Genomic DNA, 110009 nt, shown 5'->3' with positions numbered 1-110009 from the left:
GCCGTTGTGGACCCGGCCGATCATGATCCGGCCGAGGAAGTCGGAGTAGTCGAGGGTGGTGACCTGCATCTGCAGGGGCTTGGTGGGATCACCCACCGGCGGCGGCACATGCCGCAGGATGGCGTCGAAGAGCGGCTTCATGTTGTCGCTCTCGGTGGCCATGTCGGGCTTGGCGTAACCGCCCATGCCGCTGCCGAAGAGATAGGTGAAATCACACTGGTCGTCATCGGCGCCGAGCTCGATGAACAGATCGAGCACCTTGTCGACGGCCTGCTCGGGATCCACACGGGCCCGGTCGATCTTGTTGACGAAGACGATCGGCCGCAGGCCCTTCTCCAGGGCCTTCTTGAGCACGAAGCGCGTCTGGGGCATGGGGCCTTCGTTGGCGTCCACGATCAGCAGACAGCCATCCACCATGCCCAGCACCCGCTCCACCTCACCGCCGAAGTCGGAGTGACCGGGGGTGTCGACGATGTTGATGCGGATGCCGTTGTAATCCACGGCGGTGTTCTTGGAGAGGATCGTGATCCCCCTCTCCCGCTCCAGATCGTTGGAATCGAGCACACAGGTGGGCACCGCTTCACCTTCGCGGAAGATGCCGGACTGCTCGAGCAGGGCATCCACCAGGGTGGTCTTGCCGTGGTCGACGTGGGCAATGATCGCGATATTGCGTATCGGGGCGCCTTTGATGTCGCCGCTCATGGGGATGTCGTCCTGCGAAGGTGAGGGAAGGGGTTCGACGGAATCGAATCGACGGTGGTCGTTTCCAGGGAAACGGGGCGTTGATGGCGAGACGAAGAAGACATGTCGCTGTCAACGTTGCGTTCAGCCAGGCGTTCAGGTGGGCGGAATGGGGAATTCAGGGCCCTGAACGGGGACCAACCAGCGCTCTGACGCTTCGTCAGGGTTTTCGGGGAACCCTGCCGCGCCGGCCCGGTGGGACATGTGGCGAACGTTGAAGCGATTCTTTATCCTACTCCCACCCCCTCCCGCGGCACCGGCGGCGGGTCCCCGAACCTGCCGGTTCAGCGGGCCAGGCGCTGGGCGGGCTCGAACATCTCCAGGGCTTCGGTGGACCCTTCGAAGCGCCAGTGCCAGGGTTCGTAGCTCACCCCCTGGCGGTTGCCCCTGGGGAAGGAACGCACGAAATGGAACCGGGCCGCGTGGCGATCGAGCCAGCGGTAGGCGTCGGTGGTCTCGAAACTCTCCATCAGATTGGTGGCCGGCAGGCGACCGTCCCCCAGGTCCACGGCAAAGCCGGTGCTGTGTTCGGAGAAGCCCGGCGGGGCACTGACCCGGGCCCGGTCGGCGGAGGTCTGGTTGCGCTCGGCCTTGACATCGAAGAACAGCTGCTTCTGCAGATCAACGCTGCGCCAGGCACTCAGCACGGTGAGGACGACACCGTCGGCATCGGCGGCGGCGCGCATGTCCTCGAGGGCACGGGCCGCGTCCGGCCGCAGGCGCAGGCCGGGAGCGATGGCCACCAGGTCGGCGGGCGCGGCCTCGGGGTAGGGAAAGTGGCCGAGGAGCCGACCGTCCGGCCCGAGGCGGGCCGACAGACCCGGAACGGGCGTGGGGGTGATCCAGGTGCGAAGGGGGCCGATCAGCAGCAGAACGGCCCCACCGGCCAGCAGGGCGCCGGTGAGTCCCACCTGGGCCATCCGCCTGGGGAGGGAGGCCGGCCGGCGCGGGCGGGGCGTGGTGCGCCGGGCCAGCGGGATGTCGTCACCGAGGGGCATCACCGAGGAGCATCACCGAGGAGCATCACGGATGCGGGGCGGAGACGGCCTCTGCTCCGGGCCTGACCGATCCTAGTTGGGGGTCATTTCATAGGTTTCTCTACCGGGCGGTTACCCGCACGGCGGTGTTAGCTTCCAACCCACATCCCAATGGCGGAGCAGGTTTCAAGATGTTGCGAGTGGCAGTCGTGGGCGGCGGCCCCAGCGGTTCCTGTGCTGCGGAAGTTCTCGCCAAGGCCGGCATCGAGACCTGGCTGTTCGAGCGCAAGCTCGACAACGCCAAACCCTGCGGTGGGGCGATCCCCTTGTGCATGGTCGAGGAATTCGACCTGCCGGAATCGATCATCGACCGCAAGGTGCGGAACATGCGGATGATCTCCCCCTCCAACCGGGAGGTGGACATCCACCTGGAGAACAGCAACGAATACATCGGCATGTGCCGCCGGGAGGTCCTCGACGGCTTCCTGCGCAACCGGGCCGCCGAACTGGGCGCCCATCTGGTCAACGGGCTGGTGCAGAGCATCGACACCGGCAGCCAGCGCCAGGGTCCCTACACCCTCCACTACGCCGACTACTCCTCCGGCGGCCCCACCGGTGAACTCAAGACCCTCGAGGTGGATCTGATCGTCGGCGCCGACGGGGCCAACAGCCGGGTGGCCAAGGCCATGGACGCCGGTGACTACAACGTGGCGATCGCCTTCCAGGAGCGGATCCGGCTCCCCGCCGAGGAGATGGCCTACTACGAGGACCTGGCCGAGATGTACGTCGGCACCGACGTCTCGCCCGACTTCTATGCCTGGGTGTTCCCCAAGTACGACCACGTGGCGGTGGGCACCGGCACCATGCAGGCCAACCAGTCCCTGATCAAAGGCCTCCAGAAGGGCATCCGCGAGCGGGCCAGCCGCCGACTGCTGCGCGGCGAGGTGATCAAGGTGGAGGCCCACCCCATCCCCGAGCATCCCCGCCCCCGGCGGGTGGTGGGCCGCATGGCCCTGGTGGGCGACGCGGCCGGTTACGTCACCAAGAGCTCCGGCGAAGGCATCTACTTCGCCGCCAAGAGCGGCCGGATGTGTGCCGAGGAGATCGTCGCCGCCAGCGCCTCCGGCAGCCGCATCCCCACCGAGAAGGATCTCAAGGTCTACATCCGCAAGTGGGACCGCAAGTACGGCGCCACCTACAAGGTGCTGGAGCTGCTCCAGAACATCTTCTACAGCAACGATGCCGCCCGAGAGGCGTTCGTCGAGATGTGCGATGACAAGGACGTGCAGCGCCTCACCTTCGACAGCTACCTCTACAAGCGGGTGGTGGCGATGAACCCCTGGCAGCAGATCAAGCTCACCGTGCTCACCCTGGGCGCCGTGCTGCGGGGTCAGGCCCTGGCTCCCGCCGGCTACAAGCCGGTCCCCAGCGCCGTGCGCTCGGCCGAGGAAGCCGAAGCGATCCTGGCCGCCGCCGAGCCCCGCTCCTCGATGAAGCCCGCCGGCGTCCATGCCGTCACGCCGCCCGTGGATCCCGATCCCGATACCGTCAAGGAGCCCGTGCTGGTCGCCAAGTGAGAAGGGGGCCGGCCTGAGACAAGCCGGCCTGAGGACATCCTCAGGCCGGTTCCTTTTCGATCCGGCTGACCAGCAGCTTGTCGACCCGGTTGCCGTCCATGTCGACGACCTCGACCCGCAGGCCGTCCCACTCGAAACAGTCGCCGGCCTTGGGAATGTGCTCGAGGTAGTGCATCACGAAGCCCCCCAGCGTCTGGTAACCACCGCGGTCCTCCTCAGGGAGCCGGCCCTTCCCCACCAGATCCTTGAAATCAGCGATGTCCAGGGCGCCATCGAGGAGCCAGGAACCGTCCTGACGAACGATGATCATCGGGTCCTCCAGGTCCTGGCCTGAGGAGAGATCACCGACGATCGCCTCCATCATGTCGTTGAGGGTCACCAGCCCTTCAATGCCGCCGAATTCGTCGGTGACCAGGGCGATGTGGACCCCCGAGCTGCGGAACTGCTCGATCAGCTTCAGGGCCCGGGTGCTCTCGCCCACGTAGAGGGGCGGCTGCAGCAGGGCCTCGATGTCCCGGGGTCCGTCGCCGAGCTGGGCCGCCAGCAGGGTGCGGCCGCGGACCACGCCGACGCAGGCGTCGAGGCTGCCGCGGGCCACCGGGAACAGGGAGTGGTTCACCTCCATCACCCGCTGCAGATGGGTCTGGGGCGATTCGGCCAGGTCCAGCCAGCAGATGTCGGTGCGCGGCGTCATGATCGCCTTGACCGGTCGGTCGGCCAGCCGGAACACCCGCTCCACCATGGCGTGCTCGGCCACCTCGAACAGGCCGGATTCCGTTCCCCGTCGCAGCAGGGTCCTGATCTCCTCCTCGGTGATCTCCGGCTCACCGGTCTCGCCGATGCCCATGAGGCTGAGGAGGCGATCGGTGGACGCCCCCAGCAGGTGAGCGAGGGGGGCCATCCAGCGCGACAGGGCCCGCATCGGGGGCGCCACGGCACAGGCGATGCGTTCCGGGTCGTTGAGGGCGATGCGCTTCGGCACCAGCTCCCCCAGCACCAGGGAGAGGAAGGTGATGGCGGTGACCACGATCCCCAGGGCGAGGGGTTCGGCCCAGGGGCGCAGCGCCGGCACCGCCTCGAGCAGCGGCTGCAGCGACTGGGCCACCCGGGAGCCACCGAGGGCGCCGCTGAGGATGCCGATCAGGGTGATGCCGATCTGAACAGTGGAGAGGAAGTCGTTGGGGGAGCGGATCAGCTGCAGGGCCACCCGCGCGGGATGGTGGCCCCGCTCCGCCTCCTGCTCCAGGCGCAGGCGACGGGCCGACATCATGGCCAGCTCGGATCCCGACAGGACCCCGTTGAGCAGGATCAGCACGCCGATCACCAGGCCTTCCAGCAGCAGCGACGACAGGGACGACGACGGCGAAGGAGACGGCAACGGTGTGACGGGCACGGATGACGACAGTAAGCAGGACGGCGACAGGGGGGCCGGAGGGCCTGCGTCTCAGCCCCCCAGACGGCTGAAGTCGGCGAGCACCGAGGCCTGGTTGCGCAGCACCGCCAGCAGCCGCAGGCGGTTGCGGCGCACCTCCGGCTCGTCGCAGAGCACCATGACGCTGTCGGGGCCGTCGAAGAAGGCGGCCAGGGTGGCGCCGCTCTCCCCCAGCAGCCGGGCCAGCGGTTCGTAGCGGGCGGTTCCGCTGGCGGCGGCATGGACCGCCAGCCGCTCCAGCACCGCCAGCACGGCGGCCTCGCTGGGGGAACCGAACAGATCCGGGTCCACCACCCCATCGGGGCTGACCAGATCCGCCGCCAGGTCGGCCTGTTCGGCCAGGCGCGAGGCCCGCTGCACCACCGCCTGCACCAGGGGCAGGCTGCCTTCGCTGCGCAGACGTCGCAGCAGCTCCACCCGGGCCCGGGCATCGGCCGGATCCCGCAGCAGCCGCTCAAGGGAGACGCCATCGCCGGCCACGGCCTGGACCAGATCGGAGCTGGAGCCCTCCTCCTCCAGCAGGCTGGCCAGGCGCTGGCGCAGGAAGTCGAGCAGGTCGGCGGCCAGGGCCAGCGGCTGCACCGCCAGATCGGGCAGCAGCCGCTGCCAGTGGGCGGTGGCCTCGGCCATCAGGCCCACCAGGTCGAGCGACCAGGCCCGATCCCAGAGGATCTGGAGCAGGCCGTTGCCCGCCCGGCGCAGGGCGTAGGGATCGGAGGAGCCGCTGGGCCGCTCCCCCCTGGCGAAGATGCTGAGCAGCAGCTCCAGCCGTTCGGCCAGGGCCAGCACCGCCCCCGCCTCGGAACCCGGCAGGGCGTCGCCGGCGCCGCGGGGCTGGTAGTGCTCCAGCACCGCCAGGGCCACGGCGCGGGTCTCGCCCTCCGCCAGCAGGTACTTGGCCCCCATCACCCCCTGCAGCTCCGGGAATTCCCCCACCATCTGGCTGACCAGGTCGTGCTTGCACAGGGGAGCGGCCCTCCGCGCGGCGACGGCGGCGGCATCGCCCACCGGCAGGCGACGGCAGACCAGATCCGCCAGCCAGGCCAGGCGCTGGCTGCGATCGGCCAGGCTGCCGAGCCCCTCGGCGAAGGTGACCCGCTCGAGGGCCTCGACCCGCTCGGCGCTGCTCTGACGGCGATCCGCCGCCAGGAAGAAGGCCGCGTCCGCCAGCCGGGCCCGCAGCACCCGCTCGTTGCCGCGCCGGATCGTGTCGGCCGCGCCGGCCAGGCCGTTGGACAGGCAAAGGAACCGGGGCATCAGGGCCTCCCCGGCCACCAGGGCCAGGGGATCGGCCGGGGCGTCCGCCAGGCGCAGGGGCACGTAGCGCTGGTGGGAGCGCATCACGGTGCTGAGCACCTCCGGGGGCAGGGCCAGGTAGTCGGCGTCGATGGAGCCCTCGATCAGCCGGGGGGACTCCACCAGGTCGACCAGCTCGTCGAACAGGGCTTCCGGCAGATCCAGCTCGGCCCCCGCCGCTGTCGCTGCCGCCTCCAGGGCGGTGCGGATCGCGGCGCCCCTGGCCTGCCGGTCGACCTGGACATCGGCGGCCTCCAGGGCGGCGGCATAACCCGCGGCGGAGGGGATCGTCACCGCTCCGTCATGGAGACGGTGGCCGCGGCTGAGGCGATCGCTGGCCAGGGGCGGATCCACGTCGGTGAGCGCCACCGGCACCACCGCCTCGTCGAGCAGCGCCACCAGCCAGCGCAGGGGCCGGCTGAAGCGGCCATCACCGGCACCCCAGCGCATGAAGCGCCGCCCCTGCAGGGAACGGATCCAGCCGGGAATGCAGCCGGCCAGCACCTCGGCGGTGGGGCGGCCGGCCTCGGTGGTGCGGGCGAACACGAAGGGGCCCTTGTCGGTCTCGCGGATTTCCAGCTGGTCGGGGCTGCAGCCGCAGCGCCGGGCGAATCCAATGGCGGCCTGGGTGGGCTGGCCATCGCGGAACGCCTGCTGGGCCGGCGGACCCTTGCGATCCTCGACCAGGTCCTCCTGCTCCCGGGGCAGGCCGGTGACGGTCACGGCCAGTCGCCGGGGGGTGCCGCCGGTGCTGATCGTGTCGCAGGCGAGGCGGGCCTCCCGCAGGTCGCGGGCCACGATCGCCTCCAGCTGGGGCTGGGCCAGGCGCACGAAATCGGCCGGCAGTTCCTCGGTTCCGATCTCCAGAAGAAAGGTGGCCATGCAGGGGAGCGGGCAGAACGCGACTGTATGCAAAGGAGGGAAACGGCCGGAACCTCCGGCGGTGCGCCACGTGCCGTTCGCTAGTTTCAGTTCAGATACCGTTCCGCATGCCGATGTCCTCGACGACGGTCGCCGACAGCACGTCGCTCCCATCGGCTCCCCCCGCCAAGCCCCCCACCAAGCAGGAGGCGCTCAAGGCCGGCAGCGGCCACCTGCATGATCCCCTGGCGGGCGAACTGGGCAACGATCTGCCCAGCTTCACGGATCCCGCCGTCCAGATCCTCAAGTTCCACGGCAGTTACCAGCAGGACGACCGGGACAAACGCCGCAAGGGCGCCGACAAGGACTGGCAGATGATGCTGCGGCTGCGCAACCCCGGCGGGCGCATCCCCACCTCCCTTTACCTGGCGCTGGATTCCCTCGCCGATCGGCTGGGCAACGGCACCCTGCGGATCACGACGCGCCAGGCCTTCCAGATGCACGGCGTCCAGAAGACCGACCTCAAGGAGGTGATCGGCGGCATCGTGCGGGCCCTGGGCTCCACCCTGTCGGCCTGCGGGGACATCAACCGCAACGTGATGGCCCCGGCCGCCCCCTTCGAGCGCGATGGCTACCCGGAGGCCCGCCTGCTGGCCGATCGCATCGCCGACCTGCTGGCCCCCCAGGCCGCCGAGGGCTCCTACCTCGACCTCTGGGTCGACGGCGACCTGAGCTATCGCATCAAGCCCAAGGGCCCCGTGAAGAAGGCGCGCCGTCTGCAGGAGAGCGGAGCCGTGTTCAGCGGTGACGCGGCCGAACCCCTCTACGGCTCCACCTACCTGCCGCGCAAGTTCAAGGTGGCCGTCACCGTCCCCGGGGACAACTCGGTGGACCTGCTGACCCAGGACATCGGCCTGGTGCTGTTCAGCGACCCCTCCGGCCGGCCGCTGGGCTGCAACGTCTATGTGGGCGGTGGCATGGGGCGCACCCACAACAAGGACGAGACCTTCGCCCGCACCGCCGATCCCCTCGGCTACGTCGGCGCCGCCCATGTGCTGGAGCTGGTGCAGGCGATCGTCGCCCTGCAGCGGGACCACGGCGACCGGGAGCAGCGCCGCCACGCCCGGATGAAATATCTGATCCACGACCGGGGGGTGGACTGGTTCCGCACCGAACTGGGCCGGTACTTCCCCCATCCGATCAAGGGGATGCGCCGGGAGCCCCCCGCCGTCCTCACCGACTACCTGGGCTGGCATCGCCAGTCCCCGGGCCTGTGGTTCGTGGGCCTGCCGGTGCTGTGCGGACGCCTGCAGGGGGAGCTGAAGAGCGGCCTGCGCCGTCTCGTCGAGACCTACCAGCTGGAGGTGCGGCTCACCCCCAACCAGGACCTGCTGCTCTGCAACATCGGCAGCGCCCAGCGGGCGTCGGTGCGGGAGGGTCTGGCGGCCCTCGGCCTCACCGCCCCCGAGGCGCCGGCCCCCCTGGCCCGCCATGCCCTGGCCTGCCCGGCCCTGCCCCTGTGCGGCCTGGCGATCACCGAAGCCGAACGGATCCTCCCCGAGGTGCTCAACCGCCTCGAGGCCCTGCTGGAGCGGCTGGAGATCCGCAAACCGCTGCTGGTGCGCATGACGGGCTGCCCCAATGGCTGCGCCCGCCCCTACATGGCCGAGATCGGTCTGGTGGGCAGCGCCGTGGACGCCTACCAGCTGTGGCTCGGCGGCAGCCACGGCCTGACGCGGCTGGCCAGCCCCTACCTGGAGAAGATGCCTCTGGAGAAGCTCGAGGCCACCCTGGAGCCCCTGCTGGTGGCCTGGCGCGACGAGGGCGGCCCCCGCAGCCGCTTCGGCGACTTCATCGAGCGGATCGGGGCCGAGCGGGTCACCGGGCTGCTCGCCGCTTCCTGATGGGCCGCCCCACCGCCGGCCCCGTCCAGCCCCTTCTGGGCGCCCTCCTTGGCATGGTGCTGGCGGGGCTGCTGCCTTGCTCAGGGCGGACCAGTGAGGCGGCGGAGCGGCCGCGGGCGCCCGAGGCCCCGGTGCAGTACTTCCAGTCCGATCCCCTGGCCTGCCAGCCGGACGCCATCAGGGCCGCCTACAAGACCCATCTGCAGCCCTTCGCCGACCAGAGTCCGGCGGTGCTGGCCCAGCTGCGCCGCGTGCAGGACGACATGACCCTGGCCAGCCTCAAGCGCTGCGTCCAGAAGGGACTGCTGACCCGCCCCCAGGCCAGCGTGCTGTTCCGGGAACTGGGCCTGACCCTGCCGGGCACCGTGATCCCGGTCACCAGCAGCCCGGCACCCGCCACCGCTCAGCCGGCACCGTCCCCGGCACCGGCAACAGCGCCGTAGAGGGCCCGCGGTTCGCCGCGGCGCCAGGCCCAGAGCTGGTCGCCGTGGCTGAAATGCCACCACTCGTTGGGGTGCTGGGCGAAACCGGCCTCCTCCATCACCGCCGCCAGCAGCCGGCGCCGCTGGTGCCACTCGGCGGCCTCGCTGCCGGGGGCGGCACCGGCGTGGTGGTCGGGCTCGGAGATGGCGCCGATCGCATCGATCTCCCCGCCCATGGCCAGGGGGCGGCCGCTGGCCTCGGCCAGGGTGAGATCCACCGCGGCGCCGGTGCTGTGGGGGGGCGGGGTGGCCGGATCGGCACTCGGCGGGGCCCAGAAGCGATCCACCTCCGCCGCCACGGCCTGCTGGGGGAGGCCGAAGGCGTCGGGGTCGAGGCCCCTCTCGCGGCAGGCCTCACGGAAGGACTGGCGCACCATGAACGCCTGAACGGCGATGGGGCGCCAGGCGTCGAAGATGGCCAGCCGCCACTCGGGCCGGCGCTGCTGCAGCCGCTCCTGGGCCCGCTCCAGCCGATCAATCACCCCGCGGCGCAGCCGGAAGGGACTGGCGCCGGCGCCATAGGGCGCCCCCAGGGCCTGATAGGGGTGGGGCTCCAGACGCCACAGGCTCGGCGGCAGGTCGCCCAGGGGCTCGCCCCCATCGGCGATGGGGATCGGACTCCAGGGGCGCAGGGGCGGCATGGGGGCGGCGGGTCCGGCTCGGGCCGGTGTCTGGCTCAATTCAACTGGGCCGCCTCCACCGAGCGGCGCCGCTGGGCTTCGAGGGCCCCGCTCAGATGCGGATGGCGGGCCAGGTCCGGATCCTCCGCCAGGATCCGCCGCGCCGCCAGCCGCGCCTCCTCCAGCACGGCGCCGTCGTCGCTGAGGCTGGCCAGGGCCAGGTCCGGCAGGCCCGACTGGCGGGTGCCGAGCACCTGGCCGGGTCCCCGCAGCCGCAGGTCCATCTCGGCGATCTCGAAGCCGTCGCTGCTGCGGGCCAGCAGCTCCAGCCGCTGGCGGGCCATGGCGTTGTCGCCCTCGTGCAGCAGCAGGCAATGGGAGGCGGCGGCCCCCCGGCCCACCCGGCCCCGCAGCTGGTGCAGCTGGGCCAGACCGAAGCGCTCGGCATGTTCGATCACCATCACACTCGCCTCCGGCACGTCCACTCCCACCTCCACCACCGTCGTGGACACCAGCACCTGGGAGCGCCCCTCCTGGAAAGCGCCGATGGCCCGCTGCTTCTCCTCACCGGTCATCCGGCCGTGCAGCAACCCCACCGTGAGCTCAGGGAACACCTCCTCGTCGAGGTGGCGGTGCACCTCCACGGCGGAGCGGAGATCGAGCTTCTCCGATTCCTCCACCAGGGGCAGCACCACGTAGGCCCGCTGCCCCTTGGCCACCTCCTGGCGCACCAGCTCCCAGGCACCGGCGCGCTCGGATCCCCGCAGCAGCCTGGTGCGGATCGGCGTGCGGCCCGGGGGCAGTTCATCGATCTGGCTGAGGTCCAGATCGCCATGGATCGAGAGGGCCAGGGTGCGGGGGATGGGGGTGGCGGTCATGGTGAGCAGATGGGGCTGGAGCCCCTTGGCCAGCAGCCGGTTGCGCTGCCGCACGCCGAAGCGGTGCTGCTCATCCACCACCACCAGCCCGAGGCGGTCGAACTGGACCGGATCCTCCAGCAGGGCGTGAGTGCCCACCAGCAGCTTCACCTGGCCGTTGACCAGGTCCTGCAGCACCTGGCGGCGGCGGCGGGCGGGGGTGGAGCCGGTGAGCAGCTCGATGCTGACGTCGAGCTGGGGCAGCCAGCCGGCCAGCTTGTGGAAATGCTGGGCCGCCAGCACCTCGGTGGGCGCCATCAGGGCCCCCTGACAGCCGGCGGCGATGGCCCCCAGCAGGGCCGCCAGGGCCACCACCGTCTTGCCGCTGCCCACGTCCCCCTGGACCAGCCGGGCCATGGGCTGGGGGCGCTCCATGTCGGCGCGGATCTCCGCCAGTACGCGGCTCTGGGCGCCGGTGAGGGGAAAGGGCAGCAGGTCGAGGAAGCGGCTCACCAGGTCTTCGCCGCCGCTGGGCAGGAGCAGCGGCGGGGCCGGAGAGCGGCGCAGGCGCTCGCGCCGCTGCCCCAGGGCCAGCTGCAGCAGCAGGAACTCATCGAAAACCAGGCGCCGGCGGCAGCGCTGCAGCTCTTCCCGGTCGGCGGGGCGATGGAGACCCAGCAGCGCCTCGCCACGGCCCGTCAGGCCCAGCTCCAGGCGCAGGGACTCCGGCAGGGGATCGGGCCAGCGGCTCGCCGCCGGCAGCACGGCGGCGATGGCCCGGGCGAGGGCCTCGCCACTGAGGCCCTCGGTGAGGGCATACACGGGCACGAACCGTCCGATCCGCTCCGACCGCACCGGCGCGCCGGGGGCCTCCAGCACCTCCAGCAGGGGATCGCCGAAGCAGGGGCCATAGGGGCTGTCCTTCACCAGCCCGCTGACGGCCACCGTGGCCCCAATCGGATACAGGCGCTGCTGGGCCTTGAGCCAGCCGGGACTGCTGAAGCGGCGACCCGCAAAGAACCGCGTCACCTTCAGTCGGCCCGTCACGTCCTGCAGCTGCAGCTCCAGGATCGCCAGGTTGGGGTTGCGGGGGCTGCCGAAGGCATGGCAGCGGCGCACCGTCGCCACGATGGTGGCGGTGCGCCCAGGCTCCAGGGCCGCGATCCGCACCAGATGGGCGTAATCGAGGTAGTCGCGGGGGTAGTGGTGGACCAGATCGCGCACCACCAGCAGGCCGAGGGCGGCGAGGCGGGTGGCGGTCTTCGGGCCGATCCCGGGCACCTCCGCCAGGGGGGTCTGGGGATCGAGCCGCCGGGGAGCGCCGGCGGTTGGCCCCACCGCAGGATCAGGGGGCCCCAGCCGCAGGCGTGGGGGTCCGATGGGCCGGACCTCCTGCCGGCGGCGGCGCAGCTCATGCAGCCCCTGCCGCAGGCGCCGCACCAGCGACTGGCGGCCCGCCAGCGCCAGGGCGCCGTACCCGGCGAAGTCCCGGGACAGGGCGGCCAGCTGCTGGCGCTCGGCGGCCTCGAGCCCCTCCGGCGCCGCCGCCAGGGAGCTGCCGATGAAGCCGCTGAAGCGATCGCGGCGCCCCTGGAGATCAGCGAAGCCGGCTTCGGCCTCGAGGCGGCAGGCCAGCTGCAGGGGCGTGCACCAGCGCTCCAGGGTCTGCTCCAGGGCTTCGGACACGGGCGCGGCCGCACCTTCCACGGCGGGGCTGCCGTTCAGTCGGTCGGAATCGATGGGGGGCGGATGTCCTGCAGCCAAAGCTGTTCGGCCTGATGGATCCGTAGCCGCCGTTGCAGGCGACGGAACTGCTGGGCCATTCTGCGAACCTCCTGGCGATGCTGCTGCAGCCGCCGCCGGCAGGTGCGCAGGCGGGGTTCCTCCAGCTCCAGATCGGTGGGCCGAAGCAGCACCGCCAGCGTCTGCGCCTGGGGTCCGCGGGCGCCAGGGAAGGGCAGGGGCAACCGCATCAGGTTGGCGGGGGCGGCCATGGTCTCCAGCTGGCCGGCCAGCACCGCATCCAGCAGGCTCACCGGCAGCAGGCTGCGGCTGACGCCACCGCGCAGCAGTTCCACATTGATGGCATGGGAGAGGTTGCGCAGGCGGCGGGCCAGGGCCAGCTCCATGCCGTCCATCCAGCGCAGCACCCGCTCGGGATCGTCGGGAAGCCGCCCCGCCTGCCAGAGGGAATCCTCCAGCTCCTCCAGGTCGGACCGCCCCTTCGTCTCGTCCGAGGGGCCCTCCTCGGGGCCATCCTCGGAATCCTCGTCAGGGTCGTCGAACTGGGCGTCGTCCGGATCGTGCCGCTCCCCTTCGTCGGTGTCCGGAGGGGGAGCCTCCCCATGGCCCAGCGCACCCCAGAGGAAGGATCCGCCAGCCAGGGGCGGTGCGAAGGCAATCTGCACCGATCCGGGCGGCAGGGGCTCCGGTTCTCCGCCCCCGCTCTCCCCCTCCCAGGTGAGTTCCTCCAGCAGCTGCTCCCGGTCGTGACGGTCGCGGCGCTGGCGCTCCCGGGAGATCTGGGCCGCCAGAATCACCAGGTGCTCCACCGTGAGCAGGCTGCAGCAGCGCCCCACCAGCTCCTGGATCTGGCCGTGCAGGAGCTGCCGGCGCTCGAGCGGGAGTTCGGTGTAGCGCTGGGGGTGGACCTGGGTGGAGAGATGGAAGCAGGCCTGGCGGACCTGCTGGGGCAGCGCCTGGCGCAGCACCTGGAGGTACAGGGCGACGTGGCGGTAGAGCTCCGGGTTCGACTGCGTCAGCCGCCGGTTCAGGGCCTGGAGCTGACCCGGCAGATCGATCGAATCGGACGGGTCGCTCAACGGCTCCGGCTCAGGCCGCCTTGCCCATCGCCGCCACTTCAGCGGCGAAATCCGACTGCTCCACCTCAATGCCCTCACCGAGGGTGTAGCGGGTGAAGCGGCGCACCCGGATGTTCTCACCGGTCTTGCCGGCGGCCGACTTGACCATCTCACCGACGGTCACGGTGTTGTCGCGGATGAAGGGCTGGTCCATCAGGGCCAGTTCCTTGAGGCGCTTGCCGATGCGCCCCGCCACGATCTTGACCTTCATCTCCTCCTTCTTGCCGGCGAGATCGTCGCGACCCATCTCGATGGACTTCTCGCGCTCCGCCACTTCGGGGGGGATGTCGTCGGTGCTGACGTATTCCACGTTGGGGCAGGCGGCGATCTGCATCGCCACGTTGCGCACCAGCTCCTGGAAGAGTTCGCCGCGGGCCACGAAATCGGTCTCGCAGTTCACCTCCACGAGCACACCGACGCGGGCGCCGGTGTGGATGTAGCTGCCGACGGCCCCTTCGGCCGCCGTACGGCCGGCCTTTTTCTCGGCGGTGGCGATGCCCTTCTGGCGCAGCCATTCGGCGGCCTTGGTGGCATCCCCACCGGACTCGGTGAGGGCCTTCTTGCAGTCCATCATGCCGGCGCCGGTCTTGTCGCGCAGTTCCTTGACGAGCTTCGCTGTGATCTCAGCCATGGGTCGGGAGGGAGGGAGGTCGGGAGGGAGAGAACGGCTCAGGCGTCGTCGTCGCCGCCGCGCTGATCCTGCGCTCCATGGCGGCCTTCATTGATGGCATCCGCCAGCCGGCCCAGCACCAGTTGCACGGAACGCACGGCGTCGTCGTTGCAGGGGATGGGAACGTCGCAGAGATCGGGATCGCAATTGGTGTCAAGCATGGACACCAGGGGGATGTCGAGCTTGCGGCACTCGAGCACGGCGTTGGTCTCGCGGCGCTGATCCACCAGCACCACCACATCGGGCAGGCGGCGCATGTTCTTGAGGCCGCCCAGATACTTCTGCAGACGGTCGAGCTCACGCCGAAGCACGGCGGCTTCCTTCTTGGGCCGCATGGCGATGGCACCGGAGGACTCCATGCGCTCCAGGTCCTTGAGGCGGTCGATGCGGGCCCGCATCGTGCTCCAGTTGGTGAGCATGCCGCCCAGCCAGCGCTGGTTGACGTAGGAAGCGCCGCAGCGGGCGGCTTCCTGGGCGATGACCTCGGAGGCCTGCTTCTTGGTGCCGACGAACAGGAAGCGCTTGCCGCTGCGGGCGGCACTGCGGGTCCATTTGTAGGCGTTGTTCATGCAGACGGCGGTCTGCACGAGATCGATGATGTGGACTCCGTTGCGCGCGCAATAGATGTAGCGCGACATCTTGGGATTCCAGCGACGGGTCTGGTGTCCGAAGTGGGCACCAGCTTCCATCATCTCGGCGAGAGTGACGACAGCCATTGGGGTTGTGGGGTTTCGGGTTGGCCTCCACCTGCCAGGGATGCCGCTCCCAGGGAAGGGGGGCGGATCACCCGAAACGTGCAGGTGTGCGGTGTTGGTGTGACCGGGTCAACCTACCAAATGGCCCTGCTGGCGGGCTTCGGCATGGAGGGCCCGCACCCCGAAGCGGTTGAGGGGCAGCCGCAGCAGCTCCATCGCCAGCCCCGCCTTGCCGTGGCGGATCAGCCAGCGCAGCAGGGGCCGCAGGGTCCGTTCATTGATCAGGCCGCCGAGGGTGAGCAGCTCCCAGAGCGCCAGATGCAGCCAGGTGTACTGGATGATGAAGCGCACCCGCCGGGTGGGGTGCTTGCGGTAGAAGACCAAGCCCATCTTGGCCCGTTCCCGCTCCACCCGCACCAGATCGGGGATCTGCTCGAGGCTCAGGGGCGGATGCCAGTGGTAGCCCACGGCCTCGGGGCAGCGCACCAGCCGCACGCCCATGCGGCGCAGCCGTTCCCCGAGCTCCAGATCCTCCCAGCCGTAGAGGCGGAAGCCGGTGTCGAACAGGCCCGACTGCTCCAGCACCCGGCGGTCGATCGCCACGTTGCCGGTGGCGAAGTAGGCCCAGGAGAGATCCCGCAGCTTGTGGGGCTCCGACGTGGGCGCTTCGAAGTTGTGGGTGTTGATCACGGCGCCGTAGGTGAAGCAGAGCCGGTCGCCGCTCTCCTGCCAGGCCCGCGCCAGGGCCGTGGCGTGGTGCAGCAGGAACCGCTCCGTCACCACCAGATCACTGTCGATGAAGACGATCACATCGCCACGGGCCTCCTCCACGCCGCGGTTGCGCCCCTCGGCGGGGCCGCCGTGGTCCTGGCGGATCAGGCGCAGATGGGGGAAGGCGGTGGCATGGGCATCCAGCCAGCGCACCGTGTCGTCGGTGGAGCCGTCGTCCACCAGCACCACCTCGTAGGCCTGCAGGGGGCCGTCGATCTCCTGGAGCTCCAGGGCCTGCAGGCACTGGCGCAGGATCGGCAGCCGGTTGTAGGTGGGGATGACGACGCTGATGAACATCGGGTGACGGTGCGAGGCAGGGCCGCTGGCAGCGGGTGGGTCGGTCGTGGCGGCCATGAAAAAAGGGGGATCCCGATCGAATCCCCCCGGTGCCGCCATGACCGGACAGGCGTGATCAGTCGGCGGCGCCGCCGTTGTTGGCCGTGCCGGTCACGCCGTTGCCGGCCCCTTCACCGCGGCCGTCGTTACGCAGCTTGCGCTTCTTGAACTTGCGGGCGTAGGCCCGGTTGCGCTCCTGCTTTTCCTTCTTGAGGTTCCTGCGTTTCGACATAGGTGATGCGAGCCTTGAAAAGACTGTGAGGTTCCACCCTACTCACCCGACCACGGCCTCACCGGCCCACAGCCGGCCATCCTCCATCCGCACCAGGCGGTCGGCCACATCGAGGATGCGGGGGTCGTGGGTGACCATCAGCACGCCGCAGCCCTCGTCCCGGGCCAGGCGCTGGAGCAGTTCCACCACCTCCCGGCCGGTGCGGCTGTCCAGGGCGGCAGTGGGTTCGTCGGCCAGGAGCAGGCGGGGGTGGGCGGCGAGGGCCCGGGCGATCGCCACCCGTTGCTTCTGGCCGCCGGAGAGGTCGTGGGGCAGCTTGCCGAGGTGGTCGGAGAGGCCCACGGCCCGCAGCCACTCGCGGGAGAGGTCGCGACGGGCGCGGTAGCCCAGATCCGGCAGCAGGTCGGCGCCCATCTGCACGTTCTGCTCGGCGGTGAGGCAGCGGAGCAGGTTGTGGCCCTGGAAGATCATGCCGACGTTGCGGCGCAGCAGCTGGCGCTCATGGCGGCTGGAGCCGTTCAGCTCGCAGCCCAGCACCCGCACCGACCCCTCCATCACCTGGCGCAGGGCCCCCACCAGGGTGAGCAGGGTGGTCTTGCCGCAGCCGGAGGGCCCCGTGAGCAGCACCACTTCGCCGGGGTGGATCTCCAGATCGATGCCCTGGAGCACCTGGCGCCGCATCGCGCCGGAGCCGTACCAGTGGCTGAGACCCCGCACCGACACCGTGGCGAGGCCATCGGCCGTGCCGGCCACGGGCGGGGCGGAACCGGTGTGGAGCGTGGTCATCGGCTCAGGAAGGAATGGCTCAGAAAATGTCGGCCGGATCGGCGTCGCCCAGCTTGCGCATCGCCATCGCCGCCGACCCCATGCACATCACCAGGATCATCAGGAAGACGGTCATGGACCGGTCACCGGCCATCGCCACCGGCAGCTTGGTGGCGGCATGGATGGCGGCATACAGCACCTGGCCGGCGAGGTAGGCGGGCACGTAGCCGAAGATCGCCAGCAGCAGCCCCTCGCGCGCCACAACCCCCAGAAGGGTGAGCAGGCTGTAGCCCATGGCCATCAGGGTGGCGTACTCCGGCAGGTGGTCGCTGACGTCGGAGTAGAGGATCTGATAGACGATCACGCAGCCCACCACGAAGCCCATGGCGGCGCCCAGGGTGAAGATGAAGCCGATGGCGGTGCTGGTGCGCCAGTAGTCCATCTCCAGATCCAGGAAGCCCTGCTTGGTGAGCACGGTCACGTCTTCCGGCAGCAGGCGGCGCAACCGGTCCACCACCTGGGCGGGGTCGGCCCCGGGGCGGAGCCGGATCAGACCCAGTTCGATGCTGCCCGGCGGGTTGTTCGGCACCAGGCTCAGCAGGGTTTCCCGGCTGGTGAGGAGGTTGCCGTCGGCACCGAAGGAGGGCCCTGAACTGAACAGGCCCGCCACCCGCAGCCGCTTGCCGGCCACCTCGCTCTCGACGGTCCGGCCCTCCCGGAACCATTTCGCCACCGGTCCGAACTCGTCACGGGAGAGGTCGTCGAAAAGCACCCGGCCCTTCTGGGTGAGGCGGGGCGCCATGGCGGTGACGGCCGGATCGAGGAACAGGGGATCCCCCGGTTCAAAACCCAGGGCCAGGATCGAGCGCGTGCCCTTGGTCTGGGGGTTGCGCCAGAGCAGCAGGTTCCAGTGCACTGGGGTGATGCCGGTCACGTCCGGATCGGCCTTGGCCTGCACCAGCCGTCGCTCGGGGAAGCCGGTCATGCTGATCGAGCTCTTGCTGCGGGGGCTGAGCAGCACCAGATCGGTGTCGAACAGCTTGTGCACCGTGACGCTGGAGTCGAACAGGGCGTCGCGGAAGCCCAGCTGCATGAACATCAGGATCCCGGCGAAGGTGATCCCGGCCAGGGCCACCGCCAGGCGCATCGGCTGGCGGGTGAGCAGCAGCCAGGCCAGCGGGATGCGGCGTCCCTGCCAGAGGCTCATGGCTGCATGCGGGCGATGACCTTGAGGCCGCTGAGGTCGGCGACCTTCGCCCCATCCTGGGGATCGAGCCGCACCCGCACCTCGACGACGCGGGCATCGGCATCACCGGTGGGGTCGGTGGAGAGCACCTCCCGCTGGCGGACCTGGGGACTGATGCGCCGCACTGTGCCCCGGAGGGTGCCGTCGAAGCCGCCGTTCTCACTGGTGAGGGTGACGGCCTGGCCGACACGCACACGATCGATGTCGCTTTCGTAGACCTCGATCGAGGCTTCCATGCGATCGCTGGCCCCCAGCTCGAGGATGCCCTTGTCGCCGGGCCGTTCGCCGACGCGGGACTGGATGCGCAGCACCGTTCCGTCAATCGGGGCCCGCAGTTCGGTGTTGACCAGGTCGGTGCTGGCCTTGACCAGGGAAGCCCGGGCCTCTTGCAGCTGCCCCTGGAGCTCCAGAGTGCGCTGCTCAAGCACATCCAGATCGGCGGCGGAATAGGCGCCGTCGCTGGCCAGCTTGCGATAGCGCGCCAGGTCGCGGGTCTGGATCGTGAGCCGGCGGCTGAGGTTGGCGATCCGGGTGCGGATCAGCTCGAGTTCCGCCCGCTGCAGGGGCTGGTTGTCGAAACGGGCCAGCAGCTGGCCGGCCCGCACCCGGTCACCCTCGGCCACCAGCAGCTCGGTGATGCGGGGGCTGCCGCCGATGCCCGTGATCGGCGCCGCCAGGATGCGCACGTCACCGTCGGGCTCCAGCTGGCCCAGGGCCGCCACGGCCTCCACCGGGGCCGGCGGACGGGCGACAGCGGCGGCCGGAGTCTTGGCGGGCTGCAGGCGCTGGTACAAGACGACACCGCCCACCAGCAAACCCGCCACGCCGGCGACGATCAGGCCGTTGCGCCAGGGACCGGTGGGTCGTCGAAGAGCAGGTCCTCGATGTAGCGGTCCGCCCACTGGGGGTTGAACGCCTTCTCCAGCACCCTCCGGGTCTTGTCGTTTTGTTTCTGTTGCTTGCAATACCTCAGCTGCCCGCGCCATCGCGCAACCGTAGCCGGATCGTCATGGGCTTGGGAAGGGCTCGCAGCCGCCGCTGTGGCCAGCACGCCGAGGAACGTCGCCACCTCCTCGACGAACCCCTTTTCCTCCGCCTCCGACTCCGGCCGCACGAAGAGCACGTGGGGGGAGAAGATCGATCCCCAGGGGGGCAGATCGCGCACCTGGGCGAAGGCGGGCCGCTCCCGGCCGGCCAGGGCCGCGGCGATGGATTCCGGCAGGGTCTCCCCAACGGGGGAGAGATCGACGATGGCGGCGCTCACCCCGGCCTTGCCGGCGACAATGTCGGCGCCGAAGACCGGCAGGTCGTGGCGGGGATCGGGGAAGAAGACGCAGTGGAGGATCTGCAGCCCGGCCCCGAGGCGCGCCGTCTCCAGGTGCAGCTTGCGCAGCCCGCGGCAGCGGTGCACCTCGTTGCGGATGAACAGGGCATCCCCGTCCAGGCTGCCGCTGATCGCCTCCAGTTCCGGGTCGATGGCCAGGGGGGCCAGATCCGGCAGAGCATGGCGACAGAGCCGGATCCGCTCCGCCAGGGAATCCACCAGGGGATGGATGCCACCGTCAACGACCGGTGCGACCTCACCCATGGACACGTCGTCACAGCAGAATGCGGATCCTGCCATGCATCCGTGAGCGATTCCCTGGGTTGTTGCGGGTCCTTGCTGCCCGGTCTGGCCGCCCCCGTCAGCCACACCCTCGCCAACGGGGTCGAACTGGTGCAGCTCGACCTGGAGGACGCCCCCCTGGTCTGCCTCGATTTCTGGTGCCGCGCCGGCAGCGCCTTCGAGACGCCCGCGGAGAGCGGCCTGGCCCATTTCCTCGAGCACATGGTGTTCAAGGGCAGTGACGGGCTGGCGGCCGGGGAGTTCGATCGCCGCATCGAGGCCCTGGGGGGCAGCAGCAACGCCGCCACCGGCTTCGACGACGTCCACTTCCACGCCCTGATGCCCCCGGAGGCGGCGGCCGAGGCCCTTGATCTGCTGATGGATCTGGTGCTGCAGCCCCGGCTCGACCCCGACAGCTTCGCCATGGAGCGGCAGGTGGTGCTGGAGGAGCTGGCCCAGAGCGAGGACCAGCCCGAGGAGGTGGCCCTGCAGCGGCTGCTGTCCCTGGCCTGTCCCGACCATCCCTACGGTCTGCCGATCCTGGGGCGGCGACAGGCCCTGCTGGACCATGACCCGGCCGCCATGGCGGCCTTCCACCACCGCCAGTACGCCGCCGGCCGCTGCGTCCTGTCCCTCGCCGGTGCCGTCGGCGATGGCGCCCTGATGGATCGGGCCGCCAGCGGCCCCCTCGCGGCCCTGGCGGCCAGCGGCGCGCCGATGGTGCCGGCGGAGCTGAGCGTCACCCCGGGGGTGCACCGGCTGGCGGTGCCGCGGCTCGAGGCCGCCCGCCTGCTGATGCTGTGGTGGCTGCCGCCCGCCGCTGATCTGGAGGCCATGGCCGGGGCCGACCTGGGCACCACCGTGCTGGCGGAAGGACGCCGCAGCCGTCTGGTGGAGCGGCTGCGGGAGCAGCTGCAGATCGTGGAGAGCATCGATCTGGACCTGCACGCCATGGAGGGCGGCAGCATCGCCCTGCTGGAGGCCGTCTGCGATCCCGAGGAGCTGGGCGAGGTGCGGCAGGCCATCGACCAGGTGTGGCAGGAGCTCCGCCAGGACGCCCTGGATGAACAGGAGTGGGGACGGGCCCGGCGCCTCGTCGCCAACGGCTACCGCTTCTCCCTGGAATCCCCCGGCGGCGTGGCCTCCCTGATCGGCAGCAGCCGCCTCTGGGGCCGGCCCCAGCCCCTCGGCCATCCCCTGGAACTGCTGGAGCGCTGGTCGCCCCAGAGGCTCCAGGAGCAGACGCTGCCCCTGCTGGATCCGGCCCGGGCCTGCGTGCTCGAGGCGGTGCCGGCATGAGCATCGCCCCATCCCCCGGCAGCCACCCGTCCGGCAGCGAAGACAGCCGCGTCCTGGAGGGCGGCCTGCCCCTGCGGATCCTGCACCGGCCCGGGCCGGCGATCCTGGCGGCCCGCCTCGCCATCCCCGGCGGCAGCGGCCGCGACCCCGCCGGTGCCCGCGGCGCCCACCAGCTGCTGGCCGGCACCATGACGCGGGGCTGCGGGGACCTCGATGCCGAGGCCCTCGCCGACTGTGTCGAGGGGGCCGGTGCCGCCCTGCGGGTGGAGGCCCACGAGGATGGCCTGGTGCTGGCCCTGAAGTGCGCCGCCGACGACGCCACCACCCTGGTGCCCCTGCTGCTGGCGATGGCCCGGCGGCCCCGGCTGGAGGCCGACCAGGTGGCGATCGAGCGCCAGCTCAACCTGCAGATGCTGCAGCGCCAGAAGGAGGACCCCTTCCAGCTGGCCCACGACCAGCTGCGCCGGCTGCTCTACGGCGACGGGCCCTACGGCCATGACCCCCTCGGGATCGAAGCGGAACTGGCCGGCCTCGGGCCGGACGATCTGCGCCCCCTGGTGGAACGGCTCGGCAGTGACGGCGCCGTCCTGGTGCTCTGCGGCGACGCCCCCGCCGCCCTGGGGGAGGTGCTGGAACGGGAACTGGCGGCGTCCCCCTGGAGCACCCACGCCCCGGTGACCCAGCCCTTCGCCGGTCCGCCGCCGGCCACCGGTCACCTGGGCCAGCAGGTGCAGGACACCGAACAGGTGGTGCTGATGCTGGGGGCCGCCACCGTTCCCCTGGCCCACCCCGACGCCCTGGCCCTGCGGTTGCTGCAGGCGCACCTGGGCCTCGGCATGTCCAGCCGCCTGTTCATCACGATGCGGGAGGAGCGTGGTCTGGCCTACGACGTCGGTGTGCACCTGCCGGCCCATGCCGGCGGCGCGCCGTTCGTCATGCACCTGTCCACCTCGGCCGAGCGGGTGGCGGAAGCCACCACCTGCCTGCTGGACGAGTGGCAGCGACTCCTGGAGGAGCCGCTGGACGAGGGCTCACGGCTGCTGGCCCTGGCCAAGTTCCAGGGGCAGGACGCCATGGGGCGCCAGACCTGCTCCCAGATCGCCGAGCGTCTGGCGCTGGTGCTCAGCCAGGGCCTGCCCGCCGACCATGTGCGCCGGGTGCTGGAGCGGGCCCCTGGCCTCGGCGCCGGGGATCTGCGCTCGGCCGCCTGCCGCTGGCTCGCCTCCCCGTCCCTGAGCCTGGTGGGCCCGGCCCCGGCCCTGGCGCAGGCGCAGCTGGCCTGGCAGAACCACGGCCTCAGCCGTCGACCGGGGCGGGTTCCAGATCCGTCGCGTTGATCAGGAAGGTGCCGCGGCGGAAGCGGATGGCCCGCAGATCCAGGGCCCGGATCTCCACCACGCGGCCCACCTCCCCCGGATCCACCAGGTCCGGCGGGCGCAGCATCGGCATCGGGTCGGCGGTCTTGAGGTAGCGAAGCGGCTGGCGCAGCCGCACCGCATCCCCCAGGTGGATCTCCACCGGCGGAACCGTCGGCGCCATTTCCTCGGCGGCGGGCGGGTCGGTGGGGGTTGAATCCGGCATCGGTGCGGGGTCCGGCGGTAGGGGGCTCCGGCGGTACGGGTGCCCGGCGGGCGGGCTGGGGGCCCTTCTCAGCCGAACCTAGCTGCAGCAGGATGGGCGCCAGCCATGGACGGTTCATTGCGGGCCCTTGCCACCTGGAGCGGAGCGATCGCCGGCCTTCTCCTGATACTCGTCGGCGGTCTGGTGCCGGCCGCCTTCCCGGTCCACGAGGCGGCGGGCTGGGCCGTGCGTCCGCTCGGCATCACCCTGCAGGTGCCGGCCCTGCTCCTGACGGCCCTGGTCTGCGGTCCCCGCAGTGCCACGCTGGCGGCTGTGGCCTATCTCAGTGTCGGTCTGTTCCAGCTGCCGGTGTTCCATGAAGGGGGCGGCGTCGGCTACCTGCTCGATCCGGGCTTCGGCTACCTGGCGGGCTTCCTGCCGGCCGCCTGGATCACCGGCAAGCTGGCGCGCCAGCCGGGCATGGACGATCCCCTGACCCTCGCCGGCGCCGCCGCCATCGGCCTGGTGGTGCTGCATCTCTGCGGCCTCGCCAACCTCCTCCTGGGCAGCCTGGCCGGCCGCTGGGGCGGCGACACCCTCACCCTGGTGGTGGGCTACAGCCTGGCCCTGCTGCCCCAGCTGCTGCTCTGCTGCGCCGCCGGTGTCCTGGCCTGGCTGCTGCGCCGTCTGCTGCTGGTGCCCTCGTGATGACACGAACACTGCGCCAGCGGCTGAACCCCCTGTTGCTGGCTGCCGTCGCCGTGGGGCTGGATCAGCTCAGCAAGCGCTGGGCCGTCGAGAACCTGGCCAGCGGCAGCATTGAGCCCCTGCTGCCCGGCCTGCTGCAGCTGCAGCGCGTCAGCAACACCGGGGCGGCCTTCAGCCTCTTCGCCGGGGCGCCGAACCAGCTGGGCCTGGTGAGCGCCCTGGTGAGCCTCGGCCTGCTGTTCTGGATCCTGTGGCGTCCTCCCGCCGGCCTCTGGAACGTGCTGGCCCTGGGACTGCTGCTCGGGGGCGCCGTCGGCAACGGCATCGACCGCTGGCGCCATGGGGCCGTGGTGGACTTCCTGGAGTTCGTCCCGATCCATTTCCCGATCTTCAACCTCGCCGACGTCGCCATCAACCTGGCCGTGGCCTGCTTCCTCATCGACCTGCTGCGACCCCATGCCGACCGCCATCCTTGAAGGGCTGGAGCAGCGGCTGCGCCCCCGGGCTCCCGGTCCCCGGCTCACGGTGCAGCGGCCGGGCCTGCCGGATCTGGAGCAGCCCCTGCACGGCAGCCTGTACCGGATCGGCCGCGCCGCCGACAACGCCATCGTCATCGACCACACGGCGGTCAGCCGCCACCACGCCCTGCTGGAGAACCACGGCGGGCATTGGCTGCTGAGCGATGCCGGCTCCACCAACGGGCTGTGGTGGCGTGGCCGGAGGGTGCGGGAGCTGGTGCTGCGCGAGGGGGACCGGGTGCGCTTCGGGCCCGCCGATCAGGCGGATCTGCCCACGCTGCTGTTCGAGCGCGACGGCAGCACCCGCCTCGACCGGATCGGCCGCTGGGGGGCGCGGGCCGCGGCGGTCGTGGCCGGCGGCGGCAGCCTGCTGCTGGCCCTGTCCCTGCTCCAGGTGCCCACCCGCGGCAGCCTGGCGACGGTGCGGGGCCCCCTGCTCCTCTACGACCGCCAGGATCGACCGGTGGCCTCCGTGGCCGATCGCAAGCGGCGCGAGCTTGCCGAGCTCGGCGCCTACCCCCCGGTGCTGATCGATGCCCTGCTGGCCAGCGAGGACAACCGCTTCTGGTGGCACCCCGGCGTGGACCCGATCGGCACCGCCCGGGCCCTGGTCACCAACCTGCTGGGGGGCCGGGTGCTCGAAGGCGGCAGCACCCTCACCCAGCAGATCGCCCGCAGCCTGTACCCGGAGCAGGTGGGGCAGGGGGAGACCCTGGGGCGCAAGTGGCGGGAGCTGCTGGTGGCCCTGCAGCTGGAGGCCCGCTTCAGCAAGGAGGAGCTGCTGCTCAGCTACCTCAACCGGGTCTATCTGGGGGCCGTCTGGGGGTTCGAGGACGCCTCCCGGCGCTTCTTCAACCGTCCAGCCTCGGCGCTGAAGCTCGAGGAGGCCGCCCTGCTGGTGGGCCTGCTCCCCTCCCCGAACGGCTACGACCCCTGCGTCGATCCCGCGGCGGCCCTCGCCTCCCGCAACCAGGTGCTCGACAAGATGGCGGCCACCAACCGCATCTCCGCCGACCAGGCCAGGCGGGCCCGGCGCCAGCCGATCCGCCTGGCCGCCGACGCCTGCCGCTCCGCCCAGCAGCGCGGGGCGCCCTTCTACACCGACCAGGTGCGCCGCGACCTGGAGAACCAGGTGGGCAAAGCGGTGGCCGCCGAGGGCAATTTCCTGATCGACACCCACCTCGATCCGCTGCTTCAGGAGCGGGTCGAACTGCTGCTGCGCCAGCGCATCGACGCCAGCCGATCCCTGGGGGTTAGCCAGGGGGCGGTGGTGATTCTCGACAGCCGCACCGGAGGCATCCGCGCCATCGCCGGCGGCCGGGATTATCTGCAGAGCCAGTTCAACCGCGCCTCGATGGCCCTGCGCCAGCCCGGCAGCACCTTCAAGCTGGTGCCCTACGTCGTCGCCCTGGAGCGGGGCGCCCGGCCCGGGGACCGGATCGGCTGCGGACCGCTGGACTGGGGCGGCCAGCACTTCAGCAGCGGCTGCGGCGGCAGCCTCAGCCTGCGCCAGGCCATGGCGATCAGCAGCAACACCGCCGCCCTGCGGCTGGCCCGCCGGGATGGCCTCGACGCCGTGGTGGGCAAGGGCCGGGACCTGGGGTTCACCAGCCCCCTGGCCCCGGTGCCGGGCCTGGCCCTGGGCCAGAGCGAGGTGACGCTGCTGGAGCTCACGGCGGCCTATGCGGCCGTCGCCGCCGACGGGCTCTGGCGTGCCCCGACCACGATCCGGCGGCTCACCGATGCCGAGGCGTGCGGCGCCTCCCAGGCGCCGGGGGAACGGGGCGGGGCCGATTGCCGGGCCTCCGCCGGCAGCTCCAGGACCATCAGCAACCCCGGGAGGCGGGTGATGAGTCCCGCCACCGCCAAGGCGATGCGGACGCTGCTGGAGGCGGTGGTCAGCGGCGGCACCGGCAGCGCCGCCTATGTGGGCGCGGGCAGCTGGGGCAAGACCGGCACCACCAACGAGGGCCGGGACCTGCTGTTCGTGGGCTATGCCCCCAGGCGCCAGTGGGTGATCGGCATCTGGCTGGGCAACGATGACAACAGCCCCACCGCCGCCAGCAGCTCCCTGGCCGCCTCCCTGTTCGGCGAGATCGTGCGCTCCGCACCGCCGGGACCGTGAAGCTGCCGCAGCGGCTCTGGATCTGGGTCTTTCTGGGTCTGCTGGCGCTGGTGGTGCTGGGCATGGTGCTGCAGGCGATCCAGCAGCTGCAGTGGACCCTGAGCACCTGGCTGCCCTACTGGATGGTGGGGCCGCTGATGCTGATCATGCTGGCGGCCCTGGTGGTGGCCCTGGCCCAGGTGGGCTGGCCCTGGCTGCGCCGGCTGCGGCAGGGCGGGACGATGGGCCCCGGGAAATCCGCCCCCGCGGCGGTGCCCTCCAGCCGCCGGGAGGCGGCCCAGCGGAACCTGGGCTCCATCGACCGCACCCTGGCCCAGGTGCGCGACGCGGTGGAGCGGGAGGCCCTGCGTCAGGAACGGCAGCGGATGGAGGCGGAGCTGGAGCGGGGCGACCTGGTGATCGTTGTCTTCGGCACCGGCTCGACCGGCAAGACCTCCCTGATCCGCGCCCTGCTGCAGGAGCTGGTGGGGGAGGTGGGGGCGCCGATGGGCTCGACCACGGCCGCCACCCGCTACCGGCTGCGGCTGAAGGATCTGCCCCGGGCCGTGATCCTGGAGGACACCCCGGGAATTCTCGAAGCGGGGCGCGAGGGCCGGGAGCGGGAGCGCGTGGCCCGGGAACTGGCCGCCCGGGCCGACCTGCTGCTGCTGGTGCTGGACGGGGACCTGCGGGCCAGCGAGCTGGAGGTGTTCGAAGCCCTGGCGGGGCTGGGCAAGCGGCTGCTGCTGGTGCTCAACAAATGCGACCTGCGCGGCGAAGAGGAGGAGCGTCGCCTGCTGGCACTGCTGCGGCAGCGCTGCGCCGCCCGCCTCGGCCCGGAGGATGTGATCCCCGCCAGCGCCGCCCCCCAGAGCGTGCCGATGCCGGGGGGCAAGCCGCTGCAGCCTGAGCCCGAGGTGGAGGCCCTGCTGCGCCGCATCGCCGCCGTCCTGCATGCCGACGGGGAGGAGCTGATCGCCGACAACCTGCTGCTGCAGTGCCGTCGCCTCAGCCAGGCCAGCCAGGATCTGCTCGACCGCCAACGCCGCAGCGATGCCGGCACGATCGTCGACCGTTACATGTGGATCGGCGCCGGGGTGGTGATGGTGACGCCGTTGCCGGGCATCGACCTGCTGGCCACCGCGGCGGTGAACGCCCAGATGGTGGTGGAGATCGGCCGCGTCTACGGCGTCAGCCTCAGCCGTGAGAACGCCCAGGATCTGGCCCTGTCGGTGGGCCGCACCCTGGCGGGCCTCGGCCTGATCAAGGGGGGGGTGGGTCTGATCACCTCGGCCCTGAGCCTCAATCTTCCCGCCCTGGTCGTCAGCCGGGCGGTGCAGGCCGTCAGCGCCGCCTGGCTCACCCGGGTGGCGGGCCGCAGCTTCATCACCTACTTCCGCCAGAACCAGGACTGGGGGGATGGCGGGCTGCAGGAGGTGCTGCAGCGCGAGTACGACCTCAATCAGAGGGAGGGGATGCTGCGCCGCTTCCTGGAGACGGCCCTCAGCCGGGTGGTGGAACCGCTGCAGCAGCGGCAGGCGCGGCGGCTGCCGCCACGCCCAGGGCCTCGGGGGGCGGGGGCTGAAGGGGACCGCGGGAATCCAGGACGGTGATCAGCACCAGATAGGCCACCCCGATCAGGATCGAGAGGGCACCGGTGAGGATCGCCACCCAGCGGCCGCGGCGGTCGTTGGCGGGGCGCTGCGGCGCCACCGACTCCGGCTTCGGTTCAGCCATCGGCCGCCTCCGCCAGGCTCCGCTGCACCACCAGGGCCAGGCGCTCCAGGTGCTCGCTGCCCGTGTGGGGGTTGCCCAGCACCGCCTTGAGGTGGTGGAGCCCCCGGTAGACGGGCCGCGACAGCATCAGCTGCTCCCCCAGCAGGGCCGCCCGGGTGGCCGCACTCCAGCGTTCGGCGCCGGCGGCGCCTGAGCCCTCGGGGCGGAAGGCGAGCAGGTGCAGGGGACCGCTGCAGAGGGTCAGGCCACCGATGGCCCGCAGCCGGCGCTCCAGCTCGCTGCGGCGCTGGACGGCCGCCTCGATCAAGGCGGCCATGCCGTCGAGGCCGAGCTGGCGCAGCCCCAGCCAGAGCTTGAGGATCTCCCCCGGCCGGGTGCCCTGCAGGCCCGCCTCCCCCTGGTGGCCGCCGCCCCAGCTGGGCTCCATGTAGGGCAGGCCGGTGCCGAAGGCCCGCTGCAGGTGGCGGGGGTCGGCCAGCAGCAGCAGGGAGGAGGTCTTGGTGATGCCGAGCAGCTTCTGGGGGTTGACCGTGATCGAATCGGCCAGCCCCAGGCCGCCCAGCAGGGGCCGGAGTCGCTCGCTGAAGGCGAAGATCGCCCCGATGGCCCCGTCCACGTGCAGCCAGTGGCCGTAGCGACGGCAGAGGGCGGCGATGGGCTCCAGGGGATCGAGGGCGCCCCGCACGGTGGTGCCGGAGGTGGCTACCACCGCGATCACGGGGATGCCGGCCCGATCGAGCCGGGCCAGCCGCTCCTCGAGGGCCAGGGGGTCGAGGTCGCCGGCGGCGGTCACCGGCAGCCGCACGAGGGCCTCGGCCGGCAGGCCCATCACGGCGATGGCCTTGATCAGCGAGACGTGGGCCTCTTCGCTGCAGAGCACCACCGCGTCGGCCCGGGTCGCCAGGCCCCGCTGGTGGCGGGCGGTGACCAGGGCCATCAGGTTGCTGAGGCTGCCGCCGCTGGCGGCCACCCCGCCGGAACCCTCGGGCAGGCCGAAACGCGCCGCCATCCAGGCGCACAGGGCCCGCTCCAGGCGGCTCAGGCTGGGGGAGAGCTCCTCGGCCAGCAGGTTGTTGTTCAGCCCGGCGCAGACCAGATCGGCCACGATCGAGGCCGACAGGGGCGGCGGGTCGAGGTGGGCCAGGGCGCCGGGGTGGTTGGGGTTGTAGGCCCCCTCCATCACCAGCTGGAGATCAGCCAGCAGCCGCTCGCTGCCCAGGCCTTCGGCCTCCGGCTCCACCGCCGGCAGCACGCTCAGACCAGGCAGGGGGGTGCCGTGGCCGGCCTCACCCAGCCAGCGGCACAGCAGGGTCGACGCCTGGTGCAGAAAAGCCTCGAGGGCCGGATCCACCTGGAACGGATCCACAAAGGAGCCGCACTCCGTGGGGGGCGGCGCATGCCGCTGGGCGGGGGGGACGCTGGCCAACGGCGACGGTGGGGGCTTCGGCATTCTGCCGCTTGCCCCTCCGGAGGCATGGCTAGAAGAAGTCCATGCTGCATGACGCGTCCATGCTGAATGACGCCGCCAGCCAGCTCTGGATGGACCGGCTCCTGCGCCTCGCCGACGCGGTCGGGGCCGGCGGGGAGATCCCGGTGGCGGCGGCCCTGCTGGATGAGGCCGGCCGCTGTGTGGGCTGGGGCAGCAACCGGCGCCACCGGCGGGCGGACCCGCTGGGGCACGCCGAGCTGCTGGCCCTGCGCCGGGCGGCGGCGGCCCGGGGCGACTGGCGCTTCAACGGCTGCACCCTGCTGGTGACCCTCGAGCCCTGTCCGATGTGCGCCGGCGCCCTGATCCAGGCGCGGGTGGGCACGGTGATCTACGGGGCGGCCGATCCGAAGCGGGGCGGCCTCGGCGGCAGCCTGGATCTCTCCTGCCACCCCAGTGCCCACCACCACATGGTGGTGAGGGGGGGCGTGCTGGGGGAGCGGGCCGGGGAACAGCTGGAGACCTGGTTCCGCCAGCGGCGCCGGGCCCATCAGGAGCACCGGGCCGGGGGAGAGGGCCAGGCCTGACTCAGGCGATGGCGGCCGCGACGGCCGCGGGCGACGGCCGGAAGGCGGGCAGTTCGCTCTCGAAGATGGCGAGCAGGCGATCGACGTTCTCCGGGGTGCTGTTGTAGCCCATCAGGCCGATGCGCCACACCTTGCCGGCCAAATCCCCGAGCCCGCCGCCCACCTCGATGCCGAAGCGGTCGAGCAGATGGCGGCTGAAGGCCTTGCCGTCGACTCCCTCGGGAATCCGGACCGTGGTGAGGGTGGCCAGCCGCAGGGGCTCGCTGACATGCAGCTCAAGCCCCAGCCGCTCCAGGCCGGCCCAGAGGCGCTCGGCGTTGCTACGGTGGCGCGCCCAGGCGGCCTCCAGCCCTTCTTCGGCCAGAAGCCGCAGGGCTTCCCGCATGCCGAAGTTCATGTTGACCGGGGCGGTGTGGTGATACACCCGGTCGCTGCCCCAGTACTTGTTGAGCAGGGAGACATCGAGGTACCAGTTGGGCACCTTGCCGGAACGGGCGGCCAGCTTGGCCTCGGCCCGGGGTCCCATGGTGAAGGGGCCCAGGCCGGGGGGGCAGCTGAGGCCCTTCTGGCTGCAGCTGTAGGCCAGGTCCACCTTCCAGGCATCGATGTGCAGCGGCACCGCCCCCAGGGAGGTGACCGTATCCAGCAGCAGCAAGCAGTCGTGCTGGCGGCAGAGGTCGCCGATGCCCTCCATCGGCTGGCAGACGCCGGTGGAGGTCTCGGCGTGCACCATCGCCAGGATGGCGGGCTTGTGGGCGACCAGGGCGGCTTCGAGTTCGGCCAGGTCGAAGGCCTCTCCCCAGGGCCGCTCGATCGTGACCACCTCGGCCCGGTAGCGGCCGGCCATGTCAACCAGGCGCTGGCCGAAGTAGCCCATCACCGCCACCAGCACCTTGTCGCCGGGTTCGATGGTGTTGGCCAGGGTCGCCTCCATGGCGGCACTGCCGGTGCCGCTCATCGGGATGGTGAGCCGGTTGTCGGTCTGCCAGGCGTAGCGGAGCAGTTCCTGCACCTCACCCATCAGGTCGATGTAGAGGGGGTCCAGGTGGCCGATCGGCATCCGGGCCAGGGCCTGCAGCACCGTGGGGTGGGCATTGGACGGACCTGGACCCAGCAGCAGACGCTCGGGGGTGGCGATGGGGTCCAGGGCGAGCCGGTGGGTGCTGCTGACGGATGGAGGCACTGGGAGAGAAGGCAAGACCTGGCGGGGAGGCAGTAGTGAACTGAGATTAGGGAACGGTCGCCTCAGCGGGCCCGGACGTTGCTGGAGCCGAGGCCGCGGCAGAGGTGCTCAAAAGGCGCCCGCACCAGGGCGGTATCCACCATGCCGGCATCGGCCAGCATCTCGGCGATCACCTCACCGAGCAGGGCGATGCTGCGGACGGTGGGACCGGTGGGCACCCCCAGGCTCTTGTAGGTGTCATCGAGACCGTTCAGCACCCGCTCGTCGAGGATGGTGAAGTCGTCGGCCACCAGGGCGTAGCTGGCGTAACGCAGGAAGTAATCCATGTCCCGCAGGCAGGCCGCCAGACGCCGGGTGGTGTAGGCGTTGCCGCCGGGGAGCAGGAGTTCGGGGTCCTCCAGCCAGAGGCGCTGGGCCGCCTCCCGCACGATGGTGGCGGCTTCCCGGTTGATCAGCTCGACCGCGGCCAGCCGCAACTCCGCCTGACCGAAATAGGAATCGATCCGATCGATCGCGGAGCGATCGAAATAGCGGCCCAGCTGGTCGTAGCGACCGATCAGACCGGTGATGGCATCTCGCATGGACGAAACGGATCGACGCACCTGAAGCGGAAGGTAGCACTCGCAATCCGCCAGATTCCTGTGCTGCGGCTGGTTCTGGGGAATCTGACAGAAACGGTTACGCGGCCACCGGCGGATCGGGGGGGCACCATCGTGGCGGCAGCCTTCCCACCCGCCCCCCGCCATGGCCCCCTCCGCCCAGGACGTCCTGCGCCGCCTCGGTGACGACGGCATCGAGCGCCTCGACCTCAAGGTGACGGACCTGGCGGGGCGCTGGCAGTCGATCGGCCTGGATGCGCATCGTCTCGGGGAGGGAGCCTTCCACCACGGCCTGGCCCTCGACGGCCTGGTGCTCCATCCGGACCCGGCCACCGCCTGGATCGACCCCTTCCTCGCCCCCCGGAGCCTGAGCCTGATCGCCGCGGTCGAGGGGCCACCGGACGGCGCTGGGCGCCTCCGCCACTGCCCGCGCACCCTGGCGGCCCGTGCCCTGGCCCTGCTGGCGGGCTGCGGACTGGCGGATGCCGCCCGCTTCGGCACCGAGTCGGGCTACTTCCTGTTCCAGGAGCTCACCTCCCAGGCCGACGAGCTCGGCTGCGGTTACCGCATCGCCCTCGGGGCCGCTCCGCCGGAGGCTCTGCACAGTGAGCTGGGGCTCACCCTGGCGGCTCTGGGGATCCGGGCCCGGCTGCCGCTCCAGCCGGCGGCCGGTCCCCTCCAGCACCTCACGCTGGCCAGCGACGATCCGCTGCGGGCCGCCGACGCGCTGATGGTGAGCCGCTACGTGGTGCGGAACGTGGCCCGCCGCCACGGCTGGAGCGCCACCTTCCTGCCCAGGCCCACCCTGGAGGGCGCCTGCGCCGGGCTGGCGGTGCACCAGAGCCTGTGGAAGGCGGGCCATCCCCTGTTTGCCGGCGAAGGCACCTACGGCGACCTCTCCCAGACGGCCCGCTGGTACCTGGGGGGGCTGCTGCGCCATGGGCCCTCGCTGGCCGCCTTCACCAACCCCGGCACCAACAGCTACCGGCGGCTGGGGAGCGGGCCCCAGGCGCCGACGCGCCTGGCCTATGCCCGCCACGACTCCGCCACCGTGGTGGCCGTTCCCGAGCCGGACAGCGATCCCGGCCGGCGGCGGCTGGTGCTGCGCCAGGGCGACGGGCTCGCCAATCCCTACCTGGCCTTCAGCGCCATGCTGCTGGCGGGCCTCGATGGGGTGCGCCACCAGATCGATCCCGGCCCCCCTGCTGATCGGGAGCCCGCCCCATCGTCTGCCACCTTGCCCACCGACCTGCGCGCCGCCATGGCGGCCCTGGACGACGACCACGACTACCTGCTGGCCGGCGATGTCTTCGGCCGGGAGCTTCTCGATGACTGGACCGCCCTGAAGCGCCGTGAGGTGGAGGCCCTGGAGCAGCGACCCCATCCGCTCGAGTTCGTCGGCGAAGCCGACGCCTGAATCAGGGCCTGAGCAACCAGGCCAGCAGCAGCCCGAGCCCCCCCCAGCGCAGGGCCGTCCAGAAGCGGTCGCTTTGGCGCCCGCGTGGCAGCAGGGCCTCCGGGAGCGGATCCAGCAGCCGCTGGGCCAGCTCCAGCCGCTGGCGCCGGCGGCGCAGGCTGACACCGCTGGCGGCGACCGCCCCGGAGCGACCGGCCAGGCTCAGCACCGCCGCCAGATGGTGGAGCACTCCGGGGGACGGGGAGCGGCGGGGGCGCTGGGGACGTCTCATGGCGGCGCGATCGACAGGGCGTGACCTGGAGCGACAGGATGGATCCACTTCGGTCCGATCGTCCAGTGGAAGCCCCCGCCGCTCCAGCCGGATCGCCTTCCACGGCCGGCGCCACCGTCCCGGCGAGCCGCTCCTGGCCCGCCGACGCCCTGCCCCTGGCCGAGCGCCTGCACCGCCAGCTCAGCATCGGCGACCGGGAGTGGCACGCCCTGAAGCGTCAGCGGCCCCGGCGGGCCGCCGAACAGGTGGCGGCGGCGCTGGTGCAGCTGCTCGCCGCCGATGACCCCGGCGCCAGTGCAGCCACCGACGGCCGCCTGCGCGCCATCGCCCTGCTGGAGAACGCCCAGGCCTGGCTGCGGGCCGAGATCAGCGATCCGGGCTGTCCTGCCCACGGGCGCTGACCGCCGCCCGACGGGCCGCCAGCTGCAGACGGTTGCCGCGACCGCTCCAGCGCACGTCGTCGAAGCAGTGGTGGATGAGAAACAGCCCCCGGCCGGAAGGGGCATCCTCCTGGCAGGGCAGGCAGGCCTGGCGAGCGTGGGCCGGCAGGCCGGGCCCCTCGTCCTGCACCTGCCAGATCACCCAGCGCGGCGTGACGATCCGTCGGACCCTCAGGCACTTGCCCGGATCGCAGCCGTTGCCGTGTCGCACCGCATTGACCAGGGCCTCCTGGAGACCGAGCTGAAGCTCCGCCTGGCGCAGAGCGCAGCCGATGGGTTCAAGGAGCAACTCCACCAGCGGCGCCAGCTGCAGGGTGGAGGGGGTGATGTAGTCGGCCCAGCGGAGCTGCATGAAGCAGGTAGTCCCATTCGCCTGACCGGAACCTAACGCGGGCGCCCTGCCGCTGCCTCCTCCAGGCGCGCCTGGATCGCGGGATGTTGCAGAAGGGCATCCATGAGGCGCACGCCCCGGAGCTGGTTGATCAGGGGCATGTGGCCCTCCGGGGCCTCGATCGACCACTGGAAGGAGCCTGGGTAGCGGGTCCAGGTGCCTTCGGTCTTCCAGGCCAGACGGGGCCAGAGGCGCTCCCACTGCCCCTGGCAGGCCTGCAGCAGCCTGGCCTGGGCCGAGAAGCCGAAGCGTCCCTGGGAGTAGCAGGTCCAGAGGCGGTCGAGGCTGGTGAGATCGGTGGCGGGCATGCCAGCCACCTCGCTGTAATAGACGTAGCCGCGGCGCACGGCCCCCTCGCCGGCCAGCTGGCGCAGGTGCTCGCTGGTGAGCCGGTCGGCCTCCTCGAACGCCTGCCGCATCAGGTGCAACTGCAGCGGCGCGTAGTCGAGTCCGGCGACGCTGGTGACGGCGAGCCAGCCCTGGGGATGGCGGGCCAGCAGGGCCTCCTGGCGGGCGCTGTCACCGGAGGCCAGCAGCAGCTGGATCAGGTGGCCGGCGGCCCAGTCGTCTCCGGTGGCATCGAGGAGGTCGAGACGGTCCGGGATCAGATCCAGCAGGGCCGACCCGGCCTGTCCAAGGGTGCCCAGCAGGCTGCGGCGCTGACGGGCCGAGCCCGTGAGGAAACGCTCCAGCAGCTGATCGGCATCGACGGTGCTGGAAACCGGAGGACCGGAGAGCATGGGGGAGACGACCGGCCGGAAAGGCAGCAGGGTGGGACCCACTATGTCAGGAGCGATGGGCACTGGCCTGGTGCCGGGGGTCCGGCCGTGAAGCCCCGCAAAGAGCCGTGACGGGCTCTGCCTAAAGTCACCTTTTGAGCGAGTGCCATGGCCGCCGCCATTCAGTTCTTCCGCGGGGTGGACGAGACGGTCGTGCCCGACATCCGCCTGACCCGTTCACGGGATGGCCGCACCGGCCAGGCCACCTTCGTGTTCGAGGAGCCCGAAGCCCTGGCCCCCCAGTCGATGGGGGACATCACCGGCATGTTCATGCTCGATGAGGAAGGCGAGATGGTGACCCGGGAGGTGAAGGCCCGCTTCGTCAACGGCAAGGCAAGCGCCCTGGAAGCCACCTACACCTGGAAGAGCACCGCCGACTTCGAGCGTTTCATGCGCTTCGCCCAGCGTTACGCCGACGGCCATGGCCTGGGCTTTGCCGGCCAGGGCGATGAGTCGGCCGAGGAGGCTCAGGAGGACGTTTGAAATTCGGCCAGTGGCTGGGCCTGATCGCCCTGCTGGCGGCGCTCGTTCTGCTGTGGAGCCTGCGTGACGCCCTGATCCTTCTGTTCGCCGCCGTGGTGCTTGCCATGGCCCTGTGCACCCTGGTGGGCGCCATCCGGGAGCGGATCGGCGTCGCCCGCCCCGTCGCCCTGCTGCTGGCCCTGCTGCTGGTCAGCCTGGTGGTGCTGGTGGTCGCCACGGTGGTGATCCCACCCTTCATCGCCGAGTTCCGCGAACTGTTGCTGCAGGTGCCGCGGGCCTGGGCCGAGCTGCTCAAGCTGCTGCGCCAGGCCCTTGAGGGGGCGTCCCAGATGGTCTACGGCCGCCGGGACGGGAGCCTGGACTGGCTGAAATCGACCCTCCAGATTCCCGCCACCCTGCCCCCCGACCTGCTGGGCCGGCTGGGCGGCGGCGCCATCGGCCTGGTGGGGGTGGCCGGCAACCTGGGTGCCGGCCTGCTCCAGACGCTGTTTGTCGTGGCCGTCTCCCTGATGGTGGCCGCCCAGCCCACCGGCTATCGGGAGGCCCTGCTGCTGCTGGCGCCCTCCTTCTACCGGCGGCGGCTGCGGCAGGTGCTGGTGGCCTGCGGCACCGCGCTCAGCAGCTGGATGGTTGGGGTGCTGATCAGCTCCGTCTGCGTGGGCCTGCTGGCGGCCATCGGCCTGTCCCTGCTGGGGGTGAAGCTGGTTGCGGCCAATGCCCTGCTGGCGGGCCTGCTCAACATCATCCCCAACGTGGGACCCACCCTGAGCACGGTCTTTCCGATGTCGGTGGCCCTTCTGGATGCCCCCTGGAAGGCCCTGGCCGTCCTGGTGACCTACGTGATCATTCAGAACCTGGAGAGCTACGTCATCACCCCCTCGGTGATGCACCACCAGCTGCAGCTGCTGCCCGGCCTGACCCTCACGGCCCAGCTCTTGTTCACCCTGTTGTTCGGCCCCCTCGGCCTGCTGCTGGCCCTGCCCCTGGCGGTGTGCCTGCAGGTGCTGCTGCGGGATGTGCTGATCCATGACATCCTCGACCCCTGGAAGCGGGAACGGCGGCAGACATGAAGGCACGCACCCTGCTCGGGGCCCTGGCCCTGGTGGCGCTGTTCCTGCTGCTATGGGAACTGCGCTGGGTGCTGCTGATCCTCTTCGGCGCCGTGGTGCTGGCGGTGGCCCTCGATGTGCCCACCAGCCTGCTGCGCAGACTCACGCCGCTGAACCGGGGGGCGGCCCTGTCGCTGGTGCTGCTGGTCCTGCTGGTGATCGGCTGGGTGCTCGCCAATCTGCTGCTGCCGGAACTGATCGACCAGGTCCGCCAGTTCAGCCAGCTGGTCCCCGAACTGCTGGATCGGCTCGGGGATGTGGTTCCCAAGACCCCCCTGCTGCGCGACCTCGACCGGCAGCTGGCCGAGGGGACGCTCTGGGACCGTCTGCAGCCCCTGGGCGGCCAGCTGCTGGGGGTGGCCGGGGGTGCAGCCAACAGCACCATCCAGCTGCTGCTGATGCTGCTGCTGGCGATCCTGATGGCGCTCGATCCGGCCAGCCACCAGCGGCTCCTGATCGCTGCCACGCCGCGGTTCTACCGCCCTCGCATGCAACAGCTGCTGGGGGAATGCCGCGAGGCCCTCGGAGGCTGGCTGGCGGGCATGACCATCTCGGGCACGGTGGTGTTCGTCACCACCTGGGCGGGCCTGGCCCTGCTGCAGGTGCCGCTGGCCCTGCTCAGCGGCCTGGTCTGCGGCCTGCTCACCTTCGTGCCCACCATCGGTCCCACGGCCGCCACCTTGCTGCCGCTGGCGGTCGCCCTGCTGATCTCGCCGGCCAAGGTGGTCCAGGTGCTGGTGCTGCGGCTGCTGCTCCAGAACGGCGAAGCCTTCCTGCTCACCCCGCTGCTGCTGAGCCGCACCGTCAACCTGCTGCCCACCGTGGCCCTGATGGCCCAGCTGAGTCTGGGGGCCCTGCTGGGACTTCCCGGACTGCTGCTGGCCCTGCCCCTGGTGGTGGTGCTTCAGGTGGCCTGCGAGGAGGTGCTCGTCCGGGACGTGATGGATCGCTGGGATCGGACCTGATCACCGGATCGGACCTGATCGCGGGAACGGCCGGGGGCCGGGGCTGTCCGCCTCAGCCGCGGACGCGTCGGTAGTGGTGCCAGAGGGAGGGCTGGGCCACCAGCACCGTGACGGCCAGAAGGTGGGAGCGCACGGCGGCGGTGAGGGAGGTCAGGGTGAGGTGGTCCCAGAGCAGGATCAGCTCGACCCGCAGGTCGATCAGGGCCAGCACCAGCAGCACCACCGGCAGCAGGGGCCAGCCGCCGCGCCGGATCGGCTCGCTGCGGTCGGGGCCCCTCATCGCTTCGAGAACACCGGCAGCAGGGTGGGCGCCAGGCCGATGCTCGACCAGCTGCCGACGGCAATGCCCACCGTGAGCGCCACGGCAAACCAGAACAGGGTGCTGCCGCCGAAGAAGATCAGGGCCACCAGGGGCAGCAGGGTGGTGAACGAGGTGTAAAGCGATCGGGTGAGGGTGGCATCCACGGCCACATCCACCTGATCCACCAGGGGAAGATCAGCCAGGTTGCGGCGCTGCTCGCGGATCCGGTCATAGACCACCACCGTGTCGTTGACCGAATAGCCGGCGATCGTGATCAGGGAGACGGCGAACAGGGAATCCACCTCGATCCCCTGGAGCAGCCCCAGCCAGGCGAACAGCCCGCAGGTGATCAGCACGTCGTGGGCCAGGCACAGCAGGGCCAGCACGGAGAAGATGCCGCTGTAGCTGAAGGAGATATAGACGGAGATGGCCACGAAGCTCACCAGCAGGGAGATGAGGCTGCCGCGCAGCAGTCGCGAGCCCAGGGTGGGGCCGATCGTGTTGACCGAGGTGCCACTGGAGCGCAGCGGTCCGAACCGCTTGCCCAGGTCATCGATGAGGGCCGTGCTCTGGTCGGCGTCGAGGGCCGGCAGTCGCAGCAGCAGGGAGCGGCCGCCATCCAGCACCTGCACCGAGGCGCTGCCCAGGCTCGGGGGCCGCTCCCCTTCCGGGGACGGCAGGGTCAGGCGGCTGAGGCCCTCCCGCACCTCGACGGGGGTGACCGGCTTGCAGGGGGCACAGTCCCGCTCCACCTGCACCTGGGTGCCGCCGGTGAAATCGAGGCCGGGCCGCAGGGGCGCATGGATGGCCGGGTTCAGCCAGCAGAGGGCCAGCCCCAGCAGGCTGAGGCCGCAGGCCAGCCCCGAGCCCAGCCAGGCCAGCCGCCGGTGACGGTTGATGCGGAAGCGGGGGGAGGGGACGGAGGTCATGGCAGTGATTCAGGCCGCGCCCGCCGGGGCCGCGCCGGCCCGGAGAGGGGGCAGCTGGCGGGCGGGGAGGAAGTAGGTGGGGCGCCGCAGGGTCGGGTAGCTCATCAGCAGCCGCAGCAGGGTGCGGGTGCAGGTGAGGGCGGTGAACAGGCTGAGCAGCAGGCCGATCGCCAGGGTGACGGCGAAACCCTTGACAAGGCCGGTGCCCAGGAAGAACAGGGCAGCGCAGCTGATCAGGCCGGTGACGTGGCCGTCGATGATCGAGGACAGGGCCAGGGAGAAGCCCGTGTCGATGGAGCGGATCAGGGTGTTGCCGGCCCGCAGCTCCTCCTTGATCCGCTCGAAGATCAGCACGTTGGCATCCACGGCCATGCCCATGGAGAGGATGAAACCGGCGATGCCCGGCAGGGTGAGGGTGACGGGAATCAGGGCATAGATGGCCAGGTTGAACAGGGCGTAGAGGCTCAGGGCCACCACCGCCACCATCCCGGGCAGGCGATAGACCACCGCCATGAACACCGCCACCAGGGCCAGGCCGGAGAGGCCCGCCACCAGGCTGGAGCGGATGTTCTCGGCCCCCAGGGACGGACCGACGGTGCGCACTTCAACGATCTTCACCGGCAGCGGCAGGGAGCCGCCCCGCAGCTGGACCTCCAGGTCACGGGCCTCCTCGGCGCTGAAGTTGCCGGTGATCGAAGCGGATCCGCCGGTGATGCCGGCCACCTTGAACTGCTCGCCGACGCTGGCCTCGCTGATCGACCGCCCATCGAGGACGATGCCGAGCACCCGGTTGGTGCCGGCGATCGACTGGGTGAGGGCGGCGAACTTCTCACCCCCTTCCCGGTTGAAGCCCAGGGTCACCTCCCAGCCGGATCCGGTGGCCTGCTGCTGGCGGCCGGCACTGGTGAGGTCCTTGCCGGTGATCAGGGGAGGGCCGTAGAGGGCAAGAATGCGGCGATTGGTCTCCCGCAGCAGCAGCTCCAGCTGGTCGACCTCACTGGCGCCGGCGGGAACCTTGATTCCGAGGGAGGTGAGCGCCTTGGCCAGATCCTCCGGCGACAGGGAGGACGGTGGCGGCGGCGGTGTGGCCGTGGGGTCATCGAGGGCGGAGGGGGGCCGCTTGGAGCGCAGCACCGACTCCGCCTGGCGCTTGAGGCCCAGCAGGCCTTGCATCTCCTGCTCGGTGCCGGGCTTCTGGGCGCGGAACTCCAGCAGGGCCGTGCTGCCCAGCACCCGGGCCGCCTGGCTGGGATCCTGCTCGCCCGGAAGCTGCAGCACCAGCTGGTCGCTGCCCACGGCCTGGAGGGTGGATTCGGCCACACCCAGGCCGTTGATGCGGCGCTCCAGCACGTCCTTGACGGCCTCCAGCTGTTCGGTGTCCACCCGGGAGATGGCCCCGGCGGGCATCACCTGGAGGGTGAGCTGGCTGCCGCCGCGGAGATCGAGGCCCAGCTGCAGGCCGTAGTTGGCCAGCAGGGCCCCGGAGGCGATCGTGAGGGCGAGGATGAGGGCGAACCAGCCCTGTTGACGTCCCATCTCAGCGACGACCCGCCTTCAGATCGTGCGCCGCGGCAACGATCTGGTGGGGCTGAATGATGGTGAGGTTCTCCAGATTGCCGTTGTAGGGCGTGGGGATGTCCTGGGAGGAAAGGCGCACCGGCCGGGCGTCGAGGTCGTCGAAGCAGTGCTCGGTGATCAGGGCGATCAGTTCGGCCCCGATGCCGCCGGTCTTCATGCACTCCTCCACCACCACCACCTTGTGGGTCTTGCGGATCGAGCGGGCGATGGTCTCCATGTCGAAGGGCTTGAGGCTGATCAGGTCGATCAGCTCGACGTCGACCCCCTCGGCCTCAAGCTGCTCCACCGCCTTGAGGCAGTGGTGGCGCATCCGCGAGTAGGTGAGCATCGTGACGTCCTTGCCTTCACGCACGACCTCGGCCTGGTCGAGGGCACAGATGTAGTCGCCCTCGGGGATGTCCTCGCTGAGGTTGTAGAGAAGAACGTGCTCGAAGAAGAGCACCGGATTGTTGTCGCGGATGGCGGCCTTCATCAGGCCCTTGGCATTGGTGGGGGTGCTCACCGCCACGATCTTGATGCCGGGCACGGCATGGAAGTAGGCCTCGAGGCGCTGGCTGTGCTCGGCACCGAGCTGGCGGCCGACGCCGCCGGGTCCACGCACCACCGCCGGGATCGTGTAGTTGCCGCCGCTGGTGTAACGCAGCATCCCCATGTTGTTGGAGATCTGGTTGAAGGCGAGCAGCAGAAAGCCCATGTTCATGCCCTCCACAATCGGCCGCAGGCCGGTCATGGCGGCACCGACGGCCATGCCGGTGAAGCTGTTCTCGGCGATGGGGGTGTCCAGCACCCGCAGTTCGCCGTACTTCTCGCAGAGGTCCTTGGTGACCTTGTAGGAGCCGCCGTAATGGCCCACGTCCTCTCCCATGACACAGACATGGGGGTCGCGGGCCATCTCCTCGTCGATGGCTTCGCGCAGGGCGTTGAACAGGAGAGTTTCAGCCACGGAGCAGGGGCCTGTGCGCGGCCAACCTATCTCAGCCGCCGGCGGCGAAGGTGCTGAGCAGCAGGACCGACAGGAGCATGCCCGGCAGCAGCAGGACCACCAGCAGACCCAGATCGTGGGGTGTCATCGGGGGGAGGGGCGGCTGGGAGGCAGCTTAGGAAGGGGATTCGGCCTCGGCCGGCCAAAGGCTGCGGATGAACACCAGGAACAGCCCCAGGCCGATGAAGGCGAAGGTGAAGGTGGCCAGGAAGCACATGCCCACCATCAGGGTCTTCATGGCGGTGGCGATGCTCTGGGCGAAGGCCGAGTCGAAGTGGGGCGGATGGGTCACGTACCAGCCCACCACCCGCTGGCTCACCCCCAGGCTCAGCCAGGCCAGCAAGCCGCTGGTGAGGGCGCCGGACAGGAAGCTGAGGGGTCCCTTGCGCGGCGGCGGGGCGGGTCGTTCGTCGGTCATGGCGCGGATCCATCCGTCACCAGGCTGACACCGGATCCGCCGCAGCGGCAGCACCAGGCGTCGAAGCCCAGCGCCGCCAGCGGCTCCGCCAGGGCATCGCGGGCCGCCTCGGCCGTGGCCAGGTCCGGGTGGAGCGCGAACAGACTCGGCCCCGAGCCGCTCATCGCCACGGCGAGGGCCCCCGGGCCACGGCGCAGCAGGTCGAGGCCGGCGCGGATGCTCTCCACCTCCCGCTCCACCACCGCCTGCAGGTCGTTGCGCAGGTGGGGCAGGGGGCCCCGGCCGGCCAGGGCCGCCACCAGGGGACCCTGGCGCAGGGCCTGGCGCCGCTGCTCAAAGTCCTCCTCGGCGTCGAGATAGAAATCGCCGCGCAGGTCCCGGCAGCGGCCGTAGGCCCAGGGGGTGGAGACGCTGGCCTCCGGATGCTTGATCAGCAGCACGGCCTGGCCAGGCGCCCCGGCGGCCGTCACGGGCTCGAGCCGCTCACCGCGGCCGAAGCAGAGCTGGGTGCCGCCCTCCAGGCAGAACGGCATGTCGGATCCCAGCTCGGCCGCCAGCCCGTGCAGCCGCGCCGAGCCCAGGCTCAGGCCCCAGAGGGCATCGAGGCCCACCAGGGCAGCGGCCCCATCGCTCGAGCCCCCCGCCAGACCGGCGCCGATGGGAATGCGCTTCTGCAGGGTGATGTCCACGCCCAGCTCCGGCAGGCCGACCCGGGAGCGCAGCAGCTCCGCCGCCCTGACGACCAGGTTGGTGCCGTCACTGGGCAGCTCCGCGCTGTCGCTGCGCAGCCGGATCGTGGCGTCGGCGGTGGAGCGCAGCACCAGGGTGTCGGCCAGGTCGATGCTCTGCATCACCATCGCCAGCTCGTGGTAGCCGTCCGGCCGCAGGCCCAGCACCTCCAGGTGCAGGTTGATCTTGGCGGGGGCCCGCACCGTCACATCTGCCATCGGGATCACGCTCCGCCGGGATCGGCGCTCGATGCCCGATTCAAGCCGGTGGCGAGCGCCAGCCAGCGCTCGGGTGCCAGCTCCTGGGGCCGCTGCTGCAGATCGACGCCGGCGGCGGCGGCCACCTCCAGCAGGGCCGGCGCCGGCAGCAGTCCCGCCAGGGTGGTGCGCAGCATCTTGCGCCGTCCCGCGAAGCAGCGTGTCAGCAGCCGCTCCACCGCCAGGGCCTGCTCCAGCGGCGGCAGGGATTCCGGCGGGACGGGCTCGATCACGATCACCTCCGAGGTGACCTTCGGCGGCGGGGAGAAGCAGCGGGCCGGCACCGGGCAGACGCTGCTGCAGCGGGCCAGCAGCTGCAGACGCACGCTGAGGGCCGAAAAGGCGCTGCTGCCCGGCCGGGCCCTGATCCGCTGGCCCACCTCCTGCTGCACCAGCAGCACCAGGCGCTCGAAGCGGCAGGGGGCGGGCCGGCCCAGGCGCCCCACCAGCAGCTCCAGCAGCGGTCCGGTGATGTTGTACGGGATGTTGGCGACCACCTTGGTGGGCGCGGGACGGTCGGGGAAGGGCAGCGCCAGCTCCAGCACGTCCCCCTCGATCAGGGTGAAGCGCCCGTCGCCCCCGAACCGCTGCCGCAGGCCCGCCACCAGGTCCCGGTCCAGTTCCACCGCCAGCAGCGAGGCCGCCGGCGACGCCAGCAGCCGTTCGGTCAGGGCGCCCCGGCCCGGGCCGACCTCCAGGACATGGTCGTCGCTCCGCAGGTCGGCAGCCGCCACGATGCGATCGAGGATCTGGCCATCGGTGAGCCAGTGCTGCCCGAAGCGCTTGCGGGCCCGGTGGCCGCTGAAGGTCATGGAAGCGCCGGCAGGTCTCCCCAGATTGCAGCGCCGCCAGGCCTGGCTAGATCTGGAGCAGCGTTTCGCCCTCCCTGCCATGGCACGTGGTTTCCGACTGAGCGCCGCCGGGCTGAGCGGCGCCCTGCTGGCCGGTGCGATGGCCGCCGCCGTGGCCCTGCCGGCAGGTCCCGCCCGCGCCGGCAGCGTCACCGCCGAATCGATCTTCGACCGCCAGGCGACCCGCCAGCAGGCCAGGAGCCAGGTGCCCAAGGGCGCCACGGTCACCCGCACCGTCTGCGAGGACCTGGAGGTGGGCCTGGACAACACCCGCTACCGCTGCACCGTGTACTACACGATGACGCCCGCCCCGACCCCAACCCCGGCGGCCACGCCGGCCCCTTCCGCCCCGGCCACCGGCCAGCCCTGAGTCCCCCGCGCACCTTGGCGGAGGATCACTTCAGTCGCCCAGCCGGATCCAGCGCACCGGCGCCCGGGAGGGCGGCAGCGGCACCAGGGCCGCCACCTGCTCCACCGGCGTCCGCTCCCAGCGCGGATGGGCCGCCAGCCAGCAGTCCCAGGCCCGCGCCAGCCGCTGGCGCTTTGACCAGCGCAGGGCCGCCGCCCCGCCGCCATCCAGGCCACCGCTGCGGCGCCCCTTCACCTCCACCAGCAGCAGCCGTCCCGGCTTGTGGACGATCAGGTCCAGTTCCCCCCAGCGGCAGCGCCAGTTGCGCTCCAGCAGCTGCCAGCCGCGCAGCCGCAGCAGCCGCAGCACCCGCTGCTCCGCCCAGGCTCCCTGTCGCTGGGCGGGGCTGGGGGGCATGGCCGGTGGGGATGGCTGACCCAGGGTTCCCCGTTGCGGTCCTGGCGAACCGATGGCGCAGCTCAGATCCAGTGATGGGGATAGGAGCGGCCGGGGACCAACCAGGCCATGCCCAGGGCCACCAGCAGGAGCAGCACGGAGCCCGCCAGGACAGGCATCAGCACATAGCCAGGGCCGGCATGGAGGAGCACCCCAAGCAGGGCGACGGCGCCGGCGGGAGGATGGAGGCAGCGCAGCACCTGTCCGGCGGCGATGGCCAGGGCGACCGCCAGGCCCATCACCCAGGGAGCCGTCCCGAACCAGGCGACACAGGCCACGCTCACGATGGCCGCCGACCCATTCCCCAGCAGCAGATTGCGGGGCTGGGCCAGGGGGCTGTCCGGATGACCGAACAGCAGGACACTGGAGGCTCCGAGGGGAGCGGCCACCAGGGGATAGTGACTGGTGACGCTGATCAGTCCCAGAAGGGTGATCGCCAGCAGCGCACCGAACCAGGACAACAGCACCTGAGCGGGCAGGAAGCTCGGCTGATACTCCCGGCCCTTGCGCCGCTGGGACCGGATCAGGCGCAACAGCCAGGCCATTGCAGAACTGTATCGAATTTGACAGTTCACTGGCGCTGGTGCTGACTGGATCAGCGTTGACTGCTCTCAGTTGAACTGCACTCAGTAGTACCGGCGCGGGTTCTGGCTGATGGCCAGCTGCACCTCCAACAGGAACAGCAGCAGACCCACGATCATGGCGCCCATGGCCGCCACGAACAGGGGCACCACGATGGCGGTGACATCAAGGGCCGCCACCGCGCTGATGAACAGCACCGCCACCACGGCGGCCACCAGCAGGGCGGTGACGGTGACCGCCAGGATCGCCCGGTTGATCAGGAAGGTGCGTCGCCGCTGCACCGCCAGCACCTGCTCCAGCCGGTCCCCGTCCTCGGGATCGGGATCCGGCTGCGCCCGGCTCTTCGCCAGGGCCTCCTGCAGGACCCGGGTGCGGTCGATGATCCGGGCCAGCCGGGAGCTGAACAGGCTCAGCAGACCGGTGACACCGGTGAACAGGAACACCGGCGCCACCGACAGCTGGATCGCCTTGGAGAGCCCCGCCACCGAGCGCCCATCGCCGATGTCGATGGACAGCAACAGGGGGAGGCTCCAGGCCATCCGGGGATCCCCTCAGGCCTCCGTTGCGATCTGGCTCTGGAGCAGGGCCTCCAGCTCCTGTTCGGAAAGCGGGGCCGAGAGCTGGTACCCCTGGCCGTGGCGACAGCCGAGGGTGAGCAGCATCTGCCGCTGGCGGGAGCGTTCCACCCCCTCCACCACCACCATGATCCCGGTGGCGTCACTGAGCCGGATCACGGCGCTGAGCATGGCCTGCTGCAGCTGGTCGTAGTCGATCGCGGAGATCAGGCTCCGGTCGATCTTGACTTCGCTGAAGGGCAGCTCGGTGAGCCGCTGCAGGCCGGAATAGCCGGTGCCGAAATCATCCATGGCCAGCGCGAACCCCTGCCGCCTCAGATCCCGCAGCTGGTCGGCCACATGGGTCGACATCTCCAGGATGCTGCCTTCGGTGAGCTCCAGGACAATGCGATCGGGCGTCAGCTGGTGGCGTTCCAGGGCCATCAGCAGGTCGCTGCTCCAGGTCGGATCCTGCACCTGGAGCGGCGAGACGTTCACGCAGATCCTGCCCAGCTGCAGCCCGGCGAGGTCCCAGCGGCGGAGGGCCTCGAACGCCCGCTCCATCACCCAGCGCCCCAGGGAGGAGATCTGGGCCGTGGCCTCGGCCACGTCGATGAAGTCGGCGGGGGACTGGCGTCCCAGCACCGGGTCATCCCAGCGGCAGAGCACCTCGGCGGCGATCACCCGGCCGGATTCCAGCTCGATGATCGGCTGGAAGGCCAGCTCCAGCTGCTCCTGCTCGATCGCCAGGGCGAGCGGACGGGCCAGCAGTTCCTGCAGCTGGACCGACCGCTCCACCGGCGCCGCGATGCAGCAGCTGGGAAAGGGCTGGCGGTGGGTTTCCTCCAGCGCCCGGGTGGCGGCATCCAGGAGCACCGAGAACTCGCTGCCGTCGTCGGGGGCCCGGCTGATGCCCACGTTCAGCGATGGCTCGATGACGTGCTCCAGCACCGTGGTGGGGCTCTCCAGGCTGGTCAGCAGCTCGCCGGCCATGTCGCGCACCGCGTCGATGCCCATCGCTCCCGGCACCAGGGCCAGCAGGCGGTCCCCCCCCTGGCGGGAGAAGAAGCCACCGGCCGGAAGGGCCGTTTCCAGGCGGTGGGCGATCTCCTCGATCAGGGCCTCGCAGGCGGCGATGCCCAGCCGGCCGCGCACCAGGTCGAGCTGCAGCACCTGCAGATGCAGCAGCACGGCACCGGCCCCGTAGCGGTCCGTCACCAGGCCATCCAGATCCGCCAGGTTCACCCGCTGGTCGAGCAGCTCCAGCAGGCACCAGACCGCCCCCGGCCCGGCGTTGGCGGGCAGGCGGCTGAGCGACAGGGGAATCGCCCCATCGATCTGAGGCCCACCGACCAGATCACTGCGCAGGCTCGCCACGGTCCCCGCCAGCAGCGGCGCCACGTCGGCGGCACAGAGCTCCTGCAGGGACCGCTGGCGCAGCGCCGCCAGCTCCAGCCCCGAACGCCGGCAGAAGGCCCCGTTCGCCGCCAGGATCACCCCCTGTCCATCGGCCAGGGCCGCCGGCCGCTCGATCTTCTGCAGCAGGCCCTCGATCGCTCCGGCCCCTGGCTCCCCTGCGTCGGCGACACGGCTCACCATCGTTGTTCCGTGGTGTGGGGTTCCGTGGTGTGGGGCCAGCGGCCGGCCCCTGATCGCCGGAAGGCCCTGGGCTGGAAGTCCCTGGTCATCAATGGTTGCGGAGATCGAACGGGCCGCCGATGCGGTCCTGCATCACGCTAGTCGCCCTCTCCCCATCGGCATCCCTCACCGGGCCTCGAAGCGCCGTGGAGCCCTTGCCTAGGCTGACCTTCTCCGCTTCATCGCCGATGACGCGCCCCCTCTCCCCGCCGCCCACCGTGCCCCGGTTCCCGGCCCTGCTGCTGGCCCTGTTCCTGGCCCTGCTGCTGGATGGACTGCTGCTGCTGGCCCGCCCCATGCCGGTGGCGGCGGCGATGGACTACGCCAAACAGGTGCTGATCGGGGCCGATTTCCACGGTGCCGACCTGCGCGGTGTCACCTTCAACCTCACCAACCTGCGCGACGCCGATCTCTCGGGGGCCGACCTGCGCGGCGCCAGCCTGTTCGGCGCCAAGCTCCAGGACGCCGACCTGAGCGGCAGCGACCTGCGGGACGCCACCCTGGATTCGGCCGTGTTCGAGGGCACCGACCTGCGCAACGCCCGCCTCGACGACGCCTTCGCCTTCAACACCAAGTTCCGTGGGGTGCTCATCGACGGCGCCGACTTCACCAACGTGCCCCTGCGCGGTGATGCCCTCACCAGCCTCTGTGCCGCCGCCAGCGGCACCAATCCCGTCAGTGGCCGCCTCACCCGCGACACACTGAACTGCAGCTGAGCCCGCCCCGATGAGCTTCGATGCCCGCAGCCGCGAGCGGCTGGAGGCCCTCGGCCGCCAGCTGCCCCGCCCGCTGCCCGCCCCGCCGCCTCCCACCCCGGCCGCCGGCGCTCCGGCCCCCGGCTCATCGGCGCTCGAGCGTCGCCATCCGGTGGAAACCGAGCAGGACCCCCAGAAGCTGTTCCGCGCCCTGATGAACGTCAGCGCCGACGGCAGCGTGCCGCCCCATCTGCTGGAGCGCCTGCGGCAGCTGGAGACACCTCCCACCTCCGCCGGCAGCTCCCCCGCCGGCAGCCCCCGCCCGGGCCCCAGTGGTGGCCCAAGTGGCGACCCGAGCGGCCCTGGCGCCTCCCCCGGGGCCACCACCCGGCGCCGCACCCCGACCCCCCGGACCGGGGCGAACCGGCGACCCCCGGCCGACGACAGCGAACGGGAGCTCTACACCGCCTTTCAACAGCTGCTGCTCGAAGACGGGGACTGACCAGTACATCTGTACTAGGGTGAAGTCTGTCGCCCGGGGCCCGTGCCCGATCCCCCTCACCCCGATCCCCTTCACCCCGATCCCGGCCCGGGGGTCGACCTCAACACCCAGCTGAACCTCCACCCCGAGCGCACCCTGCTGCTGCGCGTCTGCGGCGATTCGATGGTCGGCGCCGGCATCCGCCACGGCGACCTGCTCGTCGTGGACCGGGGGGTCGCTCCCCGCTCCGGCCGCATCGTGGTGGCCCTGCTGGAGGGGGGCTTCACCCTCAAGCGCCTGGTGCGCCGCGGGCCGCGCTGGTGGCTGGAGGCGGCCAACCCCGCCTACCCGCCCCTGGCCCTCGGCGGCAGCGACGACGACCGCCTCTGGGGCGTGGCCCTGCACGTGATCCGTTCGCTGCCGGGAGGTCGATGGCCCAGGCCACAGTCCTGATCGACGGCAACAACTTCTACGCCTCCTGCGAGGCGGCCCTCGATCCCGCCGTGATCGGCAAGCCCCTGGTGGTGCTCTCCAACAACGACGGCTGCATCGTCTCCCGCAGTGCCGAGGCCCGCGCCATGGGCATTCCCATGGGCACCCCCTGGTTCCAGGTGCGCCACGACCTGGAACGCCGCGGCGTGGTGGTGCGCAGTTCCAACTACGGCCTCTACGCCGACATGAGCCAGCGGCTGATGGCCAGCCTCGAAGCCTGGGTGGAGGAGCTGGAGGTCTATTCCATCGACGAGGCCTTCGGTCGCCTGCACCGCCCGCCCGGCGACGGCGACCTCAGCGCCTGGGGGACAGACCTGCGCCGCCAGGTGCGCCGCCAGCTGGGCCTGCCGGTGGCGGTGGGCATCGCCCCCACCAAGGTTCTGGCCAAGATCGCCAACCGCATCGCCAAGCGCGACCCCTCCCATGGCGGCGTCTTCGACCTGGGCCAGGCGGGGGATCCGGGCCCCTGGCTGGAGGCCATCGCCATCGAGGACGTCTGGGGCATCGGCCGCAAGCTGTCCCGCTGGTGCCGGCTGCGGGGCATCGCCAACGCCCGGGCCCTGCGCGACATGCCGAGCGGCGAGCTGCGGCACCGCTGCGGCGTCGTGGGGGTGCGTCTGCAGCAGGAGCTGCGCGGCCACAGCTGCCTGCCCCTGGTGGCGGTGCCGCCGGCGAAGCAGGAAACCTGCGTCAGCCGCAGCTTCAGCGAGCCGGTCACCAGCCTCGAGGGCCTGCGGCAGGCGATCGCCACCTACCTCAGCCGGGCCGGCGAGAAGCTGCGCCGCCAGGGACAGCGGGCGGGCAGCGTCACGGTGTTCGTGCGCAGCAGCCCCTTCAACGGCACCCGCTTCTACGCCAACGCCGCCACCGTCGCCCTGCCCCTGCCCAGCAACGACACCGCCGTGCTGCTCGCCGCCGCCCTGCCCCTGGCCGAGCGGCTGTTCCGGCCCCACAAGCCACTGCAGAAGGCGGGGGTGCTGCTGCAGGATCTGCAGCCGGTGACGCTGCTGCAGCACCATCTGCTGGTGCCGCTGCCGCCGGAGCAGCAGCGGCGGCGCGAGGCCCTGATGGCCGCCGTCGACGGCCTCAACCGCCGCTACGGCAGCGGCACGGTGCAGTGGGCCGCCTGCGGCCTGCGGCCCCGCTGGACGATGCGCCGCTCGCGCCTGTCCCGGGCGGCCACCACCCGCCTGAGCGATGTGCCGGTGGTGCGGGCCTGAGGCCCTCAGGGGCGCTCGAAGAGGCTGGCGACCTGGTCGCGGCCGTTGCCCTTGGCCAGCTCAAGGGCCCGCTCGGCCCGCAGGATCAGGTCGGGGAAGGCGTGATCCTGGGAGGCCAGGGCGGTGAGGCCGCCGCTGATGTGCAGGCGGAAGTCGGAATGGGTGTGCACCCCGGACATGTGGGTGACGGCGGTGCGGAGGGCCTCGGCCAGGGCCATCGCCCGATCCGCGTCGATGCCCACCAGCAGCAGGGCGAACTCCCCATCCCCCAGGCGGGCGGCGAAGTCCTGCTCCTGCAGGAAGGTGCGGGCCAGCTGGACCAGATCGGCCAGCACCCGGTCGCCGGCGGCGTGGCCCCAGCGGTTGTTGATCAGCCGCAGATTGTCGACATCGAACAGCAGCAGCGACAGGGGATGGTGATCGCGGCGGGCCCGGGCGAACTCCCGCTCGCCGATGGTCAGGAAGGTGTGGCGGGTGGGCAGGCCGGTGACCGGGCAGAGGTGGGCGAGGCGCCGCAGGTCCAGTTCACGCATGGCCAGCTGGGCCAGGCGGTGCAGCACGGCGCGCTGCTCGGCGCTGAGGTCCCGGGGCTCCCGGTCGATGACACAGAGGGTGCCGAGGTTGTGGCCCTCCGGCGTCTGCAGGGGCGCGCCGGCATAGAAGCGGATGTGGGGATCGGCGAAGACCAGGGGGTTGCTGCGGAAGCGTTCGTCGGCGCGGGCATCGGGCACCACCATCACGTCGTCGTGGACGATGGCGTGGGCGCAGAAGGCCATCTCACGGGGGGTTTCGCGCACGTCGAGGCCCCGCTTGGCCAGGAACCACTGCCGGTCGGCCTCCACCAGGGACAGGGCCACGATGGGCGTCCGGAAGATGGCGGCGGCCAGATCCAGGATCCGGTCGAAGTGCTCGTCGCTGTCGGCTTCGAACAGCCCGTAGCGCTCCAGGTCGCGGAGCCGCTGATCCTCATCGGCGGGGACGGGAAAGGCCGGATATGACGCCATGGGACCTTGCCTCCACAGAAACTGTAGGCAGAACGGAAGGCGGCGAGCGGATCCCGGCGTCAGGCGGCCGGGGCCGTGAGGGTCTCCTCGTAGCCGGCACGGCGGCCGTCATCCAGCTGATTCAGATAACGGCGTTCGGCGTAGTAGGCCTCCTGGAAGCGCAGGGCGTCGCCGTTGAGCGCGTCGAAGAGGTCGTGGATGCGGGTCTCCATGTCGAGGCCGGCGCCGGTGACCGGGGGGGCGGCCGCCGCAGGGGGGGCGTCGCGCTCCTCCTCCAGCAGCCGGGCGATGCAGTGCTCCAGGGTCTGGAGGCGCTGGCTCGACCAGGCATCGAGCAGGTGGCGGCAGCGGCGCAGCACCCGCTGGCGCTCCAGCGACGCCGTGGCCCCCCGCAGCTGCAGGGGTGGGTGGGCCAGGGCCAGCCGCTGCACCTCACTGGGCTCCAGCAGGGGGGTGAGGCGGCTGAGCAGGGCGCTCTGCTCCACCAGCAGCCGGTCGCCCAGCAGGCGGGGCAGATCGAGGTCGGCCAGATCCAGGCCGGGGTCGGTGCCCCGGTTGATGGCCTCGAGCCGGCCGGCCCCGAGGTTGTCCTCCTCCAGTTCACCGATGGCGGCCCAGAGCTGGCGGTGGTGCTGGAGGGCGAAGTCATCGAGCTCCCGGCGGCGCAGCTCGGCGCGGATCACGCCGCGCCAGGCAGGGCAGTGCAGATAGAGACGCAGGATCTCCGCCTCGGCCCGCTCCCGGTGGCCCACCTCCCCGGGTTGCTCCCATTTCGCCGAACGGCCGTGCCAGCGCTGGCCCTTGACCTGCTGACGCAGGTCCTCCTCCAGCTGGATGGCCAGCCGGGCCTGGCCGCCGGAGAGGCGCTCCGCCACCTGCTGCAGGTAGTGGCTGCGCACGGCCGACTGGGGCAGCTTGCCCAGCAGTTGCACCAGCCCCGAGACGGCCTGCTGGAACTGGTCGGCCCGGGCCAGATCCTTGCCTTCGAGCACCTGCTCGATCTGCCAGTCGAGCCAGAGGGGGGCCTGGTCCAGCAGGGAGCGGTACTCCCCCGGGCCGTGCTGCTGGAGAAACTCGTCCGGGTCCTTGCCGGCGGGCAGGTGCAGCACCCGCAGCTCCAGCTGGCCCTGCAGCGCCAGCTGCTCCACCTCGCCGATGGCCCGCTGGGCGGCGCGGATGCCCGCCCCGTCGCTGTCGAAGTTGAGGATCAGGCGCCGGCTGTCGCAGCAGCGGCACAGCTGGGTGATCTGGCTGGAACTGAGGGCCGTGCCGAGGGCTGCCACCGCATTGGTGATGCCGGCGGCGTGCAGGGCGATCACATCGAAGTAGCCCTCCACCACCACGGCCCGGTCGTCGCGGCGGATGGGGTCGGCGGCCCGATCCAGCCCGAACAGGTGCTTGCCCTTCTCGAACACCTCCGTTTCCGGGGAGTTGAGGTACTTCGGCTCGGCCCCGTCCAGGCCGCGCCCGCCGAAGCCGATCACCCGGCCCTGGCGGTCCCGGATCGGCACCATCACCCGGTCGCGGAAGCGGTCGTAGAAGCCGCCGCCCCCCTTGCGGGCCACCACCAGGCCGGCCGCCTCCAGCAGGTCGGGGCCGAGGCCCTCCACCTGCTGCAGGTGCTGCAGCAGGCCGTCCCAGCCGGCCGGGGCGTAGCCGAGCTGGAAGGCCTCGAGGGTGGTCTCGCTGAGGCCGCGCTTCTGGCGCAGGTAGGTGAGGGCCGCCGCCCCCTCCGGTGAGCGCAGCTGGCCCTGGAACCAGCCCGCCGCCAGAGCCAGCACCCGGTGCAGCCGGTCGCGGCGGGAGAGCTGCTGGCGCAGCCGCTCCTGCTGGGGGCCGTCGAGGGTCTCGACCGGCAGCTGGTACTTCCGCGCCAGATCCAGCACCACCTCACTGAAGCTGGTGCGCTGCAGCTCCATCAGGAACTTGATGGCGTTGCCGCCGGCCCCGCAAGAGAAGCAGTAATAGAACTGCTTGGCGGGCGACACCGTCATCGACGGGGATTTGTCGTCGTGGAACGGGCAGATCCCGACGAATTCCCGGCCCTTCTTCTTGAGCACCACGTGCTCCCCCACCACATCAACGATGTCGGCCCGCTCCTTGACGGCCTCGATCGTGCGGGGGTGGAGACGGGGAAGGCTCAAGGGTGAAGGCTCAAGGGTGCAGGCTCAAGGGGAAGGGCTTGTGAGGTAAGGAGTGGAGCAACGGGCGCCACGCCCCCCAGCGGTGGTGGTCGGACTGGCGCCATTCTGGGGCCTGCCACCACCGCTGGAGATCGCCGGGTGAACCGAATCAGCCCCGTCGGCGGCGCTGGTGCCCTCCCGGCCGGGGCCTGGATGGTGCTGAGCGCCCTCGCCTTCAGCCTGATGGTGGTGGGGGTCAAGCAGGTGGGCGACCGTCTCCCCCTGGCCGAGGTGGTGCTGGCCCGGGCCCTGGTGAGCCTGGGCCTGAGCTACGCGATGGTCCGCCGGATCGGCGTGGATCCCTGGGGGCAGCGCCGGGGGCTGCTGGTGGTGCGGGGTCTGGTGGGCAGTGCCGCCCTGTTCTGCGTCTATGCCGCCGTTGTGCACCTGCCTCTGGCCGCCGCCACGGTGCTCCAGTACCTCTACCCCACCTTCACGGCGCTGCTGGCCTGGCTGCTGCTGGGCGAACGGCTGGGGCGGCGCGTGCTGGCGGCCATGGGGCTGGGCTGGCTGGGGGTGCTGCTGGTGGCCAGGCCCACGGCCGGCGCCCCCCTGCCGGCGCTCTGGGTGCTGGTGGCGGTGGCCGGCGCCCTGCTCACCGCCGTGGCCTACGTGAGCGTGCGGCGCCTGGCGGAAAGCGAGCATCCGGCCGTGATCATCCTCTACTTTCCGCTCGTGGCCGTGCCCCTGAGCCTGCCGGCGGTGCTGCTGGATCCGGTGCTGCCCACACCGCCCGAGCTGCTCTGGCTGGTGGCGATCGGGGTGTTCACCCAGCTGGGCCAGGTGGGGCTCACCCAGGCCCTCACCCAGCTGCCGGCGGCCCGGGCGACGGCGATCAGCTACGTGCAGGTGGGATTCGCCGCCCTCTGGGGCTGGTGGATCTTCGGGGAAGCCATCGATCTGCCCACGGCGGCTGGGGCGGGCCTGATCCTGGTGGCCACATTGATCTGCCTGGGCAAGCCTCCGGGTGTCGCCGGGGCGGTGCCATCGACGCAGAAGCCGCCCGTACGATGACGCCGCCGGATTGGGTCCCTCTGCTGTCCCCGCCATTCCCCGTTGGGCTCCATTGCTGGCTGGCCACGGTGGTGGCGGGCTTCAGTCAGGGAGCGGAGACGCCACTGATCAGGCCGCCGATCGCGCCCGGCATCGTCCCCCTGCCGCTGATGATGCTGACCATCGGCGGCATCTTTCTCGGCACCCTGGCGATCAGTCGCTTTTCGCTCAAGATCGGAGTGCCGGCGATTCTCGGCGTTCTGTTGTTCGGCCTGCTGATCAACCCCTCCGTCACCCTGTTCAGCCATGACACGATCCTGCGACTGCAGGTTCTGAGTCTGTCGATCCTGCTGTTCAACGCCGGACTGGAAACCGATATCCGCTCGATTCGCGGCTTTCTGGAATACGGCATCATCCTGGCGGTGGGAGGGGTAATCATCTCCAGCCTGATGCTGGGTCTGAATCATCTGGTTTGTGGCCTCCCCCGATGCGGCCGGCATCGAACTCGGTTTCCGGCAGGTGCCGCTGGCCGTGGCGATGCTGATCGCCGCCTGTCTGGGGTCGACCGACGCCGGGGCCACGATGAATGTGCTGCAGCTGGTGGAGCGGGCGATCCCACGGCGGCTGGCGGCCCTGGTGCAGTTCGAATCCTCCGTCAACGATCCCACCGGCATCCTGTTTCTGGGACTGGTGATCGGCCTGACGACCCTGGAGGGGGCCAGCGGCGGGCAGCAGGTGGTGGTGGAGCAGCTGCAGACGTTCCTGCAGAAGATCGGCTCCGGTCTGCTGATCGGTGTCTGCGTGAGCTATCTGGGGCGCTTCAGCCTCAACCGGCTGGTGCGTGAGAGCAACCAGCTGCTGATCCTGGGCATCGCCATCAGCCTGATCTCCTACGGCGTGGCGGAGCTGATGGGTGGTTCCGGCTTCATCAGCGCCTACGTGGCGGGCCTGATGCTGCGCAACCACACCTACAGCAACGAACGGATCACACCGGAGGCCCTGCAGCAGACCCTGCTGCCGTTCAACAACATGACCGAGATCACCGTCTTCCTGATCTTCGGTCTGAGCGTCCATCCGCTCGAACTTCTGCCGGCGCTGCCGGAGGGCATCATCGTCGCCCTCGCCATGATGCTGGTGGCCAGGCCGGTGAGTGTGCTGCTGCTGCAACGCTTCTCCCCGTTCACCTGGCGGGATTCGCTCCTGGTGTCCTGGTGCGGTCTGCGGGGGGCCGTTCCCCTCGCCCTGAGTTTCGAGATGGTCGACGCCATCCCCAGGGTGCGGGGCATCGACCCGGCCGCGGTGCCGTCCCTGGTGCAGAACGCCGGCGGCATCGTCTTCTGCGTCGTGGTGATCAACCTGCTGGTGCAGGGCCTCACCCTGCCGCACGTGGCCCGCTGGCTGCGGCTCTCCGACGGGGAGCCTTCAGCCGCGTGAGCGCAGGGGCAGGGGATCGGTGATCCAGTCCTGGCTGCTGCCGTCGCTGCTGCCGCTGGGGCGGGCCAGTCGCCAGCTCTCCCCCCTGGAGCCCGGCTGCAGGTACAGCTCGAAGGGGCTGTCGACCCGGATGGCATCCCCCGGCAGGCGCCAGTCGAAGCGACCGGTGAGGTGCAGGCCGCGGTCCGCCCCGATGGCCACGGCATCCTGGGCATCGACCCGCACCCGGCTCACCTCAGGCATCCCGTCCGCCTGGAGATCGAGGGCCTGGGCGATGGCTCCCTGGGTGAGCTGGATCTGCAGAGAAAGGGCGTCCAGCAGCACGCTCCTGGGGGGCTGGCCGACCCTGCCGCAGCCCCCCAGCAGCAGCAGCACGGCCAGCAGCCCCGCCAGCAGCAGCGCCGGCACCGGGGCCGGCAGCGAGGGGAGGCGAGCCGGGGGGCTTGGCAGGAGGGGCAGCATGGGGGCTGACGCACGTCTCACCATGATCGGCTGGCTGCAGGGGCGACTGGCCGAACCATGGCAGCAGGCTCACCGTTGCGGGGCGCTGCTGATCTGCCAGGGGGTGGGTTACGAGGTGCAGCTCACCCTGCGGCAGTGGCGCCGCCTGCCGGAGGAGGGCAGCGAACTGGTCCTGCACATCCACCACAGCATCCGCGACGACGGCTGGACCCTCTACGGCTTCCCCGATCGGCGTGAGCGGGACCTGTTCCGCGAACTGGTGGCCGTGAGCGGCGTGGGCCCCCAGATGGCCCTGGGCCTGCTCGGGGCGCTGGAGGTGCCCGATCTCGTGCGCGCCATCGTCCACGCCGACCTGCGCAGCCTCTGCCTGGCTCCGGGGGTGGGCAAGCGCACGGCCGAGCGCCTGTCGGTGGAGCTGCGAGCCCGCCTGCAGGAGCGCTTCAGCGGCCTGGTGGATCCCCTGGAGGACGACGGGGAGCCTGGCGATGGGGTCGACGGCGTCCCTTCGGCCCCATGCCGCGAGGAGGTGCAGATCACCCTGGTGGCCCTCGGCTACGAGCCCCTGGAAATCCACCGGGCCCTGCGGGCCGTAGCCGCGGGGATCGATGGGTCCGCCGGCGCCGACGACTGGATCCGGGAAAGTCTGCGCTGGCTGTCCCGCGCCGTGGCCTGAATCGGGTCGGTCCTGGGGAGGGTCAACGGGCCGCACGTTAAGGTGTTGGTTTGCACCGTTCGGGCTCAGATCCGCCCATGCCGCTCACCACCACCCAGAAACAGGAACTGATCAATTCCCATCAGGCCCACGGCACCGACACCGGCTCGGTGGAAGTGCAGGTCGCGATGTTGAGCGAGCGGATCCAGCAACTCAGTGGCCACCTGCAGAAGAACATCCACGACTTCTCCTCGCGCCAGGGGCTGCTCAAGATGATCGGCCGCCGCAAGCGCCTGCTCGGCTACCTCCGCGCCCAGAGCGAGACCCGCTACGCCGAACTGATCAAGAAGCTCGGCATCCGCGGCTGAGGACGGATCCATGGCCCGTCGGCCGAAGCCGAAATCCTTCGGGGCGGACCGCCCCGTGCCGACCCCGGCCAGGGCGCCCCGCCAGCAGGTGATCCCGGATGCAGTGGCCAACCGCATGGTGCGGCGCATCGCCATCGCCACCGGCACCCCCACGGTGCTCGGCATGGGGGTGTTCGTCGCCAGCTACCTGCTGGTGAGCCGCGGGGTGCTCGACATCCCCCCCGGCCTCACCCTGGTGGGCTCCGGGGCCTTCTTCCTGCTCGGCCTGCTGGGCCTCAGCTACGGCGTGCTTTCGGCCAGCTGGGAGGACGCTCCCGGCAGCCTGCTGGGCTTCGAGCAGATCGGCGTCAACATCGGCCGGGTGCGGGCGTCGGTGCGGGCGATGCGCCAGGGCGCTTCGGGCACCGGTTCAGGATCAGGCACTCCCCAGGGGTGAGCGCAGCCAGGCCCTGAAGTCGGCCGAGGCCAGGGTCTGCACGGCCGCAGGCGCGTCGGCGACGCAGAACTGACCCCCCAGGCGCACGAAGCGGGTTTCGTCCTGGTGCTTCACCAGCGCCACCACCGGCACCCGCACCCCCGCCTCGTCCTGGCCAGGCCGGTGGCGGGTGAGGCATTCCCGCAGGCGGTGCTGGACGGCGATGTCGCCGGCCTGCTCGGGCGCCAGTTCCACCATCACCAGCTGCAGGTCCTCGATGCTGCGGCAGTCGTCCACGAGCAGCTGCACCCGGTCGTCGCGGCGGTCGACGCCGGCCCAGAGCAGCAGGCGGGCATCCACCATCAGGTGGTCGGCCAGGCGGGCGTAGCTCTTGGGGAACACCACCGCCTCGCAGGAGCCGGTGAGGTCCTCCAGCTGCAGCACGGCCATGCGGTCCCCCTTGCGGGTGGTCACCTGGCGGATCTCGCTCACCATCACCACCACGCTCACCTTGGCCTTGTCGGCCATCTCCTCGAGATTGGCCAGGCCGATCGGCGTCAGCAGCCGCACCTGGGACGCCAGCTGGCGCAGGGGGTGGTCGGAGATGTAGAAGCCCAGCAGCTCCTTCTCCAGCTTCAGCTTCTCGGTGGGGGGGTAATCGGGCACCGGAGCGGCCTTCGGCGGGGCGGGGGCCTCCACGGCAGCGGCGCCCTCCGAAGCCCCGGCAGCCCCGCCGCCGAACAGATCGAACAGGTTGCCCTGGCCGCTGGCCCGGTCGCGGGCCCGGGAGCTGGCCCAGTCGAGCACCAGATCGAGGTCCGCCATCAACTGGGCCCGGTTGGCCTTGGGCTCCAGGCCATCGAGGGCGCCGCAGTGGATCAGCGACTCAAGCGCCCGGCGGTTGAGCTGCTGGCCCGGGATCCGGTCGCAGAGATCGGCGAGGTGCAGGAAGGGGCCGCCGCTGGCGCGGGCCTCGATCAACTGGCGGATGGCGCCATCGCCCAGGTTGCGGATGGCGGAGAGGCCGAAGAGGATCTTCTTGCCCACGGGGGTGAAGTCAATGCCGGAGGCATTGACGTCCGGCGGCATCACCTCGATGCCCATGGCCTGGCAGTTGGCGATGTAGCGCTGCACCTTGTCGGTGGTGCCGGCATTCACCGTGAGCAGGGCCGCCATGTAGGCCACCGGATGGTGGGCCTTGAGGTAGGCGGTCTGGTAGGTGACGGCGCCGTAGGCGGTGGAGTGGCTCTTGTTGAAGCAGTACTCGGCGAACAGCACCATCTGGTCGAACAGCGCGTCGGCGATGGCGGCCTCCACACCCCGTTCGCTGGCGCCGGTGACGAACTGGTGGCGGTGCTTCTGCATCTCCGACACCTTCTTCTTGCCCATCGCCCGCCGCAGCAGGTCGGCCTCACCGAGGGAATAGCCCGCCAGATCCTGGGCGATCCGCATGATCTGCTCCTGGTAGACCATGATCCCGTAGGTCTCCTTGAGGATCGGCTCCAGCTTGGCGTGGGCCACATCGATGGCCTCGCGGCCGTGCTTGCGGTTGATGAACTTGGGGATCAGGCCCGCATCGAGGGGGCCCGGCCGGTAAAGGGCCAGGATCGAGGAGATGTCCTCCAGGGAGGAGGGCTTGAGATCACGGACGATCTGGCGCATGCCGCTGGATTCGAGCTGGAAGATGCCCTCCAGATCGCCCCGGGCCAGCAGGGCGTAGGTGCCCGGATCGTTGGCCGGCAGGGCGTCGGGGTCGAGCCGTTCCCCCTCGGCCTGGGCCACCAGCTCGATCGTCTTCTCGATCATGGTGAGGTTCTTGAGGCCCAGGAAGTCCATCTTCAGCAGGCCCATCGCCTCGACGTCCTCCATGAAGTACTGGGTGATCACCTGGCCGTCGTTGTTGCGCTGCAGGGGCACCAGCTCGTCGAGGGGTTCGGCGGCGATCACCACCCCGGCGGCGTGGACACCGAAGGTCTTGTTGGTGCCCTCGATGCGGCGGGCCAGGTCGACCCAGTGGCGCACCTTGGGGTCGTTTTCGTACTTCTCGCGGAACTCCGGCACCGGCGACTCGGCGCCGATCATCTCGGCGAGCTTGGCGGGCTTGCCCCGGGCCACGGGAATCAGCTTGGCCAACCGGTCGGCTTCGCCGTAGGGGATGTCGAGCACCCGGGCCACGTCCTTGAGCACCGCCTTGGAGGTCATCCGGTTGAAGGTGATGATCTGGGCCACCTTGTCCTCGCCGTAGCGCTGCGTCACGTACTCGATCACCTCACCGCGGCGCTCGATGCAGAAGTCGGTGTCGATGTCAGGCATCGACTTGCGTTCCGGGTTGAGGAAGCGCTCGAACAGCAGGCCGTGCTCCACCGGATCGATGTTGGTGATGCCGAGGGAATAGGCCACCAGCGAGCCGGCGGCCGAGCCCCGGCCCGGCCCCACCGGGATGCCGTTCTCGCGGGCGAAGCGGATGTAGTCCCACACCACCAGGAAGTAGGTGGGGAAGCCCATCTGCTCCATCACCTGCAGCTCGAACGCCAGCCGCTCCCCGTAGGCCGGATCGATGGCGGCGTCGGCAGCGATCCCCAGCCGGTCCCGCAGGCCCTGGTGGGCCACCTCGCTGAGGTAGCTCACCGCGGTGTGGCCCTCGGGGATCGGGAAGCGGGGCATCTGGTAGCGCCCCAGGATGTCGTAGTCCTCCACCTTCTCCGCCACCCGGGCGGTGTTGGCGATGGCGTCGGCGATCACCTCCGGCTCGAGGTGGTCGGCGAAGAGCCGGGCCATCTCCGCCTCGCTCTTGATGTATTCGGTGCCCGTGTAGCGCAGGCGCTTCTCGTCGCTGATCAGCTTGCCGGTGAGCACGCACAGCAGGGCGTCGTGGGCCTCGACGTCGTTGCTGGTGAGGTAGTGGGCGTCGTTGGTGGCGATCAGGGGGATGCCCAGCTCGGCGCTGATCCGGGCCATCTCGACGTTGACGATGCGGTCCTCGAGGCCGCCGTGGTCCTGGATCTCCAGGTAGAAGTCGTCACCGAACACCTCCCGGTACCAGCTCGCCACCTCCCGGGCCACCTCCGGGCGACCGCGCAGGATCGCCTGGGGAATCTCACCGCCCAGACAGGCGGTGGCCACCATCAGCCCTTCGCTGTACTGCCGCAGCAGGGCTTTATCGATGCAGGCCCGCGAAAAGATCCCCCGGCCACGCATGCCGCGCAGGTGGCTGATGCTGGTGAGCTTGACCAGGTTGCGGTAGCCGACGGCATTCTTGGCCAGCACCACCAGGTGGTAGCGACGCTCCTTCTTCGGCTGCGGATCCTCGATCGAGCCGTTGATGACGTACATCTCATTGCCGATGATCGGCTTGATGCCCGCCTTGGTGCAGAGCTTCAGCAGCTCGATGGCGCCGTACATCACCCCGTGGTCGGTGAGGGCCAGGGCCGGCATGCCCAGCTCCACGGCCCGCTGCACCATCGCCGGCAGCTGGGAGGCCCCGTCCAGCAGGCTGTAGTCGCTGTGGTTGTGGAGCGGAACGAAGGCCACGGCGTCGGCGGGCAGCGCCACCACATGAGGTGCCCACCTTACCGGGGGAAACACCAGATCTGGTGCCCCGGCGGAATCAGCTCGCCATGGACGGCCTAGGGCGGTGCCCAGCTGCAGCGGCCGACCTCCAGGACATCGGCATCATCGACGAATCTGACGATCCTTCCATCGTTGTCGATGTAATGGAAATCATCGATCAGAGCGCCTTGGTTGGTGTAGACAAAGCGCCCTGCGGAAGCCGGGGCCGTCACTTCCATCCACTGCGTCTCGAACTCCGATGGCCTTCCCCCTTCGACCCGCCTGAGCTCGGTCACCTTCAACAGTTTCAGGGGGATGGGGCCGGGACTCCCCTGGTAGAGGGCGTAGGCGCTGGAATCACTGTTGGCTCGAAGGCCGAACTGAAGTCTCTGAAGAGGCTCCACCCCGATGGATCGCAGGCAGCGGACATTGTCCTGATCAGCCCGGACAGGCGAGGCTGCGGTGAACAGGACCAGCAGGACGGCCAGGCAGCGCTTCCTCTGGATCTCGATGGCGGCTCGCACGATCAATCAGCCTCTTTCGATCGGTTTGGACACATGCTGGTGGGCAACCTTCCATTGCCCATCACCCTTGCGCAGGCAGAACGTGATGCGGACCGTATCGCTGAACGTCTGTCCGTCCGGGAGTGTCCCCCCGCATTGGAGCAGACCAAAGGCATAACCCACATCAGCTCCCGCCTCGACAGCGAGATCCTGCAACGCGAAGGTCAGGGGGCCCAGGGCGTCCGGCTGCCAGGACTCCCAGCTGTCCCGGTATTGCGCCGCCGAGGTGTACCGCAGCGGCGACAGGACATCGAAGATCACCAGATCGTCCTGATGATGGGCAAGAACGTCGTCCTGCCGACCTTCGCGGGTGGCCTCGGCCCACCGATCCAGCACGTTTCGGATCGCCGCTTCGTCCGGGTTCATCGCCGGCGACACCCGATCGAGACGACCACACTAGGGACCTGGCCGGTGGCCCATCCCGGAGGGTTGGGAGTCGGCCTCCTGCTCAGGCCACCAGCGCCGCCGCGGGCCGGGCGTCCATCACCCGGGCCGCCTGCTCGTACTGATGGGCCACCCGCAGCAGCTTGGGCTCCTCCAGCACGCCGGTGATCAGCTGCAGGCCGATCGGCAGGCCCTGGGCGTCGAAGCCGCAGGGCACGCTGATGGCCGGCAGGCCCGCCAGGTTGGCGGGGATGGTGAGCAGATCGGCCAGGTACATGGCCAGGGGATCGCCGGCGTGGGCGCCGCTGGGGAAGGCGGTGGTGGGCGAGGTGGGGGTCAGCAGCACGTCGACGGTCTCGAAGGCGCGGTCGAAATCGCGACGGATGAGGGTGCGCACCTGCTGGGCCTTGCGGTAGTAAGCATCCACGTAGCCGGCGGAGAGGGCATAGGTGCCGATCAGGATGCGCCGCTGCACCTCCTCGCCGAAGCCCTCGGCCCGGCTGCGGGCGGTCATCGCTGCCAGGCCATCGCTGCCGGGCTCGCCGGGAGCGGCCCGGAAGCCGTACTTGACGCCGTCGTAGCGGGCCAGGTTGGCGGACGCCTCCGAGGGGGCGATCACGTAGTAGGTGGCGATGCCGTCGTTGAAACGGGGGCAGCTCACATCCACCAGCTCACAGCCCAGGGCCTCCAGCTGGGCGGCGGCCGCCAGCACCGAGGCCTTCACCGCAGGGTCAAGCCCCTCCTGGTCGAAGCACTCGCGGATCAGCCCCACCCGCAGGCCCTTGATGGGCTTCGCCAGGTCGGCGGCGTAGTCGGGCACCGGCGCCCGCAGACAGGTGGCATCGCGCGGGTCCTCCCCGGCGATCACCTGCAGCAGCTCGGCGGCATCGGCCACGCTGCTGCTGAACGGGCCCACCTGGTCGAGGGAGGAGGCGAAGGCCACCAGTCCCCAGCGGCTCACCCGGCCGTAGGTGGGCTTGAGGCCCACCACCCCGCAGAAACTGGCGGGCTGGCGGATCGAACCGCCGGTGTCGGAGCCGAGCGAACCGATGCATTCACCGGCGGCCACGGCGGCCGCACTGCCGCCGGAGCTGCCGCCGGGCACCCGATCCGGATTCCAGGGGTTACGGCTGGCGCCGAAGGCGGAGGTCTCGGTGGAGCTGCCCATGGCGAACTCATCGAGGTTGGTCTTGCCCAGCAGAACCGCACCGGCCCGCCAGAGCCGCTCGGTCACCGTGGATTCGTAGGGGGGAACGAAGTTCTCCAGCATGCGGCTGGAGCAGGTCGTGCGGATCCCCTTGGTGCAGAGGTTGTCCTTGATGGCCAGGGGAATGCCGGCCAGGGGGGGCAGGGCCTCACCAGCCGCCCGTGCCGCGTCGATGCGATCGGCATCGGCCCGCGCCCGCTCGGCGGTGACCTCCAGAAAGGCATGCACGGTGGGATCCACCGCCGCGATGCGTGCCAGGTGGCGATCCGTGAGCTCCCGGGCCGACACCTCGCCCCGCTGAAGCTGCTCCCGCCATTCGGCGATGCCCATCCAACCGCTAGCCAGCTGCGATGGACGCTATCAGTCGGCCAGAATCAGCCGGCCAGATCGGAAAATTCGGTGAACGGCTCGCTGCGACCGGTGCGCAGGCACTGGTGCTCCAGGGAAGCCGGTGACTCCGCCCGAAGGTCGTCCAGGAAGGCGGGCAGCGCCTGCTCCAGCGTCCGCCGACGCACGAAGGGCCCGAACCAGTACACCGCGTCGGGGGAGTGGGTCTCCACCCGCGCCCACCAGGCCAGGCCCAACCCATTGGCGATGCCGCGCGTGGGCCAGAGCAGTGGGTTCATGAAGGGGAGGGGGAGGCGAGGTGGCCATTCTGGGGGGCGGCTGGGCCGCCCCCTCCGGTGCCATCAGAGGCGGATGTCACCGTCGAAGCCCGGCTGGGCCGATGGCAGATAGGGCAAGGGCTCCAGGGGGTTCGCCTGGGGCTCGGCGAGCGGCGCAGGCGACGCTTCCGGCATCACCGGGAGGTCCTCCGGGTCGGGTTCGGCGGCGGTCGGTTCGGCCGACTCGGTGGCTACCGATTCGGCCAGCTCGGTGGCTACCGGTTCGGCCTGAGCCTCCTGGTGGCTCCAGGCAGGGCCGTTGTCACCATCGAGCTCCTCGTCGAGCTCCTCAGCCGCTGCTTCGTCCAGGAACGGGGCATCCAGTTCGGCCATGACCTCCGCGTCAGGGGCACCCTCCACGTCCGGCATGGCCACCGTCTCCGGCAGCACCACAGCTTCGGGCCGGGTCTCCGGCTCGGGGTCGGGGGGCGCCGGCATCGAGGGCCGCACGATCCTGGGGGCGGGGGCGGTGCCCGTCAGGCCCCGCATCCAGCCGCGCCGGGCCACTTCGTAGAGCAGCAGCGCCGTGGCCACGGAGGCATTGAGGCTCGGAGTGGCGCCCCGCAGGGGAATGCGCACCAGCTGGTCACAGGAGCGGCGGGTGAGCAGCGACAGGCCGTCCCCCTCCGAACCGGTGACCACCACCAGCGGCCCCTCCAGGTCCACCTCCTCCAGGCTGACCGTGCCCTCCTCGGCCAGACCCACCACCCGGTAGCCCTCCTGCTTGAGGGTGTCGAGGGAGCGGTTGAGGTTCACCACCCGCGCCACCGGCAGGTGCTCGAGGGCGCCGGCCGCCACCTTCGCCACCGAGCCGGTCAGGCCGGCATTGCGTCGCTGGGGCAGGACCATGCCATGGGCCCCCAAGGCCTCGGCGCTGCGGACGATGGCGCCGAGGTTGTGGGGGTCGGTGAGGCCGTCCACCGCGATCAGCAGGGGTGCTTCACCGATGCTGCGGCAGCCTTCGATCAGGCTGGTCAGGTCGAGGGTCTCGGCGGCGGCGGGCTGGAGCACGATGCCCTGGTGCACGGCCCCGCCGGTGAGCTGGCCCAGGCGCGCCCAGGTCACCTCCTCCACCAGCACGCCGGAGGCCTTGGCCTCCCGCAGCAGCTGCAGGAACCGGGGGTTGAAGCGCATCTCAGGCGTGCACCACACCCGGTGGATCGGCCGGCCGCTCTCCAGGGTGGCCTGGGTGGTGTGGCGGCCCCAGATCAGGTCGGTGGGGGCGGAGGCGGCGAAGGCCTCCGCCGCGCCACGGAAATCGACATCGGAGCCGTCGGACTCCGGCCGCTCGGGGCCGCTGCGGCCCTGGAAGGGGCGCGGGGCGCGGTCAGCGTCCCGGAACAGGGCCGGGCCGCGGCGGGCCGGCCCCGTCCGCGACGGGATGGGACGGCCGCTGGTCGGGCGTCCGGCGCCGGAGCGGCCGGGGACGGGGCGGCCGAAGGAGGGGCGGGCGGTGACAAAGCGGTCCCCAGGGCGCCGATCGCGGGTCGGCCGGCCGCCGCCGCCGCGGGAGTCGTCGGGGCGATCGGCGCCGGGGCGGCCCTCAAAGGGTCGACGGCCATAGGGGCTGCCGCCGGCTCGATCGGGGGCACCGGAGCGCTCGCCACCCCGCTCACCGCCCCTCTCAACGCCACGGTCCCGATCGAAGGGGGGCCTGTCACGGCTGTAGCCCTCTCCGGGGCGGCGGGGGCGGGCGGAGCCGGAACCGCGGCTGACGGGGCGCCCGCCGGCACCGGAGCCGAGACGCCGGGGGGTCCGGTCAGCGCCGGGGTCGGAGCGGCGGTCAGGACGACGGTCGGGGCGACGGTCGCCGCGGCGGTCAGGGGAGGGACTCATGGGCTGGCGGATGGGGAACGGGGTTCGGTCTTCTCGAGATGGTCCAGCAGCTCAGCCAGCCGTCTGGGGTCCTGCAGAAAAAGCCATCCCAGCATCGTCTCAAATCCCGTGGCCTGCCCATAGGCCTGGGGCGCGCCGCGGCGGGGGCCCCGCCCGGCCTGGTTGCGTCCGCGCAGGACCAGGCGGCGTTCCGCTTCGCTGAGCAGGGGATCCAGTCGCCGCAAGGCCTCGGCCTGGGCTTCGGCCTGCACTTCCGCCACCACCGCCCGGTGCAGATCGGCGGCCCGGGCCGGCTGGCGGCAGTGGCGCAGCCGCTGGTGCAGTTCCCAGACCGCATCCCCCAGCCAGGCCAGCTGGGCCGTGGCGAGTTCCGTGGATGGTGCCTGGGGGGGCACGGAGGCCATCCAGTGGCCGGGCCCCTCAGGCGGGGGCGAGGCTGCCAAGGGCGGACTCCAGATCGGGTTGCAGGTGCAGGAAGGCTTCCAGGCGCACCAGCTTGACCGTCTGGACGACCCGGGCGTTGCCGACGACGATGAACTGGCGGGAGCTGTCGTTGAACAGTTTGGCCAGCTGCACCAGGGCGCCGAGTCCGGAGGAGTCGATGAAATCGATCCGGCTCAGGTCGATGACCACCGGGAGGGTCTCTCCCTTGTGGCGGTCCGTGATGAATTCGGTGAACTGCTTGTCGGAATAGGCGTCCAGCTGCCCCGTGAAACTGAACAGCAGGCACGCATCCCGCCGTTCGCTGCCCCCTCTCAGGGAGACGGTCAGTCGCTGCAGGTCGGTGATGGCCCCAGTCCTCAAGGAGTTGAACGCGCCGAACTGTAGAGACCCCGATCCAGAATGCGGGAACCGCAACGAAACGTGCCGATTCAGCGACGTTCCGCCATCAACGCCACGAAGCGGGCGAAGTGGTGGTCGGCGTCGTGGGGACCTGGGCTGGCCTCCGGGTGGTACTGGACACCGAAGACGGGCTGCTGGCGCAGGGCCAGGGCCGCCACGGTGCGGTCGTTGAGGTTGAGGTGGGTGATCCGCACCCGCTCGGCCGGCAGGGAGGCCGCATCAAGGGCGAAGCCGTGGTTCTGGCTGGTGATCTCCACCGAACCGGGCGAGCCGCAGGGGTGGTTGAGGCCGCGGTGGCCGTAGCCGAGCTTGAAGCTGCGCCCCCCCAGGGCCAGGCCGAGGATCTGGTGGCCCAGGCAGATGCCGAAGACGGGCAGCTGGGGCTGCAGCAGCAGGTCCCTGGCCAGGGCGATGCCCTCGGCCACGGCGGCCGGGTCGCCGGGGCCGTTGGAGAGGAACACCCCCTCCGGCTCCAGGGCCAGCACCTGCTCCAGGGTGGCGTCCGCCGGCAGCACGGTGACCGCGCAGCCATGGGCCACCAGGCGCTCGAGGATGGCGCGCTTGATGCCGAAATCGATCGCCACCACCCGGTAGGGACGGTCGGGAGAGGCCTGCAGCCTGGCGTCGAAGCCGGCCGCGCAGCTGCGGTCCCACGTGTAGGGCTCCCGGGTGCTCACCTGGGCGGCCAGGTTGAGTCCGTCCATCGAAGGGGCGGCCCGCACCCGCTCCAGCAGCGCGGCTGGGTCGGTGCCGTCACTGCCGATGGCGCCGTTGAGGGCGCCGCCTTCCCGCAGGTGGCGCACCAGGGCGCGGGTGTCGACGCCACGGATGCCCACCACCCCCTGGCGGACCAGCCAGTGGTCGAGGGTCTCCTGGCAGCGCCAGCTGCTGGGCGTGGGGGCGAGCTGGCGCAGGATGCAGCCGCGGGCGTGGGCGTGGTCGGCCTCCAGGTCCTCGCCGTTGACGCCGGTGTTGCCGAGTTCCGGGTAGGTGAAGGTGATCAACTGCCCGGCGTAGCTCGGATCGGTGAGCACCTCCTGGTAGCCGGTCATGCCGGTGTTGAAGACCACCTCGCCGCAGACGCTGCCGCGGGCGCCGCAGGCCAGCCCCCGCAGCACGGTGCCATCGGCCAGAACGAGCACGGCCGGCGTGTCGCCGTCGGTGCTGGGGGCCTCGGGGGCCACCTGTGGGGTGTCCAGGGGGGCGTCGGCAGGAATCCCGATCATCCTTCAGACCCCGACAGGGCGGCGCGCAGCGCCTCCAGCCTGGCCCAGGCGCTGCCGGCGCCCAGGGCCTGGCGGGCCCGTTCCAGACCCGCGGCGATGGACGGCTCCAGCCCGGCGGCCCAGAGCACCAGGGCGGCGTTCAGGGCCACCACATCGGCCTGGGCCCGGGTGCCGCCGCCCTGCAGGACCGCCTCGAGGATGGCGCGGTTGGCGGCCACATCCCCACCCCGCAGGGCCTCCAGATCCGCCGGGGCCAGACCCAGCGCTGCAGGATCCAGCCAGTCGCGTCGCACCTCGCCGTCCTCGAGCAGGCGCAGCTCGCTGGGACCCGAGAGGGTGGCCTCATCGAGGCCGCCGTGGCCGTGGACGACGACGGCCCGCCGCTGACCGAGCCGGCGCATGGCGTCGGCCATCGGATCGAGCAGGTCGGGCCGGGCCACCCCGAGCACCTGGGCCTCGGGCGTCAGGGGATTGACCAGCGGACCCAGCAGGTTGAACACGGTGCGCACGCCAAGGGTGCGGCGCAGGGGGGCCATGCCCACCAGGGCGGGATGCCAGCCCGGGGCGAACAGGAAGGTCACACCGGTGCGCGGCAGGGCCTCCACCACCGTCGCCAGGGGAGCCCCCAGGTCGAGGCCCAGGGCCTCAAGCACGTCGGCCGAACCGACCCGGCCACTGGCGCTGCGGTTGCCGTGCTTGGCCACATGGGCACCGCAGGCGGCCGCCGTGAAGGCCACGGCGGTGGAGATGTTGAAGCTGTCGGCCCCGGCCCCGCCCGTGCCGCAGGTGTCGATCAGCTCCAGCGGCGGCCGTTCGCCCGGCAGGGGGCAGGCCTGCCGCAGGACGGCGGCCATCGCCGCCAGTTCCTCGCCGCTGGTGCCCTTGGCCCGCAGGGCGGCCAGCAGGCCTCCGGTGAGCACCGGGTCGATGCTGCCGGCCAGCCAGCCCCGCATCAGGGCGGCGGCCTGGTCGGCCTGGAGATCCCGTCCGTTGAGGAGCTGCTCCAGCAGCTGGGGCCAGGTGGGGGAGGCGGACATCACCGAACGCTGAAGCATCAGCGGCAACTTACGGGAGTCCGGCCATGGACTGGAACGGGGGACAGGAGCGCAAGAAAAAGCCCGGGTGCAGAGCACGCCGGGCCGGGTGATGGGGACGCCCCCACTATCGCCCGAAGTGGGCCAATCTGACCAACCGGGTCCAACTGTCCCGCCGCCGCCCCTCAGCCGGCGTCGTCGGAGGAGGTGTCGAAGCCCGAGCCCACCGCTTCGGCCACCGGTGCGGCACCGGGCCGGAAGCCTGCCGCCCAGATGGCCCGGGTGCGGGCGTGGAGCGTGCCGACTTCCAGACCCCAGAGCCGCAGGACCCGCTCGAGGTCGTCGCGGATGTCGGCGGCTCCGGGGAAGCCCGCGTAGCGCATCTGCAGCCGGGCCGCATCCACCAGGTGGCCGTCCTCAGGCCGCTCCACCGCCAGCAGCCGGTCGACCGTCTCCCGGTCGATGGCATGGAGGGGATGGTTCTGGTCGTCCATGGCCCGGGCGGCCCGGGGGCCAGGGGAGTGATGCCTAGGTTAGGGACCCTCTTGCCCCGCCTTCCTGCATGGCTGCCCTGCGGCTGGATCTGATCGGGCGGTACCTCCGGCCCCACAGACGCACGGTGCTGGTGGGGGCCGCCGCCCTGGTGGTGGTGAACCTGCTGGGGGTGGCGATTCCGCTGGTGGTGCGGCAGTCGATCAACGAGCTCAAGCCCGGCTTCGTGCTGGCGGACGTGCTCGGCGTGGCCGGACTGATCATCGTGATGGCCACGGTGATGGGGGCCACCCGGCTCTATTCCCGGATGCTGGTGTTCGGAGTGGGCCGCCAGGTGGAGGCGAGCCTCAAGGAGCGGATCTTCGACCACGTGCTCACCCAGGACCCGGGCTGGGTGCAGACCACCGGCAGCGGTGAGGTGATCAGCCGGGCCACCAGTGATGTGGAGAACATCCGGCGGCTGCTGGGCTTCGCCCTGCTCAGCCTCACCAACACGGTGCTGGCCTATGCCCTCACCCTGCCGGCGATGCTGGCGATCGATCCGCTGCTGAGCCTGGCGGCGGTCTCCCTCTATCCCGGCATGCTGATGGTGGTGCGCCTGTTCGGCGGCCGGATGATGAAGCAGCAGCGGCGCCAGCAGGAGGTGCTGGCCAACCTCAGTGACCTGGTCCAGGAGGACCTCAGCGGCATCGGCGCCATCAAGATCTACGGCCAGGAGGCCACCGAGGAGAAGGCCTTCGCCGACCTCAACAAGGTGTACCTGGACGCCCAGCTCTCCCTGGCGCGCACCCGCAGCACCCTGTTCCCGATGCTGGAGGGAATCGCCTCCCTGAGCCTGCTGCTGCTGCTGGCCCTGGGCAGCGGCCAGTTGGAGAGCGGTCGGCTCAGCATCGGCGATCTGGTGGCCCTGATCCTGTTCGTGGAGCGCCTGGTCTTCCCGACGGCCCTGCTGGGATTCACCCTCAACACCTTCCAGACCGGTCAGGTGAGCCTGGAGCGGGTGGAATCCCTGCTCAGCCATCCCCCCGCCATCGTCTCCCCCGCCGATCCCCTGCCCCCGGCCCGGCCGGCGCTCGGGGCCGTCGTGGCCCGGGGGCTCACGGTCCGCTACCCGGGGGCGGGGCAACCGTCCCTCGAGAACCTCAGCTTCACGATCCACCCGGGGGAACTGGTGGCGGTGGTGGGTCCGGTGGGCTGCGGCAAGACCACCCTGGCCCGGGCCCTGGGGCGGATGGTGGAGGTGCCGCCCGACCAGCTGTTCCTCGACGGCGTCGACGTGACGCGGCTGCGGCTGAGCGACCTGCGTCGGCAGGTGGCCCTGGTGCCCCAGGAGGGTTACCTGTTCACCGCCAGCCTGGCCGACAACCTGCGCTACGGCGACCCGGAGGCCGGCATGGACCGGGTCGAGGAGGCCGCCCGCCAGGCACGCCTGGAGGGGGACATCAAGGGCTTCCCCGACGGCTACCGCACCCTGGTGGGGGAGCGGGGTATCACCCTCAGCGGCGGCCAGCGCCAGCGCACCGCCCTGGGGCGGGCCCTGCTGGTGGACGCCCCCCTGCTGGTGCTCGACGACGCCCTGGCCAGCGTCGACAACACCACCGCCGCGGGCATCCTGCGCTCGGTGCGCGAGGAGCAGCGGCGCACGGTGGTGATGATCAGCCACCAGCTCTCGGCGGCGGCGGCCTGCGACCGGATCCTGGTGCTGGAGGCGGGCCACCTGGTGCAGGAAGGCCACCACAACGACCTGCTGCAGCAGGAGGGCACCTACCGCCGGCTCTGGGACCGGGAGGAGGCCGTCCGCCAGCTCCAGGCCGCCTGAGGCGGTTTCTAACAGTTGTTGAGCAGCCCGCATCCAGGGCGCCGGCTGGGCTTATCTGGAAACGCCGTGGTTTCCCCAACGCCTGCCACGCCGTCCCCATGGCCCCCACCCCGTCGTTCCTCAGCCAGCAGCCGTACAACATCCGCTGCACCCTGACCTTCGGTGACATCTACGGCCAGGTGCTGGTCTGGATGGCGGTGATCTTCGTGAGCCTGGCGGCGGGTCTGGCCCTGATGGGGGCGAGCAGGCCCCTGTTCGCCCTGGTGGGGGTGGGGCTGATCCTGGTGCTGTCGCTGCCCTTCCTGCTGTTCGCCTTCATCACCACCCTGCTGAACCACATCGCCCTGGTGCCGCAGCAGGACCAGCAGGGCGCTGCCTAGGCTGGTTTCCCCGCAAAAACCCCCTTGTTCGGCCTCTTCAGCAGCCCTGCGAGCGACACCAGCCCAGCCGGCAGCGGCAGCCTGCATGCGGTTCTCGGCACCCCCCTGACGGCCCCGCCGGCGGCGGGCCAGGCGGAGGCCCAGTTCGGCTGCGGCTGTTTCTGGGGGGCGGAAAAGGGCTTCTGGCGGCTTCCCGGGGTGGTCAGCACCGCCGTGGGATACGCGGGCGGCCAGCTCGCCTCCCCCACCTACGAGCAGGTCTGCAGCGGCCGCAGCGGCCACGCCGAGGTGGTGCGGGTGGTCTGGGACACCGCCCGGGTCTCCTTCGCCGACCTGCTCAAGCTGTTCTGGGAGTGCCACGACCCCACCCAGGGCAACCGCCAGGGCAACGACCGGGGCAGCCAGTACCGCTCGGCCATCTACGTCGACGACCCGGCACTGCTCGCCCTGGCCGAAGCCAGCCGCGGTGCTTACCAGGCCGCCCTCGCGGCCGCCGGCGGAGGCACCATCACCACGGAGATCGCCAGCGGCCAGCGCTTCCACTTCGCCGAGCCTTACCACCAGCAATACCTGGCCAAGCCCGGCAGCCGGCCCTACTGCTCCGCCCAGCCCACCGGGATTCCCCTGGGCGACTTCCCCGGTGCCACCTACCTCCTTCCCGCCCGCGTGTGGGAAAGCTATGACTGGGCCATCCCCCATTGCGTCCTTCGCGGCGACAATGCGCCGATCGCCCTCGCCTGACCGGTTCCGCCATGGCCGCCCCCCCGCTGCTCGCGCTCGGACTCCTGCCGCTGCTGGCGATGCAGTCCCCGTGGTGGGAGAACTACGACATCCGCGAACGGTTCCTCTGCGGTGACCGTTTCTCGGTGGTCCTGGAGCGCAACGCGTCCCAGGCGTCCCTGATCGCCGGCCGCACCCGCGCCACCCTGTTCCGGGAGGCGTCCGACGCGCCGGGCCTGCGCTATCAGAACGAGTCCCTGCGGGTGATCCTGCGGGGCGATGAACTCACCCTCGAGCAGCTGCCCACCAAACGGGTCTGCGTGCGCAGCGAACAGGTATGAAGCCCCTCTCCGATCGGGTCGTGATCGTGGCCCTGATCGCCGCGGTGGGGATCTGTTTCGCCCTGGCCTTCTGGACCGTGCGCCTGAACCCCTCCGGCGAGCCTCCGCTGCAGTGGCGCCAGGGGGGCCCCAGTGCCCTGCTGCCGGGAGCCCCGGCGCCGGCCTTCCTTTCGTGAGAGACCCCGCCGAGGAGCAGGAGCAGCCGAAGCGCCAGTTGCATCCGCTGCCCAGGGGCCTGGTGGAGCTCTACGGGCTGCTGGCGGTGCTGTTCGTCCTGGTGCCCGAATGGATGGCCGGTGGGGCCCTGAAGGGCTTCCCGGAGGGGCGTGAAGGCTCCGAGCTGCCCCTGCCGTCGATGGCCTGGCAGCGGCTGCCGGAACTGCAGCTGGCCTCGATGGGGCTGGCGGAACTGCGGCTGCTGGCCCGTCGCGAGCGGCTGCGGGGGTACACCACCATGGGTCGCCAGCGGCTCACGAACCGCCTGATGCGACGGCTCTCCAGGCGGCGCGGGACCCCCAGGACGCTGTGATAGCTTCATTCCGCCGGGGCGTAGCGCAGCTTGGTAGCGCACCACTTTGGGGTAGTGGGGGTCGTGGGTTCAAATCCCGCCGCTCCGATTCAGCCGGTCCTCCGAACGTTCGCCTCCCGCGAACACCGGTGGTTTTCCTTCCCGTCAGCTGATCCTGTCAGCTGATTTTTTTTGCCCATCTCCAGTGTCCCGGGGCCTCGCCGGGCCTCAGCGCAGGCGGGTGAGCACGTTGAAGCGCACCAGCCAGAGGTTGACCCGGCGCCGCAGCCGGGGGGGCACCTCCTGGACCAGCTGGAACAGCTCCTGGGAGGCCAGCCGACGCAGGGCCCGCACATCGACCCGCCAGAGGGCTTCCGCCTCCCGGATCAGCCGGGCCCAGGTGCGGGCCGTCTGCCAGCGGCGCACACTCTGCTGGGCGGGGTCAACGCCATCCACGGAGCCGATCGGCGGCCGGGTGACCATGACTCCGACGCCGAAGAACACTCCAAGGGTGGGGAGGCTGGGCTGGAGCGCCCAGGATCCCCGGTTCTGCTTCAAGCATCGAAACAAAAACGGAAGATTCCCGGCCCAACTGCCGCCGGCCTCAGGCGCTGTGGGCCAGCCCCTCGGCGGCGATCGGATCCGCCACGAGCTGGACGGGGAAGGGCAGCGCCTCCGCTTCACGCCGGCTCAACCGGCGGCTCCAGGCCCGCGGCACCGCCTCGTTCCAGCGGAAACCGGCCTCCCTGGCCCGGTGGCGCTCGGCGTAGGGAAGGTCCGCCCGGTAAAGGCTGCGGGGCTCCAGGGCGGTCAGCAGCAGCGCCTCCAGATCGACGCAGCGCTCGAACACCTGGGCCAGGTAGATGCAGTCGGTGAGGGCCCGGTGGGCGGCCCACACCGGCACCCCGTAGGCCAGGGCCAGATCACGGACCGAGGGGGCACTGCGCAGCTGGCGCTCGGCCGGCCAGCGGATGTCCTCCATCGAGCAGATCCAGGGGCGATCCAGGGACGGCAGGGGCCCCAGACCGAACCACTGGCGATCGAAGGCGGCGTTGTGGGCCACCAGGGCGTCACAGGCGGCAACCATCGCCAGGAAACAGTCCAGGGCCTCCTGCCGGGGCTGCTCCAGCCGGGTCACGGCGGCGGGAATGCCATTGATGGCCTCGGCGGCGTTGGCCGGGCAGGGCAGCAGGAAGGACACCTGGGAAAGCACCGCCCTGTGGGGCACGTGGAACAGGATCGCCCCCACTTCGATGCACTGCCCCTGGAGGGTGGAGAGGCCGGTGGTCTCCGTGTCCAGGATCAGCAGGGTCTCGGGCCCCCGCGGCAGGGCCCGCTGGGGACGCCCTGCGCAGGCGGGAAGGGAGATGGGCACCGGGCGAGGCGGTTCGATGGGGGTCTGGAGGGCCGATGGGGCCGATCGCTCTGACGGTGGCGCGGGGGGCGGCACCGGGGCAGCCGCAGGCGCTGAGGCAGCCGCGGGCTCCGGGGCGGCCAGGCCCAGCAGGTCGTTCTGCTGCCAGAGACCGGGTTGCTCCTGCATCGGCGTCATGCGCTCGCTGATCCATGGTCGCAAGTCGGGCAAGGTCCCATCGCCCCCATCCCCCCGACCCGGTGCCCGTCCTCGCCGGTGCCGGCTTCCTAGGGTTGGCGGATCCTGCCTGCGTCCCCCGCTCCGTGGCCCCAGCCCTCGCCCCCGGCGACACCGCCCCCCTGATCGCCCTCCCCGACCAGGACGGCAGCGAACGCCGCAGCGACCGGCTGGAGGGCAAGGCCCTGGTGCTGTTCTTCTATCCCAAGGACGAGACCCCCGGCTGCACCATGGAGGCCTGCGCCTTCCGGGACAGCTACGCCGACCTGCAGGCGCTCGGGGCCGAGGTGTGGGGCGTGAGCGGCGACGATGCCGCCAGCCACCGGCGCTTCGCCAACCGCCACCGGCTTCCCTTCCCGCTGCTGGTGGATGGGGGCAACCGGCTGCGCAAGGCCTTCGGTGTGCCCAGCGTGCTGGGGCTGCTGCCCGGCCGGGTCACCTACGTCATCGACGGCACGGGGGTGATCCGCCACGTGTTCAACAACCTGCTGGACGGGCCGGCCCACCGGCGCGAGGCCCTCGACGCCCTGCGCGGCCTCCAGGCCTCCTGAGGCCGCTCGCGATCCAGCACGGGGGGAGAGGACGATGACGGCGTGGCGACAGCAGGGAGAGCTCTGGCGGCTGGAGCCCCCGGGGCGGCCCCGGGGGCTGATCGAGTTCATCGGCGGCAGCTACCTGGCGGCCTCCCCCCAGCTGAGCTACCGCCGCTGTCTCGAGGCCCTGGCGGCCCGGGGCTGGCGCATCCACGCCTGGAGCTACGTGCCCGGCTTCGACCACCAGGCCCAGGCCAATGCCGCCTGGCGGCTGTTCCGCCAGCAGCGGGAACGGGAGCTGGAGCCGCTGGCCCCCGACGGGGCCGCCTCCCCCCTGATCCGGCTGGGCCACAGCCTCGGCTGCAAGCTGCATCTGCTCGCCCCCGACGGCGGCCGCCGCTGCGATGGCCTGGTGGCGCTCAGCTTCAACAACTTCTCGGCCGAGCGCTCGATCCCCTTCCTGGCGGAGCTGGGCCAGCAGTTCCGCTTCCGCAGCGAGTTCAGCCCCTCCCCGGAGGACACCCTGCGGCAGATCGGCAGCAGCTACAGCCAGCCCCGCAACCTGGTGGTGCGCTTCAGCCGCGACACCATCGACCAGAGCGGCCGGCTGATCGGCGTGCTGCAGGCCAGGGCCGGCGATGCCTCCACCCTGCTGGAGCTGCCGGGGGACCACCTCACCCCGGCCAGCGGCGGCCTGCGCAAGCAGTTCCTGGGGGAGTGGGCCGATGATCCGGCCCGCCAGCGGTCCATGGAGCGGCTGGCCGAGCAGATCAGCGCCTGGTCCGGGACGGCCTGAGGCCACCCGGCCAGGCCTGCGCCCTCACACCCTCAGGGCATCGAGCACCGAGCGGTCCTCCAGGGTGGAGGTGTCGCCGCTGACGTCCTCCCCCGCCGCCAGGGACCGCAGAATCCGACGCATGATCTTGCCGCTGCGGGTCTTGGGCAGGGCATCGGTGAAGCGGATCACGTCCGGCCGGGCGATCGGGCCGATCTCCAGCCCCACGTGGCGGCGCAGCTCGGCCTCCAGGGCCGCATCGCCCTCAACACCCACGTCGAGGGTGACGAAGGCGACGATCCCCTCCCCCTTGAGCTCGTCGGGCCGGCCCACCACGGCCGCCTCCGCCACCGAGGGGTGGCTCACCAGGGCCGATTCGATCTCCATCGTGCCCAGGCGGTGGCCGGAGACGTTGATCACGTCATCGACCCGGCCCATCACCCAGAAATAGCCATCCGCGTCGCGGCGGGCGCCGTCGCCGGCGAAGTAGAGCCAGCTGCCGTCGGCGGGGCGGATGTGCTCCCAGTAGCTGCTGCGGAAGCGGTCGGGATCGCCGTGCACGGTGCGCATCATGCCCGGCCAGGGCCGCCGCACCGCCAGGTAGCCCCCCTGCCCCGTCGGCACGCTGTTGCCCTCAAGATCCACCACGTCGGCGGCGATGCCGGGCAGGGGCAGGGTGGCGGAGCCGGGCTTGGTGGGGGTGGCCCCGGGCAGGGGGCTGATCATCACCCCACCGGTCTCCGTCTGCCACCAGGTGTCCACCACGGGGCAACGGTCGCCGCCGATCACATCCCGATACCACATCCAGGCCTCGGGATTGATCGGCTCACCGACAGTGCCGAGGATCCGCAGGCTGCCCATGTCGTACTGGTCGGGCACCGAACGGCCGCTCTTCATGAAGGCCCGGATGGCGGTGGGGGCGGTGTAGAAGATCGTCACCCTGTGTTTCTGGATCACCTCCCAGAAGGCCCCGGGCTTGGAGGGGCGCGGCGCCCCCTCGTACATCAGCGTGGTGGCGCCGTTGGAGAGGGGCCCGTAGACGATGTAGCTGTGGCCCGTGATCCAGCCCACATCGGCGGTGCACCAGTGGATGTCGTCCTCGCGGATGTCGAAGATCCACTGGAAGGTGAGGTGGGCCCAGAGGTTGTAGCCGGCGGTGGTGTGCACCACCCCCTTGGGCTTGCCGGTGGAGCCGGAGGTGTAGAGCACGAACAGCCGGTCCTCGCTGGCCATGGGCTCGGCCGGGCAGTCGGCGCTCTGGCCGTCCACCAGTTCGTGCCACCAGACATCGCGGCCGGCCTCGAAGCCGGTGGCCTCGCCGGTGCGCCGCACCACCAGCACATGCTCGACGCTGGGGCACCCCTCCGCCAGGGCCTGGTCCACGGCGGGCTTGAGCGCCACGGCCTTGTCCTTGCGGAAGCCGCCATCGGCGGTGATCACCAGCTTCACCTGCCCGTCGATCAGGCGGTCGCGCAGGGCCTCGGCCGAGAAACCGCCGAACACCACCGAGTGGGGGGCACCGATGCGGGCGCAGGCCAGCATGGCGATGGCCGCCTCCGGCACCATCGGCATGTAGAGGGCCACCAGATCGCCCTTGCCGACGCCGAGGGCCTTGAGGGCGTTGGCGGCGCGGCAGACCTCGGCGTGCAGCTCGCGGTAGGTGAAGGTGCGCACATCACCCGGCTCCCCCTCCCAGATCAGGGCCGTCTTGTCGGCGCGGGGGCCGGCCAGATGGCGATCCAGGCAGTTGTAGGAAAGATTCGTTGTGCCCCCCTCGAACCAGCGGGCGAACGGGGGGTTGCTCCAGTCGAGCACCGTGTCGAAGGGCTCGAACCAGTGCAGCTCCCGGCGGGCCGCCTCGCCCCAGAAGCCGTCCGGATCGGCCGCGGCTTGCGCCGCCAGGGCCTGGTAGGCCGCCATCGAACCGATGCGGGCCTCGGCGGCCAGCGCCGGCGGCGGGGCGAACTGCCGCTCTTCCTGGAGCACCGACTCGATGGTGGGCGAGGAGTCCTGGGTCATGGCAAGGCCTGCCGGGCAGGCTGGGGCATGGTGCATTCAACCGCAGCCGGGCCACGCTGGAGGACTCCGACCCCCTCCCATGCCCGCCTGGTTGACGATCCTGCTGGTGATGGGCCTGGTGATCGCCGTCCTCACCCCGAGCCGCCAGCAGTTCGCCTGGTTCCTGCGGCTGCGGCGCCCCCGCTGGCTCACCTTCGAGCGCTGGATCCCGGTGATCTGGTCGCTGATCTACCTCTGCTTCTACGCCTCGGCCCTGCTCCGCTGGTGGGCCGGGGGGGCGGCGGCGCCGCTGGCCATGGCCGCCTACCTGGTGCTGCTCGTCCTGGTGCAGGGCTACACGCTGCTGATCTGCCGCACGCGCCGAGTGGCCTGGGGAACGGCGGCGGGCCTGGCCGGCTGGATCTGGGGGCTGGCCCTGGCCCTGGCGACGCTGGCCGTTTCGCCAACGGCCGCGCTGCTGCTGGTTCCGTTCCTGCTCTGGAGCCCGATCGGCACGTTCGTCACCTGGCGGATGCAGCGACTGAACCGTTGAACGCGGGGCGTTCAGGGGCGCCCGGCCGGGCGATCAGGGCTGCTCATCCCTGCTTGGCAAGATCGGCCGGCGGCGTTAGCCAGGGAACGACCCCACGGGACTGGAGCGGAAGGCCATGGAGGAGCAGCCGATCACGCCCCATGCCGGCCCGACGCTCGACGCCGACGGCAACCTCACCTACGTGGGGGACGACGGTCGCCGCTACGTGGTGGGGCTGCCGCCGGACATCGATGAGGACAACGTCGAGAAGGTGATGACCCTGCTGCGGGGCGGCACGGCCCTGTTCCAGCAGATCGAGGGGCTCTGCCAGCGCTGGATCAGCGAGGTGAGCGGCAGCGAACTCGATGAGCGGGCCGCCCTGGTGCTGCTGCTCACCACCCTGGAGACCGCCCTGGAGGATCGCTACCCGGAGACCGATCCGTCCTGATGCAGGCTGGTGGGATGCCCCAGCGACCCGCCGCCTGCCTGTTCGATCTCGACGGTCTGCTGCTGGACACCGAGCCCGCCCATGCCCAGGCCTGGCAGGCGGCGGCCAGCCGCTTCGGCCGGCCCCTCGATGACGCCGAACTGCTCAGCCTGCGCGGCCGCCGACGCCTCGACTGCGCCGGCCAGGTGCGCCGGTGGATCGCCGCCGCGGGCGGGCCCCACCTGAGCGAGGAGGAGCTGCTGGCGGTGCGCCAGCCCATCGCCGAGGCCCTGCTGGCCTCCGCCCCGGCCATGCCCGGTGCCGAGGCCCTGGTGCGGCGCTGCCGGGCCCTGGGCATCCCGATGGCGCTGGCCACCAGCAGTGCCCGCCCGGCGGTGGCGATCAAGGTGGCCCCCCACCCCTGGATGGACCTGATCGACGTCAGGGTCCATGGGGACGATCCGGAGCTGGGGGACGGCAAGCCCGCCCCGGATGCCTTCCTGCTGGCGGCCCGGCGCCTCGGTGTGGCAGCAACCGCCTGCTGGGCGTTCGAGGACTCCAGCGCCGGTGTGGCCGCCGCCCTGGGGGCCGGCTGCCGGGTGCACGTGCTGCCGCCGCCGGGGGTGAGCTGCGGGGCCTATCCCGAGGGGGTCATCTGCCTGAACTCGCTGGAGGAGGTCCGGCTGGATCCCTAGAGGCGGATCAGTAGAGGCGGCTGAGGACGAATTCCGGCAGGGCCCGCAGGGCACTGCGGGGCTCGGAGGGGGGCAGCCACTCGATCGCCTCGTGGGCCTCCCGGGCGAAGCCCTCGGCCAGGGCCCGGGAACGGCCGATGGCCTCGCAGCCGCGCACCATCGCCAGGGCCTGGTCGAGGTCCCCGGCCTCGCAGAACTCGCGCTCGATCAGTCCCGCCAGGGCGGGGCGCTCCTCCAGTGCATAGAGCACCGGAGCGGTGAGGTAGCCGGAGGCCAGGTCGCTGGCGGCGGGCTTGCCGAGCTGCTGGTCGCTGGCGGTGAAATCGAGGATGTCGTCGACCACCTGGAAGGCCAGGCCCAGCTGGCGCCCGAAGCGGTAGAGGTCATCCAGGCGCGGCTCGCTCAGGCCGGTGAGCACCCCGGCCGCCCGGGCGCTGTTGGCAATCAGGGAGGCGGTCTTGCAGTAGCTCTTTTCGAGGTAGGTCTCGAAGCTCTGGCCCGTGTCGTAGCGGAACAGGCCCTGGCGCACCTCACCATCGGCGAGGTCCATGATCACGCGCGAGAGCAGCTTGACGACATCGAGGTCGTCGAGGTTGGCGAGGTGCCAGCTGGCCTGGGCGAAGAGGAAATCACCGGCCAGCACCGCCACGCGGTGATTGAAGCGGCTGTGCACCGTGGCCACCCCCCGGCGGGTGGCGGCCCCGTCGACGACGTCGTCGTGGACGAGGGAGGCGGTGTGGATCATCTCGGTGATCTCCGCCAGCCGCCGGTGGCGGGGGCTGAGCCCACCGTCGGGAGCGATGGCCCGCGACAGAAGCAGCACGATGCCAGGCCGCAGCCGCTTGCCGCCGGCCGCGAACAGGTGCTCTGCGGCCGCCTGCAGAATCGGATGGCCGGCGCCGATCAGGCTGCGCAGGTCGGCCAGCAGGGCATCGAGGTCGGACTCCACCGGCTGGAGCAACTCTGCAACCGTCGCCACGTCACCTCCACGATGAAGGGATCCTAGGGGCCGTGCCTCAATAGGCGCGGGTGGGCGACTGGAGGCTGACGCTGCGCACCGCCGGCCGGCTGCCCAGCCAGGCGGCGGCCGCGCTGGCAAAGGCGTCGGCGGGGCCGGTGACACAGAAGCGGGTGCGCTGCAGGGGCGGCCGCACCGACTCCCCCGCCTGGTCCACCTCGGGGGAATCCCCCAGGCTGGCCAGCAGCGGTCCGAGGCGCTGGGCGGCCGCCAGGGCCGGGTCCACCAGCTGCACATCGGGGGGCAGCAGCTCGGCCAGCAGCGCCCGCAGCAGCGGGTAGTGGGTGCAGCCCAGCACGATCGTGTCCACGTTCGCCGCCAGCAGCGGGGCCAGATAGCCGGTGGCGGCGGCCCGCAGCTCCGGAGCTTGCAGGTCGCCCGCCTCGATCAGGGGCACGAAGGCGGGGCAGCCCACCTCCAGCACCCGGGCCGAGGGGCGGCAGGCCTGGATCGAGCGCCGGTAGGCACCGCTGGCGGCGGTGGCCGGGGTGGCCAGCACCCCGACGTGATCGCTGGTCAGCTCGCTGGCCAGGCTGTCGATCAGCCCCACCACAGGCACGCCCGCTTCCGCCACCGCCACGTCGAGGGCCAGGGCGTTGGAGGTGTTGCAGGCCATCACCAGCACCCCCACCCCCTGGAGCCGCAGCCAGTGCACCACCTCCGAGGCGATCGCACGGATCTCCTCCTTCGAGCGCTGGCCGTAGGGGACCCGGGCCGTGTCGCCCAGGTAGAGGCAGGGGGAGTGGGGGTAGAGGGCATGGACCTGGCGCAGCACCGTGAGGCCCCCCAGGCCGCTGTCGAACAGGCCGACGAGAAGGCTCAAGAGGCCCCCTGGAGAAAGTCGAGGATGCCGGCGCTGATCGCCACGGCCATCCGGCGCCGGAACCCGGGATCGGCCAGGCGCGGGGCGTCGATGCGACCGGTGACGAAGCCCATCTCCGCGAGGGCCGCCGGCATCACCGTGCGGCGGATCACGAAGAACCGCCCCGGTCGGGCACCGCGGTCGGGCGTGCCCGGCGAGATCGCCATGATCCTGGACTGGATCGCCTGGGCTAGCCGCTGGGAGCTGCCCGACTGGAAATAGAACGTCTCGACGCCGTTCACGTCGGGGCGGGCCATGCTCAGGGCGTTGGCATGGATGCTGACGAACACATCGGCATTGCTGCTGTTGGCCAGCGACACCCGCGGCGGCAGGTCGACGTCCACTTCCGAGGTGCGGGTCAGGAGCACCTGCACCCCCCGGGCCTGGAGCAGCTGGGCCACCTGCAGGCTCACATCGAGCACCACATCGGTCTCCCTCAGGCCGCCAATCCCCACGGCCCCCGGATCGGGACCGCCGTGGCCAGGGTCGATCACCACCCGGAAGCGGCCCCGGGGCACCACCGGCAGCCCGTCGGCGGAGATGGGCCGGCCGGAGGTGACCCGGCCGCTGCTGCCGAAGCCGGAGGGGCGGGAGGCGGTCCAGCTGGAGCTGGGCGCGTCCATGTCCCCCTCGCCGACGTTGCGGGTGAAGCCGCTCAGGGGCAGGCCGGTGAGGGAGAGGCGCCAGCGGTCACGGGATGTGCCCACTAGGCGCAGCTGGCGCGGATCGAGGCGGGTGCCGGGCCGGAATTCCAGCACCAGCCTGGTGGTGCCGGGATCGGGCCGGCCGATGCGCACCTCCCGCACCAGGCCGCCGACGGGGACCGAGCGGCTGCGCTGGGGAGCACCCGGCAGATCCACCCACACCCGGGGCCCGGTGACACCGGAGCCCTCCTCGTAGAAGGCCTGCAGCCGCACCCCCGGGGAGGTGCGCAGTTCCAGCACCCCCTCCCGGCTGAGGCGCCAGGCGGACAGGGCACTCGCCGCCCTGGCGGGAAGGGCCCCGAGCACCAGGGGCAGGGTCAGCAACCAGGCGAATCGCGCCGCACGCACTCCCATCACCACTCAGAACAACGCCGGATGGCGGTGCTGGAGGCTCGGCATCTGGGCACGGACCCTGGCCTCGTGGGCCATGTCGACCGGGGCCATCGCCAGGCCCGGCTCCACGCCGGCATCCGCCATCACCGTGCCCCAGGGGTCGATCACCAGGGCATGGCCGTGGGTCTGGCGGCGGCCGTAGTGGAGGCCCGTCTGGGCGGGGGCGAGCACGTAGGCGGTGTTCTCGATGGCCCGGGCCTGGAGCAGCACCTGCCAGTGGTCCTTGCCGGTGTAGGCGGTGAAGGCCGCCGGGATCATCAGCAGCTGGGCCCCGGAACCGGCCAGCTGGCGGTAGAGCTCGGGGAAGCGCACGTCGTAACAGATCGAGAGGCCGACCCGGCACAGGCCCGGCACGTCGACCACCGGCGGCGGCTCGTGGCCGGGCTGGACCGTGGCCGACTCCCGGTAGGTGATGCCGTCCGGCAGGTCCACATCGAAGAGGTGGATCTTGTCGTAGCGGGCCAGCAGCTGGCCCTCCCGGCCCACCAGCTCGGCGCGGTTGAAGGTCTGGCCCTCACCGGCCGGCACCGGGAAGCCGCCCCCCAGCAGGGTGACCTGGTAGCGGCGCGCCATCGTGACCAGGAAGCGGCTGCAGCGCTCGGCCAGGATCGGCGCCAGCTCCAGGCGGCGGGCGTCATCGCCCATAAAGGCGAAGTTCTCCGGCAGGCCGACCAGGTCGGCGCCGCGACGGGCTGCCAGTTCGATCAGCTCCTCGGCCGCCGAGAAATTGACGTCCGGGTCCGGCGTGCTGGTGAGTTGCAGGGCCGCCGCCAGAAAACTGCTCACCGCCGGACCGCTCCAAGACCGGCGAATCGTAAGGGACCCGCCAAGGGGGGCAAGGAGAGGTTCAGCTGGCCCTCAGCACCCCGGGTTCAGCCTGGATCGGCACGATCTCGAGGCTGTCGACGGCGGCGCAGCAGGCGAAGTCGGCGTCGTGGTTGCCCAGCCCGATCAGGCGCTGACCATGGCTGGCGCTGCGCAGGCAGGTCTCGGTGTCATGGCGCCACTGCTGCCAGAGGGCGAGGGCGGCCAGCATCTCGTCGTTGGCGCAGCGGACCCCCATGTGGGGCGCCACCGCCTGCTCGATGGCCGCCGAGGCCACCGCCCCCGCCGCCAGGCTGTCCTCGAGGGAGTAATCCCCCTCCCAGCCGCTGCCCACGATCCAGACCCGCAGGGCCTGGCGTTCGATCAGTCGCCGGGCCACGGCGGTGCGGTTGGGCAGGCAGGCGGTGAGCAGCAGGGGCACGTCCCGGACCCGGTCGAGGGAACGGGTGCCATTGGTGGTGCTGAGGAAGATGCGCTTGCTCTCCACCCGCTCCCGGGTCACCGCCAGGGGGGAGTTGCCCAGGTCGTAGCCCTCCACGCGCTTGCCGCCGCGTTCACCGGCCCGCAGCCGCCGGGCGGCCGGCCAGTCGGCGGCGGCAGCTTCGAGGCTGCCGAGGTCGGCGAAGGCCTGGATCGCCTCGGCCCCGTTCTCCAGGGCCCAGGCGATCGTGGTGGTGGCCCGCAGCACGTCGATGACCACGGCGGCGTCCGGGCCGTCCTCTTCGGGGGGCAGCAGGGGGGGAACCGCTTCGGAGGTGTGGAAATAGGAGAGCAGCACGGAACGCGATCGTCACGGGGGTGCGTCACAGTAGGCAGCAGCTCGACGGCGCAGGACGACGTGGCGGGGGTGGTGGCAGACGGGATCGGCAAAGCCCTGGGGCGGCAGCGCAATCTGCGCGATTTCATGGGCCTTCTCGAGAGGCGCGGCCAGCTGCGGCGCATCACGGCGCCGGTGGATCCGGACCTGGAACTGGCGGCGATCGCCGACCGGGTGCTGGCCATGGGCGGGCCGGCCCTTCTGTTCGAGAACGTCATCGGCTCCCCCATGCCGGTGGCGGTGAACCTGATGGGCACCGTGGAACGGGTGCTCTGGAGCATGGGCATGGAGCAGCCCGAGGAGCTCGAGGCCCTCGGCGAGAAGCTGGCCCTGCTGCAGCAGCCCCGGCCCCCCAAGGGCCTCAAGGAGGTGATGAAGTTCGGCGGGGTGTTCTGGGATCTGGTGCGGGCCCGGCCCGACCTCGACCTCACCCCCCCCTGCCACCAGCAGGTGCTGAAGGGCGAGCAGGTGAACCTCGAGCAGCTGCCCCTGCTGCGCCCCTGGCCGGGGGATGCGGGCGGGGTGATCACCCTCGGGCTGGTGATCACCAAGGACCCGGAGACCGGGGTCCCGAACGTCGGCGTCTACCGGCTGCAGCGCCAGTCGATCAACACGGCCACCGTCCACTGGCTGAGCGTGCGGGGCGGGGCCCGGCACCTGCGCAAGGCGGCGGCCCTGGGCCGCAAGCTCGAGGTGGCGGTGGCGATCGGCGTCCACCCGCTGCTGGTGATGGCGGCGGCGACGCCGATTCCGGTCCAGCTGAGCGAATGGCTGTTCGCCGGCCTCTACGCCGGCGAGGGGGTGCGACTGGCCCGGTGCAAGACCCTCGATCTGGAGGTGCCCTCCCACAGCGAGGTGGTGCTGGAGGGCACGATCACGCCCGGGGAGGTGCTCCCGGACGGCCCCTGCGGCGACCACATGGGCTTCTACGGCGGCGAGGAGGACTCGCCCCTGGTGCGCTTCCACTGCGTCACCCAGCGTCGTGACCCCATCTTCCTGACCACCTTCAGCGGCCGTCCGCCGAAGGAGGAGGCGATGCTGGCGATCGCCCTGAACCGGATCTACACGCCGATCCTGCGCCAGCAGATCCCGGAGATCGTCGATTTCTTCCTGCCGATGGAGGGCCTCAGCTACAAGCTGGCCGTGATCGCCATCGACAAGGCCTACCCGGGCCAGGCCAAACGGGCGGCCATGGCCTTCTGGAGCGCCCTGCCCCAGTTCACCTACACCAAGTTCGTGGTGGTGGTCGACAAGTCGATCGCGATCCGCGACCCGCGCCAGGTGATCTGGGCGATCAGCGCCCAGGTGGATCCCCAGCGGGATCTGTTCGTGCTGGAGGACACCCCCTTCGACTCGCTCGACTTCGCCAGCGAGCGGCTCGGGCTGGGCGGCCGGCTGGCGATTGATGCCACCACCAAGATCGGCCCGGAGAAGCGGCACGACTGGGGCCAGGCCCTGGGCCGGGATGCCGCCCTGGAGGCCCGGGTGGATCGCCGCTGGAGCGAGCTGGGCCTCGACGATCTGGGCCACGGCGAGCCCGATCCCGCCCTGTTCGGCTACACCCTGGAGTACGTGCTGGAGCGCCTCGCGGCCGGCCGCTGATGCTGCGCCGCAGCGGCATCTACGCCCTCAAGGCCCTGCTGGAGCTGGCCCTGGACCCGCCGCGCTGGCAGTCGGTGTCCGCCCTGGCCGAGGCCCAGGACCTGCCCGGCCCGATGCTGGAGCAGCTGATGCTCAAACTGCGCCGGGCCGCCCTGGTGGAGGCCCGCCGGGGCCGGCAGGGGGGCTACCGGCTGCGGCGTCCGCCCGCCGAGGTGCCCCTGGCGGCGATCCTGGCGGCGGTGGAGGCCCCGGCCGGCAGCCTGTTCGCCCTGGGAGATGGCGAGGAGGACCCCCGGCCCAGCGACCGGGTGACCCGGGTGCTCAACCGTCGCCTGCTGCAGGCCCTGGAGCGGGAACTGGACCAGCTCACCCTGGAGGACCTGCTGTTCGACCTGCGCAGTGCCCGGGCCGCCTTCAGCGAATCGGGGGGTCTGCTGCTGGGCTGAGGCTGGCCACACCGATGAACATCACGGCCAGGTCCTGGTCGAAGCCGACCTGGAAACCGCCGGTGCGTCGGTAGTGGATCAGCCGGCCCAGGGTGCGCAGCGGACCGCGGCCGAACAGGTCCATGCCCCGCATCGTGATGGCGCTGAAGCCGCTGGCCTCCAGCCAGCGCCGCAGCTCCGACGGGGGCACGAACCGCCGCCAGTCGTGGACGCCGGCTGGAATCAGCCGCAGCAGCGTCTCCAGCAGCCAGATCATGGTCAGCCGGGAGCGGACGGTGCGGTTGATGGTGTCGAAACAGAGCGTTCCTCCGGGGGTGAGCACCCTGGCGAACTCGGCGATCACGGCCTCGGGCCGATCCACGTGCTCCAGCACATCGACACAGACCACCACATCAAAGCTGCCGGCGGCGAAGGGGAGCTCCTCGGCGATACCCACCTGATAGGCGATCTCCAGACCCGAGGTGGCCGCATGGCTGCGGGCCGCCGCGATGCAGGGGGCGGAGCGGTCGATGCCCGTGACAAGGGCACCCCGACGGGCCAGGAATTCGCAGGTGTATCCTCCGCCGCAACCCACATCCAGAACCCGCAGATTCCCCCAGTGGGAAACGAACTGATCAAAGAAGAGAAAGCGAAGCGGATTGAGTTGGCTGAGGGGAAAGATCGTCGCCGACTCTTCCCACCAGCAGGCCGCCTGCTGATCGTAGAATGCGAGATTGTTGCGCAGCAAGGTGACGGCAAGGTCGGTCTCGATCATTATCCCGACCCTCAATGAAGCCAGCCATCTTGGGCGCACCCTGCAGCAGCTGGAAATCCTCGATCCGGCGGCCGCCGAAGTGATCGTGGTGGATGGCGGCAGCACCGACGCCACCCTGGCCAGGGCCCACGTGCACGGCTGCCGCGTGATCCGCTCGCCGGGGCCGGGGCGGGCGGTGCAGATGAACCGGGGAGCAGCGGCGGCCCGCGGCGAGATCCTCTGCTTCCTCCATGCCGACACCCTGGTCCCCTCGGATCTGGTGCAGCTGGTGAGCGCCACCCTGGCCGACCCGACCATCAGCGGCGGCGGCTTCCTGGCCCTGATGCGGGGCGCCGAGCGCACCCGCTGGGGCGTGAGCCTGCACAACGCCCTCAAGACCCACTACGCGGCCCTGCTGTTCCGGCCCCACCGCTATCTGCTGAACGGCTTCCGGGTTCTGTTCGGCGATCAGGCGATGTTCTGCCGCCGCTGCGACTTCGTGCGCTGCGGCGGCTTCGACGAGCGCCTGCCGATCATGGAGGACGCCGATCTCTGCATCCGGCTGGGACGGCTGGGCCGCATCCGGCAGCTCAACCGGGTGGTGGAGACCTCCGACCGCCGGGTGGCGCGTTGGGGATCCTGGAAGGCCACCGGCATCTACCTGGCGATCGGCCTGCTCTGGGGACTGGGGGTGCCGGCAGCGCGGCTGAAGCGCTTGTACGGCGAGATCCGGGATTGAGGCTCAGCGTCTGGCGGCCGGTGACTGACGCTCAGCCGTTGAGGGCCCAGTCGTAGGGGAGCCAGGCGATGCGGACGTCGGCCGGCAGATCCAGGTCCGGCCGGTGGCGGCCCACGTAGGCGGGGATCGAGGGGGCCACCGCCAGGAAGTCCCGGCGATACCACTGGAAGATCCGACTGCAGTGCAGGGTGCGGCGGGCGGGATCGAAGCGCAGCTTCAGGGGGTTCCGAAGGAACCGGCCGGCGTCCTCCTCCAGCTGCTCTTCGATCCGCTCGGGGCGGTAGGCCTCCGGCCGCAGCAGGGGGCAGCCCCTGGCGGCGCAGACCAGGGCGAAATGGAGGCGGGGGTCACCGAACCGCGGCCGCAGCAGGCCGTGCTCGATCCGATCGAGGCTGAGGGACTGCCCCTGCAGGCTGATCAGCGGCCGGGAGAAGAAGGCCAGGAACGCCGGCCAGTTGGGCACCCCGGCGACGCTGGGGCGGATCGAGGCCAGGGGGAAACGGGCCAGCACCTGGCGGATCACCAGGGCGTTGTAGAGGTTGATCCAGAGGGCAAACGCCCCGGGCCCAGTGCCGGGATCCGGATCAAAGGGGCGCTGCGCCGCCAGCCAGCCCTCCAGTTCGTCCGCGCCCTGCCGTTGCCAGGCGGCGTAGTCCACCCGGCCCTCCCCATCGACATGGCGGCGCAGCAGGCCATCCCAGACGGCGACGTCGATCATTGGGCGACCCGTTCGGGCCCCATCGTTCCACGGCCTTGCCCGGGGGCTGGTGATCCGCACCCGAACGGTCGGGGAGGGGATTCCTAGGCTGGAGCGATGGCTCCCGCCCCCTCCCTCCCTGATCCCACCGGCCCCCTGCTGGAGGAGATCCTGGTGCCGCTGCTGCAGGACTACGCCGAGTCCTTCGATCGCGGCCTTCTGCTGCTCGACCACTGCCCGGAGACGGTGCTGTCCCTGGCCGACCAGCACCAGCTGCGGGTGCGGCTCGACGAAGCGCGCCGGTCCCTGGCGGCGGCGCGGGCCCTGCGGGCCGCCGCCCCCAGCCCCATGGGCCTGGCCATGGACACGATCACCCCCTGGCACCGGCTGGTGGTCGAGGTCTGGAGCCTGTCGGCCAGGCTGCGGGCTGTCGGCATCCGCCCCTGACTGAGGGCCCTGGCTGAGGACCCTGGCCGTGGGCCCTGAACCGGCCGCTCCATAGGATCGCTCCAGTTGGCGCCTCCGCTGTTGTCCTCCTCCGTGAGCGTCGATGTCAGCGCAGCCGCGTTGCCGGAGCAACTGCTGCTGAGCGCCGGCGGCAGCCTGCGGGGCCACGTGACGGTGCCCGGCGACAAATCGATCTCCCACCGCTCGCTCCTGTTCGGGGCCATCGCCGAGGGCACCACCCGCATCGAGGGGCTGCTGCCCGCCGAGGACCCCCTGAGCACCGCCGCCTGCCTGCGGACCATGGGCGTCACGGTCTCGCCCATCGCTGACGGCCAGGTGGTGACCGTCGAGGGGGTGGGCCTGGACGGGCTGCGGGAGCCCGCCGACGTGCTCGACTGCGGCAATTCCGGCACCACCATGCGGCTGATGCTGGGGTTGCTGGCCGGCCGGGCGGGGCGCCACTTCGTGCTCACAGGCGATGCCTCCCTGCGCTCGAGGCCGATGCGCCGGGTGGGAGCCCCCCTGGCCCAGATGGGCGCCCGGATCCAGGGGCGCGAGGACGGCAACCTGGCCCCCCTGGCGGTGCTGGGGCAGACCCTGCACGGCAGCGTCATCGGCACGCCGGTGGCCTCGGCCCAGGTCAAGAGCGCCCTGCTGCTGGCCGCCCTGACGGCGAACGGGCCCACCACCGTGATCGAGCCGGCCCCCACCCGCGACCACAGCGAGCGGATGCTGCGGGCCTTCGGCGCCGACCTGGAGGTGGATGGCGACGGGGGACGGTTCATCACCGTGCGACCCGGACCCTCCTTGCGGGGCCAGACCGTGGTGGTGCCCGGCGACATCAGCTCCGCCGCGTTCTGGCTGGTGGCGGCGGCGATCACCCCGGGGGCCGAGCTCACGGTCGAGAACGTGGGGCTCAACCCCAGCCGCACCGGCATTCTCGATGTGCTGGCCGAGATGGGCGCCCGGATCACGGTGCTCAACAGCCGTGACGTGGCCGGCGAGCCGGTGGGGGATCTCCACGTCCAGCACGGTCCGCTGCGGGCCTTCCGCATCGAAGAGCCGATGATCCCCCGCCTGGTGGATGAGATCCCCGTGCTGGCGGTGGCGGCCTGCTGTGCCGAAGGGGTGAGCCGCATCAGCGGCGCGGCGGAACTGCGGGTGAAGGAGACCGACCGCCTGGCGGTGATGGCCCGCCAGCTGACGGCGATGGGGGCCCGGCTCGAGGAGCACGCCGATGGCCTCAGCATCGAAGGCCCCACGCCGCTGCACGGGGCGGAGGTGGACAGCGAGACGGATCACCGGGTGGCGATGAGCCTGGCAGTGGCCTCCCTGGTGGCCCGGGGCGACACCCGCCTGGGGCGGGCGGAGGCGGCCGCCGTCTCCTACCCCGGCTTCTGGGATGACCTGGCCCGCCTGCGGCACTGAGACGACAGAGCCAGAACCGGGGCCCGCGCTGTTGCCCCGGCGGGGGCGTGACGGCAGCTTCAGTCTCTACAGCCGCGGCTGCGACGAGGGCTTCCACAGTGCCGCCGGCGCCTGGCGCGAGGCCAACGAGAAGTTCGTGGTCCCGGCGGCGCTGGAGCGCTTCGCCCCGGGCCGGGAGCTGGTGGTGGCGGAGGTGGCCGTCGGCACCGGCACCAACACCGCCGCCCTGCTCGCCGCCGCCACCGCCGCCGGCCTGGAACTGGACTGGTAGGGCCTGGAGCTGGACCAGCGGCCCCTGGCCCTGGCCCTGGCGGACGCCGGCTTCCGGGGCCAGTGGCCCGCCGCGGTGATCGGCCGGCTGGAGGAGCTCAGCGGCGGCGATCGGCTGCGGCTTGGCGATGCCCGCCACCGGCTGCCGGAGCTGCTGGGAACGCTGGCCGGTCGCTGCGACCTGGTGCTGCTGGATGCCTTCTCCCCCCAGCGCTGCCCGCAGCTCTGGAGCCTGGAATTTCTCGAGAAGCTGGTGCGGCTGCTGCGGCCCGACGGCCGGCTGCTCACCTACAGCTCCGCGGCGGCGGTGCGCCGCACTCTGCAAGATCTGGGCCTGGAGCTGCGGGCGATCCGGCCAGCCGCCGACGAGCCGGAGCGCTGGAGCGCCGGGACTGCGGCCAGCTTCACACCCGTCCCCGCCCATCCATCCCTGCGCCCCCTGGAGCCGTTCGAACGGGAGCACCTGGCCAGCCGCGCCGGCGTGCCCTACCGGGACCCCACCACCACCGACACCGCCGCCGCGATCCTGGAGCGGCGCCGCCGGGAGCAGGAGCGGAGCGACGCCCCTCCGGCCCGGCTGCCGCGACGCCAGGGCCCCGGCGGACTGGGCCACGCCGAAGGGCACCGGTAGATTCCGGCGCAGTCACCCCGCCGCCGCCGATGCTCGCCGTTGCCGTTCTGGCCGCCGGGAAAGGGACCCGCATGAAGAGTGCCCTGCCGAAGGTGCTCCAGCCCCTGGCCGGCGCCACCCTGGTGGAGCGGGTGCTGGGCAGCTGCCACCGGCTCGCCCCCGACCGCCAGCTGCTGGTGGTGGGGCACCAGGCCGATCGGGTGGAGCGCACCCTCGCCGGCATCGAGGGCCTGGAGTTCGTGCTGCAACAGCCCCAGAACGGCACAGGCCATGCGGTGCAGCAGCTGCTCGGGCCACTGGAAGGCTTCGAGGGCGAGCTGCTGGTGCTCAACGGCGACGTGCCGCTGCTGCGGCCGGAGACCCTGGAATCCCTGCTCTCCACCCACCGGACCAGTGGCGCCGCCGTGACCCTGCTCACCGCCCGGCTGGCGGACCCCAGCGGCTACGGCCGGGTCTTCGCCGACGCGGCGGGCCAGGTGAGCGGCATCGTGGAGCATCGCGACTGCAATGCCGAGCAGCTCGCCAACACCCTCACCAATGCGGGGATCTACTGCTTCGACTGGGCCCGGCTGGCCACCGTGCTGCCCAGCCTGAGCACCGACAACGACCAGGGCGAGCTCTATCTCACGGACACCGTGGCCCTGCTGCGGCCAGCCATGCACATGGAGGTGGGTGACCCGGACGAGGTGGCCGGCATCAACGACCGCCAGCAGCTGGCCCACTGCGAGGCGGCGCTGCAGGACCGGCTGCGCCGCCACTGGATGGCGGAGGGGGTGAGCTTCACCGATCCCGCCAGCTGCACCCTGTCCGAGCACACCCGCTTCGGCCGCGACGTGCTGGTGGAGCCCCAGTGCCACTTCCGTGGGGCCAGCAGCATCGGCGACGGCTGCCGCATCGGCCCCGGCTGCCTGATCGAGAACAGCCAGCTGGGCTCCGGGGTGGAGGTGATCCATTCGGTGCTGCGCGACAGCCACGTGGAACCCGGCTGCGCGATCGGCCCCTTCGCCCAGCTGCGGGCCGGCAGCCACCTGGGCGCCGACTGCCGCATCGGCAACTTCGTGGAGGTGAAGAACAGCCGGCTGGGGGAGGGCTGCAAGGCCAACCACCTCAGCTACCTGGGCGATGCCGACCTGGGCACCGAAGTGAATATCGGGGCCGGCACGATCACCGCCAACTTCGACGGGGTGCGCAAGCACCGCACCGTGATCGGCAGCGGCAGCAAGACCGGGGCCAATTCGGTGCTGGTGGCGCCGATCACCCTCGGGGCGGGGGTGACGGTGGGGGCCGGCTCCACCCTCACCAAGGACGTGCCCGCCGGGGCCCTGGCCCTTGGCCGGGCCCGCCAGCTGGTGAAGGAGAACTGGACCCCGCTGGCGCCGCGCCAGCAGCAGGGCGTGGCGGGCTGAATCGAAAATTTCAGGCCTAATCTTGGCCCCAGAATCACCTCGCAGCCATGGCCGTCAACCCCGTCATCTGGTTCGAGCTCTACGTCGACGACATGGCCCGGGCCCGGGCCTTCTACGAAGCCGTGTTCGAGGTCACCCTGGAATCCATGGGTGATACGGGCATGGAGTACTACGCCTTCCCGATGCAGGACGACAAGGTGGGGGCCGGCGGGGCCCTGGCCAAGATGGAGGGCATGGCCCCGGGCGGTGGTGGTGGCACCTTGATCTATTTCCACTGCGACGACTGCGCCGTGGAGGAGAGCCGGGTGGCGGGCGCCGGCGGCACCGTGATCAAGCCGAAGATGTCGATCGGCGCCTACGGCTTCATGAGCCTGGTGCTCGACACCGAAGGCAACACGATCGGGCTCCACTCCCAGGCGTGAGCGCCTCGGCCCCGGCACCACGCTTCCGCTGGTGGCACGGCGCCGCGATCCTGTTGGCCGCCAATGCCGTCAGTTTCTGGCCAGCGGGCGTGCTGGGTGACGCCGCCTTCTACACCAGCTTCCGCCTGCCCCCCTACGCCCCGCCCGACTGGCTGTTCGCGCCCCTGTGGCTGGTGCTGAACATCACCTCCCTGGTGGCCCTGGCGCGGGTGGCCAACCTCCATCCGGAGGACGGTGCCGGCCGGCTCCAGGGGGACACGGCCGGCCGGCGCCGGGGGCTGGTGCTGGTCTCGGAAGCGGTGGGCTGGCTGCTGTTCGCCGTGTTCACCACGTTCTTCTTCTGGCTGCACAGCCCGGTGCTGGCGGCCGCGGACACGGTGGCGGGCCTGCTGGTGGCGGTGGTGAGCGTGGCGGCGGCGGCCAGCCTGGATCGCCCCGCCGCCGGACTGATCGGCCTGCGGCTGCTGTGGCTGCTGCTGGCCAGTGCCGTGGCGGTGAGCGTGGCCCTGCACAACCCCGACCCGTTCCTGTCAGCCGCCCCGGCGCCAGGTGTGGAAGCGCTCCAGTAGGGCCAGGGTGCGCTGGGGGGCATGGGCCTTCTTCCAGCTTCCGGCGACGTACTTGTTGGCTTCGGCCAGGGTGGGATAGGCGTGCATCGTGCCCAGCACCTTGCCCAGGCCCAGGTTCCAACGCATCGCCAGCACGAATTCGGCCAGCAGCTCCCCGGCCTGCTCGGCCACGATCGTCACCCCCAGGATCCGGTCCCGGCCGGGAACCGTGAGCACTTTCACGAAGCCGGTCTCGGCCGATTCGACGATGGCCCGATCCAGCTCGGCCAGGGGGAATCGGGTGACCTCGAAGGCCACGCCCTGGGCGGTGGCCTCGTCTTCGCTCAGCCCCACCCGGGCCACCTCCGGGTCGGTGAAGGTGGTGCGCGGGATGACGCGGCCGTCGACGGCGAAGCGCACCGGATCGAACAACCCGTTCACGGCCGCATACCAGGCCTGATGGGCCGCCGTGTGGGTGAACTGCCAGGGACCGGCGGCGTCGCCGGCGGCATGGATGTTGGGGTACAGGGTCTGGAGATAGGCGTCGGTGTCGATGGTGCGGCCAGTGGGGATGCCCAGGGCCTCGAGGCCGTGGCCCTCCAGCCGGGCCTCGCGGCCCACGGCGCAGAGCAGCTCGTCCGCCTCGAGCAGCAGGGAGGCGCCGCCCACTGCCACCTGCACCTGCACGCCACCGGAGGCGCCGGGCCCCACCCGCTCCACCCGGCAACCGGTGTGGACCCGCACGCCGTCTCGCTCCAGCACCTCGCGCAGCAGCGCCCCCACCTCGGGATCCTCCCGGGGCAGCAGGCGGTCGTTGCGCTGCAGCAGGGTCACCGGCAGGCCCAGCTGGGCCAGGGCCTGGGCCAGTTCGCAGCCCACCGGGCCGCCCCCCAGCACCACCAGGCTGGGTTTCGGGGAGGGGTGCCCGGCCAGGGCGTCCCAGAGGGTCTCGCTGGTGAGCACCCGCACCGTGTCGATGCCGGGCAGGGCCGGGATCACCGGCGCGGCGCCGGTGGCCAGCACGATGGCGCGGGCCGTGAGCACGGTCTCGCTGCCATCGGCGGCGGTGATCGCCACCGCCCAGGGGCTGATCAGGCGGGCCTGGCCAAGGCGCACGTCCACCCCGAGGGCGGTGTAGCGCTCGACGCTGTCGTGGGGGGCGACGGCCGCCACCTTCTGGCGCACCCGCTCCAGCACCCGGTGCAGCTCCACCCGGGGCTCCTGGGGGGTCAGGCCATAGCGGTCGGCGTGGCGCAGGCGGGCGGCGAGGCGGGCGGAGCTGATCAGGGCCTTGCTGGGCACGCAGCCGGTGTTGAGGCAGTCCCCGCCCATGCGGTCCCGCTCCACCAGGGTCACCTTCGCCCGCACGGTGGCGGCGATGTAGGCGGTGACCAGGCCCGCCGCCCCGGCACCGATCACGATCAGGTTGCGGTCGAACCGGCGGGGGCGGGGCCAGGGGCTGTAGAGGCGCCAGAGACGCCAGCGGCCCAGCAGCAGCTTCACGATCCAGGGCAGCAGTCCCAGCAGGGCGAAGGAGGCCAGCAGGGCCGGCGAGAGGAGGCCGCTCAGGCTCGTGAGTTGGCCCAGCTGGGTGCCGGCATTCACGTACACGAGGGTGGCCGGCAGCATGCCCAGCTGGGAGACGAGCGCGAAGGGCAGCAGGGGCATGGGGGTGAGGCCCATCAGCAGATTGACGAGCACAAAGGGAACCACCGGCACCAGCCGCAGGCTGAGCAGGTAGGCGGTGCCGTCGCGGCGGACGCCCTCCTCGATCGGCCCCAGGCGCTGGCCGAACCGGCGCCGCACCGGCTCCCGCAGCAGGGTGCGGGCCAGCAGGCAGGCCGCCGTGGCCCCCAGGGTGGAGCCGATCGACACCAGCACCGTGCCCTGGAGCAGGCCGAAGATGGCGCCCCCCGCCAGGGTGAGCACGGTGGCGCCGGGCAGGGACAGCCCCGTCACCAGCACGTAGACGGCCACGAAGGCGACGGCGCTGGCCAGCGGAGCGGCCTGACGCCAGGCCAGCAGCTGCTCGCGGGAGGCCTGCAGCGCGGCGAGATCCAGCCGGTGCTGCCAGCCCTGGCTGAAGAAGAAGCCCACCCCAGCCAGCAACAGGGCGATCGCCAGGAGGCGCCCTATGGGTGCGCCGGTGGGCTTCTCCTTGGCTGGGGAGCTCATGGCTGGCCCTCTTGGGGCTCTAACGGTGGTGGGCGCTGGATCACCGGCGCCGCGGCGGCCAGGATCGCGGCCCGGTCGCCGTTCAGGGGGGGATAGATGCGCTGGCCGTTGATCAGCCGCTTGGTGCGCTTCGCCGCCTCCCCTGTCGCGACGACCCGGCGCTCCCAGCCTTCGGTGTACAGGGCCCCCCAGGGACCCAGATCGAGGATGGTGGTGTACCAGTCGATCCGCAGCGGCAACAGCGGCAGCCCCAGCAGATCGCAGACCGCGTTGTGGCCGGCGAACCGGCCCATGGGACGGCCGTGCTGACAGGACATGACCGTGGTGTGGCCGTCCTCCAGGGCGAGGCGTGCGCTGTCGCCGGCGGCGAACACACCGCTCAGCCCCTCGACCCGCAGATCGGCATCGACCGGCAGCCGGCCAAGGGCATCGGTGGGCACACCACAGACGGCGGTGAGCGGACTGGCACGCATCCCGGCACACCAGACCACCGTCCGGGTGGCGATGGCCTCACCGGAGTCGAAGCGGATCTCGCTGCCATCCAGGAAAACCACCCGCACACCGAGGCGGCACCCCACCCCCAGGGCCGCCAGGGCCTCCTCGATCACGGGCCGCGCCCCATCCCCCATGTCGGAGCCCACCCGGGGGTTGTGGTCCACCAGCACCACCCGCCCCGGCCCCGCCAGACCGGCACGCTCCCGGACGGCCTGGAGCCGGGCCGGCAGCTCGCAGGCGGCCTCGATCCCCGTCAGACCCGCGCCCACCACCACGGCCGTGAACCGACCGGGGCCGTCGGAGTGCTCCGTCAGGGCCTCCAGGTGCCCCGCCAGCCGGGAGGCGCCGCCGTAGGTGTCGACATCGAAGCCATGGGTGGCCAGGCCGGGGACCCGGGGCCGGCGCAGCTCACTGCCGAGGGCGAAGACCAGCCGGTCGTAGGCCAGCACCTGCGGACCGGCCGCGGTGTGCACGGCCACCGTCCGGCCCGTCGGATCGATGTCGCCGACCTCCCCCACCAGCCAGCGGACGCCGGCGGGCGCGAGCACCGTCTCCAGAGGCACCCTCAGGGGCGCCAGATCGGGTTCGTAGTTGCGCACGCGGATGGCGTGGAAGGCGTCGCGGTTGACGAGCAGCACCTCAACGGCGTCGGGGCCGAGGCCGAGCTGATCGAGCTGGCGGGCGGCGGCCAGGGCACTCCAGAGCCCGGCAAAGCCACCTCCGAGCACCAGGATCCTCTGGGCTCCCATCAGGTCGTTCCGGCAAGGGGCGCAGGCGTCACCGGGAGCGGATCAACCGGAGCTCAGGCTATCGAGGGCCCGGGCCTGAAGGCGGGCGGCAAGAGACGTCTCCCGGGCGACCTGCCTCTGGCTGTGGCCCCGGCCGGAGGGTTGCCGCCCGGGTGCCGGGACGGTCGGGGGCTGCCGCTCCGTGGAGCCGGGGCAATGAGGGACTGGAAAGAGATGGATATGAGGCGCGTAATAATGAGGAGAGAAGGTAGCGCTCCTGCTGGAGATGTCAGGGGATGGTTTCCGTCTTCACCGGATCATTTCAGGTGCATAGGTTGAACAGGCTCAAACGAGAAGGACAGGACATTGAAGACACACTTTATCGTCACGATGCAGAATTTACGTCGACATCTGCATCGCTTTTTCAGTATCGGAACGGCATGGATCGTTGCGGCCGGGCTTCTTTTTCTCGCCCCCGTCTTCAACCCAGCTTCCGCCCTTGCCGATGACACGGGCAACTGGTATCTGGATGACGGCTCGGGGCACCAGCTGGGGGCCGTCCTGTTCGAGCGCTCGGACATCAACGCACCCTCCGGTCTGCGGCTGCGGCTGAACGCGGAAACGGCCGGGCTGAAGCTGGATCATGTCCGTCCCATGGTGATGAGCGACGGCGGCCAGCAGGCCTGGAGCCTCGACAACCGCAGCCAGGAACTTCTGGGCGCCGCCAACGGGGCCATCCCGGTGGGCTCCTCCCAGTACGACGCCGGCTGCCTCGATCCGATCCCTGCCGACGGCATGGCGATGCGGATCACCGTGCCCAGCTCCGCCGGTGACCTGACCTTCGCCCTGGCCCCCGGCCAGGTCCAGACCATCCACTCCCTGTCGCAAGCCTGCGCCAACTAGGACCCCGGCGGTCCCACGGCTCTCTGCCCCGGTTCCCCTGCAAGGGGGGCCCGGGGTACGGCCTGTTCAGGACTTGAGGGCGGCGCGGCAGATGCGGTGCGCCGCTTCCCGCCCCCCGAACAGGTTGCGGGCCGCGGGTCCCAGCTGCAGCGCGGAGAGTCCCCCCATCACGTGCACCCGGGTACCGGGCCAGCGCAGGTCGCCGCTGAGCACGGGCCAGTCCTCGACCAGCGCCAGGGGACGCTGTTGCTGCAGCTGGCGCAGCAACGGGTGGTGGCTCACCCCCAGGCTGTGGCCGGTGGCCAGCCAGAGGCGGTCGGCCCGGTGCTGGCTGCCATCGCGGCAGTGCAGTTGCCACTGGCCCTGGCGCCAACGGGCCGAGGCGATCTGACAGCCCTCGTTCAGCTGCAGCGCTCCGGCGGCCTGCGCCTGTTGCAGCCGGCAGGCCAGCTCGGGGGTGATCGAGCCGCCGTCGCGGGCCGCCAGAACCTGCTGACGGCGGCGGTGCCAGCAGGGTTCCGCCCGGAAGTCCTTGAGATACCGGGGCCCCAGCCAGCCCGGGTCGGCATCGAAGGGCTTGCGGCGCAGCATCCTCCGGCAGAACAGGCTGACCCGGGCGCCCCGCCGGATGGCCCCCAGGGCCAGATGGGCGCTGGTCAGGCCGCCGCCGACGATCACCAGATGCTGGCCCGCCAGACCCCGGCAGGCGCCGAGGTCGAGGCTCTGGCTGTGCTGCAGGGCCTCCGCCGGGTAGGGGCCCTCGATGGCCCTGACCCAGTCCGGCAGCACCGGCGCCTCGGCCCCTGTGGCGATGACCAGCCGCTGGGGGGCCAGAACCGAACCATCGCTCAGATCCAGCTCCAGGGCGTCGTCCCCGCCGGGAGCGAGCCGGATCCGCTCGACCGCCACGGCCTGCACCCGGTCAGCCAGCTGGAAGTCGGCCACGACGCTGCGGCAGAAATCGGCGAACAGCTCCGTGTGGGGAAGGCCGTAGGGACCCTCAAGCTCAGCCCCGCGCTGGCGCTCCTGGGCGAAACGGCGCAGGGCGTGGGGATTGGGATGGGGATGGTGGGGGGAGGGGGAGCGCAGCCATGGAATCTCGTAGCGGCGCATCTGGGTGTTCCAGCGCTCCAGCCAGGTGCCACTGGGGTCGAGCACCCGCAGCCGTCGGCGCCACTGGGGCCGCTTCTGCAGCAGCAGACAGCAGAGGGTGAGGGCCTGGGGACCGGACCCGGCGACCACCAGCTCAGCCACGGCGGTCGCGGGCGGCCCGCGCCAGCGGAGACAGGGGCCCCGGCGGGGAGGTCAGGCGGTGACGGGGAATGGTGGGATGGCACAGAATGACAACCATTCTCACACCCTTGCTCCCCGTGACGCCCCGCCCGGCGCGTCAGGCAGGGGCACAGGCGCGAATTCGGTGGCCGAGGCGACAGCTTCGGTGCGTAAGCGGCCTCAAGAATGAGAATGACTTTCATTCTTGACTTCATGGGCAGCACCGGCAGCGTCAGCGCCTGGGAAGAGGCTCTCCTCGTGGCGATGATCCAGTACCCCGTCCCCGTGATCAAAAGCCCCGCGGACATCCAGACCCAGGTGGATCAGATCTGCAAGGCGGTCGCCACCACCAAGGCCGGCTACCCCGATCTCGACCTGGTCGTGTTCCCTGAGTACTCCACCCAGGGACTGAACACCGCCATCTGGACCTACGACGAGATGCTGCTGCGCATCGACTCCCCCGAAATCGACCGCTTCCGCGAGGCCTGCCGGAACAACGACGTCTGGGGGGTCTTCTCGCTGATGGAGCAGAACGACGACCCCAGCCTGCCGCCCTTCAACACGGCCATCATCATCAATTCCCAGGGTGAGATTGCCCTGCACTACCGCAAACTGCAGCCCTGGGTGCCGATCGAACCCTGGTCGCCGGGCAACTACGGCATGCCGGTCTGCGAGGGCCCCAAGGGTTCCAGGCTGGCGGTCTGCATCTGCCATGACGGCATGTTCCCCGAACTGGCGCGGGAGGCCGCCTACAAGGGGGCCAATGTCTACATCCGCATCTCCGGCTATTCCACCCAGGTCAACGACCAGTGGATCTGGACCAACCGCACCAACGCCTGGCAGAACCTGATGTACACCATCTCGGTCAATCTGGCCGGGTATGACGGCGTCTTTTACTACTTCGGGGAAGGCACCGTCTGCAATTACGACGGCAACGTGCTGCAACAGGGCCACAGAAACCCGTGGGAGATCGTCACCGCCGAGCTGTTCCCCCGCCTGGTGGACAAGGCACGGGAGAACTGGGCTCTGGAGAACAACATCTTCAACCTGGGCTGCCGCGCCTATGTGGGCAAACCCGGTGGGGAGAAGGAGAACTACCTCACCTGGGTCAGGGATCTGGCCAACGGCTGCTACAAGCTCCCCTGGGACGAGAAAATCAGGATCCGGGACGGCTGGAAGTACTACCCGGAGGGCGTCAAGCTGGGGCCCATCAGCCAGGCCGGTCTGCCCGGCTGACGCGGCCCCGGTCGGCCATGGCGGAGGAGCCTCAGCCCCCTGCCGCCACCAGCCCCGAGTGCCGGATCAGGGCCTCCGGGCTGGGGGGCCGGCCCCGGAAGGTCTCGAACACCTCGCCGGGGTGGCGGCTGCCGCCGAGGCTGAGCACCGTCTCGCGGAAGCGGCGGCCGGTGGCCTGGATCGCCGCCTCGTTCTCCAGCCCCACCTCCTCGAAGGCGCTGAAGGCATCGGCGCTGAGCACCTCGGCCCACTTGTAGGAGTAGTAGCCGGCGGAATAGCCGCCGGCGAAGATGTGGCCGAAGGAGCAGAGGAAGGCGTCCTCCTCGATCGGCTCCAGCACCGTGGTGGTGACGGCGATCTCCCGGCGCAGCTGCTCCGGGGTCCGGCCGCACTCCGGCGTCCACTGGCTGTGGAGCCGCAGGTCGGTGAGGGCGAAGTGCACCTGGCGCAGGGTGGCGGCACCGCCCATGAAGGTGCGGGCGGCCTGGAGCTTGGCGAACTCCGCCTCCGGCAGCGGTTCGCCGCTCTGCCAGTGGCGGGCCATGCCCATCAGGGTGGCGTGGTCGTAGCACCAGTTCTCCATGAACTGGCTGGGCAGTTCCACCGCATCCCATTCCACGTTGTTGATGCCGGCCGCCTGGGGGCGCTCCACCGTCGTGAGCATGTGCTGGAGGCCATGGCCGAACTCGTGGAATAGGGTCTCCACCTCCTCGAAGGTCATCAGGCTGGGGGTCTCACCCACCGGCGGGCTCTGGTTGCAGACCAGATAGGCCACGGGCAGCACGGGCGCACCGGCGGCGTCCACCGAGCGCACCAGGCATTCATCCATCCAGGCGCCGCCGCGCTTGCTGCCGGGGCGGCTGTAGGGATCCAGGTAGAAGGCCGCTAGGGGCTCGCCGCTGCCGGCGTCATCGACGCGGAAGAAGCGCACGTCCGGATGCCAGACGGGCGCCTCCCCATCGGCGGGGTGGATGCGGATGCCGAACAGGCGGTCGCAGAGCCCGAACAGCCCATCGAGCACCCGGGGCAGGGGGAACCAGGGCCGCAGGGCCTCGCTGTCGAGATCGAAGGCCTCCTGGCGCCGCACCTCCGCCCAGAAACTGACATCCCAGGGCTTGAGATCCGCCGCCTCGGCCGCCCCCTCGCGGGCCGCACAGGCGCGCAACGCCTCCAGTTCCTGGAGGGCCACCGGATAGGCGGCGGTGCGCAGGTCCTCCAGCAGGGCCTCCACGTCCGCCACCGAACCCGCCATCTTCGCGGCCAGGCTCACTTCGGCCCAGGACCCGTAGCCCAGGCGCTGGGCCTGCTCCCGCCGCAGGGTGAGGATCCGCTCGATCGCCGGCCAGTTGCCGTCGGTCTTGCCCGAAGCCCGGCTCACGTGGGCCTTGTAGGCGATCTCCCGCAGGTCGCTGCGACGGCTGTACTTCAGGAACGGGCCGAAGCGGGGCATGTCGAGCCCCAGCAGCCAGGGGCCCTCGCTAGATGTGGCCTCGCCATCGCCGGCGTCGCGGGCGGCCTGGGCCAGCTGCTCCTTGAGGCTCTCGGGCAACCCCTCCACCTCGGCCGGATCGCTGAGCCGCAGGGTCCAGGCGTTGGTGGCATCGAGCACCCGGTTGCCGAACGCGGTGGCCAGCTCCGCCAGCTCCTGGCTGGCGGCGTTGAAGGCCTCCTGGGCCTCGCCCTCCAGGCCCACGCCCCGCAGCTCCATGTCGCGCAGTTCCGCCGTCAGGATCCGCTCCTGGGTGGGATCGAGTCCGCCCTGGGCCTGGAGGCTGCGCAGCGCCTCGAACAGCACCCGGCTCTGGCCGGCCCGGTTGCCGAAGGCCACCACCGCCGCCTGCTGGCTGGCATGGGCCTCCCGCAGTTCCGGGCTGTTGCAGACGCCGTTGAGGTGGCTGACCACCCCCCAGCTCCAGCGCAGCCGCTCCCCGAGCCGGTGCAGGGGATCCATCACCTCCGCCCAGGCCAGGTTCCGGCCCGCCGCCGCCGCCGCCGCCAGATCCGCCTCCAGCCGATCGAGCTCCGCCTGGAGCGTGCTCAGCAGCGCCGGGATGTGGGCCACCACCTGGTCGGGGGTGATGGCCTCGAAGCGGGGCAGGCCCTCGCCGGCCAGCAGGGCGGGGGGGCTCTGGAGGGTGGTGGTCATCGCCGGGCTGCCGCTTCGATGGAAGACCCCATTTCAGCCCACCCGGGCGCCGGACGGCGGCTCAGCCCAGGGCGGCCATCCGTCCCATGGCCACGGCGCCATGGCTGGCCAATTCGGCCGCCAGGCCGTTGGTGCTGGCTTCGTAGAGATCGATCGCCACCCGCGGCCAGAAGCCGATCACCAGGGTGGGCACCAGCAGGGTGAGACCGATCAGCAGCTCCCGGGGCTTCATGTCACCCACCACCGCCAGGGCCGGGATCCTTGGACCGAAGAACACCCGGCGGCAGAGGGACAGCAGATAGACCGGGGTGAGCACCAGGCCGATGGCGGCCAGCACGATGGTGATCACCCGGAAGCCGACCGTGAAGCCGTCGTAGGAGGTGACCCCGAGGAACACGGTGATCTCACTGATGAAGCCGCTCATCCCGGGCAGGGCCAGGGAGGCCATGGAGCTGGCCAGGAAGAAGGCGAAGGTGATCGGCAGCACCTTGGCCAGACCGCCCATGTTGGGGATCGAGAGGGTCTCGGTGCGCTCGTAGAAGACGCCGGTGACGAAGAACATCGCCGCGGCGATGAGCCCGTGGCTGATCATCTGCAGCATGGCGCCGCTCATCCCCAGGGCATCGACGGCGCCGATGCCCAGCAGCACGAAGCCCATGTGGCTGACGGAACTGCAGGCGATGCGGCGCTTGACGTTGTCCTGGGCGAAGGCGTTGAGGGCCCCGTAGATGATGTTGATGATCCCCAGAACGATCAGGGCCGGGGCCAGCCGCAGGTGCACCTCCGGCAGCATCTGGACGTTGAAACGCAGCAGGGCGTAGCCCCCCATCTTGAGCAGCACCCCCGCCAGCAGCATCGACACCGGCGCATTCGCCTCGCCGTGGGCATCGGGCAGCCAGGTGTGCAGCGGGAACATCGGCAGCTTGACCCCGAAACCGACCAGGAAGCCCAGGTAACAGAGCAGGCCGAAGGTTCCGCCGGGGGAACGGGCCGCCAGTTCGCTGAGGTTGAGGGTGAAGGTGTCGCCGGAGAGGGCCAGCGCCAGGCCGCTGATCAGGATCAGCAGGGAGGCGGTGGCCGTGTAGAGGATGAACTTGGTGGCGGCGTACTGGCGCTGCTTGCCGCCCCAGATGGCGATCAGCAGGTAGACGGGCACCAGCTCCAGTTCCCAGGCCAGGAAGAACAGCAGGAAGTCCTGGGAGAGGAACACCAGGCTCTGGGCCGTGGCCTGCACGAGAAGCAGGGCGAAGTAGAGGCGGGTCTTGAGGCGGATGTTCCAGCTGGCCGCCACCGAGAGCAGGGTGACCAGGCCGCTGAGCACCACCAGGGGGGCGGAGAGACCATCGGCGGCGAGGGACCATTCCAGGCCGAGGGCCGGCACCCAGGCCACGCGCTCCACCAGCTGCAGGCCGCCGAGGCTGGCGTCGTAATGGCGGGCGAAGACCCAGAGAATCAGGGCCAGATCCACGCCGAGCACCCCCAGGGCCAGGGTGCGGGGAAGGCGGGGGTCGCTGCCGTCACCGGGCAGCAGGGGCATCACCAGGGCGGCGGTGGCGGGCAGCAGCACGATCAGGCTGAGCCACGGAAAACCCGCCTCGGTGAGTCCGGAAGGTAGGGAAGAGGACGCGAGCGAAAGAGGCAGGCTGGCGTCCATCACTGTGGGGTGCTCCAGGCAGGAAGTATGACGGCAGACGCTGCCGCTTCGGGACGATGTCCCCGGGCGGCAGAGCCTATCAACTGGGTAGTTCTACTCACCGAGAACGGTCTGTGGGTGGCTCCCCTCCGGCAGGGTGGCCCAGGTGCTGCCGCCCTCCTGGAGTCCCAGCACGGCGCTGTGGCTGCTCACCCCTTCCCCCAGCCAGGCGTGGGTCATGGCCTCCCCCACCGCCGCCGCCCGCTCCTCCGGGGCCAGGGCCAGCAGACTGGGCCCGGCGCCGCTGATCACGCAGCCCCAGGCCCCGGCCTCCATGGCGGCCTCCCGCACGGCCCTCCCCCCCTGGATCAGTCCCCAGCGGTAGGGCTCGTGGATGCGGTCGTGCATGCCATCGGCGATCAGATCGCCGTTGCCCGTGCGCAGCCCCTGCAGCAGCAGGGTGAGGGCCCCCAGGTTCATCACGGCGTCGCTGATCGGGATGCTGCGCGGCATGGCGCGGCGCGCCTCGCTCGTGCTCAGCCGGATGGTGGGGATGGCCACCACGGCCTTCACGGCCGGGTTCCACTCGCAGCGCACCACCCGCCAGCGGTGGGAGGCGGCCCGCGCCGTCAGGCACAGCCCGCCGAGCAGGGAGGGAACCACGTTGTCGGGATGGCCCTCGATGTCGATGGCCAGTTCCAGCAGCTTCTCGCGGCTGAGGGGCTCCCCCACCAGGGCATTGGCGCCGATCAGGCCCGCCACGATGGCGGTGGCGCTGCTGCCCAGACCCCGGGCGGGGGGCACCGCCAGCTGCACCCGCGCCTCCAGGGCCACCGCCTCCACCCCCACCTCGCGCCAGACCCGCTGGGCCGAGCGGTAGACGAGGTTGTCGGGGCCGCCGCGCAGGTGGGCCCCCTCGGGACCCTCAATGATCAGCTCGAACCGCTCACCACCCCCCTCGATCACCCGCAGCTCGAAGCGGTTGCCGAGATCCAGGGCGGCGCCGAGGCAATCGAAACCCGGGCCGATGTTGGCGGTGGTGGCGGGTACCGCCACCACCACCCCCTGGCCGATCTGGGGCCGGACCATAAACAACCTGTCGTTGGGCTCAGTGTTGCAGCCGACTCAGCCCAGCAGCATCCGGGCCCGGCAGGCGGCGCTGAAGGTGCCGACCCCAGGATCCACCACGGCGGTGATGGGCATCGGCTCCAGGGTGGAGCGCAGCCGGCCCTTGTTCAGAAACGGGCCCTGGAAGGCTTCGGAGCGCAAGCCGTCCAGCAGCTTGGCGGCCGTGCCCCCCGCCAGCCAGAGTCCGCCGCGGCTCAGACAGGCCAGGGCGAGATCGCCGCAGACACTGCCATAGGCACCCAGCCAGAGCTCCAGGGCCCGAGCCGCCAGGGGATCCCTGGCGGCGGCGGCGAGGGCCACCGCCGCCGGCAGGTCGGCCCGGTCCGGCCCATCGCCGGCCTCGCTCCAGAGCCGGGCAGGGCCGCTGAGGGGGTGGTCGCCGCCGGGGTGGTGCCGGTCGAGCAGCCAGCGGGCCACGTGCCCCAGACCGGTGCCGCTCACCACCCGCTCGATCGAGATCCGCTCCAGGGCCAGATCGGCCCTGAGCCACTGCTTCAGGTCCCATTCCGCCGCGGAACGGGGGGCGAACTCCCCGTGGGCCGCTTCGCTGGGGATGGCCCGCAGGCCCGCGGCGGTGGGCAGGCCCATGGCCACCCCCAGGCCGGTGCCGGCCCCCAGCACCAGCAGAGGCGCCTGGGGATCCCGCTGGCCCTCGCGCACGGGAGCCGTCTGGGCCGCATCGAGATGGGGCAGGCCGTAGATCAGCACGGCGAAATCGTTGACCAGCTCCACCAGCGGCAGCCCGCAGCTGCGGGCCAGGCCGGCGCTGTCGAGCACCCAGGGAAGGTTGGTGAGCCGGGCCCGCCCCCCCTCCACCGGACCGGCCACCGCGAAGCAGGCGGCGGCCGGAACACCGCCGGCCACCGGCCCGGCGACGGCCAGGAAGTGGCGCACCATCGGGGCCAGGTCCTGCCAGTCCGCCGAGGCGAACCGCTCCTCCAGCACCAGCTCGGGCCGCTCCCCACCTGGCCGCCAGAGGCTGAGCAGGGTCTTGGTGCCACCGATGTCGCCCGCCAGCAGGAGGCTCATGCCAGGGCCAGGGTGGCCAGCCGGCCAGCGTTGGCCGTGGCGGCGGCGGCCACCAGGGCGTCCGCGGCCACGCTGCCCAGATCCCCCTGGCGGCGGCTGCGCAGGCTGACCGTGCGGGTTTCGGCTTCCCGGGCACCGATCACCCCCAGCACCGGGATCTTCATCTGCTCGCCGTTGCGGATCAGCTTGCCGAGCCGATCCCCGCTGTGGTCGATGCCGGCGCGGATGCCGGAGGCCGCCAGCAGGCCCCGGAGTTCTTCGGCCCAGGGGAGGGCCTCATCGGTGACGGGCAGCAGCCGCACCTGCTCGGGGGCGAGCCAGAAGGGGAAATCGCCGGCGTAGTTCTCCACCATCACGCCGAAGAAGCGCTCCAGGGAGCCGAAGATGGCGCGGTGGATCATGATCGGCCGGCAGCGGCTGCCGTCGGCGGCCACGTAGTTCAGATCGAAGCGTTCCGGCAGGTTGAAATCGAGCTGGATCGTGGAGCACTGCCACAGCCGGCCGATCGCATCCTCGATCTTAAGGTCGATCTTCGGCCCGTAGAAGGCGCCGCCCCCCTCGTCCACCTTGTAGGCCCAGCCCTTGCGCTCCAGGGCCTCCACCAGGCCGGCGGTGGCGAGCTCCCACACCGCGTCCTCGCCGATCGACTTCTCGGGGCGGGTGGAGAGATGGATCTCGTAACTGCGGAAATCGAAGGTGGAGAGGATGCGCTCGGTGAGGTTGAGCACCCGCAGGATCTCATCGGAGATCTGCTCCGGCAGGCAGAAGACGTGGGCGTCGTCCTGGGTGAAGCCGCGCACCCGCATCAGCCCGTGCATCACCCCGGGCCGCTCGTAGCGGTAGACGGTGCCGAGCTCGGCCCAGCGGATCGGCAGCTCCCGGTAGGAGCGCAGCCGGCTGGCGAAGGTGAGCACGTGGAACGGGCAGTTCATCGGCTTGAGCTGGTACTGCCGCTCGTCCACCGCCATGGGCCCGAACATGCTCTCGCTGTAGAAGTCGAGGTGGCCCGAGGTCTTCCAGAGGCTCAGGTCGGCCACGTGGGGGGTGTAGAGGAGCTCGTAGCCGTCCTCGAAGTGGGCCGCGCGCCAGAAGTCCTCGATCAGCAGCCGCATGCGGGCACCGCGGGGGTGCCAGAACACCAGACCGGCGCCGGCCTCCTCCTCGATCGAGAACAGGTCCAGGTCGGTGCCCAGCCGTCGGTGGTCACGGCGCAGGGCCTCCTCCTTGCGCCGCTTGTGCTCCGCCAGCTGCTCGGGCGTTTCCCAGGCGGTGCCGTAGATGCGCTGCAGCTGGGCGCGCTTCTCATCACCCCGCCAGTAGGCCCCGGCCACGCTTTCGAGGGCGAAGGCCTTGGGGTTGAGCTCGCCGGTGTTGGCCACATGGGGACCGGCGCAGAGGTCCCACCACTGGTCGCCCAGGGTGTAGAGGGTGATCGGCTCGCTGAGCCCCTCCAGGATCTCCAGCTTGTAGGGCTCGTTCTGGGCCCGGATCCGCCGCTCCGCCTCCTCGCGGCTGACTTCGATGCGCTCCAGGGGAAGCTTGCGGGCAATGATCTTGCCCATCTCCTTCTGGATGGCCTTGAGATCAGCCTCGGTGAAGGGGTCCGGGTTGTCGAAGTCGTAGTAGAAGCCGCTCTCGGTCCAGGGACCGATGGTGACCTGCGCCCTTGGGAAGAGCTTCTGCACCGCCATGGCGAGCACGTGGCTCATCGAATGGCGGATGCGCAGCAGCTGGGGGCTTTCGCTCGTCTTCGGCAGCACGATGGCGGCAGCCTCGGTGGCGACACCACTGGAGGCGGCGGGGCTGGAGGCCGGTGGCACCGGTGAAGGGGGCGCGGACGTCATGGAGGCAACCTGTTGAAGGCATGGTATCCAGGCCCACCGATGGCCCCCCGGCCAGCGCCGGTACCGGGGGTCGGTACCGGGGGCCGGTGCGACCGTCGATCGGCCCTAAGTTGGAGGGGCTGAGCACTCTGATGGCCGCCCGACCCACGCCAGGACCCGTCCAGAGCGCAGTGCAGCGGCCAGCTCCCGTTGTCCCGGAGGGATCGGGGCTGAACCGGGCGGCCGAACGGCGCAGCGTCGCCCTCAGCTACCTGCTGTGGTGCACCTGCCTGGTGGGGCTGTGCGGCCTGCCGCGCTTCTACAACCGCAAGCCCCTGAGCGGCACCCTCTGGCTGCTCACCTTCGGCCTCTGCGGCATCGGCCAGCTGCTGGATCTGGTGCTGCTGCCCGACATGGTGCGCCAGGCCAACCAGTCGCTGCTGCTGGAGGAGGCCCTGGCGGGCCGCGAGACGGCGTCCTACCCGCCGATCGAACGCCAGCTGCTCCAGCTCGCCCGCCGCACCGGCAAGGCCGGCTTCACCCTCAACGACGCCCTGCTGGAGCTCCAGCTGCCCCCCCAGGCCAACAGCAGTGTGGTCAGCGCCGAGATCGAGCGGCTGCTGCTCAACCACCTGCTGGACGTGGGCAACGACGAACGGGGCCGGGTGGTCTACCGGGAACCGTGAGGCCGATCAGGCACTGGTGAGGCGCCGCTGCCGCTCCAGTTCCCGGTCGTAGAAGCGTTGCAGCTCGGTGCGGCACTTCACCGGCTGGCCGTAGTGGCTGTCGCCCGCCAGGTTCGGCAGGGAGGCCCATTCCGGTGCCAGCCGTGCCAGCACCTCGGGCGTCAGGCCCTGGCGGTCGAAGCTCCCCAGGGCACCGCGCTGCTGGATCAGATGCAGGGCGGCCTGGTCCTGGCTGGCGGGGCCGAAGTCCCGGAGTCCGAGGCGTTCAGCCGCCCGATCCCAGGTGGTGGGCAGGAACTGGTAGGCACCGGCGGCGGCACTGGCATAGCCGCGCCGCACCACGGTGTCGGGGTGACGGCTGAGGTCGCCGAAGCGGTCCCCGCCGAAGAGCACCCGGTAGCCGTCGTCGCTGCCACCCAGCCAGGTGCCTTCGGCGTAGCGGATCGTGTTGAGCAGGGCGCGCCGCTCGGGGGTGATCCCGTAGGGGCCGGGGGCGCTCGCCACCACCGGCCGGGCGGCGGGCTGGGGGGCGGGACGGACCACCTGTGGGGGGACGGGGGCGGCCGGGCGTTGCACCATCGGCAGCATCAGGAGCAGCACCAGTGTGAGGGGGCCACGCTGGAGCGGCTTCGGCGGCGACGGGAGGGGGCGACGCAAGGGCAAGCGGTCGTCAGGGATCCATGACCCTGCTCAGGCCCGGGCCCTGGACGCGAGACCCCGTCGCCCGTACTGGACAGACCGGGGCCCGGTGTGCTTGCGAACCCCCTCCAGAAGGCGGGCTTTCAGGAAATATTCAGTCGGGAGCAGGGAGGCGCGGGAAACCGGCGGCCGCTGACCGCCCCCACCGGGCAACCGGCAGGTGCCGGTACACCCACAGCAAACGATCAGCTGTCGTGATCAATACATAACGATTGATTCACGCTTTCCTCGGGCCCCTTGCCGCCAGGACCGCGCCCCGGTTCAATCCTGAGCCAGGAAACCGAGGGCACCCCGGACCCGCTGCAGGGTCGTGGCGGCCACGGCCGAAGCCCGCTCCCTCCCGTCCCTGAGCACCGACTCGAGGTGGCCAGGGTCGCTGCGCAACTCCGTGTAGCGCTGCTGCAGGGGCCGCAGGGCCTCCA

117 protein-coding genes and 1 tRNA gene (2 of these 118 running past the window's edge) are annotated in these 110009 nt (G+C 71.1%); 50 read left to right on the top strand and 68 right to left on the bottom strand.

All coding sequences use genetic code 11. The features are described from left to right. Positions 1 to 702: the beginning of a translational GTPase TypA gene (typA, locus tag H6G99_RS01095; protein ID WP_015108155.1), read on the bottom strand. 1107 nt of this gene lie to the left of the window's left edge; only the first 702 of its 1809 coding nucleotides appear in the window; the start codon lies at positions 700 to 702; its stop codon lies off the left edge, out of view. A gap of 323 nt (positions 703 to 1025) precedes the next feature. Next, positions 1026 to 1739, bottom strand: a complete 714-nt coding sequence (locus H6G99_RS01090; RefSeq protein WP_190609363.1) for a M15 family metallopeptidase — start codon at positions 1737 to 1739, stop codon at positions 1026 to 1028. A gap of 170 nt (positions 1740 to 1909) precedes the next feature. Between H6G99_RS01090 and chlP the strand changes: the two genes are divergently transcribed. Next, the gene (gene chlP, locus H6G99_RS01085) at positions 1910 to 3295 is read left to right on the top strand and encodes a geranylgeranyl reductase (protein WP_190609361.1); all 1386 of its coding nucleotides are present in this window, start codon (positions 1910 to 1912) and stop codon (positions 3293 to 3295) included. 40 nt (positions 3296 to 3335) lie between these two features. Here chlP and H6G99_RS01080 read toward each other — a convergent pair whose 3' ends face one another. Next, positions 3336 to 4673, bottom strand: coding sequence for a hemolysin family protein (locus tag H6G99_RS01080; RefSeq protein WP_233133814.1), 1338 nt, complete (start codon positions 4671 to 4673; stop codon positions 3336 to 3338). A gap of 66 nt (positions 4674 to 4739) precedes the next feature. Next, positions 4740 to 6905, bottom strand: coding sequence for a glycine--tRNA ligase subunit beta (gene glyS, locus H6G99_RS01075; RefSeq protein WP_190609359.1), 2166 nt, complete (start codon positions 6903 to 6905; stop codon positions 4740 to 4742). Positions 6906 to 7018: 113 nt separating this feature from the next. Between glyS and sir the strand changes: the two genes are divergently transcribed. Both sir and H6G99_RS01065 read left to right on the top strand, forming a co-directional pair. Then, the gene (gene sir, locus H6G99_RS01070) at positions 7019 to 8788 is read left to right on the top strand and encodes a sulfite reductase, ferredoxin dependent (RefSeq protein WP_094584523.1); all 1770 of its coding nucleotides are present in this window, start codon (positions 7019 to 7021) and stop codon (positions 8786 to 8788) included. After that, complete coding sequence (locus tag H6G99_RS01065; RefSeq protein ID WP_094584522.1) at positions 8788 to 9231, top strand: hypothetical protein; 444 nt, start codon at positions 8788 to 8790, stop codon at positions 9229 to 9231. Before sir ends, H6G99_RS01065 begins: the two co-directional genes overlap by 1 nt. Here H6G99_RS01065 and H6G99_RS01060 read toward each other — a convergent pair. The 11 genes from H6G99_RS01060 to H6G99_RS01010 form a co-directional block, all read right to left on the bottom strand. Continuing rightward, entirely contained in the window at positions 9192 to 9911 is a 720-nt protein-coding gene (locus H6G99_RS01060; RefSeq protein WP_190609357.1) for a M15 family metallopeptidase, read from the bottom strand. The genes H6G99_RS01065 and H6G99_RS01060 overlap by 40 nt on opposite strands. Positions 9912 to 9946: 35 nt before the next feature. Then, positions 9947 to 12433 (bottom strand): ATP-dependent DNA helicase RecG, encoded by a 2487-nt coding sequence (gene recG, locus H6G99_RS01055; protein WP_353617141.1) that lies wholly within the window; start codon positions 12431 to 12433, stop codon positions 9947 to 9949. A gap of 35 nt (positions 12434 to 12468) precedes the next feature. Further along, on the bottom strand, positions 12469 to 13569 hold the full coding sequence (locus H6G99_RS01050) for a hypothetical protein (RefSeq protein WP_286190921.1): 1101 nt from the start codon (positions 13567 to 13569) through the stop codon (positions 12469 to 12471). A gap of 10 nt (positions 13570 to 13579) precedes the next feature. Beyond that, positions 13580 to 14239, bottom strand: coding sequence for a translation elongation factor Ts (gene tsf, locus H6G99_RS01045; protein ID WP_094584521.1), 660 nt, complete (start codon positions 14237 to 14239; stop codon positions 13580 to 13582). Between the two features lie 38 nt (positions 14240 to 14277). Then, complete coding sequence (rpsB, locus tag H6G99_RS01040; protein ID WP_094584520.1) at positions 14278 to 14994, bottom strand: 30S ribosomal protein S2; 717 nt, start codon at positions 14992 to 14994, stop codon at positions 14278 to 14280. Between the two features lie 108 nt (positions 14995 to 15102). Continuing rightward, positions 15103 to 16041, bottom strand: a complete 939-nt coding sequence (locus tag H6G99_RS01035) for a glycosyltransferase family 2 protein (RefSeq protein ID WP_094584519.1) — start codon at positions 16039 to 16041, stop codon at positions 15103 to 15105. 115 nt (positions 16042 to 16156) lie between these two features. Then, positions 16157 to 16312, bottom strand: a complete 156-nt coding sequence (locus H6G99_RS01030) for an Asl3888 family RNA-binding protein (protein ID WP_011293689.1) — start codon at positions 16310 to 16312, stop codon at positions 16157 to 16159. A 42-nt stretch (positions 16313 to 16354) separates the two neighbouring features. Beyond that, complete coding sequence (locus H6G99_RS01025) at positions 16355 to 17098, bottom strand: DevA family ABC transporter ATP-binding protein (RefSeq protein WP_094584518.1); 744 nt, start codon at positions 17096 to 17098, stop codon at positions 16355 to 16357. A gap of 19 nt (positions 17099 to 17117) precedes the next feature. Then, the gene (devC, locus tag H6G99_RS01020) at positions 17118 to 18284 is read right to left on the bottom strand and encodes an ABC transporter permease DevC (protein ID WP_094584517.1); all 1167 of its coding nucleotides are present in this window, start codon (positions 18282 to 18284) and stop codon (positions 17118 to 17120) included. Then, positions 18281 to 19147, bottom strand: coding sequence for an efflux RND transporter periplasmic adaptor subunit (locus H6G99_RS01015; protein ID WP_190609356.1), 867 nt, complete (start codon positions 19145 to 19147; stop codon positions 18281 to 18283). Before H6G99_RS01015 ends, devC begins: the two co-directional genes overlap by 4 nt. 11 nt (positions 19148 to 19158) lie before the next feature. Further along, entirely contained in the window at positions 19159 to 19911 is a 753-nt protein-coding gene (locus H6G99_RS01010) for a phycocyanobilin:ferredoxin oxidoreductase (protein WP_190609354.1), read from the bottom strand. Positions 19912 to 19983: 72 nt separating this feature from the next. Between H6G99_RS01010 and H6G99_RS01005 the strand changes: the two genes are divergently transcribed. Together H6G99_RS01005 and H6G99_RS01000 are read left to right on the top strand one after the other, a co-directional pair. Further along, positions 19984 to 21228, top strand: coding sequence for a M16 family metallopeptidase (locus H6G99_RS01005; protein ID WP_286190920.1), 1245 nt, complete (start codon positions 19984 to 19986; stop codon positions 21226 to 21228). After that, positions 21225 to 22565 carry a M16 family metallopeptidase gene (locus H6G99_RS01000; protein WP_190609349.1) on the top strand — a complete coding sequence of 447 codons (1341 nt, stop codon included), beginning with the start codon at positions 21225 to 21227 and terminating at the stop codon, positions 22563 to 22565. Before H6G99_RS01005 ends, H6G99_RS01000 begins: the two co-directional genes overlap by 4 nt. On the opposite strand, the gene H6G99_RS00995 is transcribed toward H6G99_RS01000, so the two are convergent. Further along, on the bottom strand, positions 22525 to 22809 hold the full coding sequence (locus H6G99_RS00995) for an NAD(P)H dehydrogenase assembly family protein (protein ID WP_353617140.1): 285 nt from the start codon (positions 22807 to 22809) through the stop codon (positions 22525 to 22527). The genes H6G99_RS01000 and H6G99_RS00995 overlap by 41 nt on opposite strands. A gap of 105 nt (positions 22810 to 22914) precedes the next feature. Between H6G99_RS00995 and H6G99_RS00990 the strand changes: the two genes are divergently transcribed. The 4 genes from H6G99_RS00990 to H6G99_RS00975 are packed head-to-tail and all read left to right on the top strand — an operon-like array spanning position 22915 to position 27731. Continuing rightward, a complete protein-coding gene (locus H6G99_RS00990) occupies positions 22915 to 23496 on the top strand; it encodes a biotin transporter BioY (protein ID WP_233133811.1) in 582 nt (193 codons plus the stop codon). Then, positions 23496 to 23972, top strand: coding sequence for a signal peptidase II (lspA, locus tag H6G99_RS00985; RefSeq protein WP_190609347.1), 477 nt, complete (start codon positions 23496 to 23498; stop codon positions 23970 to 23972). The genes H6G99_RS00990 and lspA overlap by 1 nt, the downstream gene beginning before the upstream one ends. Next, on the top strand, positions 23953 to 26139 hold the full coding sequence (locus tag H6G99_RS00980) for a transglycosylase domain-containing protein (protein ID WP_190609345.1): 2187 nt from the start codon (positions 23953 to 23955) through the stop codon (positions 26137 to 26139). The genes lspA and H6G99_RS00980 overlap by 20 nt, the downstream gene beginning before the upstream one ends. Continuing rightward, entirely contained in the window at positions 26136 to 27731 is a 1596-nt protein-coding gene (locus tag H6G99_RS00975) for a YcjF family protein (RefSeq protein ID WP_190609343.1), read from the top strand. The genes H6G99_RS00980 and H6G99_RS00975 overlap by 4 nt, the downstream gene beginning before the upstream one ends. 116 nt (positions 27732 to 27847) lie before the next feature. Here the strand turns inward: H6G99_RS00975 and H6G99_RS00970 are convergent, their stop codons facing one another. Next, positions 27848 to 29281 carry a pyridoxal phosphate-dependent decarboxylase family protein gene (locus H6G99_RS00970; protein ID WP_190609341.1) on the bottom strand — a complete coding sequence of 478 codons (1434 nt, stop codon included), beginning with the start codon at positions 29279 to 29281 and terminating at the stop codon, positions 27848 to 27850. Positions 29282 to 29364: 83 nt separating this feature from the next. Between H6G99_RS00970 and H6G99_RS00965 the strand changes: the two genes are divergently transcribed. Then, positions 29365 to 29868, top strand: a complete 504-nt coding sequence (locus H6G99_RS00965) for a nucleoside deaminase (protein WP_094584714.1) — start codon at positions 29365 to 29367, stop codon at positions 29866 to 29868. 1 nt (position 29869) lies between these two features. On the opposite strand, the gene H6G99_RS00960 is transcribed toward H6G99_RS00965, so the two are convergent. Both H6G99_RS00960 and H6G99_RS00955 read right to left on the bottom strand, forming a co-directional pair. Then, positions 29870 to 31066 (bottom strand): pyridoxal-phosphate-dependent aminotransferase family protein, encoded by a 1197-nt coding sequence (locus H6G99_RS00960; protein ID WP_190609339.1) that lies wholly within the window; start codon positions 31064 to 31066, stop codon positions 29870 to 29872. Positions 31067 to 31113: 47 nt separating this feature from the next. Next, on the bottom strand, positions 31114 to 31632 hold the full coding sequence (locus tag H6G99_RS00955; protein WP_190609337.1) for an allophycocyanin subunit beta: 519 nt from the start codon (positions 31630 to 31632) through the stop codon (positions 31114 to 31116). A 163-nt stretch (positions 31633 to 31795) separates the two neighbouring features. Between H6G99_RS00955 and H6G99_RS00950 the strand changes: the two genes are divergently transcribed. Beyond that, the gene (locus H6G99_RS00950; protein WP_190609336.1) at positions 31796 to 33067 is read left to right on the top strand and encodes a glutamine synthetase family protein; all 1272 of its coding nucleotides are present in this window, start codon (positions 31796 to 31798) and stop codon (positions 33065 to 33067) included. A gap of 1 nt (position 33068) precedes the next feature. Here the strand turns inward: H6G99_RS00950 and H6G99_RS00945 are convergent, their stop codons facing one another. Continuing rightward, the gene (locus tag H6G99_RS00945; RefSeq protein ID WP_143594024.1) at positions 33069 to 33338 is read right to left on the bottom strand and encodes a hypothetical protein; all 270 of its coding nucleotides are present in this window, start codon (positions 33336 to 33338) and stop codon (positions 33069 to 33071) included. A gap of 65 nt (positions 33339 to 33403) precedes the next feature. Here H6G99_RS00945 and H6G99_RS00940 point away from each other — a divergent pair, with 65 nt between their 5' ends. Then, on the top strand, positions 33404 to 33739 hold the full coding sequence (locus tag H6G99_RS00940) for a DUF6439 family protein (RefSeq protein ID WP_353617139.1): 336 nt from the start codon (positions 33404 to 33406) through the stop codon (positions 33737 to 33739). Here H6G99_RS00940 and H6G99_RS00935 read toward each other — a convergent pair. Together H6G99_RS00935 and H6G99_RS00930 are read right to left on the bottom strand one after the other, a co-directional pair. Beyond that, complete coding sequence (locus tag H6G99_RS00935; RefSeq protein ID WP_094584503.1) at positions 33705 to 34130, bottom strand: ATP-binding protein; 426 nt, start codon at positions 34128 to 34130, stop codon at positions 33705 to 33707. The two genes, H6G99_RS00940 and H6G99_RS00935, sit on opposite strands and share 35 nt — an antisense overlap. Positions 34131 to 34162: 32 nt before the next feature. Then, positions 34163 to 34909 (bottom strand): GUN4 domain-containing protein, encoded by a 747-nt coding sequence (locus H6G99_RS00930; RefSeq protein ID WP_094584712.1) that lies wholly within the window; start codon positions 34907 to 34909, stop codon positions 34163 to 34165. A gap of 147 nt (positions 34910 to 35056) precedes the next feature. Here H6G99_RS00930 and psb28 point away from each other — a divergent pair, with 147 nt between their 5' ends. Genes psb28 through H6G99_RS00915 form a run of 3 tightly spaced genes read left to right on the top strand, consistent with a single transcriptional unit; the run spans position 35057 to position 37505 of the window. Continuing rightward, complete coding sequence (gene psb28 / locus H6G99_RS00925; RefSeq protein WP_094584502.1) at positions 35057 to 35431, top strand: photosystem II reaction center protein Psb28; 375 nt, start codon at positions 35057 to 35059, stop codon at positions 35429 to 35431. Then, positions 35428 to 36501, top strand: coding sequence for an AI-2E family transporter (locus H6G99_RS00920; protein ID WP_094584501.1), 1074 nt, complete (start codon positions 35428 to 35430; stop codon positions 36499 to 36501). Before psb28 ends, H6G99_RS00920 begins: the two co-directional genes overlap by 4 nt. Continuing rightward, on the top strand, positions 36498 to 37505 hold the full coding sequence (locus H6G99_RS00915; RefSeq protein WP_094584500.1) for an AI-2E family transporter: 1008 nt from the start codon (positions 36498 to 36500) through the stop codon (positions 37503 to 37505). Before H6G99_RS00920 ends, H6G99_RS00915 begins: the two co-directional genes overlap by 4 nt. A gap of 52 nt (positions 37506 to 37557) precedes the next feature. On the opposite strand, the gene H6G99_RS00910 is transcribed toward H6G99_RS00915, so the two are convergent. The 7 genes from H6G99_RS00910 to rsmA form a co-directional block, all read right to left on the bottom strand. Further along, complete coding sequence (locus H6G99_RS00910) at positions 37558 to 37785, bottom strand: hypothetical protein (protein WP_094584499.1); 228 nt, start codon at positions 37783 to 37785, stop codon at positions 37558 to 37560. Next, entirely contained in the window at positions 37782 to 38735 is a 954-nt protein-coding gene (gene secF / locus H6G99_RS00905; protein ID WP_190609332.1) for a protein translocase subunit SecF, read from the bottom strand. The genes H6G99_RS00910 and secF overlap by 4 nt, the downstream gene beginning before the upstream one ends. Positions 38736 to 38744: 9 nt before the next feature. Further along, on the bottom strand, positions 38745 to 40271 hold the full coding sequence (gene secD / locus H6G99_RS00900; RefSeq protein ID WP_190609330.1) for a protein translocase subunit SecD: 1527 nt from the start codon (positions 40269 to 40271) through the stop codon (positions 38745 to 38747). Between the two features lies 1 nt (position 40272). Then, complete coding sequence (locus tag H6G99_RS00895; RefSeq protein ID WP_094584496.1) at positions 40273 to 41256, bottom strand: pyruvate dehydrogenase complex E1 component subunit beta; 984 nt, start codon at positions 41254 to 41256, stop codon at positions 40273 to 40275. A 154-nt stretch (positions 41257 to 41410) separates the two neighbouring features. Next, a complete protein-coding gene (locus tag H6G99_RS00890; RefSeq protein WP_094584495.1) occupies positions 41411 to 41713 on the bottom strand; it encodes a DUF3082 domain-containing protein in 303 nt (100 codons plus the stop codon). Further along, positions 41710 to 42660, bottom strand: coding sequence for a 4-(cytidine 5'-diphospho)-2-C-methyl-D-erythritol kinase (gene ispE, locus H6G99_RS00885; protein ID WP_190609835.1), 951 nt, complete (start codon positions 42658 to 42660; stop codon positions 41710 to 41712). The genes H6G99_RS00890 and ispE overlap by 4 nt, the downstream gene beginning before the upstream one ends. Before the next feature lie 5 nt (positions 42661 to 42665). Next, a complete protein-coding gene (rsmA, locus tag H6G99_RS00880; protein ID WP_190609328.1) occupies positions 42666 to 43511 on the bottom strand; it encodes a 16S rRNA (adenine(1518)-N(6)/adenine(1519)-N(6))-dimethyltransferase RsmA in 846 nt (281 codons plus the stop codon). Between the two features lie 79 nt (positions 43512 to 43590). Between rsmA and H6G99_RS00875 the strand changes: the two genes are divergently transcribed. Next, positions 43591 to 43920 (top strand): hypothetical protein, encoded by a 330-nt coding sequence (locus tag H6G99_RS00875; protein WP_190609326.1) that lies wholly within the window; start codon positions 43591 to 43593, stop codon positions 43918 to 43920. A 30-nt stretch (positions 43921 to 43950) separates the two neighbouring features. Here H6G99_RS00875 and H6G99_RS00870 read toward each other — a convergent pair whose 3' ends face one another. The 4 genes from H6G99_RS00870 to H6G99_RS00855 form a co-directional block, all read right to left on the bottom strand. Continuing rightward, a complete protein-coding gene (locus H6G99_RS00870) occupies positions 43951 to 44316 on the bottom strand; it encodes a YraN family protein (protein ID WP_190609324.1) in 366 nt (121 codons plus the stop codon). A gap of 62 nt (positions 44317 to 44378) precedes the next feature. Further along, positions 44379 to 44888 carry an HPP family protein gene (locus tag H6G99_RS00865; RefSeq protein WP_353617137.1) on the bottom strand — a complete coding sequence of 170 codons (510 nt, stop codon included), beginning with the start codon at positions 44886 to 44888 and terminating at the stop codon, positions 44379 to 44381. 93 nt (positions 44889 to 44981) lie between these two features. Next, the gene (locus H6G99_RS00860; RefSeq protein WP_094584492.1) at positions 44982 to 45476 is read right to left on the bottom strand and encodes a DUF2721 domain-containing protein; all 495 of its coding nucleotides are present in this window, start codon (positions 45474 to 45476) and stop codon (positions 44982 to 44984) included. 12 nt (positions 45477 to 45488) lie between these two features. Continuing rightward, a complete protein-coding gene (locus H6G99_RS00855; protein WP_190609320.1) occupies positions 45489 to 47090 on the bottom strand; it encodes a putative bifunctional diguanylate cyclase/phosphodiesterase in 1602 nt (533 codons plus the stop codon). A 227-nt stretch (positions 47091 to 47317) separates the two neighbouring features. Between H6G99_RS00855 and H6G99_RS00850 the strand changes: the two genes are divergently transcribed. Genes H6G99_RS00850 through H6G99_RS00835 form a run of 4 tightly spaced genes read left to right on the top strand, consistent with a single transcriptional unit; the run spans position 47318 to position 50017 of the window. Further along, the gene (locus H6G99_RS00850) at positions 47318 to 47845 is read left to right on the top strand and encodes a pentapeptide repeat-containing protein (protein WP_190609318.1); all 528 of its coding nucleotides are present in this window, start codon (positions 47318 to 47320) and stop codon (positions 47843 to 47845) included. A gap of 10 nt (positions 47846 to 47855) precedes the next feature. Beyond that, positions 47856 to 48326: a hypothetical protein gene (locus tag H6G99_RS00845; protein WP_190609317.1), complete on the top strand. Its 471-nt coding sequence runs from the start codon at positions 47856 to 47858 to the stop codon at positions 48324 to 48326. A 42-nt stretch (positions 48327 to 48368) separates the two neighbouring features. After that, positions 48369 to 48758 (top strand): LexA family protein, encoded by a 390-nt coding sequence (locus H6G99_RS00840; RefSeq protein WP_353617136.1) that lies wholly within the window; start codon positions 48369 to 48371, stop codon positions 48756 to 48758. Then, the gene (locus H6G99_RS00835) at positions 48737 to 50017 is read left to right on the top strand and encodes a Y-family DNA polymerase (RefSeq protein WP_190609316.1); all 1281 of its coding nucleotides are present in this window, start codon (positions 48737 to 48739) and stop codon (positions 50015 to 50017) included. Before H6G99_RS00840 ends, H6G99_RS00835 begins: the two co-directional genes overlap by 22 nt. A 5-nt stretch (positions 50018 to 50022) precedes the next feature. Here H6G99_RS00835 and H6G99_RS00830 read toward each other — a convergent pair whose 3' ends face one another. Then, the gene (locus tag H6G99_RS00830; protein WP_190609315.1) at positions 50023 to 51021 is read right to left on the bottom strand and encodes a GGDEF domain-containing protein; all 999 of its coding nucleotides are present in this window, start codon (positions 51019 to 51021) and stop codon (positions 50023 to 50025) included. 59 nt (positions 51022 to 51080) lie between these two features. Beyond that, complete coding sequence (gene dnaG, locus H6G99_RS00825) at positions 51081 to 53165, bottom strand: DNA primase (RefSeq protein WP_190609314.1); 2085 nt, start codon at positions 53163 to 53165, stop codon at positions 51081 to 51083. 138 nt (positions 53166 to 53303) lie between these two features. Here dnaG and H6G99_RS00820 point away from each other — a divergent pair, with 138 nt between their 5' ends. Continuing rightward, positions 53304 to 54218, top strand: a complete 915-nt coding sequence (locus H6G99_RS00820) for a DMT family transporter (RefSeq protein WP_353617135.1) — start codon at positions 53304 to 53306, stop codon at positions 54216 to 54218. Between the two features lie 85 nt (positions 54219 to 54303). On the opposite strand, the gene H6G99_RS16665 is transcribed toward H6G99_RS00820, so the two are convergent. Beyond that, the gene (locus H6G99_RS16665) at positions 54304 to 54636 is read right to left on the bottom strand and encodes a hypothetical protein (protein WP_286190919.1); all 333 of its coding nucleotides are present in this window, start codon (positions 54634 to 54636) and stop codon (positions 54304 to 54306) included. 35 nt (positions 54637 to 54671) lie between these two features. On the opposite strand from H6G99_RS16665, the gene H6G99_RS16255 reads away from it, so the two are divergent. Next, positions 54672 to 55631, top strand: coding sequence for a cation:proton antiporter domain-containing protein (locus H6G99_RS16255; RefSeq protein WP_353617134.1), 960 nt, complete (start codon positions 54672 to 54674; stop codon positions 55629 to 55631). On the opposite strand, the gene H6G99_RS00810 is transcribed toward H6G99_RS16255, so the two are convergent. After that, positions 55620 to 56093, bottom strand: coding sequence for a hypothetical protein (locus H6G99_RS00810; RefSeq protein WP_190609313.1), 474 nt, complete (start codon positions 56091 to 56093; stop codon positions 55620 to 55622). The two genes, H6G99_RS16255 and H6G99_RS00810, sit on opposite strands and share 12 nt — an antisense overlap. A gap of 22 nt (positions 56094 to 56115) precedes the next feature. Here H6G99_RS00810 and ruvA point away from each other — a divergent pair, with 22 nt between their 5' ends. The 3 genes from ruvA (at position 56116) to H6G99_RS00795 (ending at position 57549) form a co-directional block, all read left to right on the top strand. Next, on the top strand, positions 56116 to 56766 hold the full coding sequence (ruvA, locus tag H6G99_RS00805; protein WP_094584483.1) for a Holliday junction branch migration protein RuvA: 651 nt from the start codon (positions 56116 to 56118) through the stop codon (positions 56764 to 56766). Between the two features lie 77 nt (positions 56767 to 56843). Further along, entirely contained in the window at positions 56844 to 57113 is a 270-nt protein-coding gene (gene rpsO, locus H6G99_RS00800) for a 30S ribosomal protein S15 (RefSeq protein WP_015108092.1), read from the top strand. A 10-nt stretch (positions 57114 to 57123) separates the two neighbouring features. Then, positions 57124 to 57549, top strand: coding sequence for a PAM68 family protein (locus tag H6G99_RS00795; protein ID WP_094584482.1), 426 nt, complete (start codon positions 57124 to 57126; stop codon positions 57547 to 57549). Here the strand turns inward: H6G99_RS00795 and H6G99_RS00790 are convergent. The 11 genes from H6G99_RS00790 to H6G99_RS00740 form a co-directional block, all read right to left on the bottom strand. Beyond that, positions 57529 to 61059: a DNA polymerase III subunit alpha gene (locus H6G99_RS00790; protein ID WP_190609832.1), complete on the bottom strand. Its 3531-nt coding sequence runs from the start codon at positions 61057 to 61059 to the stop codon at positions 57529 to 57531. The two genes, H6G99_RS00795 and H6G99_RS00790, sit on opposite strands and share 21 nt — an antisense overlap. A gap of 95 nt (positions 61060 to 61154) precedes the next feature. Beyond that, a complete protein-coding gene (locus H6G99_RS00785; RefSeq protein ID WP_190609312.1) occupies positions 61155 to 61607 on the bottom strand; it encodes a hypothetical protein in 453 nt (150 codons plus the stop codon). Then, a complete protein-coding gene (locus H6G99_RS00780) occupies positions 61608 to 62006 on the bottom strand; it encodes a YybH family protein (protein ID WP_190609311.1) in 399 nt (132 codons plus the stop codon). Between the two features lie 82 nt (positions 62007 to 62088). Next, positions 62089 to 63561 (bottom strand): Asp-tRNA(Asn)/Glu-tRNA(Gln) amidotransferase subunit GatA, encoded by a 1473-nt coding sequence (gene gatA / locus H6G99_RS00775; RefSeq protein WP_190609310.1) that lies wholly within the window; start codon positions 63559 to 63561, stop codon positions 62089 to 62091. 44 nt (positions 63562 to 63605) lie between these two features. Further along, a complete protein-coding gene (locus tag H6G99_RS00770) occupies positions 63606 to 63857 on the bottom strand; it encodes a DUF1816 domain-containing protein (protein ID WP_094584478.1) in 252 nt (83 codons plus the stop codon). 63 nt (positions 63858 to 63920) lie between these two features. Next, the gene (gene rlmB / locus H6G99_RS00765) at positions 63921 to 65732 is read right to left on the bottom strand and encodes a 23S rRNA (guanosine(2251)-2'-O)-methyltransferase RlmB (RefSeq protein ID WP_286190918.1); all 1812 of its coding nucleotides are present in this window, start codon (positions 65730 to 65732) and stop codon (positions 63921 to 63923) included. After that, a complete protein-coding gene (locus tag H6G99_RS00760; protein ID WP_094585890.1) occupies positions 65729 to 66136 on the bottom strand; it encodes a Mini-ribonuclease 3 in 408 nt (135 codons plus the stop codon). The genes rlmB and H6G99_RS00760 overlap by 4 nt, the downstream gene beginning before the upstream one ends. 16 nt (positions 66137 to 66152) lie before the next feature. Further along, positions 66153 to 66536: an STAS domain-containing protein gene (locus H6G99_RS00755; RefSeq protein ID WP_094585891.1), complete on the bottom strand. Its 384-nt coding sequence runs from the start codon at positions 66534 to 66536 to the stop codon at positions 66153 to 66155. 68 nt (positions 66537 to 66604) lie between these two features. Beyond that, on the bottom strand, positions 66605 to 67801 hold the full coding sequence (carA, locus tag H6G99_RS00750; protein WP_286190917.1) for a glutamine-hydrolyzing carbamoyl-phosphate synthase small subunit: 1197 nt from the start codon (positions 67799 to 67801) through the stop codon (positions 66605 to 66607). Then, entirely contained in the window at positions 67798 to 68838 is a 1041-nt protein-coding gene (trpD, locus tag H6G99_RS00745) for an anthranilate phosphoribosyltransferase (RefSeq protein ID WP_190609309.1), read from the bottom strand. Before trpD ends, carA begins: the two co-directional genes overlap by 4 nt. A gap of 182 nt (positions 68839 to 69020) precedes the next feature. Further along, entirely contained in the window at positions 69021 to 69329 is a 309-nt protein-coding gene (locus tag H6G99_RS00740) for a DUF3288 family protein (protein WP_094585892.1), read from the bottom strand. A gap of 68 nt (positions 69330 to 69397) precedes the next feature. Here H6G99_RS00740 and H6G99_RS00735 point away from each other — a divergent pair, with 68 nt between their 5' ends. The 7 genes from H6G99_RS00735 to H6G99_RS00705 all read left to right on the top strand — a co-directional run bounded on the left by H6G99_RS00735 (position 69398) and on the right by H6G99_RS00705 (position 73204). After that, positions 69398 to 71146: an ABC transporter ATP-binding protein gene (locus H6G99_RS00735; protein ID WP_094585893.1), complete on the top strand. Its 1749-nt coding sequence runs from the start codon at positions 69398 to 69400 to the stop codon at positions 71144 to 71146. 98 nt (positions 71147 to 71244) lie between these two features. Next, entirely contained in the window at positions 71245 to 71526 is a 282-nt protein-coding gene (locus tag H6G99_RS00730) for a hypothetical protein (protein ID WP_094585894.1), read from the top strand. Between the two features lie 24 nt (positions 71527 to 71550). Beyond that, the gene (msrA, locus tag H6G99_RS00725; RefSeq protein ID WP_094585895.1) at positions 71551 to 72267 is read left to right on the top strand and encodes a peptide-methionine (S)-S-oxide reductase MsrA; all 717 of its coding nucleotides are present in this window, start codon (positions 71551 to 71553) and stop codon (positions 72265 to 72267) included. Positions 72268 to 72278: 11 nt separating this feature from the next. Continuing rightward, positions 72279 to 72587 (top strand): hypothetical protein, encoded by a 309-nt coding sequence (locus tag H6G99_RS00720; RefSeq protein WP_094585896.1) that lies wholly within the window; start codon positions 72279 to 72281, stop codon positions 72585 to 72587. Then, the gene (locus tag H6G99_RS00715; RefSeq protein ID WP_094585897.1) at positions 72584 to 72763 is read left to right on the top strand and encodes a hypothetical protein; all 180 of its coding nucleotides are present in this window, start codon (positions 72584 to 72586) and stop codon (positions 72761 to 72763) included. Before H6G99_RS00720 ends, H6G99_RS00715 begins: the two co-directional genes overlap by 4 nt. Next, positions 72760 to 73116, top strand: a complete 357-nt coding sequence (locus H6G99_RS00710; protein ID WP_094585898.1) for a hypothetical protein — start codon at positions 72760 to 72762, stop codon at positions 73114 to 73116. Before H6G99_RS00715 ends, H6G99_RS00710 begins: the two co-directional genes overlap by 4 nt. A 14-nt stretch (positions 73117 to 73130) precedes the next feature. After that, positions 73131 to 73204: transfer RNA gene (locus tag H6G99_RS00705), tRNA-Pro, on the top strand. 119 nt (positions 73205 to 73323) lie between these two features. On the opposite strand, the gene H6G99_RS00700 is transcribed toward H6G99_RS00705, so the two are convergent. Next, positions 73324 to 73578, bottom strand: a complete 255-nt coding sequence (locus H6G99_RS00700; RefSeq protein WP_094585899.1) for a hypothetical protein — start codon at positions 73576 to 73578, stop codon at positions 73324 to 73326. 121 nt (positions 73579 to 73699) lie between these two features. Continuing rightward, a complete protein-coding gene (locus H6G99_RS00695; protein ID WP_094585900.1) occupies positions 73700 to 74638 on the bottom strand; it encodes a 3'-5' exonuclease in 939 nt (312 codons plus the stop codon). Positions 74639 to 74772: 134 nt separating this feature from the next. Here H6G99_RS00695 and H6G99_RS00690 point away from each other — a divergent pair, with 134 nt between their 5' ends. Continuing rightward, the gene (locus H6G99_RS00690) at positions 74773 to 75237 is read left to right on the top strand and encodes a peroxiredoxin (protein ID WP_094585901.1); all 465 of its coding nucleotides are present in this window, start codon (positions 74773 to 74775) and stop codon (positions 75235 to 75237) included. A 34-nt stretch (positions 75238 to 75271) separates the two neighbouring features. Then, positions 75272 to 76015 (top strand): DUF1350 family protein, encoded by a 744-nt coding sequence (locus tag H6G99_RS00685; protein ID WP_190609308.1) that lies wholly within the window; start codon positions 75272 to 75274, stop codon positions 76013 to 76015. 24 nt (positions 76016 to 76039) lie between these two features. On the opposite strand, the gene acs is transcribed toward H6G99_RS00685, so the two are convergent. After that, complete coding sequence (gene acs / locus H6G99_RS00680) at positions 76040 to 78013, bottom strand: acetate--CoA ligase (protein WP_190609307.1); 1974 nt, start codon at positions 78011 to 78013, stop codon at positions 76040 to 76042. A 79-nt stretch (positions 78014 to 78092) separates the two neighbouring features. Here acs and H6G99_RS00675 point away from each other — a divergent pair, with 79 nt between their 5' ends. From H6G99_RS00675 to H6G99_RS00665, 3 genes are all read left to right on the top strand, one after another. Then, positions 78093 to 78545, top strand: coding sequence for a TspO/MBR family protein (locus H6G99_RS00675; protein WP_190609306.1), 453 nt, complete (start codon positions 78093 to 78095; stop codon positions 78543 to 78545). Between the two features lie 115 nt (positions 78546 to 78660). Then, the gene (locus tag H6G99_RS00670) at positions 78661 to 78972 is read left to right on the top strand and encodes a hypothetical protein (protein WP_094585905.1); all 312 of its coding nucleotides are present in this window, start codon (positions 78661 to 78663) and stop codon (positions 78970 to 78972) included. Between the two features lie 14 nt (positions 78973 to 78986). Continuing rightward, the gene (locus H6G99_RS00665) at positions 78987 to 79646 is read left to right on the top strand and encodes an HAD family hydrolase (RefSeq protein WP_190609305.1); all 660 of its coding nucleotides are present in this window, start codon (positions 78987 to 78989) and stop codon (positions 79644 to 79646) included. Between the two features lie 7 nt (positions 79647 to 79653). Here H6G99_RS00665 and sds read toward each other — a convergent pair whose 3' ends face one another. From sds to H6G99_RS00640, 5 genes are all read right to left on the bottom strand, one after another. Further along, the gene (sds, locus tag H6G99_RS00660; protein WP_190609304.1) at positions 79654 to 80625 is read right to left on the bottom strand and encodes a solanesyl diphosphate synthase; all 972 of its coding nucleotides are present in this window, start codon (positions 80623 to 80625) and stop codon (positions 79654 to 79656) included. A 37-nt stretch (positions 80626 to 80662) separates the two neighbouring features. Then, on the bottom strand, positions 80663 to 81487 hold the full coding sequence (gene murI, locus H6G99_RS00655; protein ID WP_094585907.1) for a glutamate racemase: 825 nt from the start codon (positions 81485 to 81487) through the stop codon (positions 80663 to 80665). After that, positions 81484 to 82584 (bottom strand): N-acetylmuramoyl-L-alanine amidase, encoded by a 1101-nt coding sequence (locus H6G99_RS00650; RefSeq protein WP_190609303.1) that lies wholly within the window; start codon positions 82582 to 82584, stop codon positions 81484 to 81486. The genes murI and H6G99_RS00650 overlap by 4 nt, the downstream gene beginning before the upstream one ends. A gap of 6 nt (positions 82585 to 82590) precedes the next feature. Then, positions 82591 to 83409, bottom strand: a complete 819-nt coding sequence (locus tag H6G99_RS00645; protein ID WP_190609302.1) for a carbon-nitrogen hydrolase family protein — start codon at positions 83407 to 83409, stop codon at positions 82591 to 82593. Between the two features lie 61 nt (positions 83410 to 83470). Continuing rightward, positions 83471 to 84226, bottom strand: a complete 756-nt coding sequence (locus tag H6G99_RS00640; RefSeq protein ID WP_094585909.1) for a 2-phosphosulfolactate phosphatase family protein — start codon at positions 84224 to 84226, stop codon at positions 83471 to 83473. Positions 84227 to 84352: 126 nt separating this feature from the next. Between H6G99_RS00640 and H6G99_RS00635 the strand changes: the two genes are divergently transcribed. Both H6G99_RS00635 and H6G99_RS00630 read left to right on the top strand, forming a co-directional pair. Further along, complete coding sequence (locus H6G99_RS00635) at positions 84353 to 85867, top strand: UbiD family decarboxylase (protein ID WP_190609828.1); 1515 nt, start codon at positions 84353 to 84355, stop codon at positions 85865 to 85867. Next, positions 85867 to 86313 (top strand): RrF2 family transcriptional regulator, encoded by a 447-nt coding sequence (locus H6G99_RS00630; protein ID WP_190609301.1) that lies wholly within the window; start codon positions 85867 to 85869, stop codon positions 86311 to 86313. Before H6G99_RS00635 ends, H6G99_RS00630 begins: the two co-directional genes overlap by 1 nt. Here the strand turns inward: H6G99_RS00630 and ubiG are convergent. Beyond that, on the bottom strand, positions 86282 to 87067 hold the full coding sequence (gene ubiG, locus H6G99_RS00625; protein ID WP_286190916.1) for a bifunctional 2-polyprenyl-6-hydroxyphenol methylase/3-demethylubiquinol 3-O-methyltransferase UbiG: 786 nt from the start codon (positions 87065 to 87067) through the stop codon (positions 86282 to 86284). The genes H6G99_RS00630 and ubiG overlap by 32 nt on opposite strands. On the opposite strand from ubiG, the gene H6G99_RS00620 reads away from it, so the two are divergent. Beyond that, positions 87042 to 87785, top strand: a complete 744-nt coding sequence (locus H6G99_RS00620) for a TIGR04283 family arsenosugar biosynthesis glycosyltransferase (protein WP_190609300.1) — start codon at positions 87042 to 87044, stop codon at positions 87783 to 87785. The genes ubiG and H6G99_RS00620 overlap by 26 nt on opposite strands. 31 nt (positions 87786 to 87816) lie before the next feature. On the opposite strand, the gene H6G99_RS00615 is transcribed toward H6G99_RS00620, so the two are convergent. Further along, entirely contained in the window at positions 87817 to 88503 is a 687-nt protein-coding gene (locus H6G99_RS00615; protein ID WP_190609299.1) for a DUF547 domain-containing protein, read from the bottom strand. 96 nt (positions 88504 to 88599) lie between these two features. On the opposite strand from H6G99_RS00615, the gene H6G99_RS00610 reads away from it, so the two are divergent. The 7 genes from H6G99_RS00610 (at position 88600) to H6G99_RS00585 (ending at position 93655) form a co-directional block, all read left to right on the top strand. Next, positions 88600 to 88929, top strand: a complete 330-nt coding sequence (locus tag H6G99_RS00610) for a DUF2605 family protein (protein ID WP_190609298.1) — start codon at positions 88600 to 88602, stop codon at positions 88927 to 88929. Between the two features lie 81 nt (positions 88930 to 89010). Then, a complete protein-coding gene (gene aroA, locus H6G99_RS00605; protein ID WP_502707654.1) occupies positions 89011 to 90357 on the top strand; it encodes a 3-phosphoshikimate 1-carboxyvinyltransferase in 1347 nt (448 codons plus the stop codon). A gap of 31 nt (positions 90358 to 90388) precedes the next feature. Further along, positions 90389 to 90628, top strand: coding sequence for a hypothetical protein (locus tag H6G99_RS16250; RefSeq protein WP_286190915.1), 240 nt, complete (start codon positions 90389 to 90391; stop codon positions 90626 to 90628). A 75-nt stretch (positions 90629 to 90703) separates the two neighbouring features. Then, complete coding sequence (locus H6G99_RS16245) at positions 90704 to 91258, top strand: MnmC family methyltransferase (RefSeq protein WP_353617133.1); 555 nt, start codon at positions 90704 to 90706, stop codon at positions 91256 to 91258. A gap of 29 nt (positions 91259 to 91287) precedes the next feature. Continuing rightward, positions 91288 to 92664 (top strand): bifunctional UDP-N-acetylglucosamine diphosphorylase/glucosamine-1-phosphate N-acetyltransferase GlmU, encoded by a 1377-nt coding sequence (gene glmU, locus H6G99_RS00595; protein WP_094585917.1) that lies wholly within the window; start codon positions 91288 to 91290, stop codon positions 92662 to 92664. 47 nt (positions 92665 to 92711) lie between these two features. Then, positions 92712 to 93086 carry a VOC family protein gene (locus H6G99_RS00590; protein ID WP_094585918.1) on the top strand — a complete coding sequence of 125 codons (375 nt, stop codon included), beginning with the start codon at positions 92712 to 92714 and terminating at the stop codon, positions 93084 to 93086. Then, a complete protein-coding gene (locus tag H6G99_RS00585; protein ID WP_094585919.1) occupies positions 93083 to 93655 on the top strand; it encodes a tryptophan-rich sensory protein in 573 nt (190 codons plus the stop codon). The genes H6G99_RS00590 and H6G99_RS00585 overlap by 4 nt, the downstream gene beginning before the upstream one ends. Here H6G99_RS00585 and H6G99_RS00580 read toward each other — a convergent pair. Beyond that, positions 93617 to 95809: a dihydrolipoyl dehydrogenase family protein gene (locus H6G99_RS00580; protein ID WP_190609297.1), complete on the bottom strand. Its 2193-nt coding sequence runs from the start codon at positions 95807 to 95809 to the stop codon at positions 93617 to 93619. The two genes, H6G99_RS00585 and H6G99_RS00580, sit on opposite strands and share 39 nt — an antisense overlap. Beyond that, entirely contained in the window at positions 95806 to 97053 is a 1248-nt protein-coding gene (locus tag H6G99_RS00575) for an NAD(P)/FAD-dependent oxidoreductase (protein ID WP_190609296.1), read from the bottom strand. Before H6G99_RS00575 ends, H6G99_RS00580 begins: the two co-directional genes overlap by 4 nt. A gap of 369 nt (positions 97054 to 97422) precedes the next feature. Between H6G99_RS00575 and H6G99_RS00570 the strand changes: the two genes are divergently transcribed. Then, on the top strand, positions 97423 to 97935 hold the full coding sequence (locus H6G99_RS00570) for a hypothetical protein (RefSeq protein ID WP_094585921.1): 513 nt from the start codon (positions 97423 to 97425) through the stop codon (positions 97933 to 97935). Positions 97936 to 98001: 66 nt separating this feature from the next. Here H6G99_RS00570 and H6G99_RS00565 read toward each other — a convergent pair whose 3' ends face one another. Beyond that, the gene (locus tag H6G99_RS00565) at positions 98002 to 99189 is read right to left on the bottom strand and encodes an FAD/NAD(P)-binding protein (protein ID WP_190609295.1); all 1188 of its coding nucleotides are present in this window, start codon (positions 99187 to 99189) and stop codon (positions 98002 to 98004) included. Positions 99190 to 99399: 210 nt separating this feature from the next. On the opposite strand from H6G99_RS00565, the gene H6G99_RS00560 reads away from it, so the two are divergent. Then, a complete protein-coding gene (locus H6G99_RS00560; RefSeq protein ID WP_286190914.1) occupies positions 99400 to 100443 on the top strand; it encodes a formamidase in 1044 nt (347 codons plus the stop codon). Positions 100444 to 100474: 31 nt separating this feature from the next. Here the strand turns inward: H6G99_RS00560 and H6G99_RS00555 are convergent, their stop codons facing one another. The 5 genes from H6G99_RS00555 to thrS all read right to left on the bottom strand — a co-directional run bounded on the left by H6G99_RS00555 (position 100475) and on the right by thrS (position 108223). Further along, entirely contained in the window at positions 100475 to 102589 is a 2115-nt protein-coding gene (locus tag H6G99_RS00555; RefSeq protein WP_190609294.1) for a M3 family metallopeptidase, read from the bottom strand. A gap of 61 nt (positions 102590 to 102650) precedes the next feature. Continuing rightward, positions 102651 to 104243, bottom strand: coding sequence for an NAD(P)H-quinone oxidoreductase subunit 4 (locus H6G99_RS00550; RefSeq protein ID WP_094585925.1), 1593 nt, complete (start codon positions 104241 to 104243; stop codon positions 102651 to 102653). Between the two features lie 93 nt (positions 104244 to 104336). Further along, positions 104337 to 105311 carry a homoserine kinase gene (gene thrB / locus H6G99_RS00545; protein WP_094585926.1) on the bottom strand — a complete coding sequence of 325 codons (975 nt, stop codon included), beginning with the start codon at positions 105309 to 105311 and terminating at the stop codon, positions 104337 to 104339. Positions 105312 to 105347: 36 nt separating this feature from the next. Continuing rightward, positions 105348 to 106379 carry a glucokinase gene (locus H6G99_RS00540; RefSeq protein ID WP_094585927.1) on the bottom strand — a complete coding sequence of 344 codons (1032 nt, stop codon included), beginning with the start codon at positions 106377 to 106379 and terminating at the stop codon, positions 105348 to 105350. Beyond that, the gene (gene thrS, locus H6G99_RS00535) at positions 106376 to 108223 is read right to left on the bottom strand and encodes a threonine--tRNA ligase (RefSeq protein ID WP_199296891.1); all 1848 of its coding nucleotides are present in this window, start codon (positions 108221 to 108223) and stop codon (positions 106376 to 106378) included. Before thrS ends, H6G99_RS00540 begins: the two co-directional genes overlap by 4 nt. A 131-nt stretch (positions 108224 to 108354) precedes the next feature. Here thrS and H6G99_RS00530 point away from each other — a divergent pair, with 131 nt between their 5' ends. After that, positions 108355 to 108888: a TM2 domain-containing protein gene (locus tag H6G99_RS00530; RefSeq protein WP_233133972.1), complete on the top strand. Its 534-nt coding sequence runs from the start codon at positions 108355 to 108357 to the stop codon at positions 108886 to 108888. 6 nt (positions 108889 to 108894) lie between these two features. On the opposite strand, the gene H6G99_RS00525 is transcribed toward H6G99_RS00530, so the two are convergent. Both H6G99_RS00525 and trpS read right to left on the bottom strand, forming a co-directional pair. Next, a complete protein-coding gene (locus tag H6G99_RS00525; protein WP_190609293.1) occupies positions 108895 to 109545 on the bottom strand; it encodes a glycoside hydrolase family 24 protein in 651 nt (216 codons plus the stop codon). A 303-nt stretch (positions 109546 to 109848) separates the two neighbouring features. Next, a protein-coding gene (gene trpS, locus H6G99_RS00520) for a tryptophan--tRNA ligase (RefSeq protein WP_190609292.1) crosses the window boundary here: on the bottom strand, positions 109849 to 110009 show its final stretch. Its footprint extends 877 nt past the window's final position; the window shows 161 of its 1038 coding nt (coding positions 878-1038); its start codon lies beyond the right edge, outside the window — the gene reads right to left on this strand; the stop codon is at positions 109849 to 109851.

The sequence above is a fragment of the Synechococcus sp. FACHB-909 genome (assembly GCF_014698945.1).
Lineage (GTDB): Bacteria > Cyanobacteriota > Cyanobacteriia > PCC-6307 > Cyanobiaceae > Cyanobium.
The sequence above is the reverse complement of the archived record's forward strand: the minus strand, read 5'-3'. Positions and strand labels throughout refer to the sequence as shown.

Coding starts and splice junctions, on each gene's coding strand:
- H6G99_RS00735 (WP_094585893.1), top strand. CDS start 69,398: ATGGCTGCCCTGCGGCTGGATCTGATCGGGCGGTACCTCCGGCCCCAC.
- H6G99_RS00550 (WP_094585925.1), bottom strand. CDS start 104,243: ATGGACGCCAGCCTGCCTCTTTCGCTCGCGTCCTCTTCCCTACCTTCC.
- H6G99_RS00555 (WP_190609294.1), bottom strand. CDS start 102,589: ATGACCACCACCCTCCAGAGCCCCCCCGCCCTGCTGGCCGGCGAGGGC.
- H6G99_RS00570 (WP_094585921.1), top strand. CDS start 97,423: ATGCAGAATTTACGTCGACATCTGCATCGCTTTTTCAGTATCGGAACG.
- H6G99_RS00700 (WP_094585899.1), bottom strand. CDS start 73,578: ATGGTCACCCGGCCGCCGATCGGCTCCGTGGATGGCGTTGACCCCGCC.
- H6G99_RS00935 (WP_094584503.1), bottom strand. CDS start 34,130: ATGCAGCTCCGCTGGGCCGACTACATCACCCCCTCCACCCTGCAGCTG.
- H6G99_RS00780 (WP_190609311.1), bottom strand. CDS start 62,006: ATGAACCCGGACGAAGCGGCGATCCGAAACGTGCTGGATCGGTGGGCC.
- glmU (WP_094585917.1), top strand. CDS start 91,288: ATGCTCGCCGTTGCCGTTCTGGCCGCCGGGAAAGGGACCCGCATGAAG.
- ubiG (WP_286190916.1), bottom strand. CDS start 87,067: ATGATCGAGACCGACCTTGCCGTCACCTTGCTGCGCAACAATCTCGCA.
- H6G99_RS00630 (WP_190609301.1), top strand. CDS start 85,867: ATGCTGCGCCGCAGCGGCATCTACGCCCTCAAGGCCCTGCTGGAGCTG.
- H6G99_RS00740 (WP_094585892.1), bottom strand. CDS start 69,329: ATGGACGACCAGAACCATCCCCTCCATGCCATCGACCGGGAGACGGTC.
- thrS (WP_199296891.1), bottom strand. CDS start 108,223: ATGACGTCCGCGCCCCCTTCACCGGTGCCACCGGCCTCCAGCCCCGCC.
- H6G99_RS00530 (WP_233133972.1), top strand. CDS start 108,355: ATGGCCGCCCGACCCACGCCAGGACCCGTCCAGAGCGCAGTGCAGCGG.
- glyS (WP_190609359.1), bottom strand. CDS start 6,905: ATGGCCACCTTTCTTCTGGAGATCGGAACCGAGGAACTGCCGGCCGAT.
- H6G99_RS00770 (WP_094584478.1), bottom strand. CDS start 63,857: ATGAACCCACTGCTCTGGCCCACGCGCGGCATCGCCAATGGGTTGGGC.
- carA (WP_286190917.1), bottom strand. CDS start 67,801: ATGATCGGGATTCCTGCCGACGCCCCCCTGGACACCCCACAGGTGGCC.
- H6G99_RS01060 (WP_190609357.1), bottom strand. CDS start 9,911: ATGCCGCCCCTGCGCCCCTGGAGTCCGATCCCCATCGCCGATGGGGGC.
- H6G99_RS00830 (WP_190609315.1), bottom strand. CDS start 51,021: ATGGCGTCATATCCGGCCTTTCCCGTCCCCGCCGATGAGGATCAGCGG.
- H6G99_RS00675 (WP_190609306.1), top strand. CDS start 78,093: ATGCCCGCCTGGTTGACGATCCTGCTGGTGATGGGCCTGGTGATCGCC.
- secD (WP_190609330.1), bottom strand. CDS start 40,271: ATGGGACGTCAACAGGGCTGGTTCGCCCTCATCCTCGCCCTCACGATC.
- H6G99_RS00560 (WP_286190914.1), top strand. CDS start 99,400: ATGACTTTCATTCTTGACTTCATGGGCAGCACCGGCAGCGTCAGCGCC.
- H6G99_RS00965 (WP_094584714.1), top strand. CDS start 29,365: ATGCTGAATGACGCCGCCAGCCAGCTCTGGATGGACCGGCTCCTGCGC.
- H6G99_RS00910 (WP_094584499.1), bottom strand. CDS start 37,785: ATGAGGGGCCCCGACCGCAGCGAGCCGATCCGGCGCGGCGGCTGGCCC.
- H6G99_RS00850 (WP_190609318.1), top strand. CDS start 47,318: ATGACGCGCCCCCTCTCCCCGCCGCCCACCGTGCCCCGGTTCCCGGCC.
- H6G99_RS00635 (WP_190609828.1), top strand. CDS start 84,353: ATGGGCCTTCTCGAGAGGCGCGGCCAGCTGCGGCGCATCACGGCGCCG.
- H6G99_RS00915 (WP_094584500.1), top strand. CDS start 36,498: ATGAAGGCACGCACCCTGCTCGGGGCCCTGGCCCTGGTGGCGCTGTTC.
- H6G99_RS00685 (WP_190609308.1), top strand. CDS start 75,272: ATGACGGCGTGGCGACAGCAGGGAGAGCTCTGGCGGCTGGAGCCCCCG.
- H6G99_RS00575 (WP_190609296.1), bottom strand. CDS start 97,053: ATGGGAGCCCAGAGGATCCTGGTGCTCGGAGGTGGCTTTGCCGGGCTC.
- rsmA (WP_190609328.1), bottom strand. CDS start 43,511: ATGACCTTCAGCGGCCACCGGGCCCGCAAGCGCTTCGGGCAGCACTGG.
- H6G99_RS00610 (WP_190609298.1), top strand. CDS start 88,600: ATGGCTCCCGCCCCCTCCCTCCCTGATCCCACCGGCCCCCTGCTGGAG.
- H6G99_RS16665 (WP_286190919.1), bottom strand. CDS start 54,636: ATGATTACCCCTCCCACCGCCAGGATGATGCCGTATTCCAGAAAGCCG.
- H6G99_RS00720 (WP_094585896.1), top strand. CDS start 72,279: ATGGCCGCCCCCCCGCTGCTCGCGCTCGGACTCCTGCCGCTGCTGGCG.
- H6G99_RS00890 (WP_094584495.1), bottom strand. CDS start 41,713: ATGACCGACGAACGACCCGCCCCGCCGCCGCGCAAGGGACCCCTCAGC.
- tsf (WP_094584521.1), bottom strand. CDS start 14,239: ATGGCTGAGATCACAGCGAAGCTCGTCAAGGAACTGCGCGACAAGACC.
- acs (WP_190609307.1), bottom strand. CDS start 78,013: ATGACCCAGGACTCCTCGCCCACCATCGAGTCGGTGCTCCAGGAAGAG.
- H6G99_RS00715 (WP_094585897.1), top strand. CDS start 72,584: ATGAAGCCCCTCTCCGATCGGGTCGTGATCGTGGCCCTGATCGCCGCG.
- H6G99_RS00990 (WP_233133811.1), top strand. CDS start 22,915: ATGGACGGTTCATTGCGGGCCCTTGCCACCTGGAGCGGAGCGATCGCC.
- H6G99_RS01065 (WP_094584522.1), top strand. CDS start 8,788: ATGGGCCGCCCCACCGCCGGCCCCGTCCAGCCCCTTCTGGGCGCCCTC.
- H6G99_RS00835 (WP_190609316.1), top strand. CDS start 48,737: ATGGCCCAGGCCACAGTCCTGATCGACGGCAACAACTTCTACGCCTCC.
- rlmB (WP_286190918.1), bottom strand. CDS start 65,732: ATGAGTCCCTCCCCTGACCGCCGCGGCGACCGTCGCCCCGACCGTCGT.
- H6G99_RS00810 (WP_190609313.1), bottom strand. CDS start 56,093: ATGCTGCCCCTCCTGCCAAGCCCCCCGGCTCGCCTCCCCTCGCTGCCG.
- H6G99_RS00950 (WP_190609336.1), top strand. CDS start 31,796: ATGGCCCCCTCCGCCCAGGACGTCCTGCGCCGCCTCGGTGACGACGGC.
- rpsB (WP_094584520.1), bottom strand. CDS start 14,994: ATGGCTGTCGTCACTCTCGCCGAGATGATGGAAGCTGGTGCCCACTTC.
- secF (WP_190609332.1), bottom strand. CDS start 38,735: ATGACCTCCGTCCCCTCCCCCCGCTTCCGCATCAACCGTCACCGGCGG.
- H6G99_RS00695 (WP_094585900.1), bottom strand. CDS start 74,638: ATGCAGGAGCAACCCGGTCTCTGGCAGCAGAACGACCTGCTGGGCCTG.
- ispE (WP_190609835.1), bottom strand. CDS start 42,660: ATGGCAGATGTGACGGTGCGGGCCCCCGCCAAGATCAACCTGCACCTG.
- H6G99_RS01035 (WP_094584519.1), bottom strand. CDS start 16,041: ATGTTCATCAGCGTCGTCATCCCCACCTACAACCGGCTGCCGATCCTG.
- H6G99_RS00580 (WP_190609297.1), bottom strand. CDS start 95,809: ATGAGCTCCCCAGCCAAGGAGAAGCCCACCGGCGCACCCATAGGGCGC.
- gatA (WP_190609310.1), bottom strand. CDS start 63,561: ATGGGCATCGCCGAATGGCGGGAGCAGCTTCAGCGGGGCGAGGTGTCG.
- H6G99_RS00615 (WP_190609299.1), bottom strand. CDS start 88,503: ATGATCGACGTCGCCGTCTGGGATGGCCTGCTGCGCCGCCATGTCGAT.
- H6G99_RS00540 (WP_094585927.1), bottom strand. CDS start 106,379: ATGAGCCTCCTGCTGGCGGGCGACATCGGTGGCACCAAGACCCTGCTC.
- H6G99_RS00870 (WP_190609324.1), bottom strand. CDS start 44,316: ATGCCCCCCAGCCCCGCCCAGCGACAGGGAGCCTGGGCGGAGCAGCGG.
- H6G99_RS00670 (WP_094585905.1), top strand. CDS start 78,661: ATGGAGGAGCAGCCGATCACGCCCCATGCCGGCCCGACGCTCGACGCC.
- H6G99_RS00860 (WP_094584492.1), bottom strand. CDS start 45,476: ATGGCCTGGAGCCTCCCCCTGTTGCTGTCCATCGACATCGGCGATGGG.
- H6G99_RS00650 (WP_190609303.1), bottom strand. CDS start 82,584: ATGGGAGTGCGTGCGGCGCGATTCGCCTGGTTGCTGACCCTGCCCCTG.
- ruvA (WP_094584483.1), top strand. CDS start 56,116: ATGATCGGCTGGCTGCAGGGGCGACTGGCCGAACCATGGCAGCAGGCT.
- rpsO (WP_015108092.1), top strand. CDS start 56,844: ATGCCGCTCACCACCACCCAGAAACAGGAACTGATCAATTCCCATCAG.
- psb28 (WP_094584502.1), top strand. CDS start 35,057: ATGGCCGCCGCCATTCAGTTCTTCCGCGGGGTGGACGAGACGGTCGTG.
- chlP (WP_190609361.1), top strand. CDS start 1,910: ATGTTGCGAGTGGCAGTCGTGGGCGGCGGCCCCAGCGGTTCCTGTGCT.
- H6G99_RS00665 (WP_190609305.1), top strand. CDS start 78,987: ATGCCCCAGCGACCCGCCGCCTGCCTGTTCGATCTCGACGGTCTGCTG.
- H6G99_RS00730 (WP_094585894.1), top strand. CDS start 71,245: ATGGCCCCCACCCCGTCGTTCCTCAGCCAGCAGCCGTACAACATCCGC.
- H6G99_RS00855 (WP_190609320.1), bottom strand. CDS start 47,090: ATGGTGAGCCGTGTCGCCGACGCAGGGGAGCCAGGGGCCGGAGCGATC.
- trpD (WP_190609309.1), bottom strand. CDS start 68,838: ATGTCCGCCTCCCCCACCTGGCCCCAGCTGCTGGAGCAGCTCCTCAAC.
- H6G99_RS01030 (WP_011293689.1), bottom strand. CDS start 16,312: ATGTCGAAACGCAGGAACCTCAAGAAGGAAAAGCAGGAGCGCAACCGG.
- H6G99_RS01090 (WP_190609363.1), bottom strand. CDS start 1,739: ATGCCCCTCGGTGACGACATCCCGCTGGCCCGGCGCACCACGCCCCGC.
- H6G99_RS00875 (WP_190609326.1), top strand. CDS start 43,591: ATGGCACGTGGTTTCCGACTGAGCGCCGCCGGGCTGAGCGGCGCCCTG.
- H6G99_RS00955 (WP_190609337.1), bottom strand. CDS start 31,632: ATGCGAGATGCCATCACCGGTCTGATCGGTCGCTACGACCAGCTGGGC.
- H6G99_RS00590 (WP_094585918.1), top strand. CDS start 92,712: ATGGCCGTCAACCCCGTCATCTGGTTCGAGCTCTACGTCGACGACATG.
- lspA (WP_190609347.1), top strand. CDS start 23,496: ATGACACGAACACTGCGCCAGCGGCTGAACCCCCTGTTGCTGGCTGCC.
- H6G99_RS00980 (WP_190609345.1), top strand. CDS start 23,953: ATGCCGACCGCCATCCTTGAAGGGCTGGAGCAGCGGCTGCGCCCCCGG.
- sir (WP_094584523.1), top strand. CDS start 7,019: ATGTCCTCGACGACGGTCGCCGACAGCACGTCGCTCCCATCGGCTCCC.
- H6G99_RS00995 (WP_353617140.1), bottom strand. CDS start 22,809: ATGCCGGATTCAACCCCCACCGACCCGCCCGCCGCCGAGGAAATGGCG.
- H6G99_RS00760 (WP_094585890.1), bottom strand. CDS start 66,136: ATGGCCTCCGTGCCCCCCCAGGCACCATCCACGGAACTCGCCACGGCC.
- H6G99_RS00945 (WP_143594024.1), bottom strand. CDS start 33,338: ATGAGACGTCCCCAGCGCCCCCGCCGCTCCCCGTCCCCCGGAGTGCTC.
- thrB (WP_094585926.1), bottom strand. CDS start 105,311: ATGGTCCGGCCCCAGATCGGCCAGGGGGTGGTGGTGGCGGTACCCGCC.
- H6G99_RS01025 (WP_094584518.1), bottom strand. CDS start 17,098: ATGACCACGCTCCACACCGGTTCCGCCCCGCCCGTGGCCGGCACGGCC.
- H6G99_RS00930 (WP_094584712.1), bottom strand. CDS start 34,909: ATGCTCTCCGGTCCTCCGGTTTCCAGCACCGTCGATGCCGATCAGCTG.
- H6G99_RS00845 (WP_190609317.1), top strand. CDS start 47,856: ATGAGCTTCGATGCCCGCAGCCGCGAGCGGCTGGAGGCCCTCGGCCGC.
- H6G99_RS00795 (WP_094584482.1), top strand. CDS start 57,124: ATGGCCCGTCGGCCGAAGCCGAAATCCTTCGGGGCGGACCGCCCCGTG.
- H6G99_RS01010 (WP_190609354.1), bottom strand. CDS start 19,911: ATGGGTGAGGTCGCACCGGTCGTTGACGGTGGCATCCATCCCCTGGTG.
- H6G99_RS01000 (WP_190609349.1), top strand. CDS start 21,225: ATGAGCATCGCCCCATCCCCCGGCAGCCACCCGTCCGGCAGCGAAGAC.
- devC (WP_094584517.1), bottom strand. CDS start 18,284: ATGAGCCTCTGGCAGGGACGCCGCATCCCGCTGGCCTGGCTGCTGCTC.